Origin of the sequence: Geodermatophilus sp. CPCC 205506 (assembly GCF_051383635.1) — a bacterium.
Classification (GTDB): Bacteria; Actinomycetota; Actinomycetes; order Mycobacteriales; family Geodermatophilaceae; genus Geodermatophilus.
The window spans coordinates 1-84,729 of sequence record NZ_JALPKP010000023.1 but is presented as its reverse complement, the minus strand read 5'-3'; the positions used below and the strand labels follow the sequence as shown (position 1 = coordinate 84,729).

Genomic DNA, 84,729 nt, shown 5'->3' with positions numbered 1-84,729 from the left:
GACGGCCGATGGCGCACCTGGCGCCCCGACGGCACCGAGATCCTCATCCACCCACCGATCGACAGGGCCGCCTGACCACGGCCGCGCCCGGCCGGACCGAGCCGGGTGATGGGCAGCGGCACCGCACGACAGGCAGCCCGCCCAGCTCGGCCCTAGCGTCGGCGACCGTGACGAGTCCGGACTTCTATGCCGTGGAGGAGCTCCTCGAGCCCGCGGAGATCGAGCTGCGCGACCGAGTCCGCGCCTTCTGCGCGCGGGAGGTCACCCCGCGGATCAACGACTACTGGGAGCGCGCGGAGTTCCCGTTCGAGCTCGTCCCGAAGATCGCCGGGCTCGGCATCGCCGGCGGCACCGTGCAGGGCTACGGCTCCCCCGGGATGAGCGCGGTCGCCGCCGGACTGGTCGCCGCCGAGTGGGCCCGCGCGGACGGCAGCATCGGCACCTTCTACGGCGTGCACAGCTTCCTGGCGATGCAGTCGATCGCGCTGCTGGGGTCGGAGGAGCAGCGCGAGCGCTGGCTCCCGGCGATGGCCCGGATGGAGAGGATCGGCGCCTTCGCCCTCACCGAGCCACGGCACGGGTCCGACGCGGTCGCACTGGAGACCAGCGCCCGCCGCGACGGCGACGGCTACGTGCTCGACGGTCAGAAGAAGTGGATCGGCAACGGGACGATCGCCGACCACGTGCTCGTCTGGGCCCGCGGGGAGGACGGGTCGGTCGGCGGCTACGTCGTCGACAAGGGGACGCCGGGCTACGAGGCCACCGTCATGACCGGGAAGACGGCGCTCCGCGCGGTCTGGCAGGCCGAGATCACGCTGACCGGCGTCCGGGTGCCCGCGGAGAACAGGCTGGCGAACTGCTCGTCCTTCCGGGACGTCTCCGCGGTCCTCGACCGCACCCGGTACACCGTCGCGTGGCGGGCGCTCGGACTGGCGACGGCGTCCTACGAGCTGGCGCTGGCCCACGCCCTGCGACGGGAGCAGTTCGGCCGGCCGATCGCCGGCTACCAGCTCGTGCAGGACAAGCTCGCGCGGATGCTGGCCGAGATCACCGCCATGCAGCTCATGTGCTGGCGGCTGTCGAAGCTGGCCGATGCCGGGCGCATGACCGCGGCCATGGCCTCACTGGCCAAGATGAACCACGCGGCGAAGGCCCGCGCGATCGTCGCCGACGCCCGCGACATCCTCGGCGGCGACGGCATCCTGCTCGATCACCACGTCGCGCGGCACCATGCGGACATGGAGGCGATCTTCACCTTCGAGGGCACCGACTCGGTGCAGGCCCTCATCGTGGGCCGGGAGATCACCGGGATCTCGGCGATCGGCGGCCGTCGTCCCGAGGGCCGCTGACGACGCGCCGCGGCGGTCAGCCGACGGCGCTGAGCGGCTTGCCGACCGACGTCAGCTGCTGGCACTGCGGGCAGGCCCGCCGACCGGTGCCGACCCGCGACCAGTCCTGCGATCCCCACACCTGAACGATCGCGCCGCAGGCGGCGAGCTCGACCTCGCCGTCGAGCTCGGCCGGGGGACGGTGCGCCTCGACGGCGTGCCAGGGGTGACTCTGTTCGGTCGGTCGGCCCGGCGACCAACGGTCCGGGCGGGCGAACCCCACGGCATAGGACTCCACGCGGGACCATGTGCCCGGGTTAACACGCGCGAAACAATCACGGACGGGTGAACCGGAACAGGAGTGTGCCGCCTCCCCGGCCAGGGCCAGGATCCCGACCGAGGCACCGCGGCACCTCCTCCCGCGTTACCGTCGAGGGGCACGACGCGGGAGGAGCGCACCGGTGGAACCTGTCAGCCTGATCGTCGGTGCCGTGCTGCTCGCGGTGGGGTTCCTCGGCGGCCGGCTGAGCCGGCGCACCAAGCCGGCTCCCCCGGCCCTGCCGACACCGCTGTGCGGCTGCGGCCACACGCTCAGCCAGCACGACACCGAGACCAACACCTGCTACGCCGAGCTGCGCCGCGACACCTACGACAAGCGCGGCCGGTGGTCGGGACACCAGTGGGTGCCGTGCACCTGCCGTCAGTACGTCGGCCCGCGGCCGATCGACGAGGTGTTCATGCCCCGCCTCCTGCCGCCCAGCACCGACTGAGCTCAGGCGGGCTCGAACGCGGTCAGCGCACGGGCGAGGTCCGCGAGCCGGTCGGCGCCGAGGGTGGCCGCCAGGGCGTCCTCGTGGGCGCGCACCAGCCCCTCCAGCCGGGTCAGCCGGGTGCGACCGCGCGCCGAGAGGTGCACCCGGACGCGACGGCCGTCGTCGGGATCGGGCAGCCGGTAGGCCTCCGCCCCGTCGACCAGCCCGTCCACGAGCCGGGTGAGCGTGGGCGCCGGCAGGGTCAGCGCAGCGACCAGTTCCCCCATCGAGCGCCCCGGCCCCGCGGCCAGGCAGCGCATCAGCCGGAAGACGTCGAGGGTGGCACCGTCCTCGGCCAGCACCGCGGCGACCCCGCGGGCCAGCCGGCGCTGGGCGACCGTGAGCAGCTCCACCAGGGAGGCGCCGGGACCCGCCGTCACCGGGTCTGCCTGCTGCTCGACGGACATGGCCGCACCATACTCAGCGGGTGCCCGAGCCGACCGGACCGCTGGACGCGTGGGAGGCGCTGCTCGTCCCCCGCCCTCCGGACGTCGTCCGCGTCGCGCTGGCCGTTCCGCTGTCCGGACCGCTGGCGCTGACCGCGCCCTCCGCGCTGGACCTGGCCGGCCTGGCGACCGACGAGACGAACGCCGACGGCGGGGTGCGGGGCCGCCCGGTGGAGCTGGTGACCGTCGACTCCGGCCGGCCGCCGCACGTGGTCGCGGCCGAGGCGTCGGCGCTGCTCGACGCGGGGGTGTTCGACGTGCTCGTCGGCTACCACACCAGTGACGTCCACCGTGCGCTGGAGGCGGCACTCGCCGGCCGGGTGCGCTACGTCTTCACCCCGCCGCACGAGGGCGGCCGGCAGCGCGCGGGCGTGCTGCGGATCGGCTCCTCGCCGCGCGAGCAGCACGCCGCCGCGCTCGCCTGGCTGGTCCGGCACCGCCGCGCCCGGCGCTGGGCCCTGGTCGGCAACGACTACGTCTGGCCTCAGGCGGTGCACCGGGCGGCCACCGCGGTCCTGCACGGGCTGGGTGCCGACGTCGTCGGCGAGCTGCTCGTGCCGTTCGGGCCGTCCGACCCGGGCGCGATGGTGGACCTGGTCCGCCGCAGCCGCGCGGACGCCGTCCTGCTGAGCCTCGTGGGGCGGGACCTCGTCGCCTTCAACCGGGAGTTCGCCCGGGCCGGCCTCGACCACCGGGTCGTACGGCTGTCCGGGGCGCTGGAGGAGAACGGGCTGTACGCCGTCGGCGGGGACTCCACCGGGGAGCTGTTCGCCTGCATGCCGTCCTTCGCGGCCGTCGACGGCGCCGCCGACGAGGGACAGATCGACCTGCAGGAACGGCACGCCCGGCGGGCGGGACCGAGCGCACCGGTGGTCTGCGCCTATGCCCGGGGCGTCTACGACGGCGTCCGCCTCGCCGTGACCCTCCCCGGCCGCGGAGCGACGCCGCGGCCGGTCCCTGCCGCACCCCGGCTGGCCCGGGCCGAGGGGCTGTCCTTCCGCGAGGTCCGCACGGCCTGACGCGGGTCCCCCCGATGACACGCGCAGTTGCTTCCATCTGGAAACAACTGCGGCCTACTCTCTCCCCGCCCGGCCCCCGAGCCGGAGGAGAGGAGTGGCCGTGAGCGACCCCCGCACCACCCAGCACCGGACCGGCGACCCGGCCGGTCCGCTCCCGGGCGCCGCCCGGGGACCGATCCCCGCGACCGGCGACCCGGGCATCGAGGCGTTCGGCTACCGCCAGGAACTCAAGCGCTCGCTGACCTTCACCGACCTGCTGGTGTACGGCCTGATCTTCATGGTCCCGATCGCGCCGTTCGGCATCTTCGGCGGCGTCTTCCAGGCGTCCGGCGGCATGGTGGCCCTCGCCTACGCCGTCGGCGGCCTGGCCATGGCCTTCACCGCGGCCTCGTACTCGCAGATGTCGCGGGCGTTCCCGATGGCCGGCTCGGTCTACACCTACGCCGGCCGCGGCATCGCCCAGCCGGTCGGCTTCATCGCCGGGTGGATGATCCTGCTCGACTACGTGCTGGTGCCGGCGCTGCTGTACCTCATCGCGGCGATCGCGATGCACTCGATCGTCAGCTCGGTGCCGGTGCTCGTCTGGCTGATCGGCTTCGTCGTCCTCAACACCGTCGTCAACTACTTCGGCATCGAGTTCACCGCGCGGGTCAACAAGATCATGCTGGTCGCCGAGCTGATCGTGCTGGCGATCTTCCTGGTCATCGGGATCGTGGCACTGGCCGGTGGTGCCGGGCGGGGCTTCGACTTCTCGCCGATCTACAACAGCGACACCTTCTCGGTGGAGCTGGTGTTCGGCGCCGTGTCGGTCGCCGTCCTGAGCTTCCTGGGCTTCGACGGCATCTCGACCCTCGCCGAGGAGAACCGCGAGTCGGCCCGCTCCATCGGCAAGGCGATGATCGCCGCGCTGGCGCTGGCCGGGACGCTGTTCATCGTCCAGACCTGGATCGCCGCCCTCCTCGTGCCCGACCCCGACACCCTCATCGCCGAGGGCGACGCGGCGGGGACGGCGTTCTACGACGCCGCCGCGGTCGCCGGCGGGGCCTGGCTGTCGACGCTCACCGCGATCGCCACGGCCGTCGCGTGGGGCTTCGCCAACTCGCTGGTGGCCCAGGCGGCCACCTCGCGACTGCTGTTCGCCATGGCCCGCGACCGGCAGCTCCCCCACTTCCTCGCCCAGGTGCACCGCACCCGGCGGGTGCCGGTCAACGCGACCCTGCTCGTCGCGCTGATCTCCCTGGTGCTGGGCTGGTACATGACCACGCGCGAGGACGGCATCACGCTGCTCTCCACGCTGGTCAACTTCGGCGCACTGTCGGCGTTCCTGCTGCTGCACGTGTCGGTGGTCGTCCACTACGTCATCCGGCGGAAGAGCCGGAACTGGTGGCTGCACCTCGCCGTCCCCGTGCTGGGCTTCACGATCCTGGTGTACGTCGTCATCAACGCGCAGGTGGCGGCGCAGACCCTCGGGTTCACCTGGCTCGTCATCGGCCTGGTGCTCATGGCCGTCCTGCTGGCCACCGGCCGCAAGCCGGAGCTGCGCGCGGAGGAGGGCCTGTGACCGGGCGTGCGAGGTCACCGATGAGCACAGCACGGCCGCTCAGCGGGCCGACGAGCGCCCGCGAGGAGGGGCGATGACGGCGGCCCTGGAGGTCGTCGCCGTCGAGCCGACGCCCGACCAGCTCCGCTACACCTTCGGCGGCGGTGGCGACCCGCTGGTGACCGTCGCCCCGGGCACGGTGGTCGAGCTGACCACCGAGGACTGCTTCGGCGGCCGGGTGCGGGGGGTCGGCGACCTGCCGAGCGAGGTCTGCGAGTTCCCCTACCTGAACCCGGTCACGGGGCCGATCGCCGTGGAAGGGGCCGAGCCGGGCGACACGCTGGCGGTGCACCTCGTGGAGATCGCGCCGGTGCGCGACTGGGCCGTGTCGACGACGTTCCCGCACTTCGGGGCGCTGACCACCACGCACTCGACGGCGATGCTGCACGAGGCGCTCGAGGAGCTGGTCTGGGTCTACGAGGTCGACCGCGACCGGGGCACCTGCCTGTTCCGCCCCCGCCGCGGCGGCCCGGAGGTCGAGCTCCCGCTCGACCCGATGCACGGCACGATCGGTGTCGCCCCCGCCGGCGGTGAGGTGTTCGCCAGCATCACGCCGGGCGCGCACGGCGGGAACATGGACACCCCCGAGGTCCGGGCCGGGACGACGCTCTACTTCGGCGTCAACGTCGCGGGTGGGCTGCTGTCCCTCGGCGACGGGCACTGCCGCCAGGGCGAGGGCGAGGTCTGTGGCACCGCCGTCGAGGCGGCGATGCGCACGGTCGTCGTGGTCGACGTGGTGAAGGGCGGGGCGCCGGCCTGGCCGCGGCTGGAGAGCGACGAGTTCCTCATGTCGACCGGCTCCGTGCGGCCGCTGGAGGACGCCTTCCGGATCAGCCAGCACGACCTGGTCACCTGGGCCGGGCAGCTGACCGGGTGGGACCCCCTCGACGCCTACCAGCTGGTCAGCCAGGCCGGGCTGGCGCCGGCCGGCAACGTCGTGGACACGAACTACACGATGGTGGCGAAGCTGGCCAAGCGGTACCTCGGGGGCGCGATCGCCGTCGACGGCGTGCACGACCGGCTGCGGGAGACCGCCGCGGCCTACCTCGCCCAGCGCTGATCCCCGTGGCGCGGAGCCCGGCCGGGCTCCCCGCCACGCCCTGGCCTCGGTCCCGTGGGCGACCCGGTGGGGGCACTGCCCGGCGACCGGCCGGCGCGGCTGCGGGCGCTGGCCGGGCGGCTGGCCGAGGTGCCCGGCGTGCTCGCGGTGACCCTCGGCGGGAGCCGGGCACGCGGCACCCACACCCCGGACTCCGACGTCGACCTCGGCCTGTACCACCGGCCGCCCCTGGACACCGACGCCCTCGGCGTCCTGGCGCGTGAGCTCTGTGGCCCGGAAGCGCGGGTCACCGCGCCCGGCGAGTGGGGCCCGTGGGTCGACGGGGGCGCGTGGCTGCGGCTGGGCGACCTGGCGATGGACTGGATCTACCGCGACGTGGACCGGGTGGCCGCCGCCTGGCACGACGCGCGGCGGGGCCGGTACGCCTTCCACTTCCAGGTCGGCCACCCGCTGGGCTTCCTCGACGCCGCCTACGCCGGCGAGCTGGCGCTCGGCGTGCTCCTGGCCGACGCCACCGGCGAGGTCGCCGCCCTGCAGCGGGAGGTGGCCGGCTACCCGCCGGCGCTCGGCGCCGCGCTGGTCCGCCGGCTGGTCGAGGCACGGTTCTGCCTCGACATCGCCGCCAAGGCCACCGCCCGCGGCGACGCCACGTTCGTCGCCGGCTGCCTGTTCCGCGCCGTCGGACTCTGCGCGCACGCCCTGCACGCCGCCGCCGGGGTCTGGCTGGTCAACGAGAAGGGCGCGGTCGCCGCCGCCGGGCGGCTGCCGGGAGCGCCGCCGGGGTTCGCCGCCCGCGCCCAGGAGGTCCTCGGGACCTCGGCACCCGGCCCGACGAGCTCACCACCGCGGTCGCGGCCGCGGCCGACCTGGTCGCGGAGGTGGCCGAGGCCTGCCGCTGACCGGCCGTCAGCCCCGGGCGCCGATGGCCGCGGCGACCTCGGCGTCGGTCGGGTTGCGCAGCAGCTCCCCCTCCCGCCAGACGACGACCGGCAGGTCGGCCTCCGAGACGCCGAGCTCGCCCAGCATCGCCGCGCCGTCGGTGCTGCCGTCGAGGTCGACGAAGACCGCGGCCAGCCGGTGGGCGCGGGCGAACGCCTGCAGCCGGCGGCTGTCCGCGGAGCCGCCCCGCCCGACGATGCGCAGGTCGGCGGCCAGCTCGAGCAGCATCGAGCGGCGCAGGAGGAAGGCCCGCAGCACCAGCTCCTTGAGCGAGTGGTCGGCCGCGAACACCTCGCGCATCCGGTCGTCGGACACGCACAGCACCTCGCCGGGACGGAGGACGACGGCGGTGAGGGTCACCGGGTGCGCGCTGAACAGGTCGAGTTCCCCGAGGAACCGCCGCGGGCCGTGGACGGCGATCACCCGCTGCCCCGCCCGGCCGTGGTCCTCGACCATCGCGACCGCGCCGGAGAGCACGACGGTGAAGTCGTACCCGGGGTCGCCCTCCCGGAAGACCGTCTCGCCGGCCTCGTACCACCGCCGGTACCCGTGCCGCTCCAGCAGGGCCAGCTGCTGGTCGGACAGCCGCGGGTAGGCGCCGTCCCGGTCGGCGGTCTCGGGCAGGTCGGCGGGCACCGGCTCGGGTTCGCCGTCGACCGCGGACACCGGCCCGGCGCGGCGCGGCCCCAGCGCCGGCAGCGCGCCGCCGGCGAGGGCGTCGTCCACCGGGAGCGGGGCCCCGGCGTCCTCCCCCGCCGTCGCGAGCAGCGCCGCGGCGAGGCTGTCGGCGTCGTAGGGGCCGGTGTGACGGACGCCGTTGACGAAGAAGGTCGGGGTGCCCTCGACCCCGCTGGCCTCTGCCGACTCGACGTCCTCCTCGACCCGGCGGGCGTAGCGGCCGGCGCCGAGGTCGCGGGCGAAGCGCTGCACGTCCAGGCCGATCGCCGCGGCGTGGTCGAGGAGGTCGCCGGCGGTGAGCCGGTCCTGGGCGCTGAACATCCGGTCGTGCATGTCCCAGAACCGCACCTGGGCGGCGGCCGCCTCCGCCGCCTCGGCCGCCAGCCGCGCGTGCGGGTGGACGTCGACCAGTGGGACGTGCCGGAAGACGTAGCGCAGCCGGTCGCCGAAGCGGTCGCGCACCTCCTCGACCGCGCCGGTGGCCCGCCCGCAGAAGGGGCACTCGAAGTCGCCGTACTCGACCAGGGTGAGCGGTGCGTCGAGCGGCCCGCGGACGTGGTCGCGGGCCGGGTCGACCGGCGGGTCGAGCAGCACCGGCCGGCCGCCGGTGCCGGGTGGGCGGAGGCGGTCGGCCAGCCGGAAGAGCCCCCAGCCCAGGAATGCGGCGAGCACCGACGCCGCCAGCACGCCGACCCGCGCCTCGTCGGCCGACCGCTCGTCGTCGAAGGCCAGGTCCACGATGAACAGGGAGATGGTGAAGCCGATGCCCGACAGAGCCGCGCCGCCGGCCAGCTGCCAGCGGGTCAGGCCGGGTGCCAGCTGCCCGAGGCGCAGCCGCATCGCCAGCCCGGTGCCGAGCAGGATGCCGGCCAGCTTGCCGAGGACCAGGCCCGCGATGACGCCGATCGTCACCGGCGAGGACAGCGCCGCCCGCAACGTCTCACCGGTCAGCGCGACGCCGGCGTTGGCGAGGGCGAACACCGGCACGATGACGAAGCTGGTCCACGGCTGCCACAGCTGCTGCAGCCGCTCGCTGGCCGACACCGACCGGTCGATGCTCAGCCGGGCGGCCCGGGCGAACTCGGGGTTGGGCGACTGCTGGTAGGCCCGGGTCCGCCGGGCGGCGTCCTCCACCTCCTCGCGGCGGGCCGGGTACGCGGGCGTGAACAGCGCGATGACGACGCCCGCCAGCGTCGGGTGGACGCCCGACTCGTACATCGCCACCCACACCGCGAGGCCGAGGACGAGGTAGGCCGGTCCGCGCCAGACCCGGAGGAAGCGCAGCCCGACCATCATCGCCAGCCCCACGACGGCCACGGCCAGCGCGACCGGGTCGAGCTGCTCGGTGTAGAACAGCGCGATCACGGTGAGCGCGCCGACGTCGTCGGCGATGGCCAGGGTGAGCAGGAAGAGCCGCAGCTGCGCCGGGCAGGCCGGGCCGACCAGGGCCAGCACCCCCAGCAGGAACGCCGTGTCGGTGGAGATCACCACCCCCCAGGCCGACACCGCCTCGTCGCCGAGGTTGAACAGCACGTAGACCAGCGCGGGCACCGCCAGGCCGGTGACCGCGGCGAGCGCCGGGACCGCGGCCCGCCGCCGGTCGGTGAGCTCGCCCATCACCAGCTCGCGCTTGATCTCCAGCCCGACGACGAAGAAGAAGAACACCATCAGGCCGTCGTTGACCCAGTGCTGCAGGTCGAGCGCGAGCTCCGCCTCGCCGATCCGGACGGCGAGGTCGGTGTGCCAGAAGGCGTCGTAGCTGCCCCGCGCGGGCGAGTTGACCCACAGCAGCGCGACCACGGTGGTCAGCAGCAGGAGTCCCGCGCTGCCGGCCTCGGTGCGCAGCGCGCGGCGCAGCGGCGCGACGCGGGCGAGCACCCCCCGGCCGCCCGGGGAGGACTGCCGTCCGACGTCGACGGTCACCGGGCGCCCCCGCTGGGAGTCATCGGACCTCCTGCCTGCCCCCGGAGGAGCCGAACCTGCGCTGGCAGTCTGCCTCGTCCCTCCGGCCGGCAGAAGCGGGGCGGGACGGCAGATTCGCGGAACGGATCCGTCTCGTCACGCTTCGTTGCGACACTCTCGGGTCCGCATCATGCGTTCTAGGGACCTTCGTCCGGACTTCGCCCGGAACCCTGGTGCGCGTCGCTGCGCCGGGTTCCCATGGTCGCGCCCTCCAACAGCGGGGGGCCGACCTCCCTGGGGGACTCCTTGGCACTCGCTCCGCTCGACCGGCTTCCCGACCTCGACCCGCCTCGCGTGCTGGTGGTCGACGACCACCGCACGTTCGCCGAGTTGCTGTCCGGGGCGCTGGCCGCCGCAGGGATGGACGTGCTGGGGACGGCGCACTCCGCGGCCCAGGCCGTGTCGATGGCCCAGGAGCTGCAGCCCGACATCGTCGTCATGGACATCGAGATGCCGCGGCAGGACGGGCTGACCGCCACCCGGCGGCTGCGCGAGGTCGCGCCGGACACGGTCGTCGCCGTCGTCACCGCGCACCGCGACCCCGACTGGGTGGTCCGCGCGACCCAGGCCGGCGCGTCGGCGTTCATCCCGAAGGACGGCTCGCTCGCCGAGATGATCGACGTGCTGAGCCGCGTGCGACCCGGCCAGATGCTCGTGGCGCCGTCCACCTTCGCCGCGACGCCGAGTGCGGCACCGCGACCGGTCACCGCGGCCCGGCCGCAGCTCACCCGCCGGGAGCAGGAGGTCCTCGACTGCCTGGGCCAGGGGATGCAGGTCAAGACGATCGCGCGGGTCCTGGGGATCACCCTGGAGACCTGCCGGGGCTACGTGAAGTCGCTGCACACCAAGCTCGGCGTGCGCTCCCAGCTGGAGGCCGTGGTCAAGGCCCAGGCGCTGGGGATGCTCACCTCGCTGTCCGACGCCTGACGGAGGACCCCGCGGGGATCGCTAGGCGTAGCGGGCGACGAAGTTCGCCAGCACCCGACCCGGTTCGGAGACCACGGCGGTCCGCAGCCGGGCGATCAGCTCCTCGAGCTCGGCCGGTGGGAAGTAGCCGGCGTGCTGGTAGACCCGGGCGCGGGTGACCACACCGGCGACGTCGAGCTCCGGGTGGAACTGCGTCGCGTAGACGTTCTGGCCGATCCGGAACATCTGCACCGGGCAGGCCGCCGACGTCGCCAGCAGCGCCGCGGACGGCGGCAGCACCCGGCAGGCCTCCTTGTGCCCGACCAGCGCGTCGAACACCTCCGGCACCCCGTCGAGCACCGGGTCGGCCTGACCGGCCGAGGTGAGCACGATCGGCACGCAGGAGACCGGCTCGCCGTACGTGCGGTCGACCACCCCGCCCTGGTGCACCCCCAGCGTGCCGATGCCGTAGCAGGCGCCGAGGAACGGCAGGTCGCGGGCGACCACCTCGTCCAGCAGCGGCTGGAGCTCGGCCTCCACCCGGCGCTGCGCGGCCGACTTCTCCTCCGGCGGGTCGCTGGAGTTGTAGGGCCCGCCGCCGAGCAGGACGCCGGAGTAGTCGTCGAGGTGCAGCTCCGGCAGCGGCCCGGCCTCCATCCGCACCCGGCGCAGCTCGTGCTCGGCCAGGCCGGTCAGCCGGAGGAACGCCGCGTACTCGTCGTCCGCGGCCTCGTCCTCGGCGCGCGAGGCCAGCAGCAGGAACGGGCGCACGGCCGCAGATGCTAGGCCGTCCCCGGTCAGGCCAGCACGACGAGCAGGTCTCCTCCCTCGACCTGCTGCACCGGGCCGATGGCGACCCGCTGCACGGCGCCGGCGACCGGTGCGGTGATGGCGGCCTCCATCTTCATGGCCTCGATGGTCGCGATGGCCTGGCCGGACTCGACGGTGTCGCCCTCCTCCACCTGCAGCGTGACGACGCCGGCGAAGGGGGCGGCCACCTGGCCGGGGGCGTTGCGGTCGGCCTTCTCGGCGGCCTTGACCTTGGCGTCGACGCTGCGGTCGCGGATGGAGACCGGGCGCAGCTGCCCGTTCAGCGAGCACATGACGGTGCGCATGCCGCGCTCGTCGGGGTCGGAGACGGCCTCCACCCCCATCAGCAGGGTGACGCCGGGCTCGAGGTCGACGGCGTGCTCCTCGCCCCGCCGCAGGCCGTAGAGGAACTCCTTGGTGGGCAGCACCGAGACGTCGCCGTAGCTGTCCACGTGCGCCTCGTACTCCCGCGTCGGGCCGGGGAACAGCAGCCGGTTCAGCGTCCGGCGCGGCCGCTCGGCCAGCCCGCGGACGTCGTCCTCGGACAGCTCGGCCGGGGGCTCGGCGGGACGGCGGCCCTCCAGCGCGCGGGTGCGGAACGGCTCGGGCCAGCCGCCGGGCGGGTCGCCCAGCTCGCCGCGCAGGAACCCGATGACCGAGTCGGGGAGGTCGTACTTGGCCGGGTCGGAGGCGAAGTCCTCGACCGCGACGCCGGAGCCGACCAGCTGCAGGGCCAGGTCGCCGACCACCTTGGAGCTCGGGGTGACCTTGACCAGCCGGCCCAGCAACCGGTCGGCGGCCGCGTAGGCGTTCTCGACCTCCTCGAACCGCTGACCCAGGCCCAGGGCGATCGCCTGCTGGCGCAGGTTGGACAGCTGCCCGCCGGGGATCTCGTGGGTGTAGACCCGGCCGGTCGGGGACGGCAGGCCGGACTCGAACGGCCCGTACACCCGCCGGACGGCCTCCCAGTAGGGCTCCAGGTCGTTCACGGCCTTCAGGTCCAGGCCGGTGGCCCGCTCGGTGGCGTCGGTGCCGGCCACGATCGCCGACAGCGGCGGCTGCGAGGTGGTGCCGGCCATGCTGGCCACGGCCCCGTCCACGGCGTCCACCCCTGCCTGCCACGCCGCCATCAGGGTGGCCAGCTGGCCGCCGGCGGTGTCGTGGGTGTGCAGGTGGACGGGCAGGTCGAAGCGCTCCCGCAGCGCGGTCACCAGGGTCGCGGCCGCGGGCGGCCGGAGCAGGCCGGCCATGTCCTTGATCGCCAGGATGTGCGCGCCGGCGTCGACGATCTGCTCGGCCAGCCGCAGGTAGTAGTCCAGCGTGTAGAGGTCTTCCTGAGGGTGTGACAGATCGCCGGTGTAGCACAGCGCCACCTCGGCGATCGCCGTCCCGGTGGCCCGGACGGCGTCGATCGCCGGGCGCATCTGCCCGACGTCGTTGAGCGCGTCGAACACCCGGAACACGTCGATGCCGGTGCGCGCGGCCTCGGCGACGAACGCGTCGGTCACCGCCTCCGGGTAGGGCGTGTAGCCGACGGTGTTGCGGCCGCGCAGCAGCATCTGCAGGCAGATGTTGGGCACCGCCTCGCGCAGCGCGGCCAGCCGGTCCCACGGGTCCTCGTGCAGGAACCGCAGCGCGACGTCGTAGGTCGCCCCGCCCCAGCACTCCAGTGACAGCAGCTCCGGGGTGCTGCGCGCCACGTGACCGGCCACGGCCAGCAGGTCCCGGGTGCGGACCCGGGTGGCGAGCAGGGACTGGTGGGCGTCGCGGAAGGTGGTGTCGGTGACCGCCAGCGCCGTCGCCGCCCGCAGGTCGGCGGCGAAGGCCTCCGGACCGAGCTCGGCCAGCCGCTGCCGGGAACCCTCCGGCGGGGCCGTGCGCAGGTTCACCCGGGGCAGCTTCTCCACCGGGTCGACCAGGTGCGGGCGCTCCCCGTGCGGCTCGTTCACCGTCAGGTCGGCCAGGAAGGTGAGCAGCTTGGTGCCCCGGTCGGCGCTGGAGCGCGCGGTGAGCAGCTCCGGGCGCTGCTCGATGAACGACGTCGTCACCCGCCCGGCGGCGAACTCCGGGTCGTCGAGCAGCGCGGCCAGGAACGGGATGTTGGTGGCCACCCCGCGGATGCGGAACTCCGCCACCGCCCGGCGGGCCCGGGCCACCGCGGTGGCGAAGTCCCGGCCGCGGCAGGTCAGCTTGACCAGCAGCGAGTCGAAGTGCGCCTCCACCTCCGCGCCCAGCGACGCGCCGCCGTCCAGCCGGATCCCGGCCCCGCCCGGGGAGCGGTAGGCGGTGATCCGGCCGGTGTCGGGGCGGAAGCCGTTGGCCGGGTCCTCGGTGGTGATCCGGCACTGCAGCGCCGCCCCGCGCAGCACGATCGTCTCCTGCGCCAGGCCGAGGTCGGCCAGCGTCTCCCCCGACGCGATCCGCAGCTGGGCCTGCACGAGGTCCACGTCGGTCACCTCCTCGGTGACCGTGTGCTCCACCTGGATCCGCGGGTTCATCTCGATGAACACGTGCCGGCCCTGGGGATCGAGCAGGAACTCCACCGTCCCGGCGTTCACGTAGCCGATCGCCCGGGCGAAGGCGACCGCGTCGGCGCAGATCCGCTCCCGCAGCGCGGGGTCCAGGTTGGGTGCGGGGGCCAGCTCCACGACCTTCTGGTGCCGGCGCTGCACCGAGCAGTCCCGCTCGAACAGGTGCACCACGTTGCCGTGGGCATCGGCGAGGATCTGGACCTCGATGTGCCGCGGGTCGACCACGGCCTGCTCGACGAACACCGTCGCGTCACCGAAGGCCGCCTCGGCCTCCCGCATGGCCGCCTGCACCGCACCGGTCAGCTCGGCCGGGTCCTCCACCCGCCGCATCCCCCGCCCGCCGCCGCCGGCGACCGCCTTGACGAACACCGGGAACGGCATGCCCTCCACGGCGGCCAGCAGGGTGTCCAGGTCGTCGGTGGGCTGGGTGGAGGCCAGCACCGGCAGCCCCGCCTCGCGCGCGGCCGCGATGGCCCGCGCCTTGTTGCCGGTCAGGGTGAGCACCTCGGCCGGCGGGCCGACGAAGGCGATCCCCGCCCGCGCGCACTCCTCGGCCAGGTCCGGGTTCTCCGACAGGAACCCGTAGCCGGGGTAGACCGCGTCCGCCCCGGCGTCCCGGGCCGCGCGCACGATCTCCTCCACCGACAGGTAGGCCCGCACCGGGTGCCCCACCTCGCCGATCTGGTGACTCTCGTCGGCCTTGAGCCGGTGCACGGAGTTGCGGTCTTCCCACGGGAACACCGCCACCGTGCCCGCACCCAGCTCGTAGGCGGCGCGGAACGCCCGGACGGCGATCTCCCCGCGATTGGCGACCAGGACCTTCGAGAACATGGGGCTCCTCGGGGGACGACGCACCGGCTTGCGGGGAGGGTAGGCCAGGACACGGCTCCGCCCGCACCCCCCGCCCGTGATCGGGGCGTGCGGGCGGCGCCCGGACGGCTATCCGACCTCGGCCGCGCGGGCCGCCTGCAGGTCGAGGGCGATGTCGACGATCATGTCCTCCTGGCCGCCGACCAGCCGGCGGCGGCCGACCTCGAGCAGGATGGTGCGGACGTCGATGCCGTACCGGGACGACGCGGTCTCCGCGTGCCGCAGGAAGCTGGAGTAGACGCCGGCGTAGCCGAGGGTGAGGGTCTCCCGGTCGACCTGGACCGGCCGGTCCTGCAGCGGGCGGACCAGGTCGTCGGCGGCGTCCTGCAGCGCGAACAGGTCGCAGCCGTGCTGCCACCCCTGCAGGTCCGCCACGGCGATGAACGGCTCGATCGGGCAGTTGCCCGCCCCGGCGCCGTGCCCGGCCAGCGAGGCGTCCACCCGGGTGACCCCCTCCTCGACGGCGACGACGGAGTTGGCCACGGCGAGGGAGAGGTTCTGGTGGGCGTGGATGCCCAGCTGCGTGCCGGGGTCCAGCACGTCGCGGTAGGCGCGGACCCGCTCCCGGACGCCGTCCATCGTCAGCCGGCCGCCGGAGTCGGTGACGTACACGCAGTGCGCCCCGTAGGACTCCATCAGCGCGGCCTGCCGGGCCAGCTCGGCGGCCGGGGCCATGTGGCTCATCATCAGGAAGCCCGACACGTCCATGCCCAGGTCGCGGGCGGTGGCGATGTGCTGGGCGGCGACGTCGGCCTCGGTGCAGTGGGTGGCGATCCGGATCGACCGGACGCCGAGGGAGTAGGCGTGCTCCAGCTCGGCGATGGTGCCGATGCCCGGCAGCAGCAGGGTGGTGAGGACGGCGCGGGACAGGTTCTCCGCGGCGGCCTCGAGCCACTCCCAGTCGGTGTGGCTGCCCGGGCCGTAGGTGAGGCTGCCGCCGGCCAGCCCGTCGCCGTGGGCCACCTCGATGGCGTCGACCCCGGCGGCGTCCAGCGCGGCGACGATCCGGCCGACGTCGGCCGGGGTGATGCGGTGCCGGACGGCGTGCATGCCGTCCCGCAGCGTGACGTCCTGGACGTAGAGCTCGGTGGTCATGCCGTCACCTGCGCGGGAGTGCGGGTCGCGAGGGCCTCGCCGACCCGCACGGCGGCCGAGGTCATGATGTCGAGGTTGCCGGCGTAGGCCGGGAGGTAGTGCGCGGCGCCCTCGACCTCGAGGAACACCGTCACCCGGGTGGTCACCCGGGGCGCACCCTCGGGCAGCAGGGTGTGCACCGGCTCGCCCTCGGCGATCGGGGTGAACTGCACGTCCTGCTTGAGCCGGTAGCCGGGGACGTACCCGGCGACGGTCTTCGCCATCTCCGCCACCGACGCGCGGATGGCGTCGTGGTCGGCGTCGCCGATCAGGCAGAGCACGGTGTCGCGCATGATCAGCGGCGGCTCGGCCGGGTTGAGGATGATCACCGCCTTGCCGCGTCCCGCGCCGCCGACGGCCTCGATGGCGTGCGACGTGGTCTCGGTGAACTCGTCGATGTTGGCCCGCGTGCCCGGCCCGGCCGACCTCGACGCGATCGAGGCGACGATCTCGGCGTAGGGCACCGGGGTCACCCGGGCGACCGCGGCCACCATGGGGATCGTGGCCTGGCCGCCGCAGGTCACCATGTTGACGTTGGTCGCGTCCGCGGCCAGGTGCTGGTCGAGGTTCACCGGCGGGACGACGTAGGGCCCGATCGCCGCCGGGGTCAGGTCGACCAGCTTCTTGCCGTACGGCGCCAGCTTCTGCGCGTTGGCCACGTGCGCCTTGGCCGAGGTGGCGTCGAAGACGATCTCGATGTCGCCGAAGCCGTCCATCGCGATCAGCCCGTCGACGCCCTCGGACGTGGTGGGCACCCCCATCCGCCGGGCGCGGGCCAGCCCGTCGGAGTGGGGGTCGATCCCGACCATCGCGCCCATCACCAGCACCTCGGAGTGCCGGATCACCTTGATCATCAGATCGGTGCCGATGTTGCCCGACCCGATCACCGCCACCTTCGCCGTGCGCATCAGGCGTCCCTCCGGGAGAACGTGGCCGTGACGGTGCCGAGTGCGCCGATCTCCGCGACCACGACCGAGCCGGGCGGGGTGGGGGCCATCGGGCCGAGGGCGCCGGAGAGCACGACCTGGCCGGCCCGGAGCGGGTCGCCGACCTCTCGGGCGGTCCGCGCCAGCCAGGCCAGCGCGGCGAGCGGGTCGCCCAGGCAGGCCGCGCCGGTGCCCTCGGAGACGACCTCGCCGTCCAGGGTCATGCGCATGGCGGCCGCGACCGGCTCGAACTCCGCCAGGGTCGACCGCGTCTCCCCCAGCACGAACAGCCCGCTGGAGGCGTTGTCGGCCACGGTGTCGCCGAAGGTGATGTCCCAGCCGGCGATCCGGCTGTCGACGATCTCCAGCGCCGCGACGGCGTACTCCACCGCGCCGCGCACCTGGTCGGCGTCCAGCGGGCCCTCATCGAGGTCCGCACCGAGGACGAAGGCGATCTCGGCCTCGGTCCTGGGCTGGAGCAGCCGCCCGGACGGGACCTCGGCCAGGCCGGTCACGTCCATGTCGGCGAACAGGACGCCGAAGTCGGGGCGGTCCACACCCAGCTGGGCCTGCACCGCGGGCGAGGTCAGGCCGATCTTGCGACCGACGACGCGGGCGCCCTCGGCCAGCCGGCGCGCGGTGAGCCGCTGCTGCACCGCGTAGGCGTGCTCGACGTCGTCGGTGCCGATGAGATCGCGCACCGGCCGGCACGGAACGCCGGTCCGCGCGGCCACCTCGAGCCGCTCGGCGGCCTCGGCGACGGCCGCCCGCCGGGTGCGGGCCACGTCCGGTGGGGTGGTTGCCTGTGTCATCACTGTCCTCGGGGAGCCGGTGGGACCACGACCATGGCCGCCCCTCCCCCGGGACGCCTACCGCGGCGTTCCGATGTGCGGAACCCCAGCCGCCCTTCCGCGCCGCGGAAGTGCCGTGCCGGGCGGTCCGGCCACACCGGTCCACTGGACGGCACGCAGCGTCGGAGGCGCCTTGTGGCGCGCGCCACGCCGTGGTTCCGTTGTCCGTAGCGATCGTTACAGAGATCGTCGCCCCCGCGGAAGGACCACCATGACCTCCAGCCGTATCCCCGCCCCGCGGCGCCAGATGCCCGCCACCGCGGTGCAGCACGCCGTCGCCGCGCTCGCCGAGGGCCGCATGGTGGTCGTGGTCGACGACGCCGACCGGGAGAACGAGGGCGACCTCGTGGCCGCCGCCGAGCTGGTGACCGAGGAGCAGATGGCCTTCCTCGTCCGGCACAGCACCGGCATCGTCTGCGCCCCGATGCCCGCGGCCCGCGCCGACGAGCTGCGGCTGCCGGCGATGGTCACCGACAACACCGACGCCCACGGCACCGCCTTCACCGTCACCGTCGACTCGGTGCACACCGGCACCGGCGTCTCGGCCGCCGACCGCGCCCGCACCTTCCGCGCACTGGCCGACCCGGCCACCGGCCCCGCCGAGCTCCGCCGGCCCGGCCACGTCTTCCCGCTGCGCGCCCGTGCGGGTGGCGTCCTGGTGCGCGCCGGGCACACCGAGGCCACCGTCGACCTGCTGACCATGGCCGGGCTGTCCGGCGTCGGCGTCATCGGCGAGATCACCGCCGACGACGGCACCATGCGCAGCGGCGCCGACCTGCGCGCCTTCGCCGCCGAGCACGACCTCGTCGTCCTCGACATCGCCGACCTGGTCCGCCACCGACGGGCCACCGAGCGGCTCGTCGAGCTGGTGGCGACCGCCTCGATGCCCACCGAGTTCGGCACCTTCCGGGCGGTCGCCTACCGCAACGTCCTCGACGGCACCGAGCACCTCGCCCTGGTCATGGGGGACGTCGCCGCGGCCGGCCAGTCCGAGCGCGGCGCGCTGGTGCGGGTGCACAGCGAGTGCCTCACCGGCGACATCCTCGGCTCACTGCGCTGCGACTGCGGCGCCCAGCTGGAGCAGGCGCTCGCCGAGATCGCCGCCGAGGGCGTCGGCGCGGTCGTGTACCTGCGTGGCCACGAGGGGCGCGGGATCGGACTGGGCCACAAGATCCGCGCCTACGCCCTCCAGGAGGCCGGCCTCGACACCGTCGACGCCAACACCGCCCAGGGCCTGCCGGTCGACTCGCGCAGCTACGGCATCGGCGCCCAGATCCTCGGCGACCTCGGCATCCGCCGGCTGCGGCTGATCACCAACAACCCGGCCAAGTACGGCGGCCTCGACGGCTACGGCCTCGACATCGTCGGCCGGGTCGCGCTGCCGGTCGTGGAGACGCCGCACAACGTGCGCTACCTGCGGACCAAGCGGGAGCGGATGGGGCACCAGCTGTCCCCGGCCGCGGGCGCCGTCGTCCCCGGCTGATCCGGCCCCGCACGGTCCGCTCGCCCCGGGCGGGGGATGATCGTCTCGTGCCCGCCCAGCCCGGGGCCGGGACCGCCGAACGGGGAGCAGATGCCCAGGAAGACCGAGCGCCGGCACCGCCAGGGTGAGGAGTCCCGCCGGCGGATCCTCGAGGCCACCTTGGCGATCGCCGCCGAGCGTGGCTACGACGGCACCAGCCTGGGCCTGGTCACCGAGCGCGCCGGGCTGCCGGCCAGCTCCGTCTACTGGCACTTCGGCAGCAAGGACGAGCTGCTGGCCGAGGCGCTGGAGTACAGCTACCGCCGCTGGGCGGAGTCGATGCCGGCGCCGCGCTGGGAGGGCGGGCCGGCGGACCTGCGCGAGCAGCTGCGGGCCCGGCTGCGCCAGGGCGCCGCGGCCATCTCCACCTCACCCGAGTTCTGGCGGCTCGGGCTGATGCTGGCGCTGGAGAAGCGGGTGGTCGAGCCGGCCGCGCGCCGGCGCTTCCTCGAGGTGCGCCGGGAGGCCCGGCGGGTCAGCACCGCCCTGTGGCACCAGGTGCTGCCGGTCGAGGCGGTGGCGCAGGACCCGGAGCTGACCGAGCGGCTGGCCCGGTTCCAGATGGCCACCATGGACGGCCTGTACATCGGGCTGCGCGCCGACCCGGGGTGGGACCGCGACGCGGTCGTCGAGCTGCTCGCGGCCGGGCTGCACGCCGCCGTCAGCCGTGCGCTCCCGGTGCGCGCGTGAGCCGGCCCGCCCGCGCGCCGCAGGCGGAGGGGTCACGGGAGCGGATCCTCGCCGCCGCGGCCGCGATCGCCGCCGAGTCCGGCTACGAGGGCACCACCATCTCGAAGGTGACCCAGCGCTCGGGCCTGCCGGTCAGCTCGGTCTACTGGTTCTTCAAGGACAAGGACGAGCTGCTCGCCGGGGTCGTCCGGCACAGCTTCGCGGAGTGGGTCTCGGGGCAGCCGGACTGGGAGCCGATGCCCCCCGGGGCGTCCCTCGCCGACGGGCTGCGGGCGGTGCTCGACCACTCCGTCCGCACCCTCACCGAGGCGCCCGACTTCCTCCGCATCGGCCAGATGCTCACCCTGGAGAACCGGGCGACCGAGCCCGCGGCCCGCACCCTCTACGTGCGGATCCGCGCCGAGGTCGAGGAGCGGATCACCGACTGGTTCGCCGCCGGCCTCGACGACGAGGTGCGCGACCGGCGTCCGGAGCTGGCGCGCACCCTCGCCCGCTTCGTCATCGCGAGCACCGACGGGTACTTCCTGGCCCAGCAGATCGACGAGCCCTGGAACCCGGCGGAGCTGGTCGACCTGCTGGTCGGCACGGTGGAGGCGGCGGTCGCGGAGGCCGCCGGGGACGAGGAGGAGCGGGCATGAGCGGCGCCATCCGGTACGACCGGGCGCGGGCGGCGGCGGAGGCCGCGCTGGCCCACGCCGAGGGCATCGGAGTGCGGGTGAGCGTGGCGGTGGTCGACCTCGCCGGGATGGAGGTCGTCGTCGCCCGCGCGGACGGCGCCCCCGGGTTCACCGCCGGGATCGCCCGCGCGAAGGGGGCCACGGCGGCGGCGTTCCGCCGTCCCTCCGGCGAGCTGCGGGAGGTGGCCGAGCGGCGTCCCGAGGTGCTCGTGGTCGCCGGGGAGCAGCTGGGGTTCCGGCCGACGACGCTGGGCGGCGGGCTGCCGGTGGTGCGGGACGGCGAGGTGGTCGGCGGCGTCGGCGTGAGCGGCGCGACCCCCGAGGAGGACACCGCCTGCGCGGAGGCCGCCGTCGCCGTGCTCGCCGGGGCCTGACGCCCGGCCGGCTCCGTGCCGGCTCAGGACAGCGGCGCGAACCGGCCGAAGCCGCCCTGGTGGAACAGCAGCGGGGCCACGGGGTTGGCCACGTCGAGGGCGCGCACCCGGCCCAGCACGATGGCGTGGTCACCGCCGTCGACCTCGGACTCGAACGTGCAGTCGATCCACGCCACCGCGCCCGCCACGACCGGTGCGCCGGACGGGGACGGCGTCCACGCGATGCCGGTGAAGTCCTCCACCCCCTTGGTGCTGAACCGGCGGCACAGGTCCCCCTGGTCGGAGGCCAGCACGTTGACGCAGAAGGACGACGCGGTGCGCAGCCGCGCGAAGCGCTCGGAGCCGCGGGTGGGCAGGAAGGCGACCAGCGGCGGGTCCAGCGACACCGAGGTGAACGAGCCGACGACCATGCCGACCGGCGCCCCGGTCGCGTCGATCGCCGTCACGAGCACGACCCCGGTCGGGTAGTGCCCGAGCGTCGCCCGGAACCGCGTCGGGTCGACCTCCTGGGTGAGCGTCATGACACCGAGTCTGGGCACCGGCCCCCCCGCCGGGCACGGAGTCCGTGCCGCTGTCCGGGACGGCGTCAGGACGCCGTCGGACGGCGCACCTCGTACGGCAGCCGCTCCGGGCTCCACACCCCGGCGGGCGCGGTGATCGCGTCCAGCTCGGCCACGACGGCGGGGGCGAGCTGCCAGCTGCAGCCGGCGACGTTGGACCGCAGCTGCGCGACGCTGCTCACCCCGGCGATCACCGAGGCGACGCCGGGACGGCCGGCCAGCCAGGCCAGCGCCAGCTCGCTGAGCGGGCGTCCCAGCCGGCCGGCCAGCGCGCGGAGGCGGTCGAGCGTGGCGTGGTGCGCCGGGACGTCCATCGTGTCGACGATCCCGCTGCCGGCGGCGCCGCGGGTGCCGGCCGGGCGGGGCGCACCCCGCCGGTACTTGCCGGTGAGGAAGCCGCCGGCCAGCGGGTGGTAGGGCAGCACGCCGACACCGGTGCGCCGGGCGTAGGGCAGCACCTCGGCCTCCAGCCCCCGGGCCAGCAGGTGGTAGTAGTCCTGGACGGTCGCGAAGGCCTGCCGCCCCCGCGCGTTCGCCAGGTGGTTGGCCTCGCTCACCCGCCAGGCGCCGGCATTGCAGATGCCCAGCGCCCGCACCTTGCCCTCGCGCACGAGGTCGTCGAGGACGTCGAGCAGCTCGGCGGGATCGACGCCGTCGCGCGGGAAGTGCAGTTGGTAGAGGTCGATCCGGTCGGTGCCCAGGCGGCGCAGGCTGGCCTCGGCCGCCCGGCGGACGTGCGCGGCCACCGGGGCGTCGTCCAGCTGGCGCAGGTTGAACTTGGTGGCGATGACCATGCGGTCGCGGCGGGCGCCGAGCGCCGCCCCGACGAGGGCCTCCGACCGCCCCTGCCCGTAGACGTCGGCGGTGTCGACGAGGTCGACGCCCAGGTCGAGGGCGGCGGCGATCACCTCGCGGGTGGCCGCGGCGTCCAGCCGGGGCGGGCCGAGGACGTTCCCGCCCAGCCCGCACACCGACACGGTGAGGTCGCTGGTGCCCAGCCGCCGGCGGGGCAGCGTCGCCACGGTGCTCGTCATGGAGGTCCTCCTCGGTGGGGTCGTGCGCCCGTATCCGAGGCGAGGCGCCCGCACCGAGCCACCCTCGCGTGCCACTCCGCGGCACGGCCGGTGCGGGGCCGTGCGCGTAACCGCTGGTCAGGAGGCGCGTCGAGTCGGACCACCCGAAGGAGGGCCGCAAGACCCTTCCCTTCTCTGTATCGACCGCTACAGTGAGTCCTGACACGGTGATCGCCGTCACTCCCCAGGCGGCACCGCAGCAGCTGGACCGGCACCCCCGAGAGAAGGGCTCCTCCATGACCCTCACCGCCGAGGTCGTCTCCTCCACCCCCGCCCCCCGCCGGCCCGGGTCGGATCCCGAGGGCGGCGACCGGGCGGGGGCACCCACGTCGGTGAGCAAGGCCCTCCAGCTGCTCGACGCCTTCCGGCTGGCCGGGCCCAGCCTCGGCGTGAGCGAGCTCGCGCGCCGGGCCGGCGTCCCCAAGTCGACGGCGTTCCGGCTGCTGGCCTACCTGGAGCAGGGCGGCTACGTGGAGCGGACCGGCACCGACTACCGCCTGGGCTGGCGGCTGTTCGAGCTCGGCAACCGGGTGCACCACTGCCGCCCGCGCGGGCTGCGCGACCTCGCCCTCCCCTACCTGAGCGAGCTGTACGTGAGCACCGGCAACGTGGTGCACCTCGGCGTCCTCGAGGGCAACGACGTCGTCTACCTGGAGAAGATCCACGGGCACCGCGCCGTCCGGACCCCCACCACCGTCGGCGGCCGCATGCCGGCCGCCTGCGTCGGGCTCGGCAAGGCGATCCTCGCCTTCGGCGACGCCGGCACCGCCCGCCGGGTGGTCTCCGCCGGCCTCGAGCGGCGGACGCCGTACTCGATCGCCGAGCCGGGGCGCTTCCTCAACGAGCTCGGCCGGGTGCGCACCAACGGCATCGCGTTCGACCGCGAGGAGGCCGCGCTGGGGCTGACCTGCGTCGCGGCGCCGATCCTCGTCGACGGGCGGGCAGTGGCCGCGATCTCGGTGTCCGGCTCGACGACCCGGTTCAACCCGAGCGTCAACGCGGCCCACGTGCGCCGGGCCGCGGCCCAGATCTCGGCCGAGTACGCGGCGGCCCAGGCCGCCTGACGTCTGCACGGGACGAGGGGCCGGTCCGCAGCCGCGGACCGGCCCCTCGTTCCGGGTCCGGACTCTCCGCGCGGGAAGTCCGGACCTCACCCCCCACGGTTTCCGCGGAAACCGCCGCTCGGGGGGCCTCGAGGGAGGCGGTGCCGGGCTCAGATGGCGGTGAGGCCCGGCGGCAGCGGGTGGCCGAAGCGCAGCCGGCCGTCCGCGTCGTACATCGGGTCGGCGACGTTGCAGATGTGGTTCATGCCGGCGTGCAGGTCCCGCCAGTAGCGCTGCAGCGGGTTGTCGCTGCGCAGGCCGCCCCCGCCGGTGACGGCGAAGACCCGGTCGACGGCGTCCACGGCGCGGCGGGAGGCGCGCACCTGGTTGCGCCGGATCTCCACCCGGGTGGCGAGGTCGACGCGGCCGCCGGCGCACACGACGTCGTACATCCGCTGGATGTCGGCGAGGAAGTGCACCCGGCTCGCCGCGACGTCGGCGGTGGCCGCTCCGAGCACACCCAGGTCCGCGGCGGAGGGGCGCCCCGCCGCCGTCGGGCGCATCCGCAGGTGCGCGACCGCGTGCGCCACCGCGCCCTCGGCCATCGCGAGGGTGGCGGCGATGATGGCCGAGGCGAACATCGTGTGGTTGGGCATCCGGTAGAGCGGGACGTCGCCCCGCCCGGCCACCTGGGCGGCCCGCCCCTCCCGCAGGTCGGCCGGGTCGATCACCCGGTGGTCGGGGACGAAGGCGTCGCGGATGACGACGTCCTTGCTGCCGGACCCCTGCAGGCCCATCACCTGCCAGGAGTCGTGCAGCACCTCGTAGTCGCGCCGGGGCAGGACGAAGTGCCGGAACGGCTCGGGCGGCTGCGGCCGCCCGTCGTCGTCCACCAGGAGCCCGCCCAGGACCACCCACTCGCAGTGGTCGGTGCCCGAGGAGAAGGGCCAGCGGCCGCTGAACCGGTAGCCGCCCTCGACCCGCCGGGCCCGGCCGAAGGGCGCGTACGGGGAGGCGACCCAGGTGTCGGGGTCCAGGCCCCAGATCTCGTCCTGCACCCGCCGGTCGGCCTGGGCGATCTCGAAGGGGTGGACGCCCACCACGCCGCTGACCCACCCGGCCGCCGCGGAGCGGGCGCCCACGGCGAGCACGGTCTCGAAGAACTCCACCGGCGAGGCCTCGAAGCCGGCGTACTCGACCGGCTGCAGCAGCCGCACCACCCCGGCCGCGCGGAGCTGCTCGGCGGTGTCGTCGGGCAGGCAGCCGAGCGCGTCGGCCTCCTCGGCCCGGGCAGCGAGCTCCTCGGCCAGCTTCTCGACCCGTTCCCGCACCTCGTGCACGCTGCTCGTCCCCTCTCCGCTGCCTGACTGCCGGGGCGCCGTCCGGGGCCCGGAACGCCGCTGCGGAGCCGGCCGGGCCGGGCTCCGCAGCGGGGATCTCGTCGTGTGGTCCGGGTCGGCTCAGACGTCCGGCTCGTTGGGGTCGGTCCGCTTGTGGCCCCAGTAGCTGGGGACGTCGTAGCGGGACGGCGTCCAGGTGGCGTCGTCGATGAGCTTGCCGCCGAAGCCGTACTCGACCTGGAAGCCCGACGGCGTCTTCACGTAGAACGACAGCATCTCGTCGTTGGAGTGCTTGCCGAACGTCGAGGCGATCGGCGCCGCACCGGCCTGCACCTCGTCCCACGCGCGCCCGACGACGTCGAGCTCGTCCACCTCGAACATCAGGTGCCCGACGCCCTGCGGCGCGAACGGGATCGGCGCCCACGCGAAGGAGTGGTGCCGCTCGTTGGCGTGCGTGAAGGTGCCGTACATCCCGGGGCCGAAGTCGATGTAGTCGCTCAGCCTGAAGCCCAGGATGTCGAGGTAGAGCGCGTTGTAGGCGTCGTTGTCGCGGACCATCTGGAAGGCGTGGCCCAGGCCGCCGGCGCCGGTGACGAACCGGGCCCCGGTCGGCGAGACGAAGCGCGCCCGGTCCTTCTTCAGGCCGTAGAACAGCTCGAGCCCCTGGCCCTCCGGGTCGTCGAAGGAGACGATCCCGCTGACCTGGCGCTCCTGGGCCAGCGCGGCGTCGCCGCGCTTGACCGCGTAGCCGTTGCTCTCCAGGGCGGTGGCGAGCTCCTCCAGCTCACGGGGGCCCTTGACCTCCCAGCCCAGCACGGTGACCGCGTCGGCCTCCCCGCGGCGGACGTCGACCCGGTAGGCCTTGTCGTCCATCCGCAGGACCAGGCGGTCCTCGGTCGCGGTGACCGGCTGCAGACCCAGCAGGTCGCAGGCGAACTCCTTCCAGGCGCCGAGGTCGCGCGCCTCGACGATCGCGTATCCCAAGCCGACGACTTCGGCCATGACGTCCCCTCCGGGGTGGGTTCGATGTGGTGTGGACGAGGTCCGGCACCGATGCTCTGCGGGTCCCCGGGAGGGGTCCAGCAGCGTGTGCCGGGGAGCGGAATGGCTGGTCAGCGGTTCAGGACGAAGTCCCGGACCAGCCGGTTGAACTCCTCGGCGTGCTCGAGCTGGGCCCAGTGGCCGCACCGGTTGAGCAGCACCAGCCGCGCGTCGGGGATCAGCGCGACGAGCTCCAGGGAGTGCTCGAAGTGCACCACCCGGTCGTCGCGGCCGTGGAAGAGCAGCGCGGGGACGCGCACCTGGGCCAGCTTGGCGGGGTCCACCCAGGGCCGGCCGCGGCTCATCCCGGCGATGAAGTTGGCCAGGTGGTCGGGGCGGGCCCGGGCGGCCTCGGAGCGCTGCAGCACCAGCTCGTCGGAGGCGAAGGCGGGGTCGAAGGTCATGATGTCGACCAGCTCGCGCATCACCGCCGGCGAGGGGTCGCGGTAGCCCTTCTGCAGGATCTTCAGACCCTCGGTGGGGCCGTCGCCGGGCTGGAAGAGCACCGGGCCGGGTGAGCCCGCGCCCATGGTGATCAGGTGCGACATCCGGCCGGGGTGCTCGGTGGCGAAGCGCAGCGTCGTCGCGCCGCCCATCGAGTTGCCGACGAACGCCGCCTTCTCGATGCCGAGGGCGTCGAGCAGGTGCAGGGCCGCGGTGACGTGGTCGCGCTCGTCGGGGGTGACCGTGTCCGACTGCCCCCAGCCGGGCATGTCGGCGGCGATCACCCGGAAGTCGTCGGCGAGCACCGTCATGTTCGGCCCGAAGTTGCTCCAGCCGGTCGCCCCCGGGCCGCTGCCGTGCAACAGGAGGAGCGGGTGGCCCTCGCCGGCCTCGTTGATGTGGATCTTGCCGCTCGGCGTCTGCACCGTCCGGCTGGTGCTCTCCGCCGTCAGTTCCTGGGGCACGTCGGTCTCCTCTGGTCCTCGCGCGGCGCGCTGTCGAAGGTGTGCCTGGAGCGTTCCGTCCGGCGCCGGATCCGGGAACCGAGCGGTGCCACGCTGCGGAACGGGCGTCCCGGCGAACGACCCGCGGCCCGCGCCCGGACGTGCGGCAGGGCCGCCGGCACGGGGTGCGCCGGCGGCCCTGCTGCTGGGGTGCGGTCGGGCCGGCCTACTCCTGCACCCAGACGTAGCGGGCGTCGAAGGCCGTCGTCCCGGGCAGGCTGCCGGGGAAGCCACCCACCTCGTCGCCGACGTAGAAGGCCATGGCGTGCTGGATCTGCGGCATGAACGGCAGCCACTCCCCCAGCACCTGCTGGATCTCCTCCAGCAGCGGGCCACGGTCCTCCGGTGCGGTCACGCGGGCCTGGTCGAGCAGCGCGTCGAGCTCCGGGTTGCCGGCGTGCCCGATGTTGGAGGGCACGTCGCTGCGGAAGCTGACGCTGAGCACCTTGAACGCCTCGGCGTTGACGCCGATGAAGCGGTGCTGGGCCTGGTAGTTGCCCGAGAGCGCCTCGGTGATCATGGTCGGCTGGTCGCCCACCTCGATCTCCATGGTGATCCCGGCGTCGGCCAGCATCTGCTGCATGATCTGCGCCTGCTGCTGGAACTCCGGCGGCGAGGTCGTGGTCAGGGTGAAGGTCGGCTCGTTGCCGGTGTCGGCGGTGTACTCCTCCACCAGCGCCCGGGCGGCCTCCGGGTCGTGGGCCGGCCAGGCGGTGTCGACGTAGAACGGGTGGTCCTCGGGGAAGATGCCCCGCATCGGGGTCTGCAGCCCGTCGAACACCGCCTCGTTGAGGCCCTCCAGGTCGATCGCCTGGATGACGGCCTGCCGGAACCGGATGTCGTCGAACGGCGCCTGGCTCATGTTGAACAGCAGGTTGTAGTACGTCGACGCCGGCTGGCGCAGCACGGTCAGCCCGGCGTCCTCCGCCTGCGCGAAGTCCGTGGAGACCTGCGTCATCGCGATGTCGATGTCACCGGACTGCGCGGCGGCCAGGCGGGCCTGGCTGTCGGTGGCCGTGACGAAGCGCAGCGAGTCCAGGTACGGGACGCCGTCGATGCGGTAGTCCTCGTTGGCCACGAGCACGATGTCGCCGCCGGGCTGGAAGGACTGGACCTCGAACGGGCCGACGCCGACCGGGGCCGAGCCGTAGCCGGCACCGAGCGCGGCGTACGCGGTCGGCGACGGGACGTACGCCGCGGCGAACGCGGCACCCGTCGGGGCGAACGTCGTCGGGAAGGTCATGTTCGCCGCGGGCAGCGTGAAGGTGACCGTGGTGTCGTCGGCCGCGGAGTACGAGGCGATCGCCCGGATGTCACCGGCCGAGGAGGAGGTCGAGCCCTCCGCCTTGATCCGGTCCAGGTGGGCCACGACCGCGGCGGCGGTGAACGGCGTGCCGTCGTGGAAGGTGACGCCCGAGGGCAGCGTCATCGTCCAGTTCGTGCCGTCGTCCGTGGTCTCCAGCGACTCGGCCAGCTCGGGGACGACGTTGCCCTCGGCGTCGAAGCCCATGAGGCTGTCGTGGACGAAGCGGGTGACCTCCTGCCCGGCGCTGCCGAGCTGGGCCAGCGGGTCGAGCGTCTCGACCGGGGCGATCATCCCGACGACGAGCTCGCCGCCCTCGGTGGGATCGGTGCGCTCGAGCAGCTGACCACCGGCCTCGTTGAGCGAGATGCCCTCGCCCTCGGCGCTGATCTCGCCGATCTCGGTGGCGGCCGCGTCGCTGCCGTCGCTGCCTCCGCACGCGCTCAGGACGGTCGCGGCCACGGCGGCGGCGCCGACCAGACGCCAGGTGCGTCTCATGCCGAACTCCTCTCCGACGACGGCTCGCGCCGCTCGTCCTCCGACGGCCCCCGGAGGGCCGGCGGCCCGGGCTGGGCCGGGCTGCTGCCGAGCGATGTTCGAGGTCACACGGGGCGGGGGACACTGACGCGTGCCGGTCGCCGGAACGCCTGTGCTGCCCGGCCGGCACGGCAGGACCCGGCCGCCACGTGCACGGCAGGACCCGGCCGCCACGTGCACGGCAGGACCCGGCCGCGGACAGCACGGCAGGACCCGGCCGCGGACAGCACGGCAGGACCCGGCCGCGGACAGCACGGCAGGACCCGGCCGCGGACAGCACGGCAGGACCCGGCCGCGGACAGCACGGCAGGACCCGGCCGCGGACAGCACGGCAGGACCCGGCCGGGGGCAGCACGGCAGGACCCGGCCGCGGACAGCACGCGACACCGGCCGCCGGGTGCCCGGCGGCCGGTGTCGGGCAGCCGGCCGGCCCGCTCAGATCGGGTGGTGGCAGGCCACCTCGTGCTCGGGGCCGACGGCGGTCAGCGGCGGCATCTGCGCCGAGCAGATCTCGGTCGCGGCCGGGCAGCGGCCGGCGAACGGGCAGCCGACGGTGCCGGAGGTGGCCGGGCGGCCGACCTCGCCGCCGGCGCGGGGGGCGCGGCGCTCGGTCCGCGGCCCGGGCACCGACGACAGCAGCAGCGCCGTGTAGTGGTGCCGGGGTGCGGCGTAGAGGTCGGCGGACGGCGCGATCTCGACCAGCTTCCCCAGGTACATGACCGCCACCCGGTCGCTGATGTTGCTCACCACGGCCAGGTCGTGGGAGATGAACACCATCGACAGGTCGTACTCGGCCTTCATCCGCTCCAGCAGGTTGAGCACCTGCGCCTGCACCGAGACGTCGAGGGCCGAGACCGGCTCGTCGCAGACGAGCACCTCGGGTTCCTGCACGACCGCGCGGGCGATGGAGATGCGCTGGCACTGCCCGCCGGAGAGCTCGTGCGGGCGGCGGCGGGCCATCTGGTCGTCGACCCCGACCTCCGCGAGCACCTCAAGGGCCCGCCCCCGGGGATCGGCGGAGCCGACCAGCCGCAGCGGCTCGGCGACGATCTCCAGCGCCGTCCGGCGGGGGTTCAGGGAGGAGATCGGGTCCTGGAACACCAGCTGCAGGCGCCGGCGCACCGGCCGCAGCTGCGCCGTCGAGAGCCCGGTGAGCAGCTCGCCGTCCAGCCGGACCTCCCCGGCCGTGGGTGGCGGCAGCTGCACCAGGGAGCGGCCCATCGAGGACTTCCCGCAGCCGGACTCGCCGACCAGGCCCAGGGTCTCCCCCTTCCGCACCGACAGGCTGACGTCGTCCACGGCCCGGACCGGGGCCCGGCCGCGGGCGCGGTACTCCACGACGACGTTGTCGGCGGTGAGGATCCGGCGGTCGCGGGGCCGGACGCCGGCCAGGACCACCGGGGCCGGGATGGCGGTGCTCATGCGGACCCTCCGGGGACGGCGGCGGACACGGGGGAACCTGCGGCCACCGGGACCAGCAGGTCGTGCGGGCGCAGGCAGGCGACCGAGCGGCCCGGTGCCGACGGTGTGAGCGGCGGGAAGGACTCGGCGCAGTCGTCCCCGGCGCGGGGGCAGCGGTCGCGGAACGAGCAGCCCGGTGGCAGGTCGACCAGGCGCGGCGGCCGGCCGGAGATGGTCTTGAGCAGGGTGTGCGGCGGGTTCTCCAGGCGCGGGCGGGCCTGCTCGAGCAGCCGCGTGTACGGGTGCTCCGGGGCGTCGAAGACCGCCTCGGCCGGCCCGCTCTCCACGACCCGGCCGGCGTACATCACCGACACCTCGTCGCAGCGCTCGGCGATCAGTCCGAGGTCGTGGGAGACCAGCAGGATGGCCAGCCCGCGCTCCTCGCGCAGCCGGTCGAACAGATCGAGGATCTGCGCCTGCACCGTCACGTCCAGCGCGGTGGTCGGCTCGTCGGCGATGAGCAGTTGCGGGTCGCAGGACAGGGCGATGGCGATCATCACCCGCTGCCGCTGCCCACCGGAGAGCTCGTGCGGATAGGCACGCAGCCGGGCCTCCGGGTGGGGGATGCCGACCTGGCGCAGCAGCTCGACGGCCGTGTCCCGCGCCTGCCGCCGGGACAGCCCCTTGTGCAGCCGCAGCGGCATCGCGATCTGATGGCCGATCCGCATGACCGGGTTGAGCGCGGTCATCGGGTCCTGGAAGACCATCGCGATCTGCCGGCCGCGGATGTCGCGGCCCATCTCCTCCTCGCTCAGGCCGAACAGGTCCCGGCCGGCGAACCGCACCGCGCCGTCCCGCCGGACCAGGCTGCGCCGCGGGAGCAGGCCCAGCACCGACCGGGAGGTCACCGACTTCCCCGACCCGCTCTCCCCCACCAGGCCGTGCACGGTGCCGGCCTCGATGCGCAGCGAGACGCCGTTGACCACCTCCGCAACGCCGGCCGGGGTGGCGAAGTGCACGCGCAGGTCCTCGATCTCGAGCAGCGCCCCGCCGCTCGCCGTCGTGCCGTTCACAGGACCGACTCCCGGATGTCGAAGCGCTTGCCGAGGTGCTCGGCGAGGAAGTTCAGTGCGAGGAGGGTGATGAACATGGCGAAGGCCGGCAGCAGCACGATGTGCGGGTCGGTGGCCAGCTCGGAGCGGCCGGTGCCCATCATCGAGCCCCAGCTGGACTCCGGCGGGGGGACGCCGAGGCCGAGGAAGCTCAGGGACCCCTCGGCGACGATCGCCACGGCGACCAGCACGGTGGCGTAGGCCAGGACCGGCACCACCACGTTGGGCAGGATCTCCCGGCGCAGGATCCGCCAGCTGCCGGCGCCCATGCCGCGGGCCGCGGTGACGAACTCGCGATTGGTGAAGGCCATCGTCGCGGAGCGGGTGACCCGGGCCACCGCCGGCGAGGCGACGATGCCGATCCCGATGATGATCGTGTCCAGCCCGGGGCCGAGGAAGACGCCCAGGGCGATCAGCGCGACGAGGGCCGGGAAGGCCAGCATCACGTCGACGACGCCGCTGACGACCCGGTTGACCCGCCCGCCGAAGAAGCCGGCGCAGATGCCCAGCGCCGCGCCGATGAGCACCGCGACGGCGATCGAGCCGATGCCCACGGTCAGGCTGACCCGGGCGCCGGTGATCAGCCGGGCCAGGATGTCGCGGCCGATCTCGTCGGTGCCCAGCAGGTGCGCCCCCGACGTGCCGGGCGGTTCGGCGATCGCGCCGTAGTCGCTGCGGGTCGGGTCGGGCAGCGGCAGCAGTGGCTGCAGCACGATCGCGGCCAGCAGCAGCACCAGCCAGCCCAGCGACAGGGAGACCACGAGGCGGCGGGGGCGACGTCGGCGCCGGCGGGCTCCGGTCGCCTCCGGCGGCGGGACGGGGGCGACCACCGCGGTGGTCGCCGGCTCGACGTTGCCGGTGACGGTCATGCGCGCACCCTCGGGTCCAGAAGGGAGTGGAAGAGGTCGACGAGGAAGTTCGCGACGACGTACGCGGCGGCGACGACGAGGATGATCCCCTGCACCAGCACGTAGTCGCGGTTGTTGATGGCGCTGAACAGCAGGGTCCCGAGGCCCGGGATGCCGGAGATCAGCTCGATGATCAGCGCGCCGCCCACCAGCGTCCCGATGTTGATGCCGACGACCGTGATCAGCGTCGGCAGCGAGGGCTTGAGCGCGTACCGGTAGAGGATCGTGCGGTTGCGCAGCCCCTCGGCCCGCGCCATGAGGATGAAGTCCTCCTGCAGCGTGCGGATCATCTCGTTGCGCAGCACCCGCAGGTAGAGCGGGATGAGCCCGGCGGCCAGTGCCAGCGTGGGGATGGTCAGCGACATGAGGTTGTCGGCGAGCCCCTCGGAGATCGGCACGTAGCCCAGGGCCGGCAGGAGGCTCAGCTGCACGGCCAGTACCAGGATCAGCACCAGGGCGACCATGAAGTTCGGGATCGACTGGAGGCCGAAGGTGAAGAAGGCGGTCACCCGGTCGAACACGCCGTCCCGACGGCGCGCCGCCATCACCGCGACCGGCACGGCCACGGCCAGCGACACGATCTCGGCCAGGACCAGCAGCTCGACGGTCACCGGCAGCCGGTCGCCGATCGCCTCCACCACGGTCTGGCTGGTGCGGTAGGACTGCCCGAGGTCGCCCTGCACGGCGTCGCCCAGCCACAGCACGAAGCGCCACAGCAGCGGCTGGTCCAGCCCCAGCTCGCGGCGGATCTCCTCCACCGCGCCCGGCGTGGGGTTGTCGCTGGAGGCGACGATCACCTCGGCGGTGTCGCCCGGCAGCAGGTCCAGCAGGACGAAGACGAGGAAGCTCACCCCCAGCAGGACCGCTGCGAGGTGCCCCACGCGCGCCCCGACGATTCTCAGGTTGGTCACGTCCACCCTCCGTCTCCGGCCGGCGCGGCGGCCGGCGGACCGGACGCTAGGGGCGGGTCCGGGGAGTGGCGACGGTCACGTTCCGGGGACCGGCACGGGCGGTTCAGGCGGCGACCGGGCCCTCGTCACGCGGGTCGTCGAGGCGGGCCAGCCGCAGCCGCCCGCGCAGCCGGGCCAGGACGGCGAAGGCGACGACGAGCAGGACGCCGGCGGCCACCACGGTCGGGCGGGGTCCGGCCACGTCCGCGACCCAGCCCTGCAGCAGGGCGCCGAGCGGCGTCGCGCCGGTGAACACCATGATCCGCAGCGCGAGCACCCGGCCCCGGACGGCGTCGGCGACGATCATCTGGACCGAGGTGTTGACCGCGGAGATGACCGCGAGGAACGCGCCACCGACCACGACCAGCGCGGCGAGCGCGACCGGGAAGGTCGGCGCCAGGCCGAAGCCGGTCACCGCGACGCCGTAGGCGAGCAGCCCCCAGCGGACGGTGCCCGCGGACGTGCGGGAGCGGCCACCGGACACCAGCGGCGCGGCCAGCACCGCGCCCACCCCGAAGGCGACGTTGAGCAGGCCGAGGCCGACCGGGCCGACGTGCAACTCGTCCTCGGCGAAGACGACGGTGAACTGGAAGACCGGGTTGCCGAGCAGGGCGACGACGACCACGACGACGAAGCCGACGAGGATGCCCGGCTGCCCCCGGGTGTAGCGGACCGCCGCCCCGAAGGACCGGAGCACCTTCTCCCGCGGCGGCCGCGGGCCGCGGGGCCGAATCGGCCGCACCAGCGCCAGGGCACCGAGGACGAACAGGAACGACAGCCCGTTGAGCAGGAAGGCCCAGGCGGGACCGAAGGCGGCCAGCAGCACGCCGGCGATCCCGGGTCCCAGGGAGCGGGCGGCGTTGAACTGCAGCGAGTTGAGGGTGATCGCCGAGACGAGGTCCTCGCGGGGCACCAGGTCGTTCACGAACGACTGCCAGCTGGGCATGTTGACGCCGGCCAGCGAGCCCGCCACCGCGACCAGCGCGAGCACGAGCACCGGGTCGCGCAGGCCGCCGGCCCACGCCCCCCACAGCAGCAGCGCGGCCAGCGCCATGCAGCTCTGGGTGACCAGCAGGACGCGCCGCCGGTCGTGGCGGTCGGCCAACGCCCCGCCGAGCGGGCCCAGCAGCAGGCTTGGCGCGAACTGGGCGGCCGTGGCCAGGCCGACCCAGAAGGCGCTCCCGGTCAGCTGGTACAGCACGTACGGGACGGTGAGGTTGGACAGCCAGCTGCCGGTGTTGGACACCAGCGCGCCGCACCAGAAGATCGCGTAGTCGCGGTGGCGGAACGCCCGCAGCGCGTGCCGCAGCCCGCGCGGGGCGGGTGCGGGTGCCGCCGGGGGCTCGGTGCGCGCCAGGGTCAGCGCGGCGTCGTCCCGGCTCTGCGGGGCGGCCGCGGGGTCGGCCGGGTCGGCGGTGCGACGGCCGGCGGGGCCGTCGTCCACCCGCGTCACGACCTCCCCGCCGGCGACGGGACCAGCGCGGCGCCGGCCGGGCGGGCCACCGGGTCGGGTGCCTGCCCGGTGGCCGGTCCCGGCGTCCGCAGCTGGACGGCGGCGACCACCAGGCCCAGCGCGAGGATCCCGGTGAGCACGCCGAGCGCCGCGACGTAACCGCTGGTGAGGGCGGCGACCTGGGTCGCGCCGAGGGCGCCGCCCCGGCCTGCGAAGAAGAGGTCGGCCGTGGCCGCCGGGACGCCGCCGACCACGACGGTCAGCGCGACGGCGGTCGACAGCGTCATACCTCCCGACTGTGCCATCACCCGGATCGCGTTCACCCCACCGGCCCGTTCCGGCGGGGCGCTGCGCAGGAGCATGCTCGAGTTCAGCGGGTGCAGCACGCCGTTGCCCAGGCCGATCACGCCCATGCACACGAGCACCGGCACGGTGCGGCCGCCGGCGCCGACCGCCCACACCAGCCCGCCCATCCCGGCGACGCAGACCGCCGCGGACCCGACGACCAGCCGGCGCTCCTCCACCCACCGGGTCAGCCCGTCGGCCACCAGCGCGCCCACGGTGAGGCCCACCGCCAGCGGGGTCACCGCGAGCGCCGCCGCGAGGGGTGAGGCGCCGCGCACGCCCTGGAAGTAGAGGCCGACCACGGCGACGACGCTCATCCGCGGCATCGCGAGCAGGAACCCGGCGGCCAGGGAGAGCGAGAACGACCGGACGCGGAACAGCGCCAGGTCGATCGCCGGCCGGGCGGCGCGGCGCTCGACGAGCAGGAAGACCGGGAACAGGACGGCGAAGACGGCGATGCCGCCGACGACGACCGGGTCCCCCCACCCCTCCCGGCTGGCGCTCGACAGCCCCAGCAGCAGCGCGGCCAGCCCGACGAGGACGACGGTGTTGCCGCCGACGTCGACGCGGCCCGCCCGGCGCGGTCCGGGCGGGACGGTGCGAAGCAGCCGCCAGCCGCCGGCCAGCGCGAGCAGCCCGATCGGCACGGTGGCCCAGAACAGCCAGCGCCAGCCGAACCACGTCGTCACCAGCCCGCCGAGGGCGGGGCCGGCGACCTGGGCGACGGAGAAGCCGGCCAGGTAGACGCCCATCGCCCGGTTGAGCAGCTGCCGCGGGAAGACCGCGGCGAGGATCGTCACCGCGTTGCACAGCAGGGCGGCGGCGGCGACGCCCTGCACCGCCCGGAGCGCGAGGAACACCTCGGCGGTCGGGGCCGACCCGAGCCCGAGGCTGGCCGCGGTGTAGAGCGCGAGCCCGGCGAGGAACATCCGCCGCCGGTCGACCGAGTCGGCCACCTGGCCCATGACGATCAGCAGCGAGGTGTTGACCAGCATGTAGCCGAGCAGGATCCAGGTGGCCTGCACCGAGCCGGCGTCGAGGTCGTCGACCACCGCCGGCAGGGCGATGGTGAGCATGGTGCCGGACAGCGACATGAGGATCGTCGCGACGAAGACGACAGCGAGGACGCCCCACGCCGGGCGCGGGACACCGGCCGTCTCCCGCCCGTGCCCTCCCCGCCCGCGCCGCACCCGTGGCCTCCCGCCTGCCGTGGTCTCTCCGGATCCGCCCCCGCGCCGCGGCCGGTCCCGGTCGCGGGGCGGGAGCCGGGTCACCAGCCGAAGGGGTCCGGTTCGTAGCCGAACAGCTTGAGCCCGTAGGCCTGGTACATCGGGTCGGCGACGTTGCAGACGTGCACCAGGCCGGCGTGGCAGTCCCGCCAGAACCGCTGCATCGGCTGGCTGAGCCGCAGCGACCCGCCGCCGGAGTGGGCGAAGAGCCGGTCGACGGCGTCGATGGACCGGCGCACGGCCCGCACCCCGTTGCGACGGAGCTCCAGCCGGAACTCGTCGCTCAGGTGCTCGCCGCGCTCGACGACGTCCATGGCGCGCTTCCAGTCGTCGAGAAAGTGCACCCGGCTGGCCGCGATGTCCGCGGCCGCCTCGCCCAGCGTGGACAGGTGCGCCGGGTCGTTGGTCGTCGTCCCGCCCTTCACCGTGATCCGGGTGCGCGAGTAGGCGACGAACGCGGCCAGCGCACCCTCGGCCATCCCGAGGGTGCCGGCGTTGATCGCGGCCGGGAAGATCGAACCGAACGGGATGGCGTAGAGCGGCTGCTCCCGCCCGACCTCGCGGGCCTGGACGCCGTGGTCGAACCGCTCCAGCGCGCCGACCCGGTACTCGGGGACGAACACGTCGTCGACGGAGACGTCCTTGGAGCCGGTGCCGCGCAGGCCCACGACCTCCCACGAGTCGTGGTGGATCGTGTAGTCCCCGCGCGGCAGGACGAAGTGCCGCGGCGTGGGGTTGGCGATGTTCCCGGCCCCGTCGGTCACCAGCCCGCCGAGGATGATCCAGTCGCAGTTGTCGGTGCCCGAGGAGAACGGCCACCGGCCGCTGAACAGGTAGCCGCCCTCGACCGGCGTGGCCCGCCCGAGCGGCGCGTACGGGGAGGCGATCCAGGTGTCCGGGTCCTCGCCCCACAGCTCGTCCTGCAGCTTGACCGGGAACTGGCCGAGCTGCCAGGGGTGGACGCCGACGACGCCGGCGACCCAGCCTGCGGCCGGGTTGCGGGCACCGACGGCGAGCACGGTCTCGAAGAACTCGGCGGGGGTGGCCTCGAAGCCGCCGTAGTCCTTGGGCTGGAGCATCCGGATCACCCCGGCCTCGCGGAGCTTCTGCGCCGTCTCCTGCGGGAGGCGCCCCTCCTGCTCCGCCTCCGCGGCGTGCGACTCGAGGTAGTCGGCGATCTCCTCGACACGCTCCAGGACCTCGTGCATCGTTCGTCCTCCGATCCGGGTGGGTGACGGTCAAGGCGACCGACGCGGCCGATCGTGTCCCCGGTTCCGGACGGGGCGGTAGGAAGCGGTGCCGCCTGCCGGAACGGCCGGTCCAGAGCGGTCACGCGACCCGGACGGCGAGGCCCTCGAGCCCGGGCACGGCCGGGAAGGCGGCCATCACCTCGGGGTCGTGACCGGGCACCACCAGGTGCGGCGAGTCGGCCAGCTCGCTGATCCGGTCGAACGCCGCGTACATGCCCGGGAGGCTGTTGACGATGGAGAACGGCCGGTCGGACCGGATGTTCTCGTAGAAGTGGGCGGCGTCGGAGGCGAGCACCACCCAGCCCTCCGCCGTCCGCACCCGGGTCACCTGGGTGCCCGGCGTGTGCCCGCCGACCAGGTGCACCGAGACCCCGGGCACCAGCTCGACGTCGCCGTCGACGATCCGCGCGCCGCCGTCCCACGCACGGCGCAGCACGTGCACCACGTCGTCGGGTTCCAGGGTGCGGCGGAAGTCGCCGCGGCCGGCCCACCGGCCGGCCACGAACTGCGTCTCCCGCTCCTGGACGACGACCGTCGCGTCCGGGAAGTCGGCGACCTGCCCGATGTGGTCCCAGTGCAGGTGGCTGACCACCAGGGTGCCGACGTCGGCCGGGGCGACGCCGAGCCGGCGCAGGGTGTCGACCGGGGAGGCGAGGTAGCGGCGGTTGCGCCGCTGCGCGGTGGCCGCGGTGTAGCCGGCGTCGACGAGGACCACGTGCTCGGCCGAGCGGGCCAGCCAGACGAAGTAGTCGGTGGGGTGGCTCTCCAGCGGGCGTGGCTCGGGACCGTAGAAGTGCGAGCCGCGCACCGCGCCCGGGTCCTCGGCGAACTTGATCGCGTAGACCTCGTACACCGCGGCGCTCACCGGGCCGCCCGGGCCGACGCTCCCGGGACGGCGTCGGCCGCCCCGGGAGCCCCCGCCGGCCGGTAGGAGACCAGGCGCACGGCTCAGGCGTTGCGAACGAAGTCGGCCACGAGCCGGTTGAACTCGGCGGCGTGCTCGATCTGCGCCCAGTGCCCGCACCGGTTGAGCAGCACCAGCCGCGAGTTCCGGATCATCGAGACCAGCCGCAGCGAGTGCTCGAAGTGCACCACCCGGTCGTCGCGGCCGTGGATCAGCAGAGCCGGGGTCTGGATGGAGGTGATCTGCTCGGGGGTGGCCACGGTGCGCACCGGGCCGCCGCCGGCCATGCCGGTGATCCAGTTGGCCAGGTGGTCGGGGCGCGCCGCGGCGGCGTCCGCCCGGATCCTGGCCAGCTCGTCGGTGGCGAACTCCGGCGCGAAGGTCATGATCTCGACCAGCCGCTTCATCGTCTCCGGCGTCGGGTTCCGGTACCCCTCGGCGAGGACCTTGAGCCCCTCGCTGGGCCCGTCGCCGGGGCTGAACAGGGGCGGCACGGAGAAGAAGCTGCCCGGCCCCATGGTGATCAGGTGGCTGATCCGGTCCGGGTGGCGGGCGGCGAAGGTCACCGCCGTCATGCCGCCCATCGAGTTGCCGACCAGCGCCGCCTTCTCGATCTCCAGGGCGTCCATGAACTCGAGCACCGCGTTGGGGTGGTCGTAGACGTCGGGGGTCGAGGCGTCGGACCGGCCCCAACCGGGGGCGTCGACGGCGAGCACGCGGAAGCGCTCCGACAGCGGGCCGATGTTGGGCCGGAAGTTGCTCCAGCCGGTGGCCCCGGCCCCGCTGCCGTGCAGCAGGATCAGCGGCGTGCCCTCGCCGGCCTCGTTGTAGTGGATCTTCCAGCTGCGCGTCCGGACGTAGCGGCTGGTGCCCTCGTCGGTCGGCTCCGGGCTCGTCTGCGGCGTGGCCATGTCGGCGGCTCCCTGGGTGTCGGTGGCGTGCAGCTCGATCCAACGAGGGACCGGCGAGCCGGGGAAGCGCGCCGTGCCACCCGGCGGGACGCCGCCCTCAGCGCCGGGCGGCGAGCTCGGAGCCGACGATCCAGCCCATCCCGAGCGCCGCCAGCAGGCCGTTGCCGGAGGAGTAGCCGGCCGAGTCGGGGCCGGCCAGGCCGACCGCCGTCCCCCCGCCGGCGCGCAGGCCGGGCACGGTGGACCCGTCGGTGCACAGCACCCGGCCGCGGGGGTCGATGCGGGCCCCGCCCTGGGTGGTGAGCACACCGTGGGTCACCCAGGCCGCGTGGAGGACCGTGCCCTCCAGCGGCCGGCCGGGCCGCGGCTCCGCGAGGGAGCCGGCGAGGACGTCGGCGGGCAGGCCGAGCGCGGCGGCGACGGCGGTCGGGCTCTCGAAGCGGCCGAAGGCACCGGCCCGCACCGACTCGCGCATCAGCTCGGACTCCGCGGCGGCGTCCATCGCCCGCTGGTCCCACAGCAGCACGGCCCGCTCCCCCGGCACGCCCCGCAGCACGCCGGCCAGGCCGGAGTAGCCGTACGCGGTCTCGTCGACGAACCGCCGTCCGCCGGCGTCGACGAGGACCGCCCCGAGGAAGGGCAGCGCCGGGTTGAGCCGGGTGCCGTGCCCGGCGACCACCAGCCCGTGCCGGAGGCAGGCGGACATGTTGCCGAACGCGGCGCCGAGCTCCCGCAGCCACGGGACGGCGTCGCCCGTGCTGGCGCTGGTGCCCCCGAAGAACGGCTCGCCCAGCGCGGCGCAGTGCTCGCGCATGAGCTCGGGGTTGGCGCCGAACCCGTCGCAGGCGAGGACGACGGTGCCGGCGCGCACCTCCTGGCGGGCGCCGTTCTGCTCGACGACGACGCCGGTGACGCCCGCGCCGCCGGTGAGCAGGCCGACCGCGGGCGCGCCGTCCACGACCGCGACGCCCGGCAGCCCGGCCAGCGCAGCGCGCAGGTGCGCCATCAGCCGGCCGCCGCCGCGCCGGCCGACGTCGGTGTGCAGCCGCGGCACCGACATCCCCGCCCGCGGCATGTCGGTGCCCAGCTCGACCGGGTAGCCGAGGGCGTCGGCGATCCACTCCACGTACTCCGGCGCCGCCCGGCACAGCGCGAGGACCAGCTCCCGCGCCTCCTCGTCGCCGCTGGCGGCCAGGATCTCCCCGGCGTGCTGCTCCGGGGAGTCCTCGATCCCCAGCTCGCGCTGGAAGCGGGTGCCGCCGGCGGCCAGGCTGCCGCTGGAGATCGCCGAGTTGCTGCCGTCGCGCAGGTCCTTGTCGAACACCGCGACGGTCAGGCCGGGGTGCCGGCCGGCGCGCAGCGCGGTCATCGTGCCGAAGCCGCCGGCCCCGACGACCGCGACGTCGACCTCCACGGTCTCGGTCATGGTCGGACCGGGACGACGGGGGCGGCGGTGCGGCCGGTGCCGTAGAAGTCGCGGGCCGCGTCGACCAGCGCGCGGGGTGGCTGGGCGTGGTGGAAGCCGCGGCGGGAGGGCCGCAGCCCGGTGCGGCGGTACTGCGCGGCGCGCAGCTCGGCCACCTGCAGGCAGGTGCCGATCGAGTCGAGGACCGGCACCTCGTCGACCCGGGCGACGCCCTGGTCGGCGAGGAACACGTTGAGCGGCCCCTCCCCCGGCACGATCACCGTGGCTCCCTGGTCGACCACCTCCCGGGCGGCGGCGGTGAACGCCTCGACCAGCGGCTCCGGGTCGGCGTAGGCCGCCATCACGTCGGTGAACCGGGCGTCCACCTGGGCGATCGGGCCGACGACCTGGTCGAGCCGGTAGGTCCGCAGGTTGCGGCGCAGCTGCGGCTCGAGCGCCCCGATGAAGTTCACGATGCCCACGCAGTCGCCGAGCGTCGCGGCGACCAGCACCGAGGTGTGCCCGAACGCGACGACCGGGATGTCGACGAGCGTGCGCACCTCCTCGTAGCCGGTGTCGGGCACGGTGGCGATGAGGAAGGCGTCGTAGCCCTCGTCCTGTGCCTGCAGCGCCGCGCCGACGAACTGCTCCCGGTGCAGCCCGGAGAGGTAGGCGTAGCCGATGTGCGTGCCCGGGTAGTCCGAGGGATAGGTGCCCGGCCGCATCCCGTGCAGGTCCACCGTGGTGCCCGGGCCCGCGACGGCGTCCAGGTGGCGCTGCAGGGCGTCCCGGTAGTGCGGGACGTCGTCGAGCACGGTGAAGCTCTGGTGCCAGATCCGCATCTCAGGCCTCCCCGACGGCGGCCAGCAGCTCGGCGTCCCTGCGGTGAGACGCGGCCTGCTGCCCGGCGATCCGGCCGAACACCGCGCCGCGCAGCACCGACGTCGAGCCGGTGTAGTTGGAGTAGTAGAGGCCGGTGAGCTCCCCGGCGGCGTACAGCCCCGGGATGGGGTCGCCGTCGCGGTCGACCACCTCCGAGCGCGGGGTCACCTTCAGGCCGCCGAAGGTGAAGACGTTCGCGGCCATGATCGGCAGCGCGGTGAACGGCGCCTGCGCGATCGGGGTGCCCCAGTTCGACTTGGCCGGCGTCAGCCCCCACGTGGCCAGCCCGTCGGGCACCGCCGGGTCGAAGGCGCCGTCGGGGCAGGCGGCGTTGTAGGCGTCCACCGTGGCCTGCAGCCGGTCGGCCGGGACGTCGAGCCTCGCGGCGAGCTCGGCGATCGACGCCGCGGTGATCGCCGGCTGGTCGGTGCGGATCGCCGAGCGGAGGTTGGGCACCGCCGTCCCCCGCGCGTCGAGGACGACGTACGCGACGCCGTCCGGCTGCGCCTGGATGACCCGGGTGACCCGCTCGTACCAGGCGTCGACCGGGCCGCGGGCCTCGTCGACGAACCGCTCCCCGTCGGCGTTGACGAGGATGCCGTAGGGGAAGCAGAAGACCGCCGCCTCGGGCTCGCCGGAGCGCGGGTCGACCGGTTCGGCGTGGAAGAGCGCGAAGTTGCCGGCCGTGGCCGCGCCGGCGGCCAGCGCCATCTCGATGCCCTCGCCCTTGTTCCAGTTGCCGCCGCGGGCGACCGGCCGGGTGGTCAGCGCCCGCTCGCCGGTGTAGCGGGCCATCATCTCGGCGTTGCCCTGGAACCCGCCGCAGGCCAGGACGACGGCGCCGCGGTGGCGCACCGGGCCGTCGGGCGTCGTCGTCTCGACGCCGGTGACCACGCCGTCCTCCACGACGAGCGCGCGGGCGGTGGTGCGGAAGCGGAACTCGACGCCGGCCTCCCGGGCCGCCGCGCCGAGCGTCTCCACGATCGCCAGCCCGCCGCCCACCGGCGCCCACCGGGTGGTCGAGGTGGTGAGGAACGGGGTGGGCAGCTGCTCGAAGCGCAGCCCGTGCGTGGTCATCCAGCGCAGCGTGGGCCCGGCCTACTCGGCGAAGGTCTCCACGTAGTCGGGGTCGACGACGTGCGAGCCGCGGGTGAGCCCGGAGCGGCGGGCCGCGTCGCGGGTCGTCTCGATCACGAGGCCCGGGTCCGGGTGGCCCATGACGTCCCCGAGCAGCGTCTCCTCGAGCCCGTCGGCGGCCTCGTCCAGCGAGCGCATCCGCAGGAAGGCCTCGGTGTAGCGGGTGTTGCCGCCGCTCTCGGCCTCCGGCGCCCGCTCGAGGACGACGACCCGCGCCCCCTCTTGCGAGGCGGCGACGGCCGCGGTCAGTCCGGCGACCCCGGCCCCGACCACCACCACGTCGTACGTCTGTGCCATCACAGGGCACCCACCACGTCGGCGGCCGACCGGACCGCGGCGAACAGCGGCAGGGTCGTGGTGACCGCGAACTCGTGCGCGGCCGGTGAGAACGAGGCGCACATGTCCTCGACGACGACCACCTGGAACCCGGCGTCGCCGGCGTGCCGGGCCGCGGACTCCACGACCAGGTTGGTGGCGACCCCGCCGAGGACCAGCGTGCGGATGCCTTCCGCGTGCAGGACGTGCAGCAGCGGGGTGCCGACGAAGGGGTCCACGCAGCCCTTGTCCACCACCGGCTCGCCGTCGATCGGCGCGAGGTCGGCGACGATCGCGGCCTCCGGGGAGCCGGCCAGCATGGCCCGGCCCTGCGGATAGGCGTCGAAGCGCGGGAGCCGGTTGGTGCGCAGCGCGTAGGTGGGGTCGAACGCCAGGCGCACGTGCGCGACGAACAGGCCGGCCGCGCGGGCGGCGGCGAGCACCTCGGCGGCGGTCTGGACGACCTTGCGCTCGGCGACCTGGTCGGCCAGCACCGGCATGCGGCCGAGCGGGCCGTGCTCGCACAGCGCCACCTGGTAGTCCAGGAGCAGCAGCGCGGTGTCGGGTCGGGTCATCAGGAGGGTCCTGTCCTCTCGGGGGGTGGGGTTCGGCGGGCCGGTCACCACGCGGACCAGCCGCCGTCGACGTAGACGACCTGGCCGGTGACGTAGGCCGAGGCGGGTGAGGCGAGCAGCAGCAGCGGGCCGTCGAGGTCGCGCTCGGGGTCGCCGAGCCGGCCGAGCATGGTGCGGGCGGCGAACCACTCCAGCCGCTCGGGGTCGGCGGCCAGCGGAGCGGTCATCGCGGTGGGGTAGAAGACCGCCGGCGCCAGGCAGTTGACGGTGACCCCCGAGGGGCCCAGCTCCGCGGCCAGCGCCCGGGTCACGTTCACGACGCCGGCCTTCGAGGCGTAGTAGGCCGACTCGGGCACCGGCCCGACCCGCTCGGCGTAGACGGTGGTGAGGTTGACGATCCGTCCGGCGCCCAGCGCCGCCATCCGCCGTCCGGCGGCCCGGCCGAGCAGCCAGGTGCCGGTGAGGTTGACCCGGACCACCCGCTCGAACTCCTCGAGCGTCGTCTCGTCGTAGCCCTTGCGCAGCATCACGCCGGCGGCGTTGACCAGGACGTCGAGCCGGCCGTGCCGGGCGAGGACGTCGTCGAAGAGCGCCTCCACCGAGGCCTCGTCGGTGACGTCGCACTCGGCGGTCCCGGTGCCCGGGGCGCGCTCGGCGGTGGTGGCGAGGTCGTCCTTGCGTGCGGCGACGTCGGCGGCGACCACCCGCGCGCCGCGGCCGGCCAGCGCGAGCACGGCCCGCTCGCCGAGACCCCCGGCGGCGGCGCCGACGACCACCGCCACCTGCCCGGTGAGGTCGAACGGGTCGGCGCTCACCGGGCGCCCACCGTGGCGGCGCGGGCCAGGGCGGCGGCGGTGCGGCCGGCGATCCGCCCGAAGACGCCGCTCTTCCCGATCGACGTGCCGGTCATGTAGCCGCCTCCGTGGAAGCCGCCGACCACCTCGCCCGCGGCCAGCAGGCCGGGGATCGGGTCGCCGAACACGTCGCGGACGGCGCACGTCGGGTCGACGGTGAGCCCGCAGTACGTGGCCAGCACGACGGTCGTGCTCGGCTGGGCGTAGAACGGCGGCGTCCGCAGCGGGACCCGCTCCCCCACGCCGCCGGAGAGGTGCACCCGGCCCTGCTCGTCGGGGGTCCCGGCGTCGATCGCCGCGTCGTACCGCTCGACGGTGGCCACCAGCTCCGCGGCGGGCAGGCCCAGCGCGTCGGCCAGCTCGGGCAGGCCGTCGGCGACGGTCAGCAGGCCGCTGCGCTCGCGGGCGGCGAAGTCGTAGATCGGCGTCTCGTCGTCGCTGCGGGCCATCACCCCGGCGTCGAAGACCTGGTAGGTGACGCCGCCGGGCTGGGCCAGGCTCGCGTCGCCCAGCTCCTTGTACGGCCGGGACTCGTCGACGAACCGCCGTCCCTCCCGGTTGACCGCGATCGCGCCCTTGTAGACGGCGAGGATGCCGGTGCCGCGCTCCCCCGGGACGTCCTCGGGGTAGATGCCGTAGGTGCCCTTGACGTAGGGCGTGTCGACGACGCCGGCGCCGAGCTTCATCCCCATGAGCAGGCCGTCGCCCTGGCTGCCCGCTCCACCCTCGCGGCGGGCCAGCCGCATCTGCGGGGCGAACCGGGCCAGCAGCTCCGGGTTCTGCGAGAAGCCGCCGGTCGCGAGGACGACGGCCGCCGCGCGCACCTCGACGACGCCGTCGCCGGTCTCCGCCTCGACCCCGGTGACCCGGCCGTCCTCGGTGAGCAGCCGGCGCACCCGCACTCCGGTGACCACGGGGGCGCCGAGCTCGGCGGCGCGGGCGGTGAGCACGTCGAGCAGCCGGCGGGTGTCGGTGGGGTGCGAGCGCGGCACGCTCTGCCCGGCGGCGGCGTGCACCGTGCCGTAGCGGATCCCCAGGCCCCGGAACCAGCGGTAGGTCTCCTCCTGGTGCGCGCAGTAGGCGTCGACGAGGGCAGGGTCGTTGACGTGGTGCCCGGTGGTCAGGAGGTCGGCGCGCAGCAGGTCGGCGGAGTCCGCGATGCCCTGGGCGGCCTGCTCGTCGGTGCCGGCGAAGGCCGACAGCCCGGCGGACAGGACGGTGCTGCCGCCGGTCTCCTCCCGGCGCTCCAGCAGCACCGCGCGGGCGCCCTGCTCGGCGGCCGACAGCAGCGCGGCGCACCCGGCCAGGCCGCCGCCGACCACGACGACGTCGTAGCCGGGTCCCGGGGCTGCGCTCACCGGGACGCCCACGGCCGGTCGTAGTGCCGCTCCGCGGCCTGGTAGGCGGGCAGGTGGAACAGCTCCTGGCGCACGTGCCAGGCGGCGATCCGGTCGCTGTAGGAGCGGGTCTCGCCCTCGGCGGCCAGGTGGGCGAGCGCGTCGGCGGCGGCCCGGAGCGCGGCGCGCATGACGAAGTTGGCGTACAGCACGAAGGAGAAACCGAGGTCGCCGTACGCCTCCACGCTCAGCTCGGGGGTCTTGCCGCCCTCGACGACGTTGACCACCAGCGGCACCCCGGCCAGCTCGCGGCCGACCCGCGCCAGCTCCTCGACGGTGCGGGGAGCCTCGACGAACAGCACGTCGGCGCCGGCCTCGACGTAGGCCGCGCCGCGGCGGATCGCCTCGTCGATGCCCTCGGCGCTGCGGGCGTCGGTGCGGGCGACGAGCACCAGGGCGTCGTCCTCCCGGGCGTCGCGGGCGGCCTGCAGCTTGGCCTGCATGTGCTCGGCGGGGATGAGCCGGTGGCTGTCGAAGTGCCCGCAGCGCTTGGGCATCTCCTGGTCCTCGAGCTGGATCGCCGCGGCCCCGGCGCGCTCCAGCAGCCGGACCGCCCGCATCGCCGACAGCGGCCCGCCGTACCCCGTGTCGGCGTCCACGACGAGCGGCAGGTCGGCGGCGAGGCCGAGGCGGCCGACGTGCTCGACCACCTCGGGCAGGGTCACCAGGCCGACGTCGGGCAGGCCGTGGACGGCGTTGGCCAGGCCCGCACCGGTGGCGTAGGCGGCGCCGAAGCCGGCCTGCTGGACCAGGCGCAGCCCGGCGGCGTCGGTCACCCCGGGCACGACCAGCGGCCGGCCGGTGGCGCGCGCGTCGGCCAGCGCGGCGCGAAGCGCGGTGCGCCGGTCGTGCGCGCTGCGGGCCGGGCCGATGCCGACGAGGTCGGACGGCAGGGGCACGCCGTCGGGCGAGGGGGGCACGGATCGTCTCCTGGGGGTCGGGGCGGCTGAGCTGGCCCGACCCTGACCGGCGGTGCCGTCCCGGACAACGACCGCGTTCCGCCGTCCGGGACGGCGCGCTCGCCGGGGTCCCGCGCCGGGGAGACTGTTGACCTGGGCAACGACCCGACGACGACAGGAGCTCCATGGCGCACCCGCGGACCCGCCGCAGCCTGTACCTGGTCCTCGGCGCGCTGACCGCCTTCGGGCCGCTGTCCACCGACCTCTACCTGCCGGGCCTGCCGGACATGGCGCGGGTGCTGGGCACCTCCCCCTCGCTGGCGCAGGCGACGATGGCGACCTGCCTGGTGGGCCTGGCCCTCGGGCAGCTGGTCGCCGGACCGCTCAGCGACCGGCTGGGCCGCCGCCGTCCGCTGCTGGCCGGGGTGGCGCTGTTCGTGCTGACCTCCGCGCTGTGCGCGCTGGCGACGTCGGTCTGGCTGCTGCTGGCGCTCCGCTTCGTGCAGGGCCTGGCCGGCGGGGCGGGCATCGTCATCGCGCGGGCCGTGGTGCGCGACCTGTTCGAGGGACGCCGGGCCGCGCAGGTGTTCTCCCAGCTCATGCTGGTCTTCGGGCTGGCGCCGGTGGTCGCCCCGGTGGTCGGCGGCCAGATCCTGCGGTTCGCCGACTGGCGGGGGCTGTTCGTGGCGCTGGCGGTGATCGGCGCGCTGATCCTGCTGGGGTCGCGCGCCGCCCTGCCCGAGACGCTGCCGCCGGCCGCGCGGCACACCACGGGATCCCGCGCCCAGCTGCGCCAGCTGGGCGGCCTGGTCACCGACCGGACCTTCGCGGGCCACATGGCCGTGAGCGGGCTGCACGGCGCGACGCTGTTCGCCTACATCTCGATGAGCTCGTTCGTGCTGCAGGAGGAGTACGGCCTGGGCCCGCAGGGCTTCTCGCTGGTGTTCGCCGCCAACGCGGTCGGCCTGGTGCTCGGCGCCCAGCTCAACGGCGCGCTCGTCATGCGCCTGGGCCCGGCGCGGCTGCTGGTCGTCGCGCTGGCCGCCATCGTCACGGCCGCGGCGGCGCTGGTCGCCGGCGCCCTCACCGGCCACCTGGCCGCGCTGCTCGTGCCGCTGTTCCTCGTCATCACCTGCGTCGGCGGGATCGGGGCGAACAACACCGCGCTCGCGCTGGGGCCGCACGCGTCGTCGGCCGGGTCCGCCGCGGCGCTGCTCGGGATGACCTCGTTCGGCGTCGGCGCCGTGCTGCCGCCGGTGGCCTCGCTGCTCGGCACCACCGGGACGGTGATGGCCGCGACGATGCTCACGACGAGCGCCCTCTCGCTGGCCCTCGTCCTCACCGTCGTCCGGCCGTGGCGTCGCCCCGAGCCGGCGGCCGTGCCGGAGGCGGTGCTGTCGCCCGCGACGCCCTAGTCGGGCCGGGACCGGACCCGCGGTGTGGTCGCCGTCCTCGCGCTACAGCGCGGGTCCGGCGGCGCCCCGGTGAGGTCGGCCGGCCCCAGCCAGGGCCGAAGTGGCCACGATGGCCCTCCGAGGACGACGGCCCCCGAGGACGACGGCGTTCAGCGTCCGTCGATGCGGTTGCGGGCGATGACCTGCGCGGCGATGACGTTGCGCTGGATCTCGTTGGTCCCCTCGCCGACGATCATCAGCGGCGCGTCGCGGTAGTACCGCTCCACGTCGTACTCCTTGGAGTAGCCGTAGCCGCCGTGCACCCGCAGCGCGTCGAGGGTGACCTGCGCGGCGACCTCGGAGGCGAACAGCTTGGCCATCCCGGCCTCCAGGTCGCTGCGCTCGCCGGAGTCGAAGCGCTCCGCCGCGTCGACCGTCATCAGGCGGGCCGCCCGCACCTTGGTGGCCATGTCGGCGATGAGGTTGCCGACCGCCTGGTGCTGCCAGATCGGCCGCCCGAAGGTCTCCCGCTCCTGGCTGTAGCGCACCGCGTCGTCCAGCGCGGCCTGGGCCACTCCGACCGCGCGGGCGGCCACCTGGATCCGGCCCACCTCGAGGCCGGACATCATCTGCGCCCATCCGTGGCCGGGCACGCCACCGAGCACCCGGCCGGCCGGCACCCGGACCCCGTCGAGGGCGACCTCGCAGGCCTCCACCCCCCGGTAGCCGAGCTTGGGCAGGCCGGGCGAGACGGTCAGGCCGGGGGCGGGCTCCACCAGCAGCACGCTGATGCCGGCGTGCCGGGGCCGCGCGTCGGCGTCGGTCTTGCACAGCAGCGCGAACAGGCCGGCGTGCGCGGCGTTGGAGATCCAGGTCTTCGAGCCGGTGACGACGAGGTCGCCGCCGTCGGGCCGGGCGACGGTCCGCATGGCCTGCAGGTCGCTGCCGCCACCCGGTTCGGTGAGGGCCATCGTGGCGCGCAGCGAGCCGTCGGCCATGCCCGGCAGGTACCGCTGCCGCTGCTCGTCGGTGCCGAAGCGGGTCAGCAGGTAGGCGACCACCGAGTGGCCGCCGATGGCGCCGGCCAGGCTCATCCAGCCGCGCGCGAGCTCGGCGCTGACCCGTGCGAAGGCCGGCGTCCCGAGCCCGGTGCCGCCGTACTCCTCCGGCACGAGCAGCCCGAAGAAGCCGAGCTGCTTCATCGCCTCGATCAGCGGCTCGGGGTACACGTCGTCCCGCTCGAACTCGCGGACACGCGGGCGGACCTGCTCGTCGACGAAGGCGGCGACCATGTCGACCAGCTCCTGGTCCGGCGCAACTCCCATGGACAGCCTCCTCTGTTGGCGAAGTTCGCCAGGAGAACGGGCGTACTTCGTGATCCATGACACACGCGACGTGCCGTGAGACTGCCGATAGTGCCCACATGGCACGCCGCCTCTCCACCGCGAGCACCTCGATCCAGCGCCGGATCGCCCTCGCCCCCGCTCCGTCACCCTGGTGGCGCAGCGCCGTCGTCTACCAGGTCTACCTGCGCTCGTTCGCCGACAGCGACGGCGACGGCATCGGCGACCTGGCCGGTCTGCGCAGCAAGCTGCCCTACCTGGCCTGGCTGGGCGTGGACGCGGTCTGGATCAACCCGCACTACCCCTCCGGCGGTGCCGACGGCGGGTACGACGTCATCGACTACCGCGCCGTCGACCCGGAGTACGGCGACGTCAGCGAGCTCGAGGCGCTGGTGGACGACGCCCGCCGGGTGGGCCTGCGGGTGCTGCTCGACGTCGTTCCCAACCACACCTCCGACCAGCACGCGTGGTTCCGGACGGCGCTCGCCGACCCCGACTCACCCGAGGCCGCGCGCTACCACTTCGCGCCGCCGTCGGAGGAGCCGCCGAACAACTGGCAGTCCCTCTTCGGCGGGCCGGCCTGGTCGCGCACCCCCGACGGCCGGTGGTACCTGCACCTGTTCGCCCCCGAGCAGCCCGACCTCAACTGGCGGGACCCGGCCGTCGCGGCCGACTTCGAGCGCACCCTGCGGTTCTGGCTCGACCGGGGGGTGAGCGGCTTCCGCGTCGACGTCGCCTACGGCCTCTTCAAGGACGCCGCGCTGCGGGACAATCCCGGCTTCTACGCCCCCACCCTCTTCGGCCACGGACCGGAGCAGGCGATGACCTGGAACCAGCCCGAGGTGCACGACGTGTGGCGGCGCTGGCGCGAGATCTGCGACGAGTACCCCGACACGATGCTGGTCGGCGAGGTCTGCCTGGCCGACCTGGACCAGGTGGCGCTGTACTCGCGGCCCGACGAGATGCACCAGGCGCTGTCGTTCCGGCTGCTGAAGTCGTCGTGGGAGACCGGCTCGTTCGCCGAGGCGATCTCCGGCGCCCTGGCGGCCTACGGGCAGGTCGGCGCGCCGGTCTCCTGGGTGCTCGGCAACCACGACAAGGAGCGCCAGGTCACCCGCTTCGGCGGCGGGCCGGTTGGCGCCGCGCGCGCCCGCGCGGCCGCGCTGCTGATGCTGGCCCTGCCGGGCTCGGCCTACCTCTACGCCGGTGACGAGCTGGGGCTGCCCCAGGCCACCGTCCCCGACGAGGCCAAGAAGGACCCGATCTTCCTGCGCAGCGGCGGGGCCCGGGCCGGCCGGGACGGCTGCCGCGTCCCGATGCCGTGGAACTCCACCCCCGGGGTCGGCTTCTCCCCCGACGGCGCCCAGGACCCGTGGCTGCCGGTCCCGCCGGAGTGGCGCCGCTACGCCGTCTCCCGGCAGGCCGAGCACACCGGCTCGATGCTGCACCTGCACCGGCAGGCGCTGGCTGTCCGCAAGGCCCACCCGGCGTTCAGCTCCGGCGAGGCGACGGTGAGCACGCAGGGCGACGTCCTGACGGTCCGCTCGGTCGGCGCCGACGAGACGGTGCGGTGCGTGGTCAACATGGGCGCCGAGACGGTGCTGGTCCGCTGCCGCGGCACCCTGCTGATGGCCTCGACGGCGCACGTGCACCACTCGGCCGGCAGCGTCGCACTGCCGCCGAACACCGCCGTCTGGCTGGTCGAGCACTGACCGCGCGGTACCGACCGTCGGGACTGCGGCGGTCGGTACCCGGTGCGGGTCACCGGACGGCGACGACGACCTTGCCGACGGCCTGACCGTCGAGCACCCGGCGCACGGCGGCGGCCGTCTCCGCGAGCGGGAACACCCGGTCGACCAGCGGGGTGACCGCGCCGGAGGCGATCAGCTCGTCCAGCACCGCGAGGTCCGCGGCGTTCTCCCGGGCGACGAAGGTGCCCAGGTGCTGGCGGAGGAACGGGGACAGCGCCTGCGCCCGCAGCTGCCGGTCGGTGCCGCCCAGCCACCGGCCGCCGTTCTCGCCGCCGACGATGACCAGCCGGCCGCGCGGGGTGAGCGCCCGGCGGAGGTGGGCCAGCCGGCGGTTGCCGCCGATGTCGAGGACGACGTCATAGCGCTGCCGGCCGTCGGTCGGGTCCTCGCGAGTGTGGTCGACGACGTGGTCGGCACCCAGCGCCCGGACCGCCTCGACCTTCGACGTCCGGCACACGCCGGTGACCTCGGCCCCGTACGCCTTGGCGATCTGGACGGCGAAGCTGCCCACCCCGCCCGAGGCGCCGATGACCAGCACCCGCTGCCCGGACCGCACCCGCCCGTGGTCGCGCACCGCCTGCAGGGCGGTGAGCCCGGAGATCGGCGCGGCCGCCGCCTGCTCGGGCGGCAGCGCGGACGGACGGGCCACGAGCTTGGCCGCGGGGGCGGTCGCGTACTCGGCGAAGCAGGCCGAGCCGACGCCGTAGACCTCGTCGCCGGGCCCGAACCCGCTCACCCCCGTCCCGACGGCGACCACCGTGCCGGCCAGGGTGCGTCCGGGGTTGGCCGCCTTGGGACGGCGGACGCCGAAGCCGGCCGCCCGGATCGGGTAGGGCAGCCCGGCCATCACGTGCCAGGTGCCCATGTCGACGCTCGCGGCGCGCACCCGGACGAGCACCTCGCCGTCGCCGGGCACCGGCAGGTCGCGCTCGCCGACGCGGAGGACCTCCTCCGGGGCGGCTCCGTAGCGGTCCTGCACCACGGCCGTCATGCACTCGGCGCGCGTGGCGCCCTCGGTCCGACCGGTCATCGTGCGGCTCCGTTCCTGAGGGGACTTACGCCGTAAGTATGGTACTTACGGCGTAAGGTCGTCAAGAGCCGGAACTCAGGAGGTGCCGATGACCGAGGGCCCACGCCGAACGCGCACCCCGCTCAGCCGCGAGCGGGTGCTCCGGGTCGCCGTCGCTCTGGCCGACGAGATCGGCGTCGAGGCACTGAGCATGCGCAAGCTCGGCGAGGCCCTCGGCGTCGAGGCCATGTCGCTCTACAACCACGTGGCCAACAAGGACGACCTGCTCGACGGCATGGTCGACGTCGTCTTCGCCGAGATCGAGCTGCCCTCCCCCACGGCCGGCTGGCGGACGGCGCTGCGCGGCCGCGCCGTCTCGGTCCGCGAGGCGCTCACCCGGCACCGCTGGGCGATCGGCCTCATGGAGTCGCGGACCTCACCCGGCCCGGAGACGCTGCGCCAGCACGACGCCGTCCTCGGCTGCCTGCGCGGCGCCGGGTTCTCGGTCGCGCTGGCCGCGCACGCGTACTCGCTGATCGACAGCTACGTCTACGGCTTCGCCCTGCAGGAGCGCGGGCTGCCGTTCGACACCGCCGAGGAGGCCGCCGAGCTCGCGCCGGCGATGCTGGCGGCGTTCCCGGACGGGGCCTATCCGCACATGGTCGAGATCATGACCGAGCACGTCCTGCGGCCCGGCTACTCCTACGGCGCCGAGTTCGCCTTCGGGCTCGACCTGCTCCTCGACGGCCTGGAGCGCGCCGCCGCAGGCGGTTGAGCCGGCCCTGCACGCCGCGCGGCTGACCGGACCGCGCCGGGCGACCCCACGGCAGTCCTCGCCGCGCGTAGCCTCCGACCACGGAGCCGCTCAGGCTCCCGATGAGGGAGCTCCCATGGCCGACAAGTCCCCCCGGCACTCGATGTCGAAGAAGTCCGGCAAGTCCCTCAAGGAGAAGCGCACCGAGCGCAAGGCGAAGGCCGACACCACGACCCAGATGGAACGGCTGACGCACGACAAGAAGCACTGAGCGCACCGGGCACCGCCACCTCCCCCGGACGGTGCCGACACGACGGCGGTCGATCGGCGCGGTGACCGGACGGTGCCGGCCGACGCTGCCATGACCGCGACCGGTCCGAGAGCTGAGCGGCCCCCTTCCCATGGGACCACCGTCCGTGATCGACTGCGCTCCTTCCGCCGCGGCGGCGGCGTTTTCCCGGCACTGGGGGCAGCGATGTCGTTGGAGCAGGACGTGGCGGCGGCCCGCCGGGCCGTCGACGCACTCGAGCAGGCCTGCGGCCCGCTCACCCGACGCTTCGGGGACACCGTGGACTCACGCCGACTCAAGATCGACGTCGCCCGGCTGCGCGACGACCTCAACCTGCTGTGCGGCAGCGCCCGCGGGGTCGAGGTCGTCGGGGCCCGGGCGTACGACCCGGTCATGTGGGACGACGGCTACGACGGCGAAGTGAGCACTCCGGGCCGCAGCCTCCGGTGACGGCCACTGCGCCCCGCGGGACCGGAGCGGTCACCCCGGGTGGAGGGAACGGGGCCCACCCCCCGCGCCGCGCCGCGATCGCGGCCCGCACGCTGCGCACGGACCGCTGGTGGGTGCAGCCGCTGCTCACCGTCCTGGCGCTGCTCGCGTTCATCGCCTACTCGTCGTTCCGGGCGTTCCAGAACGCGTACTACTTCGCCGAGCCCTACATCTCGCCGTTCTACTCGCCGTGCCTCACCACGGCCTGCGAGGGCGACACCTTCCCGGAGCTGTTCACCGGCCCGTCGTGGATCTCCCCCGCGATCTACATCCTGATCTTCCCGCTGGGCATCCGGATGACCTGCTACTACTACCGGAAGGCCTACTACCGGTCGTTCTGGCTCTCGCCGCCGGCCTGCGCGGTCGCCGAGCCGCACCGGCGCTACACCGGGGAGTCGCGGCTCCCGCTGCTGGGCCAGAACGTGCACCGCTACTTCCTCTACGCGGCCCTGGTCATCAACGTCATCCTGTTCTACGACGCCGTCCTCGCCTTCCGCGACGAGACCGGCGCGTGGGGGCACATGGGCCTGGGCACGCTCATCCTGCTGGCCAACGCCACGCTGCTGGCCCTCTACTCGCTGTCCTGCCACTCGTGCCGGCACATCGTCGGCGGCCGGCTGAACTCCTTCTCGCGGCACCCGCTGCGCTACCGGTTCTGGACGGTCGTCTCGCGCCTGAACGGCCGGCACATGCAGTTCGCGTGGGCCTCGCTGGTCAGCGTCGCGCTGGCCGACTTCTACGTCTTCCTGCTGGCCACGGGCACGATCTCCGACCTTCGCTTCTTCTGAGCAGGAGTTCTTCTGATGGTGGAACTCGAGCGGCACGACTACGACGTCGTGGTCGTGGGCGCCGGCGGCGCGGGCCTGCGGGCCGCGATCGCCGCGCACGAGCAGGGCGCGCGCACCGCGGTGGTGTGCAAGTCCCTGCTGGGCAAGGCGCACACGGTCATGGCCGAGGGCGGTATCGCCGCGGCCATGGGCAACGCCTATCCCGAGGACAACTGGCGGGTGCACTTCCGGGACACCATGCGCGGCGGGAAGATGCTCAACCACTGGCGCATGGCCCAGCTGCACGCGCAGGAGGCGCCCGACCGGGTCCGCGAGCTCGAGGACTGGGGCGCGCTGTTCGACCGCACCGCCGACGGCCTGATCAGCCAGCGCGACTTCGGCGGCCACCGCTACGCCCGCCTGGCCCACGTCGGCGACCGCACCGGGCTGGAGCTGATCCGCACCCTGCAGCAGCGCACCGTCGCCCTCGGCGTCGACGTCTACATGGAGTGCACGGTCACCCGGCTGCTCACCGACGCGGAGGGGATCACCGGGGCGTTCGGCTACTGGCGCGAGTCCGGGCGCTTCGTCGCCTGGCAGGCGCCGTCGGTGGTGCTGGCCACCGGCGGCATCGGCAAGGCCTACAAGGTCACCTCGAACTCGTGGGAGTACACCGGCGACGGCCACTCCCTGGCGCTGCAGGCCGGCGCCTCGCTGGTGAACATGGAGTTCGTCCAGTTCCACCCGACGGGGATGGTCTGGCCGCCGTCGGTGCGCGGGATCCTGGTCACCGAGAGCGTCCGCGGCGACGGCGGCGTCCTCCGGAACTCGGCCGGCAACCGCTTCATGTTCGACTACATCCCCGACTTCTTCCGCAAGGAGACCGCGGAGACCGAGGACGAGGCCGACCGCTGGTACACCGACAAGAAGAACAACCGGCGGCCACCGGAGCTGCTCCCCCGCGACGAGGTGGCCCGCGCGATCAACAGCGAGGTCAAGGCCGGCCGGGGCTCGCCGCACGGCGGCGTCTTCCTCGACATCGCCTCGCGCCGGGACGCCGAGTACATCCGCAAGCGGCTGCCGTCGATGTACCACCAGTTCAAGGAGCTGGCCGACGTCGACATCACCGCCGAGCCGATGGAGGTCGGGCCCACCTGCCACTACGTCATGGGCGGGGTGGAGGTCGACCCGGACACCGAGGCCGCCCGCGTGCCCGGGCTGTTCGCCGCCGGTGAGGTCGCCGGCGGCATGCACGGCTCCAACCGGCTGGGCGGCAACTCCCTGTCGGACCTGCTGGTGTTCGGCCGCCGGGCCGGGCTGGCCGCCACCGAGCACGCCCAGAAGCGGGCCGGCCTGGTCGCGCTGGCCGACGAGGCGCTCGCCGACGCCGCCCGGGCCGCGCTCGCGCCCTTCGAGCGGGAGGGCGGCGAGAACCCCTACACGGTGCAGCAGGACCTGCAGCAGACGATGCACGACCTGGTCGGCATCATCCGCACCGCGCCGGAGATGGAGCGGGCCCTGGAGCGGATCGCCGCCCTCAAGCAGCGCGTGGCCGCCCTCTCGGTCGAGGGGCACCGGCAGTACAACCCGGGCTGGCACCTGGCGCTGGACCTGCCGCACATGCTGCTGGTCAGCGAGTGCATCGCCCGGGCCGCCCTCGCGCGGGAGGAGAGCCGCGGCGGGCACACCCGCGACGACTTCCCCGCCGCGGACGTCGAGTGGGCGCGGACCAACCTGGTCTGCAGGCGGACGCCGGACGGCGGGGTGGCCGTGGCCCGGCAACCTCTGCCGGCCATGCCACCCGAGCTCGCCGAGGTCTTCGAGGAGGGCTCCGCGTGAGCTACGACGCGACGTTCCGGGTGTGGCGCGGGGACGCGTCCGGCGGGGACCTGCAGACCTTCACCGTCCCGGTCAACGAGGGCGAGGTCGTGCTCGACATCATCCACCGGCTGCAGGCCACCCAGGCCGGTGACCTCGCCGTCCGGTGGAACTGCAAGGCCGGCAAGTGCGGCTCCTGCAGCGCGGAGATCAACGGGCGGCCGCGGCTGATGTGCCTGACCCGGATGAGCACCTTCGCCGAGAGCGAGACGATCACCGTCACCCCGCTGCGGGCCTTCCCCGTCATCCGCGACCTCGTCACCGACGTGGCGTTCAACTACGAGAAGGCCGCGCAGGTCCCGGCCTTCACCCCGCGACCCCGCGACGGCGACGGCAACCACCGGATGCAGCAGGTCGACGTGGAGCGCCCGCAGGAGTTCCGCAAGTGCATCGAGTGCTGGCTCTGCCAGGACACCTGCCACGTGATCCGCGACCACGAGGCCAACAAGGCCGTCTTCGCCGGCCCGCGGTTCCTCATCCGGCTGGCCGAGCTCGACATGCACCCGCTGGACGTCGTCGACCGCAAGGACGCCGCGCAGGACGAGTTCGGCCTGGGCTACTGCAACATCACCAAGTGCTGCTCCGAGGTGTGCCCGGAGGGCATCCACCTCACCGACAACGGGATCATCCCGCTCAAGGAGCGCGTCGTGGACCGCCGGTTCGACCCGGTCACCTGGCTGGGCTCGCGGATCCGGCGGCGCCCGCGGGACTGAGAGAGGACCCCCTGCCCCCCACCGTGGAAGTACCCCGTCCTCCTCACCGCTCGCAGGCTCGCGGCGAGCCTCTGGACGGGGCCGCGGCGGGACCCTGCAGGGGGCCGCCCGGGGGTCAGGGCAGGAACTGGTCGAGGTCCGGCTCCTCGGACAGCGTCCCGTACTCCGTGGCCTTCGCGCCGAGCCGCTCGAGGGCCTCGCGGCTGAACTCGGTCCGGAACGTCGGGATGACGATGCGCTCGAGGACTGCCGGGTCGATCTCGGTGTACGTGCCGGTGATCCGTCGGACCTCGTCCGGGTTCTCCTGCGAGAACTCCAGCGACCGGTTCATGGCCCGCTGGAAGGCCTCGACCAGCTCCGGCTGCTCCTGCATCAGCTGCTGCGACGTGAAGACGCAGGAGATGTCGAGCTCCGGGTGGAAGTCGGAGAAGTTGTAGGACAGCACCCGCGCCCCGGCGTCGACGGCCTCGGTGAGGAACGGGTCGAGGATCCAGGCGGCGTCCACCTGACCGGTCTGGAGCGCGGCCGGCGCATCGGGGAAGGGGATCTCGACGAACTCGACGCCCTGCGGGTCCCCACCGGCGTCCTCGACGACCGACCGGATGGTCGTGTCCCCGATGTTGTTCAGGGTGTTGACCGAGACGGTGTTGCCGGGCAGGTCGGCCATCGACTGGATCGGCGAGTCCCCGGGCACCACGACGGCGCCGAAGTCGGGGTTGCCGGCGGTGGAGTTGGCGTTGGTGATGCACTGCAGGGGCAGCCCCTCGTCGACGGCGATCATCGTGGAGAGGACGTTCCCCCGCCCGAACTCGAACTCGCCGGAGACGACGCTGGGGACGACGGCCGCCCCGCCGACGGCCGACTCGATGGTGAGATCGAGCCCCTCCTCCTCGAAGAAGCCCTGGTCGACGCCGAGGTAGAGCGGGGCCGAGTCGACGATGGGCTGGGTGCCGATGGTGACGGGGGTCAGGCCGCCCTCCTCCGCGGCACCCCCGGCGGCGTCGTCGTCGGAACCGCCGCAGGCGGCGAGGGCGAGCAGGGCGGCGACACCGGCGGCGGCGACGCGGGACCTGGATCCGGTCACGGGGCAGCTCCTTCGCAGAACGGGGACGGGGGTCGTGCGGGTCCGAGGGGTGCGAGGACCGGTCAGGGCCGGTGGGCGCGGTCGCGCCAGAAGCCCCACGCGCGCGGGAGCTGCGGGGTGTTGGTGGCCACGGTCGCGGCGGCCTCCTCGTCGGTGAGGTAGGTGCAGCCACCCAGGCGCAGCGCCTCGGCCTGGGCACGGGCGTTGACCTCGGTGTAGACGGCCCGGTAGACGGCCTCCTCCACCGAGGCGCCGACCGCGGTCGCCCCGTGGCCCCGCATGAGGACCACCGAGGACCGGCCGAGGGCCCCCGCCAGCGCCACCCCGGACTGCGGCGTCCGCACCAGCAGGTCCGAGCCGGACCCGAGGGTGTCCCGCGCCTCGAACACGGGCGCCTCGGGGGCCAGGAACCCGGCCATGTGCAGGACCGGCCGCAGCGGGGTGCCTGCGACGCCGAACGGGATGACCGCCGGCGAGTGGCTGTGCACGACGGCGTGCACGTCCGGCCGGGCGCGGTAGATCTCCCCGTGGATGTGCCGCTCGAGGTACGGCGGCCGGGGGTCGTCGGTGGTCCCGTCGAGGGTGAACAGCTGGACGTCGTCGGCCTGCACGAGGCCGGGCGCGAGGTTCCGGGCGAGCAGGAAGGTGTCCGGGTCGTCGGCGGATCGGACGCTCACGTGCCCGAAGGCGTCGAGGATGCCCTGGTCGACGAGGATGTGGTTGGCCTCCGCGAGCGTGGCGCGCTGCTCGCGGGACCTCGTCGACGTGGTGTCCTCGCGCACGGCGGCCCCTCTCGGTCCCCGCGGGTGGCGATCACCCGCCGGACGATCGTGACCCGCGGCACGAGCGGTCACGCAGGACTTTCTGGAGAGCAGAACCGGGCGACGCGCTCGGTGGAACGCTCAGCGCTCCTCGGCCGCCCGCCGCTCCGCGCCGGTCTCGCCCGCGTACCCGACGTCGTCCCCGCCGGCGACGCGGCCGACGAACTCGCCCGACCCGCCGGTGCCGGTGGTGGTCGGCGCGTCGGGGGCGTCGCTGTCGCCGCCGCCGGTCGCGCGGGTCAGCGCCTGCGCGTCGTCGCGGTCGACGTCGTCCTCGCCCGGTCGGGGGTCACGCGGCATGCTCGTCCTCCTCGCCGTCAGCCCGGCTGTACCCGGCGGCCGGGCGACGACACCGGCCTCGACCCCACATGGAGAGTTGATGGCGACCGCACCTGGAGGATGGCAACGCACCCTCCGGCGTGCACCCCTCGGGGGACCACCGCGGGAGGAGGCACCATGCCCGTCGTCGAGCCGCACCGTCCGCACCGGGCCGCCCCCGGGGCGTTCGTCGCGCCCGGCCGGTCGCTGGTCTGGGGAGCCGGGTGGGCGACGGCCGCCGGCTGCCTGCCGGCCGCCGTGGCGGGAGCGACGGTGCTCGGTGCGGCGGCCGGCCCGGTCCTCGGGGCGCTGATGACGCTGGCCGCCGTTCTCACCGGACGCTGGCTGTCCGCCGACCTCCCGCCGGCCGGGGGCGCCACCCCCTGGGACGAGGACGCCGTCAGGCGGGGACCACCCGCACCGGGACGCTGGCCCAGCCCTTGAGGGTGTTGTTCAGCTTCGGCGTGGGCTCTCCGGCCGGCTCGATGGTGCGGGCCCGCTCGGCGAGGGCGGAGAGCACCAGCTCGGTCTCCAGGCGGGCCACCGGCTGGCCGACGCACTGGTGGATGCCCATGCCGAAGGCGACGTGCCCGGCCGTGCGCCGGCTGATGTCGAGCTGCTCGGCGTCCTCGCCCCAGTGCCGCGGGTCGCGGTTGGCCGAGCCGAGGAACAGCAGCACCTTCGTGCCCTCGGGGATCGTCGTCTCGGCGACGTCGACGTCCCGGCTGGTGGTGCGGAAGAAGGTCTGCACCGGGGACTCCCAGCGCAGCGCCTCGTCGTAGGCGAACTTGGCCTTGGCCGGCTGCGCGTGGATCTGCGCCCACTGGTCGGGGAAGCGGGAGAGCGCGTAGACGGTGTTGGCGATGCCGTAGACGGTGGTGTCGAGGCCGGCGGTGAGCAGCGAGCGCACCAGCATCGGGGCCTGCTCGTGGGTGATCTCCCCGCGGTCGGCGGCCTCCCAGATCTGCGCGCCGAAACCGCCGGGCGCCAGGTGCTCCCGCTGGCACTGCTCCCAGATCCAGGACTGCACCGGTGCGGCGGTGGCCAGCGCGTTCCGACGCAGCTCGTTGTCCGGGCCGAAGGCGTTGAACGCCAGCCCGCCGTAGGGCAGCAGGTTCTCCCGGCCCTCCTCGGGCAGGCCGACGGCGTCGGGGAAGACCCGCAGCGGGTAGACCTCGGCCAGGTCGGTGACCGCGTCGAAGGTGCCCTGCTCGACCAGCCGCTCGGCGATCTCCCGCGCCGGTGCGGCGAAGCGCTCCCGCAGCGTGCGCATCGTGCGCGGGGAGAGGACGCCGTTCATCGCCGTCCGGACGACGGTGTGGTCCGGCGGGTCGGCCTCCAGCAGCAGGCTCGGCGGCCGCCACGGCTTCTCCTTGGCGAAGTCCGCGAGGCCCGCGCCGCGGCTGGAGACGAAGGTCTCCCAGTCCTGCAGCGACGCCTTGACCTCCTCGAAGCGGCCCATGGCGTAGATGCCGTACCGGGGGAGGAAGACCACCGGGCCGGCGTCGCGCAGCCGGCGGTGGAAGTCGTAGGGGTCGGTCAGCACCTCGGTACCGAACGGGTCGTCGTCCAGGACGGGGGCGTCGCTGGTGGGCGGGCTGTCGACGGTCACAGGAGCACTCCCGGGTCGGGGGTCGCGGTTGACGTCAGCGTGACGCGCCCCACCTCCCTCGGCCCACTCTCCTCTCATCTGTTGAGAGAAGGCTGGGTCCCGGTGTGACGGGCACCGCACCATCCTCCTCGTGCGCGGCACCCCTGCCGCCATCCGAGAAGGAGACCTGCATCGATGTCTGCACCTGCCACCCACCCCCGTCGCCGGCTGGCCGGGCTCGCGCTCGGCTGCGCGGCCACGCTCGTGCTGGCCGCGTGCGGCTCCGACGACGATGCCGGCAGCGGAGGTGGCGAGGGCGGCGGTGAGTCGGGCCCGGCGGCGCTGACGCTGGGCTACTTCCCGCTCGTGCACACGGCGACCGCGGTGAACGCCGAGGAGACCGGCCTGTTCGACGACGCCGGGCTGGACGTGACGCTCGAGCAGACCTCCGGCGGCGCCCAGGCGATCCCCTCGCTGATCGCCGGCGAGTACGACATCACCTACGGCAACTACACCTCGGCGGTGCTGGCGGCGCAGCAGGGGCTGCCGGTGCGGATCGTGGCCGGCAACGACGTCGGCGCCACCGACCACGCGATCATGGTCGCGGCCGACTCCCCCTTCCAGGGCCCGGCTGACCTGGCCGGCGCCCGGATCGCGGTCAACAACCTGCAGAACATCGGCACGGTTGCGATCAACGCCGTCCTGGAGGACGCCGGCGTCGACATCTCGACGATCCAGTTCCTCGAGCTGCCGCTGCCGGACATGGCCGCCGCCCTCGAAGCCGGCGACGTGGACGCCATCTGGCAGGTCGAGCCCTTCCAGGCCTCGGCCCTGGCGGCCGGCCACCGGGTGCTCTTCCCGCTGTTCAGCGGCCCGGTCGAGGGCATGCCCGTGGCCGGGTGGCTGACCACCGAGCAGTACGCCCAGGAGAACCCCGAGGTGATCGAGTCGTTCCGGTCCGCGCTGGCCACCTCCATCGAGCAGCTCGACGGCGACCGCGAGCGGCTGGTCGAGCTGGTGCCGACCTACTCGCAGGTGCCGGCCGAGACCGTCGAGGCAGTCGAGCTGCCGCAGTGGGACGCCGAGGCCGACGCCGAGCAGCTGCAGGAGATGAGCGACCTGATGCTGGAGTACGGGATCATCAGCGAGGAGTTCGACGTGGAGACCATTCTCATCGACTGAGCACGTCGGTGGGGCGGCTCCGCGGAGCCGCCCCACCGTCAGGCGCGGAGGTACGCCAGCACGGCCAGCACGCGGCGGTTGGCGTCGGCGGCCTCGTGCAGGTCCAGCTTCGTGAAGACGTTGTGCACGTGTGCCTCGACCGTCTTCGGAGCGAGGAAGAGCCGCTCTCCGATGGCCTGGTTGGAGCGGCCCTCGGCCATGACAGCGAGCACCTCCCGCTCCCGTTCGGACAGCAGGTCGAGCGGGTCGCGGGCACGTCGCCGGCCGACGAGCTGGGCCACCACTCCCGGGTCGATCACCACCCCGCCGGCGGCCACCCGCCGGACCGCGTCGACGAGCTCGGCCGGGTCGGTCACCCGCTCCTTGAGCAGGTAGCCGGTCCCCCGGGTGCCGGAGTCCAGGAGCTGCATGGCGTAGTGCGGCTCGACGTGCGCCGAGAGCACGAGGACGCCGATGCCCGGGTAGCGCTCGCTCAGTTCCCGGGCGGCGGCGAGGCCCTCCGTGGTGTGGCTGGGCGGCATGCGGATGTCGACGACCGCGACGTCCGGCCGGTCCCGCTCGACCGCCTCCAGCAGGGCCGCGGCGTCGCCGACCTGGGCGGTGACCTCGAGTCCGGCGTCGGCCAGCAGGCGGCAGATGCCGGCCCGGAACAGCGCGGCGTCGTCGGCGACGATCACTCGCACGGCAGCGTCGCGATCACCCGCGTCCCCGAGCCCCGGGGGCTCCGGACCACCAGCCGGCCTCCGAGCGCGGCCACCCGGTCGGCGAGGCCGCGCAGGCCCGAGCCCGCCGGGTCGGCGCCGCCGACCCCGTCGTCGCCCACCTCGACCCGCAGCAGCCGGCCCTCCGGCCGCACGTCGACGGTCACGGTGGAAGCGTCCGCGTGCTTGGCGGCGTTCGCCAGGGCCTCGGACACCACGAAGTAGCAGGTCTGCTCCAGCGCCTCCGGCCACCGCCGGTCGGGGACCGCACCGATCACCGCAGGCACCGGGGACCGATCCACCAGCGTGGCCAGCGCCGGCCCGAGCCCGGCATCGGTGAGCAGCACCGGGTAGATCCCGCGGGCCAGCTCGCGGAGGTCGTCGAGGGCGCCGGACAGCTCCGCGCCGGCCTCGTCCAGCAGCGCGGCCACCTCCCCGGCGCCGGCCGAGCCCAGCTGGGTGCGGGCCAGGCGCAGCGCCAGCGCGACCGTGACCAGCCGCTGCTGGGCGCCGTCGTGCAGATCCCGCTCGACCCGGCGGCGGGCGGCGTCGGCCGCCTCGACGATCCGCGCCCGGGACGCGTTCACCTCACGCAACTGCGTGCGCACCTCGGCGTGCAGCCGCTCGTTCTGCACCGCGAGCCCCGCGCTGGCCGCCACCGCCGCCACCAGCTCGGGCTCACCGGTGAGCGCCCGGTCGTGCACCAGGACCGCGATCCGCTCCCCGTCGCGCTCCAGGTAGGTCAGCGCCCGCCCGTTCCCCGCGGCGAGATCGGCCACGGGCGCGCCGTCGGGGCCGACGAAGGCCTCCCGCTCGGGCAGCCAGTAGGCGAGCTCCAGCGACGGGTCGTGCAGCGTGCGGGCGAGCACGCTCCGCAGCTGCTCCGGGACGGGCACCCCGGCGCCGAGCTCGACGACCAGGCGGCTCACGCCGGTCCGGTCGAGGTGGCTGCGCAGCAGTCCGAGCAGCAGCGCCAGCGGCCACACCACGAGCACGACCTGCGCGGACCAGGCCAGCACCACGCCGGCGGCCGGCGGGATGAGCAGCAGGATCGCCGTCCGCTGGACGAGGATCGTCACCACGACCACGGCGCCCCCGGCCACCCCGGGAGCGAGGCTGCGGCGCTGCGCCGGCCCGCCCGCGCGCCAGCGGGCGAACACGACCGCCAGCAGGGTGAGGAACAGCGCGACCACGACGCCCTGCACGGCGAGGTCGATCGCCGACGGGGCGAACTCGCCGTTGGTCGGCGCGATCACGAGGCCGTTCGGGGGCGGCCCCTCGCCCAGCCCGCGGTCGACGGAGAAGACCACCAGGAAGGCGGCGTCCAGCGGGGCGGACAGCAGGTAGCCGACGCCGACGACGGCCCCCTCCACCCCGGTGCGCACCCGCCCGTCGGGGAACGTCGCGAGCAGGTGCACCAGGAGGCTGAGGTACACCGACCCCAGCAGGACCCCGGCGACGAACGCGGGACGGGCCGCGACCGCGACCACGTAGCGGGCGAACCAGGCGAAGCCCAGCGCGACCATCAGCGCCCCGGTGCGGCTGGCCGGGCGGTGGCTCCAGGCGACCAGGCCGACGCCGATGAACGACCAGCCGACCGCGAGGCTGAGCACGAGCGTGGGCGGCAGCAGGTCGGGCGGGATCGCGTAGCCGCCCCACACCAGCGCGGCTGCCGCGCCCGCCCCGGCCGCGACCCCGGCCGCCCCCGTCCCCCACCGCAGCCCGCGGCTCAGGCGCTGCACGGGGTCGCCCTCGGCGGACCGTCGATCACCTGCCACAGGGTCTCGCTGCTCAGGTCCCCCTTGGCGATGAACCCCCGCGCGCGGCAGCGGTCCACCCGCGACCCGTAGTCCAGGCGGGCCCGGCTGGAGACCAGCACGACGACCGGGCCGCCCCGCCAGCCGGTCAGCTCCTCGGCGATCGTGAAGCCGTCGAGGTCGGGCAGCTGGACGTCGAGGAGCACCACGTCAGGGACCAGTTCGCGGGCCGCCACCAGGGCGTCGGCGCCGTCGCCCGCCTCGCCCACGACCTGGAAGCCGCCCGCGGTGAGCAGCCGCCGGGCGAGCGACCGGAAGGGGGCGTGATCGTCGACGATCAGGACCCGCGCCGCCATCCGTCGATGCTGTCACCGCCGACCGCCCCTCGACACAGGGTTGACCCTGCTCCTCGGCAGGGGTGGCCCCGTGGTCCCGGACGTCGCCCGCGCGGACCCTCGGACCCGTCGCATCAGCTCCGGAGGTCGTCATGTCCAGTACGCGAGCCTGGGTCCGGCAGCACCGCCTGACCACCTTCTTCGTCCTCGCCTACGTCGTGGCGTGGGTCCCGTGGCCGCTCGCCGAGGCCGGGCTGATCCCCGGGCAGTTCTTCTTCTTCCCCGGCGCTCCGCTGGTCGCCGCGCTCGTGGTGATCGGGGTCGCCGAGGGGCGGACCGGGTACCGGGACCTGCTCTCCCGGTTGCTCCGCTGGCGGGTCGGCTGGCAGTGGTACGTGGTGGCGGTCGGCGTCCCCGTGCTGCTCGTGCTGGCCACCGGCTGGGTCGTCGCGTGGCTGGGCGCCCCCGCCCCCGACCTCTCGGCGATCGTGTGGGCCGATGTCGCGATCGTGCTGCTGGTCCGCCTCGTCGATCCCACCGACGGGGCGCTCGGCGAGGAGCCGGGCTGGCGCGGCTACGCCCTGCCCCGGCTGCAGCTGGCCGCGTCCCCGGTCCGGGCGGCCACGGTGCTCGGCGTGCTGGCGGCCGGCTGGCACCTCCCGCTGGTGCTGACCGGCAACCTGCCCGTCGTCGGGCTGCCCTCGACGGTGGTGATCACGTTCCTCTACGTCTGGCTGTTCAACCGCACCGGCGGCAGCCTGCTGATGGCGCTGCTCTTCCACGCCAGCCAGGGGGCGTTCACCTACGGGATGCTCGGCTTCGACGCCGCCGACGAGGACCGCGCCGCCGTCGTCTACTTCGCCGTCCTGGTGGTCGCGGTGGCCGCCACGCTCGTCCTGGACCGCACGGCGTGGCGGACCGCGCCCCCCACGGCGATCGCGACCGCCGACGAACCCCTCGCGCGCACCGGGCGCTGACGTACCCGACCGGCAACGACAGGAAGGTGATCACCGTGCTCATCACGACGACGAACGAGGTGCCGGGCCACCGGATCGAGGAGGTGTACGGCGAGGTGTTCGGCCTCACCGTCCGCTCCCGGCACGCCGGGTCCCAGCTCGGCGCGGCGATGAAGTCCCTCGCCGGCGGGGAACTCCGCGGGCTGACCAAGAACCTCGAGGAGAGCCGGCAGGAGGCCCTGGAACGACTCGTCGGCGCGGCCGAGGCCAAGGGCGCCGACGCGGTGGTGGCCATGCGCTTCGACACCACGGAGATGGGCAGCACCTGGACGGAGGTCTGCGCGTACGGCACGGCGTGCCGGCTGACCAGGCTGTAGCCGACACTGCTGCGGGCCGGGGCGACATGGTCGCCCCGGCCCGCGAGGCGCCGCGCTCGTCCTCAGAGCTCCGGCGCCGCCGCGTGCACCGGAGGACGGCGGGTGCCCCAGGCGTAGGTCTGCTTGCGCAGGCCGAGGTAGAGGTGGGTCTCGGTGGACTCGACGCCGTCGATCCCGCGGATGCGGGCCACCGTCTCCAGCAGCTGGTCGTCGTCCTCGCAGACCACCTCGACGAGCAGGTCGACCGACCCCGCGACGATGACCACGTAGTCGACCTCGGCGAGGTCGGCGAGGGCATCGGCGACGGCGCGGGGGTCGCCACTGGTGCGGACCCCGACCATCGCCTGGCGGGAGAAGCCCACCTGCAGCGGGTCGGTCACCGCCACGATCTGCATGACGCCGGCATCCAACAGCCGCTGCACCCGCTGCCGGACGGCGGCCTCGGAGAGGCCCACGGCGGTGGCGATCCGGGCGTAGGGACGGCGGCCGTCCTCCTGGAGCTGCTCGATGATGGCGCGCGAGACGTCGTCCAGCACGAACTGCCCCCGGGTGGTCATCCTCGGATCGTATCGACGCAGTGGACTGACGGGGTCGTCCGTCCGGGTGGCTGGCCGCTACGCTTCCCTCGCTCCGACTTCCTCCGCACGACGGGATCCGCAGCGATGACCACCACCGAGCAGGACGTCGCCGCCCCGGGCCAGCCCCTCGGCGCGGAGGCCACCGCGAACCTGTGGCTGCACTTCTCGCGCATGGGGGCCTACCGGGACACCCCGCCGCCGGTGATCGTCCGCGGCGAGGGGGCCGAGATCTTCGACGACCGCGGCCGGCGCTACCTCGACGGGCTGGCCGGGCTGTTCGTCGTCCAGGCCGGGCACGGGCGACGGGTGCTGGCCGAGGCGGCCGCGCGCCAGGCGGAGCAGCTGGCCTTCTTCCCGCTGTGGTCCTACGCCCACCCGGCGGCGGTCGAGCTCTCCCAGCGGCTGGCCGCCGCCGCCCCCGGCGACCTCAACCGGGTCTTCTTCACCACCGGCGGCGGCGAGGCGGTGGAGACCGCGTGGAAGGCCGCCAAGCAGTACTTCAAGCTGACCGGCAAGCCGGAGAAGACCAAGGTGGTCAGCCGGGCGGTCGCCTACCACGGGACGACGCACGGCGCGCTGGCGATCACCGGCGTCCCGGCGCTCAAGGAGGTCTTCGAGCCGCTGGTGCCCGGCGCCTGCCACGTGGCCAACACCAACCTCTACCGGGCGCCGGTCCACGGCGACGACCCGGAGGCGTTCGGCCGGTGGGCCGCCGACCAGATCGAGCAGCGGATCCTCGCCGAGGGCCCGGACACCGTGGCCGCGGTCTTCCTCGAGCCGGTGCAGAACGCCGGCGGCTGCTTCCCCCCGCCGCCGGGCTACTTCGCGCGGGTGCGGGAGATCTGCGACCGGCACGACGTCCTGCTGGTCAGCGACGAGGTGATCTGCGCGTTCGGCCGGCTGGGCAGCACGTTCGCCTGCGACAAGTTCGGCTACGTGCCCGACCTGATCACCTGCGCCAAGGGGATGACCTCGGGCTACTCCCCCATCGGCGCGATGATCGCCTCCGACCGGGTCATGGAGCCCTTCCTGCGCGGGACGGCGTCCTTCCCGCACGGCTACACCTTCGGCGGGCACCCGGTGAGCTGCGCCGTCGCGCTGGCCAACCTCGACCTGTTCGAGGAAGAGGGCCTCGACGCGCACGTGCTGGCCAACGAGGCGGCGTTCCGGGCGACCCTGGAGCGGCTGCTCGACCTGCCGATCGTCGGCGACGTCCGCGGGGACGGGTACTTCTACGGGATCGAACTGGTCAAGGACAAGGCGACCAAGGAGACCTTCGACGCGGCCGAGTCGGAGCGGCTGCTGCGCGGCTTCCTCTCCGGCGCGCTGTTCGACGCCGGGCTCTACTGCCGGGCCGACGACCGCGGCGACCCCGTCGTGCAGCTCGCCCCGCCGCTCATCTGCGGCCAGACCGAGTTCGACGAGATGGAGCAGATCCTGCGCTCGGTGCTCACGGAGGCCTGGTCCCGGCTCTGAGGGATCCGTTGATCATCGCCAGCCGGTCACGCCCGCCGGTGTGTCGGGCGACCCTCCGACGATGATCATCTACGCCGAGCGACCTTGGCACCGAGCAGGCCCGCCGGATTCGCGGGCCGGCCTCCAGCAGTGCCTGGACAAGATGGCCGTGCTGCTGACCGGCGAGCCCTCGCGGGCACCCGAGGCCGATGCCTCGGACCACCTTGGGCATCGGCACGTCGGCGCTAGCCTCCGGCGGTGGGCGTCGAGGAGAACAAGGCCGTCATCCGGCGGTGGGTCGAGGTGACCAACGCGCACGACCTCGATGCACTCGTCGAGCTGTTCACCCCGGACACCGTCGACCACGTCGGGCGGCGCGCCGGCCCGGAGTGGTGGCGGCAGGTGTTCCAGTTCCTGTACGCCACCTTGCCGGACTGGCAGTGGACGCTCGATGACCTGGTCGCCGAGGGCGACCGGGTGGTCGCGCGCCTCACGGCGCGAGGGACGCACCTGGGATCGGAGATCCCGTTCCTGCACGGCGTGGCGCCCACCGGCAAGCCGGTGGAGTGGACCCACCACCACAGCTTCCGGCTGGTGAACGGCCGGATCGCCGAACACTGGGCCAATCGCGACGACCTCGGTTTCCTGCGCCAGGTCACCTCCACCGGCGGGTAGCAGCGCGGGGCTGACCACCGCAGCGAGGGGGCGCGTCGACCGGCACCCGGCCGTGAAGACGGCCGAGACCCACATGGGGACGTCTGCCCAGGTCAGCGGTGGCGTACCGCCGCGCGATCGCCCACAGTGACGATCATGGTGGGCGACCAGAAGAGTCCCTGGCAACGGCGGTACGAGGCCGGAACGGCCCGCGAGCGGGCCGGGAACGAGGCATGGGTGAAACGCCGCTTCGGCGTCCCGATCGGCCGGACGATCGCCCGCGAGGTCCCGTGGGCACTCGGGCTGTTCCTGCTCCTCTCCCTGCTGCAGGACTGGGTGTGGGGACTCGTGGGCGCGCTGGGCTACCTCGTCGTCATGCTGGTCTTCCGCGCCTGGGCGCGACGGCGTCACGGCGTCTCGACCACGAACCAGTGATCGCCGGCCGGCTGCTCCGCTCGCACCGATGAATCGCACCGTCGCCGGACGTCAGAAACGGCATGGAGCCCGTAGTTGAACAGGACCTCCGCTTCGGTGACCCGGAGTCGCCTCCGACGCCCTGGGCCGAGACGCTCGAGGTGCTCGAGACCGCCGAGCTCTTCTGGATCTCCACCGTCCGCAGCGATGGCCGGCCGCACGTCACACCGCTGCCGGCCGTCTGGCACCGGGACCGGCTCCACTTCTGCACCGGCGCCGGAGAACAGAAGGCGGTGAACCTCGCGCGCAACCCGCACGTGGCGCTCACCACCGGCAGCAACCGGTGGAAGGTGGGGCTCGACCTCGTGGTCGAGGGCGCCGCCGTGCAGGTCACCGACGACGCCACGCTCCGGACCCTCGCCGACTTCTGGCGCAGCAAGTACCAGGGCGACTGGGACTTCACCGTCGAGGACGGGACGTTCCGGCACGAGGACGGCGGCGCCGCGATCGTGTTCGAGGTGGCTCCGACGAAGGTGCTCGCCTTCGCCAAGGGCCGGTTCGCGCAGACCCGGTACCGCTTCCCGAGCACGTCGGCCGACCGCTGAGCCGGTGCCCGCACCCGGCGGCGGAACACCCTCAGTGCCGGAGCGCGGGACCGCCGTCGCGGAACAGGTCCGCGTACGCCTGACCGGCCAGGATGCGGGCCACCTCGCAGTCGCCGTGGCCGCGGCCGGCGATCAGGGCGACGAGCTCGTCGCGGTCGGCGAGGGTGTCGTAGTCGGCCAGCTCCTGCATCAGCGCCCGGTGCGCCATCCGCCTGCTGCGGGCGCGCCCGAGGTGGGTGCGGAGCCCGACGCACGCAGCGGTCCACGGCATGACCGTCTCCAGTTCCGTCCGGACCGCGAGCCTCCCACGACGCGCCGGCGCGGCGAAGACGTCCCTGAGCGAACCGTCGGCGTTCACCCGGGAACGTCGTCCCCGCGTCAGGCGCCGTGCTCCCTGGCCGGGACGCAGAGGACGGGCCGGTCGGACACGTGCAGCAGCTTGTGCGACACCGACCCGAGGAACGCACCGCGCAGCGGGCTCTCACCCCGCGTGCCGAGGACGATCACGCGGGCGTCGTGCCGGCCGGCGGCCTCGACGATCGCCTGGGCCGGCTTCTCCGACAGCACCTCGACCACCGTCCGGACGCCGGCGCTGTCCGCCTCCGCGACCGCGTGCTGCACCGCCGTCCGGCCCATCTCCGCCACTGCCCGCTGGTGGGCCTGGAACTCCTCCCCGAGCCCGCCGGGCGGCTCGACGCCGTAGACCAGCACCAGCGGCTCGTCGAAGCGGGCGGCCAGCGAGATGGCCATGTCCAGCGCCGGGCGGGAGCCGGGCGACTCGTCGTAACCGAGGACGATGCTCACCGCAGGTCCTCGTCGACGTGGATGCGGTCGCCGGCGATCCCCGGCCGCTCCTGCCAGAACCGCCGGTCCCGGGCCCGCCAGACGAACATGAGGACCAGGCCGACGACGAAGATCGCGACGCCGATCACCAGCGGGGGCCCGACGCTGAGCCACGCCTGGCCGGTGTAGGAGTTCTCCGGGTCGGCGAGGTCGCCGAGGGACAGCACCAGCAGCCAGATCAGCAGCGCGGACCCGATCAGCGGGCCGACCCCGATGAGGAAGAACGACGCGACGCTGCGGGTCAGCTGCCGGCGGTGGTAGACGGCGCAGGCGATGCCGGTCAGCGCGTAGTAGAAGGCGATCAGCAGCGACAGCGCGGTGATCGAGTCGAACAACGCGTTCTCGCTGAGCAGGCTCACCGCCACGAACCAGACGCTGGCGATGCCGCCCACCCACCAGGTGGAGACGTCGGGCGTGCGGTGCCGCGGCGAGATGTGGCCGAAGCGGCGCGGGAAGGCGTGCCGGCGGGCCATCGACAGTCCGGTGCGCGAGGCCGGGAGGATCGTCGTCTGGGTGGAGGCGATCGCCGCCGTCGCCACCGCGAGCAGCACCACCCAGTCCCAGCCGCCCATGACCTCGGTGGCCAGCAGCGCGAAGATCGCCTCCTCCTCGTCGGCGTTCTCCGCGAGGTAGTCGGTGCCGGCGAAGGCGAGGACGGCGATCGCGACGCCGACGTAGGTGACCAGCAGGACGACGGTGGAGACGATCGCCGCCCGGCCCGGGGTCGAGGTGGAGTCGCGGGTCTCCTCGGTCAGGTTGACCGCCGACTCCCAGCCCCAGTAGGCGAAGACGCCGAGCAGCAGGCCACCGGTCAGGGCCGCCCCACCGGCGCCGAACGGGTTGAGCCAGCTCCAGGCCGGGTCGAGCCCGCCCAGCGGGCTGTTCCCGGTCACGCCGCGGACGATGGCCACCGCGGCGAACACCAGCAGGGCGACGGTCTGGGCGAGGATCAGCCCGTTCTGCAGGTGCGCAGAGAGCTCCGTGCCCAGGACGCAGATCCACGTCATGAGAAGGATCAGCGCCACGGTCAGTACGAGGACGACCGGCGTGTTCTCGGCCAGCGAGTCGAGGTTCACCGTGCGCAGCGTGAAGACGACGCCGACGTTGGCCAGCGACCCGATGATGAGGACGCCGGTCATCGTGATGGCCCAGCCGCCGATCCAGCCGAACCAGGGGCCCATCGCGCGGGTGACCCAGGAGAACGTCGTCCCGCAGTCGGGGTCCACGCGGTTGAGCGCGGCGAACGCCGAGGCGATCAGCAGCATGGGCACGAAGGAGGCCAGCAGCACGCCCGGCGTGTTCACCCCGGTGAGCGCGACCAGCGCACCGATGATCGCGGCGAGCGAGTACGCCGGCGAGGTGGAGGCCAGCCCGATCACCAGGGCGTCGAGGAAGCCGATGGCGCCCGGCCGGAGGGTCGGCTCGGCGACCGGGTCGGCGACGGAGTCGGCGGGGTCGGCGCTCATGCGACGGTTATCGCAGCCACAGCGCCCCACGGCAAGGGTTTGGTGCGCAGGAGCCTGGTCCGACCACGGAACTCGTGGCTAGGGTGGCCGCCACTCCCCGGAGGTGGTCATGCGCATCCTGCTGGTCGGCGCCGGTGGCGTCGGCAGCGCCGTCACCACGATCGCCGCACGCCGAGAGTTCGTCGAGCGCCTGGTCGTGGCCGACTACGACCAGGCCCGCGCCGAGAAGGCCGTCGCCGTGGCCGGTGACCCGCGGTTCGTGGCCGCCCGGGTGGACGCCTCCGACGAGGCCGCCGTCCGGGCGCTGCTGGCCGAGCACCGCTGCGGCGCGCTGCTCAACGCCACCGACCCGCGGTTCGTCATGCCGCTGTTCCGCGCCGCCCTCGCCGCCGGCGTCGACTACCTCGACATGGCCATGTCGCTCTCCTCCCCGCACCCGGAGCGGCCGTTCGAGGAGACCGGCGTCAAGCTCGGCGACGAGCAGTTCGCGCTGGCCGGCGAATGGGAGGCCGCCGGACGGCTGGCGCTGGTCGGCATCGGCGTCGAGCCCGGGCTCGCCGACGTCTTCGCCCGCTACGCCGCCGACCACCTGTTCAGCGAGATCGACGAGCTGGGCGTGCGCGACGGGTCCGACCTCACCGTGCGGGGCCACGAGTTCGCGCCGTCCTTCTCCATCTGGACGACGATCGAGGAGTGCCTCAACCCGCCGGTCGTGTGGGAGCGCGACCGCGGCTGGTACACGACCGAGCCGTTCAGCGAGCCGGAGGTCTTCGACTTCCCTGACGGCATCGGCCCGGTCGAGTGCGTGAACGTGGAGCACGAGGAGGTGCTCCTCATGCCGCGGTGGGTCGACGCCCGACGGGTCACCTTCAAGTACGGCCTCGGCTCGCACTTCATCGAGATCCTCAAGGTGCTGCACGAGACCGGCCTGGACTCCACGACCCCGGTGCGGGTCGGCGACGTCGAGGTGTCCCCCCGCGACCTCGTCGCCGCGGCGCTGCCCGACCCGGCCGGCCTGGGCGAGCTGATGTCCGGGAAGACCTGCGCCGGCCTGTGGGTGAGCGGCACCGGCACCGACGGCCGACCGCGGCAGGTCTACCTGTACCACGTGGTGGACAACGCCTGGTCGATGGCGGAGTACGGGGCACAGGCGGTCGTCTGGCAGACCGCCGTCAACCCCGTCGTCGCCCTCGAGCTCCTGGCCACCGGCCGCTGGCGCGGCAGCGGCGTCCTGGGCCCCGAGGCCTTCGACGCGGTGCCGTTCCTCGACCTGCTCACCGAGTACGGCTCGCCGTGGCACCTGCGCGAGGGCGGCTGACCGCTGCCCGCCCGGCGGTCGCGGCCGCGACCGCGCCGAGCGCGTTGGTCGCCGGGTGCAGCAGCGCCGGGGCCAGCAGGCTGCCGCTGCGCTCCCAGCAGCAGCCCGGCCCCCGCCGTCCCCCGCGCAGGCGGCCGGCACCAGGGCGCCGCGGACGGCGGGCGCGCCGGTTCCCGGCCGGACGATCATGCACGCGTGGGGCTCCCCCGGTCCGCGCGGCGGGCCGTTCCGGTGGTGGTCGGGGTCCCGTGCGTCGTGGTCGTGACCGTCAGCGGGGAGCTGACTCCCGCAGCCCTGCTCGCGGCGACCGCTGCCGGCGGTGTGGTCGCGGCGGTGGCCCTCGCCGCGCGGTCGGGTGCCACGGCACCACCGGTGGGCCGCGCCGGCCGGCCGTGGCTGCTGTGGATCGCGCTCGTCCTCGCGTGGGAGGTGACGGTCCTGGCGCTGCCCGGCGTCCCGAGCCTGAGCGACCTGCTCGACCCCGTGCTGGCGCAGCCGCTGGTGCGCGCCGCGGCGACGGCCGGCTGGCTCGCGGCCGGCGGGTGGCTGCTGGCCCGGCCCTCCGGCCGGGACCGGCCGTGAGCGGCACGGTCCTGAGCCTCGCGGGGTTCGCGCTGCTCGCCGTCGCCGGCGTCTGGCTGGCCGGTGCCGGCCGGCGCTCCGCCGGCCACGTCACGGCCGCCGAGGCGGTCGCCGCGGCCATGCGCACGCTGCCCGGGCGCCTCGCGGTCCTGGCGGCCTGGCTGTGGCTGGGCGTGCACTTCCTCGCGCGCTGACAGTCGCTGCGATGCTCCCGCTGCTGTCACCCGGCCATCACATGGCCGGCTTCCGCGCCGCGGTCCGCTCCTCGCTCGCTGGCGCTCGCTGCGATGCTCCCGCTGCTGTCACCCGGCCATCACATGGCCGGCTTCCGCGCCGCGGTCCGCTCCTCGCTCGCTGGCGCTCGCTGCGATGCTCCCGCTGCTGTCACCCGGCGTGCTCGGCGACGACCGTGTCCAGCACGTCGAGCGCCTCGGCCAGCAGGTCGGCACCGATCACCAGCGGCGGCAGGAAGCGCAGCACGTTGCCGAACGTCCCCGCGGTCAGCGTGATGACGCCCTGCGCGTGGCAGGCCCGCGAGATGCGCGCGGTCAGCTCGGCGTCCGGTTCGGTCGTGCCGGGGCGCACCAGCTCGACGGCGAGCATGGCCCCGCGGCCGCGCACGTCGCCGATCGCGCCGGTGCGCTCCTGCAGCGCCCGCAACCGCGGCAGCATCGTCGCCTCGATCGCGCGGGCGGCCCCGGCGAGGTCCTGCTCGGCCATGGTGCGGATGGTCGCCAGCGCGGCGGCGCAGGCCACGGGGTTGCCGCCGTAGGTGCCACCGAGGCCGCCGGTGTGGCAGGCGTCCAGGAGCTCGGCGCGCCCGGTGAGCCCGGCCAGCGGCAGGCCGCCGGCGATGCCCTTGGCGGTGGTCACCAGGTCGGGCACCACCTGCTCGTGCTCGCTGGCGAACCAGCTGCCGGTGCGGCAGAAGCCGGTCTGGATCTCGTCGGCGACGAGGACCGCGCCCGAGCCGCGGCACCACTCGGCCAGGGCGGGCAGGAAGCCCGGTGCCGGGACGACGAAGCCCCCCTCGCCCTGGATCGGCTCGATGAGCACCGCGGCCACGTTGCCGGCGCCGACCTGGGTCTCGACCAGCGAGAGGGCGCGCGCGGCCGCCTGCTCGCCGGTCATCCCCGGCTCGTCCCGGAACGGGTAGGACATCGGCACGCGGTATACCTCGCCGGCGAACGGCCCGAAGCGGTGCTTGTAGGGCATGTTCTTCGCGGTCAGGGCCATCGTGAGATTGGTCCGGCCGTGGTAGGCGTGGTCGAAGACCACGACCGCCTGCCGCCCGGTCGCGTGCCGGGCCACCTTGACCGCGTTCTCGACCGCCTCGGCGCCGGAGTTGAACAGCGCCGAGCGCTTCTCGTGGTCGCCGGGGGTCAACCGGGCCAGTTCCTCGCAGACGGCGACGTAGCCCTCGTAGGGCCCGACCATGAAGCAGGTGTGGGTGAACGCGGCCACCTGCGCCTGCACCGCCGCGACCACCTCGGGGGCGGCGTTGCCGACGGTGGTGACCGCGATCCCCGAGCCGAGGTCGATGAACGAGTTGCCGTCGACGTCGACCACCACGCCGCCGCCGGCCCGATCGACGTAGACGGGCAGCACGCTGCCCACGGCCGAGGTCACCGCGGCCGCCCGCCGGGCGGCGAGCTCGCGCGAGCGCGGGCCCGGCACATCGGTGACCAGCCGGCGCACCTGCTCGAGGGCGGACCCGGTCAGCACATCCGTCATGAGATCTCCTCGGCTCGGCGGGGCGCTGGAACGGCCACCCCTCAGGGTCCCGCGCCGAGCATGCGAGGCGTGGGGGGGGGAAGGGTGGTCCTCTCAGAAGGCCGGCATGACCTCGTCGTGGATCAGCCGCAACTGCTCCTCGACGGTGGCGACGCCGGCGATCTCCCGGCCGGTGAAGGCCTTCACCATCGAGACGTCGGTGATGGCGGCGATGAGGTGGTTGACGCCGGCCGGCTCGATCTCCTTGATCTTCGCGGTGACCTCCTCGGGGGTGCCCGCGAACGACAGCTTCTCCGCGAGCTCCGGCGTCGTCAGCTCGATGCCCTTGGCGAGGTCCCCGCCGCCGATCGCGTCGATGATCGGCTTGAGGCTGTCGGGGTCCACGCCGTTGCGCTGGAGCTGCTCGGCCGGCATGGAGGAGGCGTAGATCCCGACCATGCTGCGGGCGGCGTCCTTCGCGGCCGCGGAGTCCCGGCCCACCGCCACGACCACCCAGGCGCCGAAGTCCAGCGTCGTCCAGTCCTTGCCCGCCTTCTCGGCGCCGATCCGCAGGTGCTCGGCGGCGTAGTCGTAGGCCGCGCGGGTGTAGCTCAGCGCGTGATGGCAGCCGTCGGAGTGCTCGGCCGCCGCCTCGAACGACCGCGGTCCGCGCATCGCGCCCATCTTCACCGGCACCCGCTCCTGCACCGGGCGGGCGAAGGTGAACAGGCCGTCGTAGCGGAAGAACTCGCCGTCGAAGGTGATCGCGCCGTCGTCGAGCAGCGTGCGGATGACGTGCACGCCCTCGATGACCCGCGACAACGGCTTGGTCGTCGTCCAGTCGATCTTGTACTCGGCGAGCAGGCCGAAGTTGCCGCTGGAGAGCACCACCTCCGCGCGGCCGCCGGTCAGCTCGTCGAGGGTGGCCGCCGCCTGTGCGATCAGGGTGGGCTCCCGCAGGGTCACCGAGGACACGCTCGGCCCCATCCGGATCCGCGAGGTCTGCGCCGCGGCCGCGGCGAAGAGCAGCCAGAGGTCCTTGTGCCAGGTCTCGTCGGCCGCGTAGACGGCATGGAAGCCGAGCTCGTCGGCCAGCTTGATCGCCCGGAGCGACTCCTCGAGGGGGTAGTCGGGCAGCATCGCGTAGCTGAACTTCATCGGATCTCCTCACTCGGGACGGTGGACGACGGGGCGTTCCCGGCCCCGCGCCGGATCTGCTGGAGGTGAGCGGCGACCTCGATCGCATCGCCCTCCGGGACGCCGTCGGAGTGCCGGTCGGGCCGGGCGATCGCGAGGTAGAGCAGGCCGGCGACCAGCACGATCCCCACGCCGATCGCGACGATCCAGCGGTCGAGGAAGGCGTCGGCGTCGCCGGGGCGGATGAGCAGGTAGATCGCGAACAGGCCGTAGGCGAGCGCGGCGACGTTGACGACCAGACCCCAGCTGCCGAGGTTCCACAGCCCGGCCGGCCGCCAGCCGCGCAGCCGCTGGCGCAGCGCGGCCAGGACGACGGCCTGGAAGGAGATGTAGATGCCGCAGACGGCGAACGCGGTGACGCGGGCCAGGTTGTCGGGCCGCCAGAAGACGAACAGGCAGATCAGCATCGGCACGACGCTGACCACGATCAACGCGTTGATCGGCACCGCGTTCCGCTCGGGCAAGTGCGCCAGCCAGCGGCTGCCCGGCAGCATCCGGTCCCGGCCGAAGGAGTAGAGCAGCCGGCTGCCGGCCGCCTGGAGGGACAGCACGCAGGAGATGAACGCCGTGACGATGACGACGAGGAAGATCTTCGACCCCACCGTGCCGAGGGAGCTCTCGAGGATGCCCGGGATCGGATCGGCGTTCTCGCCGTTCACGATGGCCTGCAGGTCAGGGGCGGCGAGCACGTAGCCGGCGTAGGACAGCAGGCCCGAGACGCCTCCGACCACGATCGTGAGGATCATGGCCTTCGGGATCCGCCGGGTGGGGTCGGAGACCTCCTCGGCCACGTCCCCGCAGGCCTCGAACCCGTAGAACAGGAAGAGCCCGGACAGCGAGGCGGCCAGGAAGGTGGCCAGGTACGCCTCGTCGCCCCCGGCCCCCATCGCGTCGAAGAAGACCGAGAACGGCTGCTCCCGCCGGAACAGCAGCAGGTACAGGCCCAGGGCGACGACACCGATCAGCTCGGCGGCCAGACCGATCTTCGCGACGCGGGCCAGGGTGCGGGTGCCGCTGACGTTGGCGAGGAACGCGACGACGAGCAGACCGACCGCGGTGAGGAGGACGACGCCGGGGGTGGCGGCGACGCTGAACAGCGCCGCGACGAAGCCGCCACCGAACTCGGCGACCGCGGTGATCGTGACGATGACCGCCCAGATGTAGACCCAGGAGACGATCCAGGCGTAGCGCCGGTTCCACAGCCGCCGGGTCCACGGGTAGATGCCACCGGCCAGCGGGTACTGCGACACGACCTCACCGAAGACCAGCGCGACGAGCAGTTGGCCGATGCCCACGATGACGATCCACCAGATGGCGGGTGGGCCGCCGATGGAGAGGCTGAAGGCGAACAGCGAGTAGACGCCGACCAGCGGGGACAGGTATGTGAAGCCGAGGGCCATGTTGGCCCACAGGCCCATGCTGCGCTCGAACTCCCCCGAGTAGCCGAGGGCGGCGAGCTGCTCCTCGTCGGCCGAGGAGGCCCGGGGGTGGTGCGCGGAAGTGGTCACCGACATCTCCTGGGATCGGCGGAGCCCCGGTCCCCCTCAGCGCCGAGGCTGTGCTCCAGCTCACATGACGCGGCGAAACCTATAGACCCATAGTTCAAGGAGGCAAGGGGCCGCTGAGCGGCTCGTCGCCGCGCCTCGCGGTCAGCCGGTCGGCAGCCCGTCGTCGCCGTCCACGGCGTGCAGCCGCCAGGGCACCCCGGCCACCGGCACCCCGTCGCCGGGCAGGTCGACGCCGGGCCGCAGCAGCGCGCCGACCAGCCGGGTGGCCGACGTCGAGAGCACCACCCGGCCCTCGTCGTTGACGAGCACGAACGCGGGCACGTCGGCACCGAGGAGGCCCAGCAGGTGGGTCTCGAACCGGCTCACGGGGACGTCGGCGCCCACGACGCCGAGGAACCGCCCGCCGTCGAGCACCGGCTCGGTCAGCGTGAACAGGTAGCGGCCGGTGCCGTGGACGTCGACGTAGGGGCCGACGACGTGCCGCCGGCCGGTGCGCCGCGGGACGTCGAACCACTCGGTCGACGTGTAGTCGTAGAAGCCGAGGCTGGACGGGCGGAGGTCGGGGTGCAGCGCTCCCAGCCGCCCGCCGGCCGGGTCGACCTGCCACCAGAGCAGGCGCAGGCCGACGCCGTCCTCCGGCCTCGGGGCGACGATCAGCCCCAGCCCGACCGCCAGCTGGCCGGGCGTCCCGAGCAGCTCGCGGACCGCCTCCTCCAGCCGGTCCGCGCCCGTTCCCGCCGGGTCGCGCAGTACCGGCAGCGCGGCCGCCTGCAGCCGGTGCACCTCGGCGAACACCTCCTCGACGACCGCCGCCACGTCCGCGGCCAGCAGCGCCGTCCCCGCCGCGGTCACCCGGCCACCTCCGCGCCCGACGCCACCGCGGGGCCGCCGGCGGCACGCAGCCGGCGCAGGCACAGGTCCACCGACCAGGCCGTGCGGGTGTCCACGTGCTCGGCGGCGAGCTCGCGGGCCCGCGCGGGGTCGCGGGCGTCGATCGCGTCGACGACGGCCCGGTGGCCGGCGACCACCACCGCGAGCAGCCGCGGGTCCGAGGCCGGGGGCCAGGGCAGCTGGCCGAGCTCGAGGTGCAGGTCCATCTCCTGCATCGTCAGCCGGACCGACTGGGCACAGGCGGCCAGTTCGACGTAGAACCGGCCGTCGGCCCGGCGCTGCCCGGTCGGGGTCTCCTCCCGCGCCAGCCGGTCGACGATCTCGCGCAGCCGCGCGATCTCGCGGGCCGAGGCGCGGGAGGCGGCGAGCCGGGCGGCGGCGGAGGCGACCGCGGCGTGGACGTCGCCGAGCTCGCGCAGGTCGGCGGTGCCCAGCTCGGTCAGCCGGGCGTCGGCGAGCTCGGCGAGGGCGTCGTCGCGGGAGCGGACGAAGCTGCCACCGCCCCTCCCCCGCCGGGTGTCGACCAGGCCGAGCGCGCGCAGCTCGGCCAACGCGTCGCGCAGGGTCACCGTCGAGACGTTGAGCATCGTCGCGAGGTCGGTCTCCGAGGGCAGCTGCTCGCCGTCCCCGAGCAGCCCGAGGGCGATCGCGCTGCCCACCCGGCGGACGACGGCCTCGCTGCGCAGGGCGCCGTCGTGCAGCGGTGCGAACACCGCCCGGCGGGCGTCACCGCTGAGCACCTGCACCGCGTCCGCCTCCCGCCGTCCGAGCCGCCCAGTCTGCCCTCGGATACCCCGAGCGGTTAACCATTGATCCCATAGGTTTGCCCCGTTAGCGTGGCCGCACCCTGCCTCGAGAGTGACGAGGAGCACATCCGTGACACAGGTGCAGCCCGAGCGGGTGCCCGAGGCCGATGCGCTGTCGGTGCCCTTCACGCCCGGAGTCCCGTCCAACCCGCCGGAGCTGACGAGCTACCCGGAGACGCTGGCCGGACCCGTACCGCCGCCCCGCACCGACCCGAAGACGGCGGCGTTCGTCGAGCAGTGGCGCAACACCTCGTACAACTGCTTCTCCTCGGGGCACAAGTTCTGCCGCGAGGTCTGCCCGGTCACCCAGGTCGAGCGCAACGAGTCGTGGACGCCCACGGCCTTCCACGCCAACGTCGTGGCGATGGAGCGCGGCGAGCTGGACATCGCCGACATCGCCGCCGACTACGTCAACTGCACGCAGTGCGGCGCCTGCGAGCTGCGCTGTCCGAACACGCTGTTCACCGGCGACTTCTACCGGTTCCGCACCCGCACGGTGGACGTGGTCAAGGCGGTCCGGTCCCTGGCGGTGGAGAGCGGGGTGCACCAGCCGAACTGGCAGAGCTGGAACGAGCGCACCGACCTGCGCACCCACGAGCCGGTGCTGGGCGAGACGCCGGTCGGCCAGGAGACGGTGCGCAGCTGGGCCGAGGGGCTCGATCTCCCGATCGGCGGGGAGACGGTGCTGTTCGTCGACTGCGAGGCCGCGTTCTACCGGACGTCGGTGCCGCGCGCGGTCGCCCAGGTGCTCCAGCTCGCCGGGTACGAGTTCGGCCTCATGCGCGAGCAGTGGTGCTGCGGCGGCCCCGCCGCGGAGATGGGCTACGCCGAGCAGGCCCAGCGCTTCGCCCGGCACAACCTGGACGACTGGCGCGCCACCGGGACCCGGCGGGTGCTGGTGCTCGACCCGCACGACTACATCAGCTTCACCGAGGACTACCCCAGGTACTTCGGCGAGGAGTTCGACGACATCGAGGTCGTGCTGGTGCTCGACGTGCTGGCCCAGCTGCTGCGCGAGGGCCGGCTCACGCCCTCGGTGCCGGTGGACCGGGCGATCACCTACCACGACCCGTGCCGGCTCAACAAGCGCAAGGGGATCTGGCAGGAGCCCCGCGAGCTGCTGCGGGCCATCCCCGGACTGCGGTTCGAGGACGTCGACCGGGTGACGCAGTGGTCCTACTGCTCCGGCGGCGGCGGGGGGCTCCCGATCGAGAAGCCCGAGCTGACCGCCCGGATCAGCGCGGCCCGCCTGGAGCGCGCGGCCGAGCTGGACGTCGACACCCTGGTCAGCGCCTGCCCCTGGTCGGAGCGGCCGCTCTCGGAGGCCGGCGACGCGCAGGACATCGACGTCGTCGACCTGCACGAGCTGTTCGCCCAGTCCCTCGGCATCGACGTCGGCGGCTCCCGCGGCGACGTCGGCGACCGCCGGCTGGCCCAGGAGCGCACCGGCGTCCCCGGCCGGGCCCGGCGGACCCGCGGCACCGGCGGCGGGTGCGGTGGCGGCTGCGGCAACGGGGCCGGCGGCTGCGGATGCGGCGGGCACTGACCATGACCACCACCTTCGGCGCCACGCCGTTCACCAACGAGCCGTTCACCACGCCGCCGCTGAGCGACGAGCGCCTGGCCACCCTGGTCACCGCACTGCGCGGGGTCCTCGCCGACGACCAGGTCCTGCTCGCGAAGACCGACCGCTACAACCGGGCGCGGGTCCCGGCGCCGTTCCCCGTGCACCGCTGGTCCGAACGCGTCCCCGACGTCGTGGTGATGCCCACGTCCACCGAGCAGGTGGCCCAGGTGGTGCGGATCGCCAACGACCTCAAGGTGCCGGTCGTCCCGCGCGACGGCGGCACCGGGCTCACCGACGGCGCCGTGCCGATGCACCGCGGCATCGTCGTCGACGTCAAGAAGATGAACCAGATCCACGAGCTGGACCTGGTCCACCGCACGGTCACCGTGGGCACCGGCATCAACATGCTCAAGCTCAACGAGCGGCTGGCCCCGCACGGGCTGTTCTACCCCGACGACCCCGCGTCCTACCCGTGCTCGCTGGTCGGCGGGCGGATCGGCACCAGCGGCTGGTCGCTGATCGGCTCCCGCTACGGGCACACCCGGGACCTGGTGCTCAGCTTCGACCACGTGTTGCCCACCGGCGACGTGCTGCACGTCGGCGACGGCATCGGGCAGCAGATCAGCAAGAGCTCGAGCGGCTACCAGCTCAAGCACCTGTTCATGGGCCACCAGGGCACCCTGGGCATCGCGACGCGGGCGACGCTCAAGCTGTTCCCGAAGCCGGAGGCCGAGCTCTCCCCGTTCTGGGCCTTCGACAACTACGACGACGCGCACGCCTGCACCGGGGCGCTGGCCCGGGCCGGGGTGGCCACGTTCGCCGGGGCAGTGCTCTTCGACGAGCACAAGGTCGCCTACCTGCGGCGGGACGACGAGGCCTACATCCCCCAGCCGGCCGACGTCCGGGCCCTGGTCTGCGCGGTCATGTACGGCTACGAGGACGAGGTGCGGGCCGGCGGCAGGCGGTTGTTCCGGATCGCCAAGGAGCACGGCGCCCGGTACCTCGGCGACGAGATCTCCGAGGGCGACTGGGCCGCCCGGCACGACCGGTACGCCACCCCGCTGCACGGGCGCACCAAGGACGGCCAGGTGATCCCGATGTCCTGGCACTGCGAGGACGCCTCGATCACCTTCGCCAACCTGCCGGCGGTCTCCCGGGCGTGGCACGAGATCCTCGCCGACCTGCGCCGTCGGACCGACGTCTTCGACGACTGGGGCATGTTCGCCTACACGAACACCTCCACCGGCGTGGACTACCTCACCGAGATCGACGTCGGCATCTGGGAGCAGCGGCTCGACGAGGCGGCCTGGGCGGCGTGGGTGGAGGCCAAGCGGGCCATCGCCCAGGTGGCCATCGCCTCCGGCGGCTCGATGAGCGCCTGTCACGGCTCCTGCCGCGAGGGCGAGGTGGACCTGCTGCCCCAGGAGCTGGGCCGGGGGTTCGACGTGATGCTCGACGTCAAGCGGGTCCTGGACCCGAACAACATCATGAACCCGGGCAAGTACCTGCTGGACCGGGCCTACGACCGGAGCACCGATGCCCACCGATGACGCCCCGCCCGTGACCGCCGACGGCGCGCCGGCCGGCCCGCCGGCCGCGGCGCCGTACCGCTTCGCCGAGCAGCACACCCCGCCGTCGCCGGTGCGGGTGAGCGAGGTCGCGCAGACCACGTTCGAGCACGTCTACGAGGTGGACCCGCGGCTCATGGAGCGGCACGTGCTGCAGCAGGTCTTCCCCAACTGGGACACGCTGCGGATCATGCGCAGCCGGCACGACCACCTGCACTGGATGCACCAGCACTTCGCGTCCAGGGTGGTCACCGGGTCGGAACTGCTGGCCGAGGTGGAGGCCGAGACCGCGTCCTCCGGAGAGGGATCCGCATGAGCGAGAAGCTGGAGCTGCGCAACTTCGTCGGCGGGCAGCACGTCGACGCCACCGACGGCCGCCGGATGGACCTGGTCGACCCGGCCACCGGGGAGGTGTTCGCCACCGCGCCGGTGTCCGGCGCCGAGGACGTCGACCGCGCCTACGCCGCCGCGGCCGGCGCCTTCAACGGCTGGCGCGACGCGACGCCGTCGGAGCGCTCGCTGGCGCTGTTCCGGCTCGCCGACGCGATCGAGGCGCACGCCGACGAGCTGGTGGCGCTGGAGAGCCGGAACACCGGCAAGCCGCTCGGCCTGACGGCGACCGAGGAGATCCCGCCGATGGTCGACCAGATCCGGTTCTTCGCCGGCGCGGCCCGCAACCTCGAGGGCCGGGCGGCCGCGGAGTACATGGCCGGCCACACGTCGTGGATCCGCCGCGAGCCGGTCGGGGTGATCGGCCAGGTGACGCCGTGGAACTACCCGATGATGATGGCCGTCTGGAAGTTCGCGCCCGCGGTCGCGGCCGGGAACACCGTCGTCCTCAAGCCGTCGGACACCACCCCGGCCACCACCCTGCGGATGGCCGAGCTGGCCGCCGAGTTCCTCCCGGCCGGCGTGCTCAACGTGGTCTGCGGGGACCGGGACACCGGGCGGGCGCTGGTGGAGCACCGCACGCCGCAGATGGTGTCGATCACCGGCTCGGTACGGGCCGGCATGCAGGTCGCGGAGGCGGCCGCGCACGACGTCAAGCGGGTGCACCTCGAGCTCGGCGGCAAGGCCCCGGTCGTCGTCTTCGACGACGCCGACCTCGAGGCCGCCGCCGAGGCGATCGCCGTGGCCGGCTACTTCAAC

83 protein-coding genes and 1 pseudogene are annotated in these 84,729 nt (G+C 74.2%); 35 read left to right on the top strand and 49 right to left on the bottom strand.

Annotated elements, in window-relative coordinates; genetic code table 11:
* The first annotated feature begins 167 nt into the window (after nt 1–167).
* Nucleotides 168–1,349, top strand: coding sequence for an acyl-CoA dehydrogenase family protein (locus MY520_RS14800; protein WP_436692984.1), 1,182 nt, complete (start codon nt 168–170; stop codon nt 1,347–1,349).
* Between the two features lie 16 nt (nt 1,350–1,365).
* On the opposite strand, the gene MY520_RS14795 is transcribed toward MY520_RS14800, so the two are convergent.
* Complete coding sequence (locus tag MY520_RS14795) at nt 1,366–1,626, bottom strand: hypothetical protein (RefSeq protein ID WP_436692983.1); 261 nt, start codon at nt 1,624–1,626, stop codon at nt 1,366–1,368.
* A 163-nt stretch (nt 1,627–1,789) separates the two neighbouring features.
* On the opposite strand from MY520_RS14795, the gene MY520_RS14790 reads away from it, so the two are divergent.
* Nucleotides 1,790–2,098 (top strand): hypothetical protein, encoded by a 309-nt coding sequence (locus tag MY520_RS14790; protein WP_436692981.1) that lies wholly within the window; start codon nt 1,790–1,792, stop codon nt 2,096–2,098.
* A gap of 2 nt (nt 2,099–2,100) precedes the next feature.
* On the opposite strand, the gene MY520_RS14785 is transcribed toward MY520_RS14790, so the two are convergent.
* Complete coding sequence (locus MY520_RS14785) at nt 2,101–2,547, bottom strand: MarR family winged helix-turn-helix transcriptional regulator (RefSeq protein WP_436692979.1); 447 nt, start codon at nt 2,545–2,547, stop codon at nt 2,101–2,103.
* Nucleotides 2,548–2,567: 20 nt separating this feature from the next.
* Between MY520_RS14785 and MY520_RS14780 the strand changes: the two genes are divergently transcribed.
* The 4 genes and pseudogenes from MY520_RS14780 to MY520_RS14765 form a co-directional block, all read left to right on the top strand.
* Complete coding sequence (locus MY520_RS14780; RefSeq protein ID WP_436692976.1) at nt 2,568–3,605, top strand: ABC transporter substrate-binding protein; 1,038 nt, start codon at nt 2,568–2,570, stop codon at nt 3,603–3,605.
* Between the two features lie 100 nt (nt 3,606–3,705).
* Nucleotides 3,706–5,166 carry an APC family permease gene (locus MY520_RS14775; protein WP_436692974.1) on the top strand — a complete coding sequence of 487 codons (1,461 nt, stop codon included), beginning with the start codon at nt 3,706–3,708 and terminating at the stop codon, nt 5,164–5,166.
* Between the two features lie 73 nt (nt 5,167–5,239).
* Nucleotides 5,240–6,265, top strand: coding sequence for an acetamidase/formamidase family protein (locus MY520_RS14770; protein ID WP_436692972.1), 1,026 nt, complete (start codon nt 5,240–5,242; stop codon nt 6,263–6,265).
* Between the two features lie 54 nt (nt 6,266–6,319).
* A pseudogene (locus MY520_RS14765) lies at nt 6,320–6,442 on the top strand (hypothetical protein); the annotation flags it as partial.
* A gap of 729 nt (nt 6,443–7,171) precedes the next feature.
* Here MY520_RS14765 and nhaA read toward each other — a convergent pair.
* A complete protein-coding gene (nhaA, locus tag MY520_RS14760; protein ID WP_436692970.1) occupies nt 7,172–9,805 on the bottom strand; it encodes a Na+/H+ antiporter NhaA in 2,634 nt (877 codons plus the stop codon).
* 285 nt (nt 9,806–10,090) lie between these two features.
* Between nhaA and MY520_RS14755 the strand changes: the two genes are divergently transcribed.
* Nucleotides 10,091–10,771 carry a response regulator gene (locus MY520_RS14755; protein WP_436692968.1) on the top strand — a complete coding sequence of 227 codons (681 nt, stop codon included), beginning with the start codon at nt 10,091–10,093 and terminating at the stop codon, nt 10,769–10,771.
* Between the two features lie 21 nt (nt 10,772–10,792).
* Here the strand turns inward: MY520_RS14755 and MY520_RS14750 are convergent, their stop codons facing one another.
* From MY520_RS14750 to MY520_RS14730, 5 genes are all read right to left on the bottom strand, one after another.
* Nucleotides 10,793–11,521 carry a glutamine amidotransferase gene (locus MY520_RS14750; RefSeq protein ID WP_436692967.1) on the bottom strand — a complete coding sequence of 243 codons (729 nt, stop codon included), beginning with the start codon at nt 11,519–11,521 and terminating at the stop codon, nt 10,793–10,795.
* Between the two features lie 26 nt (nt 11,522–11,547).
* Nucleotides 11,548–14,922, bottom strand: a complete 3,375-nt coding sequence (locus tag MY520_RS14745) for a pyruvate carboxylase (protein WP_436692965.1) — start codon at nt 14,920–14,922, stop codon at nt 11,548–11,550.
* A 108-nt stretch (nt 14,923–15,030) separates the two neighbouring features.
* Nucleotides 15,031–16,056 (bottom strand): 4-hydroxy-2-oxovalerate aldolase, encoded by a 1,026-nt coding sequence (gene dmpG / locus MY520_RS14740; protein ID WP_436692963.1) that lies wholly within the window; start codon nt 16,054–16,056, stop codon nt 15,031–15,033.
* Nucleotides 16,053–17,003 carry an acetaldehyde dehydrogenase (acetylating) gene (locus MY520_RS14735; RefSeq protein WP_436692962.1) on the bottom strand — a complete coding sequence of 317 codons (951 nt, stop codon included), beginning with the start codon at nt 17,001–17,003 and terminating at the stop codon, nt 16,053–16,055. Before MY520_RS14735 ends, dmpG begins: the two co-directional genes overlap by 4 nt.
* Nucleotides 17,003–17,833, bottom strand: coding sequence for a 2-keto-4-pentenoate hydratase (locus MY520_RS14730; protein WP_436692960.1), 831 nt, complete (start codon nt 17,831–17,833; stop codon nt 17,003–17,005). Before MY520_RS14730 ends, MY520_RS14735 begins: the two co-directional genes overlap by 1 nt.
* A 250-nt stretch (nt 17,834–18,083) precedes the next feature.
* Here MY520_RS14730 and MY520_RS14725 point away from each other — a divergent pair, with 250 nt between their 5' ends.
* The 4 genes from MY520_RS14725 to MY520_RS14710 all read left to right on the top strand — a co-directional run bounded on the left by MY520_RS14725 (nt 18,084) and on the right by MY520_RS14710 (nt 21,135).
* Complete coding sequence (locus tag MY520_RS14725; protein ID WP_436692958.1) at nt 18,084–19,355, top strand: bifunctional 3,4-dihydroxy-2-butanone-4-phosphate synthase/GTP cyclohydrolase II; 1,272 nt, start codon at nt 18,084–18,086, stop codon at nt 19,353–19,355.
* Nucleotides 19,356–19,445: 90 nt separating this feature from the next.
* Nucleotides 19,446–20,084 carry a TetR/AcrR family transcriptional regulator gene (locus MY520_RS14720; RefSeq protein ID WP_436692956.1) on the top strand — a complete coding sequence of 213 codons (639 nt, stop codon included), beginning with the start codon at nt 19,446–19,448 and terminating at the stop codon, nt 20,082–20,084.
* Nucleotides 20,081–20,722, top strand: a complete 642-nt coding sequence (locus MY520_RS14715) for a TetR/AcrR family transcriptional regulator (RefSeq protein WP_436692955.1) — start codon at nt 20,081–20,083, stop codon at nt 20,720–20,722. The genes MY520_RS14720 and MY520_RS14715 overlap by 4 nt, the downstream gene beginning before the upstream one ends.
* Nucleotides 20,719–21,135 (top strand): heme-binding protein, encoded by a 417-nt coding sequence (locus MY520_RS14710; RefSeq protein WP_436692953.1) that lies wholly within the window; start codon nt 20,719–20,721, stop codon nt 21,133–21,135. Before MY520_RS14715 ends, MY520_RS14710 begins: the two co-directional genes overlap by 4 nt.
* Nucleotides 21,136–21,158: 23 nt before the next feature.
* Here the strand turns inward: MY520_RS14710 and MY520_RS14705 are convergent, their stop codons facing one another.
* Together MY520_RS14705 and MY520_RS14700 are read right to left on the bottom strand one after the other, a co-directional pair.
* Nucleotides 21,159–21,656: a flavin reductase family protein gene (locus MY520_RS14705; protein ID WP_436692951.1), complete on the bottom strand. Its 498-nt coding sequence runs from the start codon at nt 21,654–21,656 to the stop codon at nt 21,159–21,161.
* A gap of 65 nt (nt 21,657–21,721) precedes the next feature.
* On the bottom strand, nt 21,722–22,729 hold the full coding sequence (locus MY520_RS14700; RefSeq protein ID WP_436692949.1) for an aldo/keto reductase: 1,008 nt from the start codon (nt 22,727–22,729) through the stop codon (nt 21,722–21,724).
* Nucleotides 22,730–22,935: 206 nt separating this feature from the next.
* Between MY520_RS14700 and MY520_RS14695 the strand changes: the two genes are divergently transcribed.
* Nucleotides 22,936–23,832, top strand: coding sequence for an IclR family transcriptional regulator (locus MY520_RS14695; protein WP_436692947.1), 897 nt, complete (start codon nt 22,936–22,938; stop codon nt 23,830–23,832).
* Between the two features lie 149 nt (nt 23,833–23,981).
* On the opposite strand, the gene MY520_RS14690 is transcribed toward MY520_RS14695, so the two are convergent.
* From MY520_RS14690 to MY520_RS14590, 21 genes are all read right to left on the bottom strand, one after another.
* Entirely contained in the window at nt 23,982–25,151 is a 1,170-nt protein-coding gene (locus tag MY520_RS14690) for a hypothetical protein (RefSeq protein ID WP_436692946.1), read from the bottom strand.
* A 120-nt stretch (nt 25,152–25,271) separates the two neighbouring features.
* Nucleotides 25,272–26,153 carry a VOC family protein gene (locus tag MY520_RS14685; RefSeq protein ID WP_436692945.1) on the bottom strand — a complete coding sequence of 294 codons (882 nt, stop codon included), beginning with the start codon at nt 26,151–26,153 and terminating at the stop codon, nt 25,272–25,274.
* 110 nt (nt 26,154–26,263) lie between these two features.
* On the bottom strand, nt 26,264–27,100 hold the full coding sequence (locus MY520_RS14680) for an alpha/beta fold hydrolase (protein WP_436692944.1): 837 nt from the start codon (nt 27,098–27,100) through the stop codon (nt 26,264–26,266).
* A 205-nt stretch (nt 27,101–27,305) separates the two neighbouring features.
* Nucleotides 27,306–28,940 carry an ABC transporter substrate-binding protein gene (locus MY520_RS14675; RefSeq protein WP_436692942.1) on the bottom strand — a complete coding sequence of 545 codons (1,635 nt, stop codon included), beginning with the start codon at nt 28,938–28,940 and terminating at the stop codon, nt 27,306–27,308.
* Between the two features lie 474 nt (nt 28,941–29,414).
* On the bottom strand, nt 29,415–30,401 hold the full coding sequence (locus MY520_RS14670; protein WP_436692940.1) for an ABC transporter ATP-binding protein: 987 nt from the start codon (nt 30,399–30,401) through the stop codon (nt 29,415–29,417).
* Nucleotides 30,398–31,453, bottom strand: coding sequence for an ABC transporter ATP-binding protein (locus tag MY520_RS14665; RefSeq protein ID WP_436692938.1), 1,056 nt, complete (start codon nt 31,451–31,453; stop codon nt 30,398–30,400). The genes MY520_RS14670 and MY520_RS14665 overlap by 4 nt, the downstream gene beginning before the upstream one ends.
* Nucleotides 31,450–32,361 carry an ABC transporter permease gene (locus MY520_RS14660; RefSeq protein WP_436692937.1) on the bottom strand — a complete coding sequence of 304 codons (912 nt, stop codon included), beginning with the start codon at nt 32,359–32,361 and terminating at the stop codon, nt 31,450–31,452. Before MY520_RS14660 ends, MY520_RS14665 begins: the two co-directional genes overlap by 4 nt.
* On the bottom strand, nt 32,358–33,311 hold the full coding sequence (locus MY520_RS14655) for an ABC transporter permease (protein ID WP_436692935.1): 954 nt from the start codon (nt 33,309–33,311) through the stop codon (nt 32,358–32,360). Before MY520_RS14655 ends, MY520_RS14660 begins: the two co-directional genes overlap by 4 nt.
* 103 nt (nt 33,312–33,414) lie before the next feature.
* Nucleotides 33,415–34,803, bottom strand: coding sequence for an MFS transporter (locus tag MY520_RS14650; RefSeq protein ID WP_436692933.1), 1,389 nt, complete (start codon nt 34,801–34,803; stop codon nt 33,415–33,417).
* Nucleotides 34,800–36,338, bottom strand: coding sequence for an MFS transporter (locus tag MY520_RS14645; RefSeq protein ID WP_436692931.1), 1,539 nt, complete (start codon nt 36,336–36,338; stop codon nt 34,800–34,802). The genes MY520_RS14650 and MY520_RS14645 overlap by 4 nt, the downstream gene beginning before the upstream one ends.
* Nucleotides 36,339–36,418: 80 nt before the next feature.
* Nucleotides 36,419–37,585 carry an acyl-CoA dehydrogenase family protein gene (locus MY520_RS14640; protein ID WP_436692930.1) on the bottom strand — a complete coding sequence of 389 codons (1,167 nt, stop codon included), beginning with the start codon at nt 37,583–37,585 and terminating at the stop codon, nt 36,419–36,421.
* Between the two features lie 121 nt (nt 37,586–37,706).
* The gene (locus MY520_RS14635; RefSeq protein WP_436692928.1) at nt 37,707–38,492 is read right to left on the bottom strand and encodes an N-acyl homoserine lactonase family protein; all 786 of its coding nucleotides are present in this window, start codon (nt 38,490–38,492) and stop codon (nt 37,707–37,709) included.
* An 83-nt stretch (nt 38,493–38,575) separates the two neighbouring features.
* Complete coding sequence (locus MY520_RS14630; RefSeq protein ID WP_436692926.1) at nt 38,576–39,442, bottom strand: alpha/beta fold hydrolase; 867 nt, start codon at nt 39,440–39,442, stop codon at nt 38,576–38,578.
* 97 nt (nt 39,443–39,539) lie between these two features.
* On the bottom strand, nt 39,540–40,868 hold the full coding sequence (locus MY520_RS14625; RefSeq protein WP_436692924.1) for an FAD-dependent oxidoreductase: 1,329 nt from the start codon (nt 40,866–40,868) through the stop codon (nt 39,540–39,542).
* Complete coding sequence (locus MY520_RS14620; protein WP_436692922.1) at nt 40,865–41,689, bottom strand: aspartate/glutamate racemase family protein; 825 nt, start codon at nt 41,687–41,689, stop codon at nt 40,865–40,867. Before MY520_RS14620 ends, MY520_RS14625 begins: the two co-directional genes overlap by 4 nt.
* Nucleotide 41,690: 1 nt before the next feature.
* Nucleotides 41,691–42,806, bottom strand: coding sequence for an FAD-binding protein (locus MY520_RS14615; protein ID WP_436692921.1), 1,116 nt, complete (start codon nt 42,804–42,806; stop codon nt 41,691–41,693).
* Nucleotides 42,807–42,827: 21 nt separating this feature from the next.
* On the bottom strand, nt 42,828–43,163 hold the full coding sequence (locus tag MY520_RS14610) for an FAD-dependent oxidoreductase (RefSeq protein WP_436692919.1): 336 nt from the start codon (nt 43,161–43,163) through the stop codon (nt 42,828–42,830).
* Complete coding sequence (locus tag MY520_RS14605; protein ID WP_436692917.1) at nt 43,163–43,756, bottom strand: cysteine hydrolase family protein; 594 nt, start codon at nt 43,754–43,756, stop codon at nt 43,163–43,165. Before MY520_RS14605 ends, MY520_RS14610 begins: the two co-directional genes overlap by 1 nt.
* 44 nt (nt 43,757–43,800) lie before the next feature.
* Nucleotides 43,801–44,571: an SDR family NAD(P)-dependent oxidoreductase gene (locus tag MY520_RS14600; RefSeq protein ID WP_436692916.1), complete on the bottom strand. Its 771-nt coding sequence runs from the start codon at nt 44,569–44,571 to the stop codon at nt 43,801–43,803.
* Complete coding sequence (locus MY520_RS14595) at nt 44,568–45,968, bottom strand: FAD-dependent oxidoreductase (RefSeq protein ID WP_436692914.1); 1,401 nt, start codon at nt 45,966–45,968, stop codon at nt 44,568–44,570. Before MY520_RS14595 ends, MY520_RS14600 begins: the two co-directional genes overlap by 4 nt.
* Entirely contained in the window at nt 45,965–46,927 is a 963-nt protein-coding gene (locus MY520_RS14590; RefSeq protein ID WP_436692913.1) for an isocitrate lyase/PEP mutase family protein, read from the bottom strand. Before MY520_RS14590 ends, MY520_RS14595 begins: the two co-directional genes overlap by 4 nt.
* Nucleotides 46,928–47,091: 164 nt before the next feature.
* Between MY520_RS14590 and MY520_RS14585 the strand changes: the two genes are divergently transcribed.
* Nucleotides 47,092–48,321 carry a multidrug effflux MFS transporter gene (locus tag MY520_RS14585; RefSeq protein ID WP_436692911.1) on the top strand — a complete coding sequence of 410 codons (1,230 nt, stop codon included), beginning with the start codon at nt 47,092–47,094 and terminating at the stop codon, nt 48,319–48,321.
* A gap of 149 nt (nt 48,322–48,470) precedes the next feature.
* Here MY520_RS14585 and MY520_RS14580 read toward each other — a convergent pair whose 3' ends face one another.
* Entirely contained in the window at nt 48,471–49,625 is a 1,155-nt protein-coding gene (locus tag MY520_RS14580) for an acyl-CoA dehydrogenase family protein (protein ID WP_436692909.1), read from the bottom strand.
* Nucleotides 49,626–49,723: 98 nt separating this feature from the next.
* On the opposite strand from MY520_RS14580, the gene MY520_RS14575 reads away from it, so the two are divergent.
* Nucleotides 49,724–51,355 carry a glycoside hydrolase family 13 protein gene (locus MY520_RS14575; protein WP_436692908.1) on the top strand — a complete coding sequence of 544 codons (1,632 nt, stop codon included), beginning with the start codon at nt 49,724–49,726 and terminating at the stop codon, nt 51,353–51,355.
* Nucleotides 51,356–51,404: 49 nt separating this feature from the next.
* Here MY520_RS14575 and MY520_RS14570 read toward each other — a convergent pair whose 3' ends face one another.
* A complete protein-coding gene (locus MY520_RS14570; RefSeq protein ID WP_436692906.1) occupies nt 51,405–52,424 on the bottom strand; it encodes an NAD(P)-dependent alcohol dehydrogenase in 1,020 nt (339 codons plus the stop codon).
* 88 nt (nt 52,425–52,512) lie between these two features.
* On the opposite strand from MY520_RS14570, the gene MY520_RS14565 reads away from it, so the two are divergent.
* From MY520_RS14565 to MY520_RS14540, 6 genes are all read left to right on the top strand, one after another.
* Nucleotides 52,513–53,178, top strand: coding sequence for a TetR/AcrR family transcriptional regulator C-terminal domain-containing protein (locus tag MY520_RS14565; RefSeq protein WP_436692904.1), 666 nt, complete (start codon nt 52,513–52,515; stop codon nt 53,176–53,178).
* 115 nt (nt 53,179–53,293) lie between these two features.
* Nucleotides 53,294–53,428, top strand: a complete 135-nt coding sequence (locus MY520_RS14560) for a hypothetical protein (RefSeq protein WP_436692902.1) — start codon at nt 53,294–53,296, stop codon at nt 53,426–53,428.
* A 204-nt stretch (nt 53,429–53,632) separates the two neighbouring features.
* A complete protein-coding gene (locus MY520_RS14555) occupies nt 53,633–53,896 on the top strand; it encodes a hypothetical protein (RefSeq protein ID WP_436692901.1) in 264 nt (87 codons plus the stop codon).
* Entirely contained in the window at nt 53,893–54,723 is an 831-nt protein-coding gene (locus MY520_RS14550) for a hypothetical protein (RefSeq protein ID WP_436692899.1), read from the top strand. Before MY520_RS14555 ends, MY520_RS14550 begins: the two co-directional genes overlap by 4 nt.
* A gap of 15 nt (nt 54,724–54,738) precedes the next feature.
* Nucleotides 54,739–56,541 carry a fumarate reductase/succinate dehydrogenase flavoprotein subunit gene (locus tag MY520_RS14545; protein WP_436692897.1) on the top strand — a complete coding sequence of 601 codons (1,803 nt, stop codon included), beginning with the start codon at nt 54,739–54,741 and terminating at the stop codon, nt 56,539–56,541.
* Complete coding sequence (locus MY520_RS14540; protein WP_436692895.1) at nt 56,538–57,293, top strand: succinate dehydrogenase/fumarate reductase iron-sulfur subunit; 756 nt, start codon at nt 56,538–56,540, stop codon at nt 57,291–57,293. Before MY520_RS14545 ends, MY520_RS14540 begins: the two co-directional genes overlap by 4 nt.
* A 115-nt stretch (nt 57,294–57,408) precedes the next feature.
* Here MY520_RS14540 and MY520_RS14535 read toward each other — a convergent pair whose 3' ends face one another.
* The 3 genes from MY520_RS14535 to MY520_RS14525 all read right to left on the bottom strand — a co-directional run bounded on the left by MY520_RS14535 (nt 57,409) and on the right by MY520_RS14525 (nt 59,498).
* Complete coding sequence (locus tag MY520_RS14535; protein ID WP_436692893.1) at nt 57,409–58,377, bottom strand: ABC transporter substrate-binding protein; 969 nt, start codon at nt 58,375–58,377, stop codon at nt 57,409–57,411.
* 62 nt (nt 58,378–58,439) lie between these two features.
* Nucleotides 58,440–59,159: a class II aldolase/adducin family protein gene (locus MY520_RS14530; RefSeq protein WP_436692892.1), complete on the bottom strand. Its 720-nt coding sequence runs from the start codon at nt 59,157–59,159 to the stop codon at nt 58,440–58,442.
* Nucleotides 59,160–59,279: 120 nt separating this feature from the next.
* Entirely contained in the window at nt 59,280–59,498 is a 219-nt protein-coding gene (locus tag MY520_RS14525) for a hypothetical protein (protein ID WP_436692890.1), read from the bottom strand.
* Between the two features lie 156 nt (nt 59,499–59,654).
* On the opposite strand from MY520_RS14525, the gene MY520_RS14520 reads away from it, so the two are divergent.
* The gene (locus tag MY520_RS14520) at nt 59,655–59,960 is read left to right on the top strand and encodes a hypothetical protein (RefSeq protein WP_436692888.1); all 306 of its coding nucleotides are present in this window, start codon (nt 59,655–59,657) and stop codon (nt 59,958–59,960) included.
* On the opposite strand, the gene MY520_RS14515 is transcribed toward MY520_RS14520, so the two are convergent.
* On the bottom strand, nt 59,917–61,128 hold the full coding sequence (locus MY520_RS14515; RefSeq protein WP_436692886.1) for a cytochrome P450: 1,212 nt from the start codon (nt 61,126–61,128) through the stop codon (nt 59,917–59,919). The genes MY520_RS14520 and MY520_RS14515 overlap by 44 nt on opposite strands.
* A 174-nt stretch (nt 61,129–61,302) precedes the next feature.
* Here MY520_RS14515 and MY520_RS14510 point away from each other — a divergent pair, with 174 nt between their 5' ends.
* The gene (locus tag MY520_RS14510; protein ID WP_436692885.1) at nt 61,303–62,289 is read left to right on the top strand and encodes an ABC transporter substrate-binding protein; all 987 of its coding nucleotides are present in this window, start codon (nt 61,303–61,305) and stop codon (nt 62,287–62,289) included.
* Between the two features lie 38 nt (nt 62,290–62,327).
* Here MY520_RS14510 and MY520_RS14505 read toward each other — a convergent pair whose 3' ends face one another.
* The 3 genes from MY520_RS14505 to MY520_RS14495 are packed head-to-tail and all read right to left on the bottom strand — an operon-like array spanning nt 62,328 to nt 65,103.
* On the bottom strand, nt 62,328–62,972 hold the full coding sequence (locus MY520_RS14505; RefSeq protein WP_436692883.1) for a LuxR C-terminal-related transcriptional regulator: 645 nt from the start codon (nt 62,970–62,972) through the stop codon (nt 62,328–62,330).
* The gene (locus tag MY520_RS14500; RefSeq protein WP_436692881.1) at nt 62,963–64,732 is read right to left on the bottom strand and encodes a sensor histidine kinase; all 1,770 of its coding nucleotides are present in this window, start codon (nt 64,730–64,732) and stop codon (nt 62,963–62,965) included. The genes MY520_RS14505 and MY520_RS14500 overlap by 10 nt, the downstream gene beginning before the upstream one ends.
* On the bottom strand, nt 64,720–65,103 hold the full coding sequence (locus MY520_RS14495) for a response regulator (RefSeq protein ID WP_436692880.1): 384 nt from the start codon (nt 65,101–65,103) through the stop codon (nt 64,720–64,722). The genes MY520_RS14500 and MY520_RS14495 overlap by 13 nt, the downstream gene beginning before the upstream one ends.
* A gap of 131 nt (nt 65,104–65,234) precedes the next feature.
* Here MY520_RS14495 and MY520_RS14490 point away from each other — a divergent pair, with 131 nt between their 5' ends.
* Nucleotides 65,235–66,059, top strand: a complete 825-nt coding sequence (locus MY520_RS14490) for a CPBP family intramembrane glutamic endopeptidase (protein WP_436692878.1) — start codon at nt 65,235–65,237, stop codon at nt 66,057–66,059.
* 26 nt (nt 66,060–66,085) lie between these two features.
* A complete protein-coding gene (locus MY520_RS14485; RefSeq protein WP_436692877.1) occupies nt 66,086–66,415 on the top strand; it encodes a YbjQ family protein in 330 nt (109 codons plus the stop codon).
* Nucleotides 66,416–66,477: 62 nt separating this feature from the next.
* On the opposite strand, the gene MY520_RS14480 is transcribed toward MY520_RS14485, so the two are convergent.
* Complete coding sequence (locus MY520_RS14480) at nt 66,478–66,972, bottom strand: Lrp/AsnC family transcriptional regulator (RefSeq protein ID WP_436692875.1); 495 nt, start codon at nt 66,970–66,972, stop codon at nt 66,478–66,480.
* 105 nt (nt 66,973–67,077) lie between these two features.
* Here MY520_RS14480 and MY520_RS14475 point away from each other — a divergent pair, with 105 nt between their 5' ends.
* From MY520_RS14475 to MY520_RS14460, 4 genes are all read left to right on the top strand, one after another.
* A complete protein-coding gene (locus MY520_RS14475) occupies nt 67,078–68,469 on the top strand; it encodes an aspartate aminotransferase family protein (RefSeq protein ID WP_436692873.1) in 1,392 nt (463 codons plus the stop codon).
* 237 nt (nt 68,470–68,706) lie between these two features.
* Nucleotides 68,707–69,123 carry an ester cyclase gene (locus MY520_RS14470; RefSeq protein WP_436692871.1) on the top strand — a complete coding sequence of 139 codons (417 nt, stop codon included), beginning with the start codon at nt 68,707–68,709 and terminating at the stop codon, nt 69,121–69,123.
* Nucleotides 69,124–69,258: 135 nt separating this feature from the next.
* A complete protein-coding gene (locus MY520_RS14465) occupies nt 69,259–69,537 on the top strand; it encodes a hypothetical protein (RefSeq protein ID WP_436692870.1) in 279 nt (92 codons plus the stop codon).
* Nucleotides 69,538–69,599: 62 nt separating this feature from the next.
* Nucleotides 69,600–70,121, top strand: a complete 522-nt coding sequence (locus MY520_RS14460) for a pyridoxamine 5'-phosphate oxidase family protein (protein WP_436692868.1) — start codon at nt 69,600–69,602, stop codon at nt 70,119–70,121.
* Nucleotides 70,122–70,152: 31 nt separating this feature from the next.
* Here MY520_RS14460 and MY520_RS14455 read toward each other — a convergent pair whose 3' ends face one another.
* From MY520_RS14455 to MY520_RS14445, 3 genes are all read right to left on the bottom strand, one after another.
* A complete protein-coding gene (locus MY520_RS14455; protein ID WP_436692867.1) occupies nt 70,153–70,392 on the bottom strand; it encodes a hypothetical protein in 240 nt (79 codons plus the stop codon).
* 107 nt (nt 70,393–70,499) lie between these two features.
* On the bottom strand, nt 70,500–70,925 hold the full coding sequence (locus MY520_RS14450; protein ID WP_436692865.1) for a universal stress protein: 426 nt from the start codon (nt 70,923–70,925) through the stop codon (nt 70,500–70,502).
* Complete coding sequence (locus MY520_RS14445) at nt 70,922–72,430, bottom strand: APC family permease (protein ID WP_436692863.1); 1,509 nt, start codon at nt 72,428–72,430, stop codon at nt 70,922–70,924. The genes MY520_RS14450 and MY520_RS14445 overlap by 4 nt, the downstream gene beginning before the upstream one ends.
* A gap of 109 nt (nt 72,431–72,539) precedes the next feature.
* Here MY520_RS14445 and MY520_RS14440 point away from each other — a divergent pair, with 109 nt between their 5' ends.
* The 3 genes from MY520_RS14440 (at nt 72,540) to MY520_RS14430 (ending at nt 74,524) form a co-directional block, all read left to right on the top strand.
* The gene (locus MY520_RS14440; protein ID WP_436692861.1) at nt 72,540–73,748 is read left to right on the top strand and encodes a saccharopine dehydrogenase family protein; all 1,209 of its coding nucleotides are present in this window, start codon (nt 72,540–72,542) and stop codon (nt 73,746–73,748) included.
* 195 nt (nt 73,749–73,943) lie between these two features.
* Nucleotides 73,944–74,330, top strand: a complete 387-nt coding sequence (locus MY520_RS14435; protein ID WP_436692860.1) for a hypothetical protein — start codon at nt 73,944–73,946, stop codon at nt 74,328–74,330.
* Complete coding sequence (locus MY520_RS14430) at nt 74,327–74,524, top strand: DUF6186 family protein (RefSeq protein ID WP_436692858.1); 198 nt, start codon at nt 74,327–74,329, stop codon at nt 74,522–74,524. Before MY520_RS14435 ends, MY520_RS14430 begins: the two co-directional genes overlap by 4 nt.
* Before the next feature lie 190 nt (nt 74,525–74,714).
* Here the strand turns inward: MY520_RS14430 and gabT are convergent, their stop codons facing one another.
* The 5 genes from gabT to MY520_RS14405 form a co-directional block, all read right to left on the bottom strand.
* The gene (gene gabT, locus MY520_RS14425; RefSeq protein WP_436692857.1) at nt 74,715–76,064 is read right to left on the bottom strand and encodes a 4-aminobutyrate--2-oxoglutarate transaminase; all 1,350 of its coding nucleotides are present in this window, start codon (nt 76,062–76,064) and stop codon (nt 74,715–74,717) included.
* Between the two features lie 93 nt (nt 76,065–76,157).
* Nucleotides 76,158–77,201 (bottom strand): LLM class flavin-dependent oxidoreductase, encoded by a 1,044-nt coding sequence (locus MY520_RS14420; protein ID WP_436692855.1) that lies wholly within the window; start codon nt 77,199–77,201, stop codon nt 76,158–76,160.
* On the bottom strand, nt 77,198–78,748 hold the full coding sequence (locus MY520_RS14415) for an APC family permease (RefSeq protein WP_436692853.1): 1,551 nt from the start codon (nt 78,746–78,748) through the stop codon (nt 77,198–77,200). The genes MY520_RS14420 and MY520_RS14415 overlap by 4 nt, the downstream gene beginning before the upstream one ends.
* Nucleotides 78,749–78,889: 141 nt before the next feature.
* Nucleotides 78,890–79,600, bottom strand: coding sequence for a cache domain-containing protein (locus MY520_RS14410; RefSeq protein WP_436692851.1), 711 nt, complete (start codon nt 79,598–79,600; stop codon nt 78,890–78,892).
* Complete coding sequence (locus MY520_RS14405) at nt 79,597–80,385, bottom strand: FadR/GntR family transcriptional regulator (protein WP_436692849.1); 789 nt, start codon at nt 80,383–80,385, stop codon at nt 79,597–79,599. The genes MY520_RS14410 and MY520_RS14405 overlap by 4 nt, the downstream gene beginning before the upstream one ends.
* Nucleotides 80,386–80,515: 130 nt before the next feature.
* Here MY520_RS14405 and MY520_RS14400 point away from each other — a divergent pair, with 130 nt between their 5' ends.
* The 4 genes from MY520_RS14400 to MY520_RS14385 all read left to right on the top strand — a co-directional run.
* Complete coding sequence (locus MY520_RS14400; RefSeq protein WP_436692847.1) at nt 80,516–81,991, top strand: (Fe-S)-binding protein; 1,476 nt, start codon at nt 80,516–80,518, stop codon at nt 81,989–81,991.
* 2 nt (nt 81,992–81,993) lie between these two features.
* Nucleotides 81,994–83,562, top strand: coding sequence for an FAD-binding oxidoreductase (locus MY520_RS14395; RefSeq protein ID WP_436692845.1), 1,569 nt, complete (start codon nt 81,994–81,996; stop codon nt 83,560–83,562).
* Nucleotides 83,549–83,896: a hypothetical protein gene (locus tag MY520_RS14390; protein ID WP_436692844.1), complete on the top strand. Its 348-nt coding sequence runs from the start codon at nt 83,549–83,551 to the stop codon at nt 83,894–83,896. Before MY520_RS14395 ends, MY520_RS14390 begins: the two co-directional genes overlap by 14 nt.
* The coding region (locus MY520_RS14385; RefSeq protein ID WP_436692842.1) for an aldehyde dehydrogenase family protein at nt 83,893–84,729 on the top strand (837 nt) is incomplete at its 3' end. The genes MY520_RS14390 and MY520_RS14385, both read left to right, overlap by 4 nt.

What these genes read in the sequence shown, in the direction of transcription:
- MY520_RS14785 (WP_436692979.1), bottom strand. Translation starts at nt 2,547, where the DNA reads ATGTCCGTCGAGCAGCAGGCAGACCCGGTGACGGCGGGTCCCGGCGCC.
- MY520_RS14770 (WP_436692972.1), top strand. Translation starts at nt 5,240, where the DNA reads ATGACGGCGGCCCTGGAGGTCGTCGCCGTCGAGCCGACGCCCGACCAG.
- MY520_RS14745 (WP_436692965.1), bottom strand. Translation starts at nt 14,922, where the DNA reads ATGTTCTCGAAGGTCCTGGTCGCCAATCGCGGGGAGATCGCCGTCCGG.
- dmpG (WP_436692963.1), bottom strand. Translation starts at nt 16,056, where the DNA reads ATGACCACCGAGCTCTACGTCCAGGACGTCACGCTGCGGGACGGCATG.
- MY520_RS14735 (WP_436692962.1), bottom strand. Translation starts at nt 17,003, where the DNA reads ATGCGCACGGCGAAGGTGGCGGTGATCGGGTCGGGCAACATCGGCACC.
- MY520_RS14730 (WP_436692960.1), bottom strand. Translation starts at nt 17,833, where the DNA reads ATGACACAGGCAACCACCCCACCGGACGTGGCCCGCACCCGGCGGGCG.
- MY520_RS14725 (WP_436692958.1), top strand. Translation starts at nt 18,084, where the DNA reads ATGACCTCCAGCCGTATCCCCGCCCCGCGGCGCCAGATGCCCGCCACC.
- MY520_RS14720 (WP_436692956.1), top strand. Translation starts at nt 19,446, where the DNA reads ATGCCCAGGAAGACCGAGCGCCGGCACCGCCAGGGTGAGGAGTCCCGC.
- MY520_RS14710 (WP_436692953.1), top strand. Translation starts at nt 20,719, where the DNA reads ATGAGCGGCGCCATCCGGTACGACCGGGCGCGGGCGGCGGCGGAGGCC.
- MY520_RS14705 (WP_436692951.1), bottom strand. Translation starts at nt 21,656, where the DNA reads ATGACGCTCACCCAGGAGGTCGACCCGACGCGGTTCCGGGCGACGCTC.
- MY520_RS14700 (WP_436692949.1), bottom strand. Translation starts at nt 22,729, where the DNA reads ATGACGAGCACCGTGGCGACGCTGCCCCGCCGGCGGCTGGGCACCAGC.
- MY520_RS14685 (WP_436692945.1), bottom strand. Translation starts at nt 26,153, where the DNA reads ATGGCCGAAGTCGTCGGCTTGGGATACGCGATCGTCGAGGCGCGCGAC.
- MY520_RS14675 (WP_436692942.1), bottom strand. Translation starts at nt 28,940, where the DNA reads ATGAGACGCACCTGGCGTCTGGTCGGCGCCGCCGCCGTGGCCGCGACC.
- MY520_RS14670 (WP_436692940.1), bottom strand. Translation starts at nt 30,401, where the DNA reads ATGAGCACCGCCATCCCGGCCCCGGTGGTCCTGGCCGGCGTCCGGCCC.
- MY520_RS14660 (WP_436692937.1), bottom strand. Translation starts at nt 32,361, where the DNA reads ATGACCGTCACCGGCAACGTCGAGCCGGCGACCACCGCGGTGGTCGCC.
- MY520_RS14640 (WP_436692930.1), bottom strand. Translation starts at nt 37,585, where the DNA reads ATGCACGAGGTCCTGGAGCGTGTCGAGGAGATCGCCGACTACCTCGAG.
- MY520_RS14630 (WP_436692926.1), bottom strand. Translation starts at nt 39,442, where the DNA reads ATGGCCACGCCGCAGACGAGCCCGGAGCCGACCGACGAGGGCACCAGC.
- MY520_RS14625 (WP_436692924.1), bottom strand. Translation starts at nt 40,868, where the DNA reads ATGACCGAGACCGTGGAGGTCGACGTCGCGGTCGTCGGGGCCGGCGGC.
- MY520_RS14620 (WP_436692922.1), bottom strand. Translation starts at nt 41,689, where the DNA reads ATGCGGATCTGGCACCAGAGCTTCACCGTGCTCGACGACGTCCCGCAC.
- MY520_RS14615 (WP_436692921.1), bottom strand. Translation starts at nt 42,806, where the DNA reads ATGACCACGCACGGGCTGCGCTTCGAGCAGCTGCCCACCCCGTTCCTC.
- MY520_RS14610 (WP_436692919.1), bottom strand. Translation starts at nt 43,163, where the DNA reads ATGGCACAGACGTACGACGTGGTGGTGGTCGGGGCCGGGGTCGCCGGA.
- MY520_RS14605 (WP_436692917.1), bottom strand. Translation starts at nt 43,756, where the DNA reads ATGACCCGACCCGACACCGCGCTGCTGCTCCTGGACTACCAGGTGGCG.
- MY520_RS14585 (WP_436692911.1), top strand. Translation starts at nt 47,092, where the DNA reads ATGGCGCACCCGCGGACCCGCCGCAGCCTGTACCTGGTCCTCGGCGCG.
- MY520_RS14580 (WP_436692909.1), bottom strand. Translation starts at nt 49,625, where the DNA reads ATGGGAGTTGCGCCGGACCAGGAGCTGGTCGACATGGTCGCCGCCTTC.
- MY520_RS14575 (WP_436692908.1), top strand. Translation starts at nt 49,724, where the DNA reads ATGGCACGCCGCCTCTCCACCGCGAGCACCTCGATCCAGCGCCGGATC.
- MY520_RS14570 (WP_436692906.1), bottom strand. Translation starts at nt 52,424, where the DNA reads ATGACCGGTCGGACCGAGGGCGCCACGCGCGCCGAGTGCATGACGGCC.
- MY520_RS14565 (WP_436692904.1), top strand. Translation starts at nt 52,513, where the DNA reads ATGACCGAGGGCCCACGCCGAACGCGCACCCCGCTCAGCCGCGAGCGG.
- MY520_RS14560 (WP_436692902.1), top strand. Translation starts at nt 53,294, where the DNA reads ATGGCCGACAAGTCCCCCCGGCACTCGATGTCGAAGAAGTCCGGCAAG.
- MY520_RS14555 (WP_436692901.1), top strand. Translation starts at nt 53,633, where the DNA reads ATGTCGTTGGAGCAGGACGTGGCGGCGGCCCGCCGGGCCGTCGACGCA.
- MY520_RS14545 (WP_436692897.1), top strand. Translation starts at nt 54,739, where the DNA reads ATGGTGGAACTCGAGCGGCACGACTACGACGTCGTGGTCGTGGGCGCC.
- MY520_RS14525 (WP_436692890.1), bottom strand. Translation starts at nt 59,498, where the DNA reads ATGCCGCGTGACCCCCGACCGGGCGAGGACGACGTCGACCGCGACGAC.
- MY520_RS14520 (WP_436692888.1), top strand. Translation starts at nt 59,655, where the DNA reads ATGCCCGTCGTCGAGCCGCACCGTCCGCACCGGGCCGCCCCCGGGGCG.
- MY520_RS14510 (WP_436692885.1), top strand. Translation starts at nt 61,303, where the DNA reads ATGTCTGCACCTGCCACCCACCCCCGTCGCCGGCTGGCCGGGCTCGCG.
- MY520_RS14495 (WP_436692880.1), bottom strand. Translation starts at nt 65,103, where the DNA reads ATGGCGGCGCGGGTCCTGATCGTCGACGATCACGCCCCCTTCCGGTCG.
- MY520_RS14490 (WP_436692878.1), top strand. Translation starts at nt 65,235, where the DNA reads ATGTCCAGTACGCGAGCCTGGGTCCGGCAGCACCGCCTGACCACCTTC.
- MY520_RS14480 (WP_436692875.1), bottom strand. Translation starts at nt 66,972, where the DNA reads ATGACCACCCGGGGGCAGTTCGTGCTGGACGACGTCTCGCGCGCCATC.
- MY520_RS14475 (WP_436692873.1), top strand. Translation starts at nt 67,078, where the DNA reads ATGACCACCACCGAGCAGGACGTCGCCGCCCCGGGCCAGCCCCTCGGC.
- MY520_RS14465 (WP_436692870.1), top strand. Translation starts at nt 69,259, where the DNA reads ATGGTGGGCGACCAGAAGAGTCCCTGGCAACGGCGGTACGAGGCCGGA.
- MY520_RS14460 (WP_436692868.1), top strand. Translation starts at nt 69,600, where the DNA reads ATGGAGCCCGTAGTTGAACAGGACCTCCGCTTCGGTGACCCGGAGTCG.
- MY520_RS14455 (WP_436692867.1), bottom strand. Translation starts at nt 70,392, where the DNA reads ATGCCGTGGACCGCTGCGTGCGTCGGGCTCCGCACCCACCTCGGGCGC.
- MY520_RS14445 (WP_436692863.1), bottom strand. Translation starts at nt 72,430, where the DNA reads ATGAGCGCCGACCCCGCCGACTCCGTCGCCGACCCGGTCGCCGAGCCG.
- MY520_RS14440 (WP_436692861.1), top strand. Translation starts at nt 72,540, where the DNA reads ATGCGCATCCTGCTGGTCGGCGCCGGTGGCGTCGGCAGCGCCGTCACC.
- gabT (WP_436692857.1), bottom strand. Translation starts at nt 76,064, where the DNA reads ATGACGGATGTGCTGACCGGGTCCGCCCTCGAGCAGGTGCGCCGGCTG.
- MY520_RS14420 (WP_436692855.1), bottom strand. Translation starts at nt 77,201, where the DNA reads ATGAAGTTCAGCTACGCGATGCTGCCCGACTACCCCCTCGAGGAGTCG.
- MY520_RS14395 (WP_436692845.1), top strand. Translation starts at nt 81,994, where the DNA reads ATGACCACCACCTTCGGCGCCACGCCGTTCACCAACGAGCCGTTCACC.
- MY520_RS14390 (WP_436692844.1), top strand. Translation starts at nt 83,549, where the DNA reads ATGCCCACCGATGACGCCCCGCCCGTGACCGCCGACGGCGCGCCGGCC.